General features: G+C 70.5%; 94 protein-coding genes and 3 pseudogenes (1 of these 97 only partly in view). 61 read left to right on the top strand and 36 right to left on the bottom strand.

Annotated elements, in window-relative coordinates; genetic code table 11:
* Positions 1 to 534: 534 nt before the first annotated feature.
* The 7 genes from G3I60_RS14510 to G3I60_RS46390 all read left to right on the top strand — a co-directional run bounded on the left by G3I60_RS14510 (position 535) and on the right by G3I60_RS46390 (position 7,935).
* The gene (locus G3I60_RS14510; RefSeq protein WP_164295317.1) at positions 535 to 729 is read left to right on the top strand and encodes a DUF2304 domain-containing protein; all 195 of its coding nucleotides are present in this window, start codon (positions 535 to 537) and stop codon (positions 727 to 729) included.
* 245 nt (positions 730 to 974) lie between these two features.
* Positions 975 to 2,021, top strand: a complete 1,047-nt coding sequence (locus G3I60_RS14505) for a hypothetical protein (RefSeq protein ID WP_239069820.1) — start codon at positions 975 to 977, stop codon at positions 2,019 to 2,021.
* A gap of 65 nt (positions 2,022 to 2,086) precedes the next feature.
* Positions 2,087 to 3,607 (top strand): amino acid permease, encoded by a 1,521-nt coding sequence (locus G3I60_RS14500; RefSeq protein WP_164295316.1) that lies wholly within the window; start codon positions 2,087 to 2,089, stop codon positions 3,605 to 3,607.
* 135 nt (positions 3,608 to 3,742) lie between these two features.
* Entirely contained in the window at positions 3,743 to 4,798 is a 1,056-nt protein-coding gene (locus G3I60_RS14495; RefSeq protein ID WP_164295315.1) for an aminoglycoside phosphotransferase family protein, read from the top strand.
* 1,118 nt (positions 4,799 to 5,916) lie between these two features.
* The gene (locus G3I60_RS14490; RefSeq protein WP_164295314.1) at positions 5,917 to 6,099 is read left to right on the top strand and encodes a helix-turn-helix domain-containing protein; all 183 of its coding nucleotides are present in this window, start codon (positions 5,917 to 5,919) and stop codon (positions 6,097 to 6,099) included.
* A 126-nt stretch (positions 6,100 to 6,225) separates the two neighbouring features.
* A complete protein-coding gene (locus tag G3I60_RS14485) occupies positions 6,226 to 7,353 on the top strand; it encodes a site-specific integrase (protein ID WP_343241297.1) in 1,128 nt (375 codons plus the stop codon).
* A gap of 447 nt (positions 7,354 to 7,800) precedes the next feature.
* Positions 7,801 to 7,935, top strand: a complete 135-nt coding sequence (locus tag G3I60_RS46390) for a hypothetical protein (protein WP_275405952.1) — start codon at positions 7,801 to 7,803, stop codon at positions 7,933 to 7,935.
* A 569-nt stretch (positions 7,936 to 8,504) separates the two neighbouring features.
* On the opposite strand, the gene G3I60_RS14480 is transcribed toward G3I60_RS46390, so the two are convergent.
* Complete coding sequence (locus G3I60_RS14480; protein WP_164295312.1) at positions 8,505 to 8,825, bottom strand: hypothetical protein; 321 nt, start codon at positions 8,823 to 8,825, stop codon at positions 8,505 to 8,507.
* Positions 8,826 to 9,025: 200 nt separating this feature from the next.
* Here G3I60_RS14480 and G3I60_RS45410 point away from each other — a divergent pair.
* A pseudogene (locus G3I60_RS45410) lies at positions 9,026 to 9,171 on the top strand (IS5/IS1182 family transposase); the annotation flags it as partial.
* A 407-nt stretch (positions 9,172 to 9,578) separates the two neighbouring features.
* Here G3I60_RS45410 and G3I60_RS14470 read toward each other — a convergent pair.
* Complete coding sequence (locus tag G3I60_RS14470; protein WP_164295311.1) at positions 9,579 to 14,999, bottom strand: sacsin N-terminal ATP-binding-like domain-containing protein; 5,421 nt, start codon at positions 14,997 to 14,999, stop codon at positions 9,579 to 9,581.
* Between the two features lie 749 nt (positions 15,000 to 15,748).
* Entirely contained in the window at positions 15,749 to 16,933 is a 1,185-nt protein-coding gene (locus tag G3I60_RS14465; protein WP_164607186.1) for a DUF6777 domain-containing protein, read from the bottom strand.
* 137 nt (positions 16,934 to 17,070) lie between these two features.
* On the opposite strand from G3I60_RS14465, the gene G3I60_RS14460 reads away from it, so the two are divergent.
* On the top strand, positions 17,071 to 18,351 hold the full coding sequence (locus G3I60_RS14460) for a streptophobe family protein (RefSeq protein ID WP_164295309.1): 1,281 nt from the start codon (positions 17,071 to 17,073) through the stop codon (positions 18,349 to 18,351).
* A 46-nt stretch (positions 18,352 to 18,397) separates the two neighbouring features.
* On the opposite strand, the gene G3I60_RS14455 is transcribed toward G3I60_RS14460, so the two are convergent.
* From G3I60_RS14455 to G3I60_RS14445, 3 genes are all read right to left on the bottom strand, one after another.
* The gene (locus tag G3I60_RS14455) at positions 18,398 to 19,423 is read right to left on the bottom strand and encodes a serine/threonine-protein kinase (protein WP_164295308.1); all 1,026 of its coding nucleotides are present in this window, start codon (positions 19,421 to 19,423) and stop codon (positions 18,398 to 18,400) included.
* Positions 19,420 to 20,043, bottom strand: coding sequence for a hypothetical protein (locus G3I60_RS14450; protein WP_239069834.1), 624 nt, complete (start codon positions 20,041 to 20,043; stop codon positions 19,420 to 19,422). The genes G3I60_RS14455 and G3I60_RS14450 overlap by 4 nt, the downstream gene beginning before the upstream one ends.
* A 123-nt stretch (positions 20,044 to 20,166) precedes the next feature.
* On the bottom strand, positions 20,167 to 22,518 hold the full coding sequence (locus G3I60_RS14445) for an FHA domain-containing protein (protein ID WP_138351059.1): 2,352 nt from the start codon (positions 22,516 to 22,518) through the stop codon (positions 20,167 to 20,169).
* A gap of 214 nt (positions 22,519 to 22,732) precedes the next feature.
* On the opposite strand from G3I60_RS14445, the gene G3I60_RS14440 reads away from it, so the two are divergent.
* From G3I60_RS14440 to G3I60_RS14430, 3 genes are all read left to right on the top strand, one after another.
* Positions 22,733 to 25,378, top strand: a complete 2,646-nt coding sequence (locus tag G3I60_RS14440; RefSeq protein ID WP_164295307.1) for a BTAD domain-containing putative transcriptional regulator — start codon at positions 22,733 to 22,735, stop codon at positions 25,376 to 25,378.
* A gap of 90 nt (positions 25,379 to 25,468) precedes the next feature.
* A complete protein-coding gene (locus G3I60_RS14435; RefSeq protein WP_164295306.1) occupies positions 25,469 to 26,173 on the top strand; it encodes a DUF4232 domain-containing protein in 705 nt (234 codons plus the stop codon).
* A gap of 76 nt (positions 26,174 to 26,249) precedes the next feature.
* Positions 26,250 to 27,029 (top strand): SDR family oxidoreductase, encoded by a 780-nt coding sequence (locus tag G3I60_RS14430; RefSeq protein WP_343241292.1) that lies wholly within the window; start codon positions 26,250 to 26,252, stop codon positions 27,027 to 27,029.
* An 18-nt stretch (positions 27,030 to 27,047) separates the two neighbouring features.
* Here the strand turns inward: G3I60_RS14430 and G3I60_RS14425 are convergent, their stop codons facing one another.
* The 3 genes from G3I60_RS14425 to G3I60_RS14415 all read right to left on the bottom strand — a co-directional run bounded on the left by G3I60_RS14425 (position 27,048) and on the right by G3I60_RS14415 (position 31,195).
* Complete coding sequence (locus G3I60_RS14425) at positions 27,048 to 27,569, bottom strand: ATP-binding protein (RefSeq protein WP_164295305.1); 522 nt, start codon at positions 27,567 to 27,569, stop codon at positions 27,048 to 27,050.
* Complete coding sequence (locus tag G3I60_RS14420) at positions 27,566 to 29,578, bottom strand: SpoIIE family protein phosphatase (RefSeq protein ID WP_164295304.1); 2,013 nt, start codon at positions 29,576 to 29,578, stop codon at positions 27,566 to 27,568. The genes G3I60_RS14425 and G3I60_RS14420 overlap by 4 nt, the downstream gene beginning before the upstream one ends.
* Before the next feature lie 264 nt (positions 29,579 to 29,842).
* Positions 29,843 to 31,195: a glycoside hydrolase family 18 protein gene (locus G3I60_RS14415; protein WP_138351055.1), complete on the bottom strand. Its 1,353-nt coding sequence runs from the start codon at positions 31,193 to 31,195 to the stop codon at positions 29,843 to 29,845.
* A gap of 170 nt (positions 31,196 to 31,365) precedes the next feature.
* On the opposite strand from G3I60_RS14415, the gene G3I60_RS46795 reads away from it, so the two are divergent.
* From G3I60_RS46795 to G3I60_RS14375, 8 genes and pseudogenes are all read left to right on the top strand, one after another.
* Positions 31,366 to 32,445 carry a DUF4190 domain-containing protein gene (locus G3I60_RS46795; protein ID WP_164295303.1) on the top strand — a complete coding sequence of 360 codons (1,080 nt, stop codon included), beginning with the start codon at positions 31,366 to 31,368 and terminating at the stop codon, positions 32,443 to 32,445.
* Positions 32,446 to 32,522: 77 nt separating this feature from the next.
* A complete protein-coding gene (locus G3I60_RS14405) occupies positions 32,523 to 33,275 on the top strand; it encodes a GntR family transcriptional regulator (protein ID WP_138351053.1) in 753 nt (250 codons plus the stop codon).
* 133 nt (positions 33,276 to 33,408) lie between these two features.
* Positions 33,409 to 35,157, top strand: coding sequence for a cytosine permease (locus G3I60_RS14400; RefSeq protein WP_203672900.1), 1,749 nt, complete (start codon positions 33,409 to 33,411; stop codon positions 35,155 to 35,157).
* Between the two features lie 83 nt (positions 35,158 to 35,240).
* Positions 35,241 to 35,672: pseudogene (locus G3I60_RS14395) on the top strand (RpiB/LacA/LacB family sugar-phosphate isomerase); the annotation flags it as partial.
* Between the two features lie 122 nt (positions 35,673 to 35,794).
* Complete coding sequence (locus G3I60_RS14390; protein WP_138351051.1) at positions 35,795 to 35,962, top strand: SPOR domain-containing protein; 168 nt, start codon at positions 35,795 to 35,797, stop codon at positions 35,960 to 35,962.
* Between the two features lie 10 nt (positions 35,963 to 35,972).
* The gene (locus G3I60_RS14385; protein ID WP_164295301.1) at positions 35,973 to 36,371 is read left to right on the top strand and encodes a (deoxy)nucleoside triphosphate pyrophosphohydrolase; all 399 of its coding nucleotides are present in this window, start codon (positions 35,973 to 35,975) and stop codon (positions 36,369 to 36,371) included.
* A gap of 879 nt (positions 36,372 to 37,250) precedes the next feature.
* Entirely contained in the window at positions 37,251 to 39,797 is a 2,547-nt protein-coding gene (locus G3I60_RS14380; protein WP_239069818.1) for a SpoIIE family protein phosphatase, read from the top strand.
* Positions 39,798 to 39,989: 192 nt separating this feature from the next.
* Positions 39,990 to 42,530 (top strand): SpoIIE family protein phosphatase, encoded by a 2,541-nt coding sequence (locus G3I60_RS14375; protein ID WP_244809387.1) that lies wholly within the window; start codon positions 39,990 to 39,992, stop codon positions 42,528 to 42,530.
* Between the two features lie 196 nt (positions 42,531 to 42,726).
* Here the strand turns inward: G3I60_RS14375 and G3I60_RS14370 are convergent, their stop codons facing one another.
* The 6 genes from G3I60_RS14370 to G3I60_RS14345 all read right to left on the bottom strand — a co-directional run bounded on the left by G3I60_RS14370 (position 42,727) and on the right by G3I60_RS14345 (position 49,604).
* Complete coding sequence (locus G3I60_RS14370; protein WP_164295299.1) at positions 42,727 to 43,440, bottom strand: PspA/IM30 family protein; 714 nt, start codon at positions 43,438 to 43,440, stop codon at positions 42,727 to 42,729.
* Positions 43,441 to 43,484: 44 nt separating this feature from the next.
* Entirely contained in the window at positions 43,485 to 45,545 is a 2,061-nt protein-coding gene (locus G3I60_RS14365; RefSeq protein ID WP_164295326.1) for a TPM domain-containing protein, read from the bottom strand.
* 118 nt (positions 45,546 to 45,663) lie between these two features.
* The gene (locus tag G3I60_RS14360) at positions 45,664 to 46,428 is read right to left on the bottom strand and encodes a succinate dehydrogenase/fumarate reductase iron-sulfur subunit (RefSeq protein ID WP_138351045.1); all 765 of its coding nucleotides are present in this window, start codon (positions 46,426 to 46,428) and stop codon (positions 45,664 to 45,666) included.
* Entirely contained in the window at positions 46,425 to 48,368 is a 1,944-nt protein-coding gene (locus G3I60_RS14355) for a fumarate reductase/succinate dehydrogenase flavoprotein subunit (RefSeq protein WP_138351044.1), read from the bottom strand. The genes G3I60_RS14360 and G3I60_RS14355 overlap by 4 nt, the downstream gene beginning before the upstream one ends.
* Positions 48,369 to 48,389: 21 nt before the next feature.
* A complete protein-coding gene (locus G3I60_RS14350) occupies positions 48,390 to 49,232 on the bottom strand; it encodes a hypothetical protein (protein WP_138351043.1) in 843 nt (280 codons plus the stop codon).
* An 84-nt stretch (positions 49,233 to 49,316) separates the two neighbouring features.
* Complete coding sequence (locus G3I60_RS14345) at positions 49,317 to 49,604, bottom strand: hypothetical protein (protein WP_138351042.1); 288 nt, start codon at positions 49,602 to 49,604, stop codon at positions 49,317 to 49,319.
* 342 nt (positions 49,605 to 49,946) lie between these two features.
* Between G3I60_RS14345 and G3I60_RS14340 the strand changes: the two genes are divergently transcribed.
* A complete protein-coding gene (locus G3I60_RS14340; protein WP_164295298.1) occupies positions 49,947 to 51,806 on the top strand; it encodes an ABC transporter family substrate-binding protein in 1,860 nt (619 codons plus the stop codon).
* 287 nt (positions 51,807 to 52,093) lie between these two features.
* On the top strand, positions 52,094 to 53,959 hold the full coding sequence (gene typA / locus G3I60_RS14335; protein ID WP_138351040.1) for a translational GTPase TypA: 1,866 nt from the start codon (positions 52,094 to 52,096) through the stop codon (positions 53,957 to 53,959).
* 138 nt (positions 53,960 to 54,097) lie between these two features.
* Here the strand turns inward: typA and G3I60_RS14330 are convergent, their stop codons facing one another.
* Positions 54,098 to 54,550 carry a nuclear transport factor 2 family protein gene (locus G3I60_RS14330; RefSeq protein ID WP_164295296.1) on the bottom strand — a complete coding sequence of 151 codons (453 nt, stop codon included), beginning with the start codon at positions 54,548 to 54,550 and terminating at the stop codon, positions 54,098 to 54,100.
* 61 nt (positions 54,551 to 54,611) lie between these two features.
* Positions 54,612 to 55,022 carry a VOC family protein gene (locus G3I60_RS14325; protein WP_203672899.1) on the bottom strand — a complete coding sequence of 137 codons (411 nt, stop codon included), beginning with the start codon at positions 55,020 to 55,022 and terminating at the stop codon, positions 54,612 to 54,614.
* 435 nt (positions 55,023 to 55,457) lie between these two features.
* Between G3I60_RS14325 and G3I60_RS14320 the strand changes: the two genes are divergently transcribed.
* From G3I60_RS14320 to G3I60_RS14300, 5 genes are all read left to right on the top strand, one after another.
* Positions 55,458 to 57,110 carry an ABC transporter substrate-binding protein gene (locus G3I60_RS14320; RefSeq protein WP_138351038.1) on the top strand — a complete coding sequence of 551 codons (1,653 nt, stop codon included), beginning with the start codon at positions 55,458 to 55,460 and terminating at the stop codon, positions 57,108 to 57,110.
* A 177-nt stretch (positions 57,111 to 57,287) separates the two neighbouring features.
* Complete coding sequence (locus tag G3I60_RS14315; protein WP_164295295.1) at positions 57,288 to 58,211, top strand: ABC transporter permease; 924 nt, start codon at positions 57,288 to 57,290, stop codon at positions 58,209 to 58,211.
* Between the two features lie 33 nt (positions 58,212 to 58,244).
* Entirely contained in the window at positions 58,245 to 59,174 is a 930-nt protein-coding gene (locus G3I60_RS14310; protein WP_164295294.1) for an ABC transporter permease, read from the top strand.
* 58 nt (positions 59,175 to 59,232) lie between these two features.
* Positions 59,233 to 60,282: an ABC transporter ATP-binding protein gene (locus G3I60_RS14305; RefSeq protein WP_138351035.1), complete on the top strand. Its 1,050-nt coding sequence runs from the start codon at positions 59,233 to 59,235 to the stop codon at positions 60,280 to 60,282.
* A complete protein-coding gene (locus G3I60_RS14300) occupies positions 60,275 to 61,375 on the top strand; it encodes an ABC transporter ATP-binding protein (protein WP_138351034.1) in 1,101 nt (366 codons plus the stop codon). The genes G3I60_RS14305 and G3I60_RS14300 overlap by 8 nt, the downstream gene beginning before the upstream one ends.
* 57 nt (positions 61,376 to 61,432) lie before the next feature.
* Here G3I60_RS14300 and G3I60_RS14295 read toward each other — a convergent pair whose 3' ends face one another.
* A complete protein-coding gene (locus tag G3I60_RS14295; protein WP_164295293.1) occupies positions 61,433 to 62,332 on the bottom strand; it encodes a class I SAM-dependent methyltransferase in 900 nt (299 codons plus the stop codon).
* A 169-nt stretch (positions 62,333 to 62,501) separates the two neighbouring features.
* Between G3I60_RS14295 and G3I60_RS14290 the strand changes: the two genes are divergently transcribed.
* The 5 genes from G3I60_RS14290 to G3I60_RS14270 all read left to right on the top strand — a co-directional run bounded on the left by G3I60_RS14290 (position 62,502) and on the right by G3I60_RS14270 (position 68,216).
* On the top strand, positions 62,502 to 64,142 hold the full coding sequence (locus G3I60_RS14290; protein ID WP_164295292.1) for an ABC transporter substrate-binding protein: 1,641 nt from the start codon (positions 62,502 to 62,504) through the stop codon (positions 64,140 to 64,142).
* Positions 64,143 to 64,206: 64 nt separating this feature from the next.
* On the top strand, positions 64,207 to 65,130 hold the full coding sequence (locus G3I60_RS14285; protein ID WP_138351031.1) for an ABC transporter permease: 924 nt from the start codon (positions 64,207 to 64,209) through the stop codon (positions 65,128 to 65,130).
* Complete coding sequence (locus tag G3I60_RS14280) at positions 65,123 to 66,106, top strand: ABC transporter permease (RefSeq protein ID WP_164295291.1); 984 nt, start codon at positions 65,123 to 65,125, stop codon at positions 66,104 to 66,106. Before G3I60_RS14285 ends, G3I60_RS14280 begins: the two co-directional genes overlap by 8 nt.
* 12 nt (positions 66,107 to 66,118) lie before the next feature.
* Entirely contained in the window at positions 66,119 to 67,144 is a 1,026-nt protein-coding gene (locus tag G3I60_RS14275; protein WP_138351029.1) for an ABC transporter ATP-binding protein, read from the top strand.
* Positions 67,137 to 68,216, top strand: coding sequence for a dipeptide ABC transporter ATP-binding protein (locus G3I60_RS14270; protein ID WP_343241285.1), 1,080 nt, complete (start codon positions 67,137 to 67,139; stop codon positions 68,214 to 68,216). The genes G3I60_RS14275 and G3I60_RS14270 overlap by 8 nt, the downstream gene beginning before the upstream one ends.
* Before the next feature lie 117 nt (positions 68,217 to 68,333).
* On the opposite strand, the gene G3I60_RS14265 is transcribed toward G3I60_RS14270, so the two are convergent.
* From G3I60_RS14265 to G3I60_RS14245, 5 genes are all read right to left on the bottom strand, one after another.
* Entirely contained in the window at positions 68,334 to 69,461 is a 1,128-nt protein-coding gene (locus tag G3I60_RS14265; protein ID WP_138351027.1) for an ABC transporter ATP-binding protein, read from the bottom strand.
* Positions 69,462 to 69,483: 22 nt separating this feature from the next.
* Positions 69,484 to 70,545 (bottom strand): ABC transporter ATP-binding protein, encoded by a 1,062-nt coding sequence (locus G3I60_RS14260; protein ID WP_164295289.1) that lies wholly within the window; start codon positions 70,543 to 70,545, stop codon positions 69,484 to 69,486.
* Positions 70,546 to 70,556: 11 nt separating this feature from the next.
* A complete protein-coding gene (locus G3I60_RS14255; RefSeq protein ID WP_138351025.1) occupies positions 70,557 to 71,534 on the bottom strand; it encodes an ABC transporter permease in 978 nt (325 codons plus the stop codon).
* 92 nt (positions 71,535 to 71,626) lie between these two features.
* The gene (locus tag G3I60_RS14250; RefSeq protein WP_138351024.1) at positions 71,627 to 73,417 is read right to left on the bottom strand and encodes an ABC transporter substrate-binding protein; all 1,791 of its coding nucleotides are present in this window, start codon (positions 73,415 to 73,417) and stop codon (positions 71,627 to 71,629) included.
* 103 nt (positions 73,418 to 73,520) lie between these two features.
* Positions 73,521 to 74,570, bottom strand: coding sequence for an ABC transporter permease (locus G3I60_RS14245; protein WP_343241942.1), 1,050 nt, complete (start codon positions 74,568 to 74,570; stop codon positions 73,521 to 73,523).
* Positions 74,571 to 75,086: 516 nt separating this feature from the next.
* Here G3I60_RS14245 and G3I60_RS14240 point away from each other — a divergent pair.
* Positions 75,087 to 76,073, top strand: coding sequence for a hypothetical protein (locus G3I60_RS14240; protein ID WP_164295288.1), 987 nt, complete (start codon positions 75,087 to 75,089; stop codon positions 76,071 to 76,073).
* 46 nt (positions 76,074 to 76,119) lie between these two features.
* Here the strand turns inward: G3I60_RS14240 and G3I60_RS14235 are convergent, their stop codons facing one another.
* Positions 76,120 to 78,288 carry a S9 family peptidase gene (locus G3I60_RS14235; protein ID WP_164295287.1) on the bottom strand — a complete coding sequence of 723 codons (2,169 nt, stop codon included), beginning with the start codon at positions 78,286 to 78,288 and terminating at the stop codon, positions 76,120 to 76,122.
* 189 nt (positions 78,289 to 78,477) lie between these two features.
* Here G3I60_RS14235 and G3I60_RS14230 point away from each other — a divergent pair, with 189 nt between their 5' ends.
* The 9 genes from G3I60_RS14230 to G3I60_RS14190 all read left to right on the top strand — a co-directional run bounded on the left by G3I60_RS14230 (position 78,478) and on the right by G3I60_RS14190 (position 88,314).
* Complete coding sequence (locus G3I60_RS14230) at positions 78,478 to 78,672, top strand: hypothetical protein (RefSeq protein ID WP_138351021.1); 195 nt, start codon at positions 78,478 to 78,480, stop codon at positions 78,670 to 78,672.
* 31 nt (positions 78,673 to 78,703) lie between these two features.
* Entirely contained in the window at positions 78,704 to 79,564 is an 861-nt protein-coding gene (mshB, locus tag G3I60_RS14225; protein ID WP_164295286.1) for an N-acetyl-1-D-myo-inositol-2-amino-2-deoxy-alpha-D-glucopyranoside deacetylase, read from the top strand.
* Positions 79,561 to 79,986 (top strand): DUF6113 family protein, encoded by a 426-nt coding sequence (locus G3I60_RS14220; protein ID WP_343241281.1) that lies wholly within the window; start codon positions 79,561 to 79,563, stop codon positions 79,984 to 79,986. The genes mshB and G3I60_RS14220 overlap by 4 nt, the downstream gene beginning before the upstream one ends.
* Before the next feature lie 140 nt (positions 79,987 to 80,126).
* Positions 80,127 to 82,172 carry a hypothetical protein gene (locus G3I60_RS44580; RefSeq protein WP_203672897.1) on the top strand — a complete coding sequence of 682 codons (2,046 nt, stop codon included), beginning with the start codon at positions 80,127 to 80,129 and terminating at the stop codon, positions 82,170 to 82,172.
* 116 nt (positions 82,173 to 82,288) lie between these two features.
* Positions 82,289 to 83,245 carry an ABC transporter ATP-binding protein gene (locus G3I60_RS14210; protein ID WP_164295285.1) on the top strand — a complete coding sequence of 319 codons (957 nt, stop codon included), beginning with the start codon at positions 82,289 to 82,291 and terminating at the stop codon, positions 83,243 to 83,245.
* Positions 83,242 to 83,982 (top strand): ABC transporter permease, encoded by a 741-nt coding sequence (locus G3I60_RS14205; RefSeq protein ID WP_138351018.1) that lies wholly within the window; start codon positions 83,242 to 83,244, stop codon positions 83,980 to 83,982. Before G3I60_RS14210 ends, G3I60_RS14205 begins: the two co-directional genes overlap by 4 nt.
* 106 nt (positions 83,983 to 84,088) lie before the next feature.
* Entirely contained in the window at positions 84,089 to 85,270 is a 1,182-nt protein-coding gene (locus tag G3I60_RS14200) for a sensor histidine kinase (RefSeq protein ID WP_164295323.1), read from the top strand.
* A gap of 150 nt (positions 85,271 to 85,420) precedes the next feature.
* A complete protein-coding gene (locus G3I60_RS14195; protein ID WP_164295284.1) occupies positions 85,421 to 87,649 on the top strand; it encodes an MMPL family transporter in 2,229 nt (742 codons plus the stop codon).
* 26 nt (positions 87,650 to 87,675) lie between these two features.
* Positions 87,676 to 88,314: a response regulator transcription factor gene (locus G3I60_RS14190; protein WP_138351016.1), complete on the top strand. Its 639-nt coding sequence runs from the start codon at positions 87,676 to 87,678 to the stop codon at positions 88,312 to 88,314.
* Between the two features lie 15 nt (positions 88,315 to 88,329).
* Here the strand turns inward: G3I60_RS14190 and G3I60_RS14185 are convergent, their stop codons facing one another.
* Positions 88,330 to 89,154 (bottom strand): transglutaminase-like domain-containing protein, encoded by an 825-nt coding sequence (locus G3I60_RS14185; protein ID WP_138351015.1) that lies wholly within the window; start codon positions 89,152 to 89,154, stop codon positions 88,330 to 88,332.
* A complete protein-coding gene (locus G3I60_RS14180; RefSeq protein WP_164607198.1) occupies positions 89,151 to 90,158 on the bottom strand; it encodes a GNAT family N-acetyltransferase in 1,008 nt (335 codons plus the stop codon). Before G3I60_RS14180 ends, G3I60_RS14185 begins: the two co-directional genes overlap by 4 nt.
* Positions 90,159 to 90,272: 114 nt before the next feature.
* Between G3I60_RS14180 and fdxA the strand changes: the two genes are divergently transcribed.
* Positions 90,273 to 90,599 (top strand): ferredoxin, encoded by a 327-nt coding sequence (fdxA, locus tag G3I60_RS14175; protein ID WP_138351014.1) that lies wholly within the window; start codon positions 90,273 to 90,275, stop codon positions 90,597 to 90,599.
* A gap of 88 nt (positions 90,600 to 90,687) precedes the next feature.
* A complete protein-coding gene (gene dapC / locus G3I60_RS14170; RefSeq protein ID WP_164295283.1) occupies positions 90,688 to 91,785 on the top strand; it encodes a succinyldiaminopimelate transaminase in 1,098 nt (365 codons plus the stop codon).
* Between the two features lie 81 nt (positions 91,786 to 91,866).
* Here the strand turns inward: dapC and G3I60_RS14165 are convergent, their stop codons facing one another.
* Both G3I60_RS14165 and G3I60_RS14160 read right to left on the bottom strand, forming a co-directional pair.
* A complete protein-coding gene (locus G3I60_RS14165) occupies positions 91,867 to 92,364 on the bottom strand; it encodes an ATP-binding protein (protein ID WP_138351012.1) in 498 nt (165 codons plus the stop codon).
* A 275-nt stretch (positions 92,365 to 92,639) separates the two neighbouring features.
* Positions 92,640 to 93,581, bottom strand: a complete 942-nt coding sequence (locus tag G3I60_RS14160; protein ID WP_164295282.1) for a heavy metal transporter — start codon at positions 93,579 to 93,581, stop codon at positions 92,640 to 92,642.
* A 102-nt stretch (positions 93,582 to 93,683) separates the two neighbouring features.
* Here G3I60_RS14160 and dapE point away from each other — a divergent pair, with 102 nt between their 5' ends.
* The 3 genes from dapE to G3I60_RS14145 all read left to right on the top strand — a co-directional run bounded on the left by dapE (position 93,684) and on the right by G3I60_RS14145 (position 96,785).
* A complete protein-coding gene (gene dapE, locus G3I60_RS14155; protein ID WP_138351010.1) occupies positions 93,684 to 94,754 on the top strand; it encodes a succinyl-diaminopimelate desuccinylase in 1,071 nt (356 codons plus the stop codon).
* A gap of 116 nt (positions 94,755 to 94,870) precedes the next feature.
* Complete coding sequence (locus tag G3I60_RS14150; protein WP_164295281.1) at positions 94,871 to 95,950, top strand: esterase family protein; 1,080 nt, start codon at positions 94,871 to 94,873, stop codon at positions 95,948 to 95,950.
* Positions 95,951 to 95,969: 19 nt separating this feature from the next.
* Complete coding sequence (locus G3I60_RS14145) at positions 95,970 to 96,785, top strand: TIGR00730 family Rossman fold protein (protein ID WP_138351008.1); 816 nt, start codon at positions 95,970 to 95,972, stop codon at positions 96,783 to 96,785.
* A 10-nt stretch (positions 96,786 to 96,795) separates the two neighbouring features.
* On the opposite strand, the gene folP is transcribed toward G3I60_RS14145, so the two are convergent.
* On the bottom strand, positions 96,796 to 97,656 hold the full coding sequence (gene folP / locus G3I60_RS14140; protein ID WP_138351007.1) for a dihydropteroate synthase: 861 nt from the start codon (positions 97,654 to 97,656) through the stop codon (positions 96,796 to 96,798).
* 134 nt (positions 97,657 to 97,790) lie between these two features.
* On the opposite strand from folP, the gene G3I60_RS14135 reads away from it, so the two are divergent.
* On the top strand, positions 97,791 to 98,219 hold the full coding sequence (locus tag G3I60_RS14135) for a cell division protein DivIVA (protein ID WP_239069817.1): 429 nt from the start codon (positions 97,791 to 97,793) through the stop codon (positions 98,217 to 98,219).
* Complete coding sequence (locus G3I60_RS14130; protein WP_164295280.1) at positions 98,212 to 98,802, top strand: DNA-3-methyladenine glycosylase I; 591 nt, start codon at positions 98,212 to 98,214, stop codon at positions 98,800 to 98,802. The genes G3I60_RS14135 and G3I60_RS14130 overlap by 8 nt, the downstream gene beginning before the upstream one ends.
* Before the next feature lie 13 nt (positions 98,803 to 98,815).
* Here G3I60_RS14130 and G3I60_RS14125 read toward each other — a convergent pair whose 3' ends face one another.
* Positions 98,816 to 99,616, bottom strand: coding sequence for an enoyl-CoA hydratase/isomerase family protein (locus G3I60_RS14125; protein WP_164295279.1), 801 nt, complete (start codon positions 99,614 to 99,616; stop codon positions 98,816 to 98,818).
* A gap of 279 nt (positions 99,617 to 99,895) precedes the next feature.
* On the opposite strand from G3I60_RS14125, the gene G3I60_RS14120 reads away from it, so the two are divergent.
* Entirely contained in the window at positions 99,896 to 100,063 is a 168-nt protein-coding gene (locus G3I60_RS14120) for a DUF3117 domain-containing protein (RefSeq protein WP_069464762.1), read from the top strand.
* A gap of 88 nt (positions 100,064 to 100,151) precedes the next feature.
* On the opposite strand, the gene G3I60_RS14115 is transcribed toward G3I60_RS14120, so the two are convergent.
* Entirely contained in the window at positions 100,152 to 100,790 is a 639-nt protein-coding gene (locus G3I60_RS14115; RefSeq protein WP_244809857.1) for an O-methyltransferase, read from the bottom strand.
* A gap of 224 nt (positions 100,791 to 101,014) precedes the next feature.
* On the opposite strand from G3I60_RS14115, the gene sigE reads away from it, so the two are divergent.
* From sigE to G3I60_RS14090, 5 genes and pseudogenes are all read left to right on the top strand, one after another.
* The gene (sigE, locus tag G3I60_RS14110) at positions 101,015 to 101,776 is read left to right on the top strand and encodes an RNA polymerase sigma factor SigE (protein WP_187145001.1); all 762 of its coding nucleotides are present in this window, start codon (positions 101,015 to 101,017) and stop codon (positions 101,774 to 101,776) included.
* Positions 101,773 to 102,564: a zf-HC2 domain-containing protein gene (locus tag G3I60_RS14105; protein WP_164295278.1), complete on the top strand. Its 792-nt coding sequence runs from the start codon at positions 101,773 to 101,775 to the stop codon at positions 102,562 to 102,564. The genes sigE and G3I60_RS14105 overlap by 4 nt, the downstream gene beginning before the upstream one ends.
* Positions 102,565 to 102,823: 259 nt before the next feature.
* Positions 102,824 to 103,930, top strand: a pseudogene (locus G3I60_RS14100) (S1C family serine protease); the annotation flags it as partial.
* Between the two features lie 122 nt (positions 103,931 to 104,052).
* Positions 104,053 to 104,499, top strand: coding sequence for a sec-independent translocase (locus tag G3I60_RS14095; RefSeq protein WP_138351000.1), 447 nt, complete (start codon positions 104,053 to 104,055; stop codon positions 104,497 to 104,499).
* A gap of 144 nt (positions 104,500 to 104,643) precedes the next feature.
* Positions 104,644 to 105,258, top strand: a complete 615-nt coding sequence (locus G3I60_RS14090) for a hypothetical protein (RefSeq protein ID WP_138350999.1) — start codon at positions 104,644 to 104,646, stop codon at positions 105,256 to 105,258.
* A gap of 55 nt (positions 105,259 to 105,313) precedes the next feature.
* Here the strand turns inward: G3I60_RS14090 and G3I60_RS14085 are convergent, their stop codons facing one another.
* Genes G3I60_RS14085 through G3I60_RS14075 form a run of 3 tightly spaced genes read right to left on the bottom strand, consistent with a single transcriptional unit; the run spans position 105,314 to position 108,348 of the window.
* Positions 105,314 to 106,471, bottom strand: a complete 1,158-nt coding sequence (locus G3I60_RS14085; RefSeq protein ID WP_138350998.1) for an Mrp/NBP35 family ATP-binding protein — start codon at positions 106,469 to 106,471, stop codon at positions 105,314 to 105,316.
* A 19-nt stretch (positions 106,472 to 106,490) separates the two neighbouring features.
* Entirely contained in the window at positions 106,491 to 107,045 is a 555-nt protein-coding gene (locus G3I60_RS14080) for a DUF1003 domain-containing protein (protein ID WP_138350997.1), read from the bottom strand.
* The gene (locus G3I60_RS14075; protein ID WP_138350996.1) at positions 107,035 to 108,348 is read right to left on the bottom strand and encodes a CBS domain-containing protein; all 1,314 of its coding nucleotides are present in this window, start codon (positions 108,346 to 108,348) and stop codon (positions 107,035 to 107,037) included. The genes G3I60_RS14080 and G3I60_RS14075 overlap by 11 nt, the downstream gene beginning before the upstream one ends.
* Positions 108,349 to 108,625: 277 nt before the next feature.
* Between G3I60_RS14075 and G3I60_RS14070 the strand changes: the two genes are divergently transcribed.
* Positions 108,626 to 109,351 (top strand): hypothetical protein, encoded by a 726-nt coding sequence (locus G3I60_RS14070; protein ID WP_164295276.1) that lies wholly within the window; start codon positions 108,626 to 108,628, stop codon positions 109,349 to 109,351.
* Between the two features lie 30 nt (positions 109,352 to 109,381).
* On the opposite strand, the gene G3I60_RS14065 is transcribed toward G3I60_RS14070, so the two are convergent.
* Entirely contained in the window at positions 109,382 to 109,909 is a 528-nt protein-coding gene (locus G3I60_RS14065; RefSeq protein WP_164295275.1) for a hypothetical protein, read from the bottom strand.
* Between the two features lie 192 nt (positions 109,910 to 110,101).
* On the opposite strand from G3I60_RS14065, the gene G3I60_RS14060 reads away from it, so the two are divergent.
* Positions 110,102 to 111,031: a DMT family transporter gene (locus G3I60_RS14060; protein WP_244809859.1), complete on the top strand. Its 930-nt coding sequence runs from the start codon at positions 110,102 to 110,104 to the stop codon at positions 111,029 to 111,031.
* A gap of 26 nt (positions 111,032 to 111,057) precedes the next feature.
* Here G3I60_RS14060 and G3I60_RS14055 read toward each other — a convergent pair whose 3' ends face one another.
* Positions 111,058 to 112,173: a magnesium and cobalt transport protein CorA gene (locus tag G3I60_RS14055; RefSeq protein ID WP_138350992.1), complete on the bottom strand. Its 1,116-nt coding sequence runs from the start codon at positions 112,171 to 112,173 to the stop codon at positions 111,058 to 111,060.
* A gap of 425 nt (positions 112,174 to 112,598) precedes the next feature.
* Between G3I60_RS14055 and G3I60_RS14050 the strand changes: the two genes are divergently transcribed.
* The 4 genes from G3I60_RS14050 to G3I60_RS14035 all read left to right on the top strand — a co-directional run.
* A complete protein-coding gene (locus G3I60_RS14050) occupies positions 112,599 to 113,186 on the top strand; it encodes a suppressor of fused domain protein (protein WP_138350991.1) in 588 nt (195 codons plus the stop codon).
* 193 nt (positions 113,187 to 113,379) lie between these two features.
* Positions 113,380 to 114,018, top strand: a complete 639-nt coding sequence (locus G3I60_RS14045; protein ID WP_164295274.1) for a DUF6758 family protein — start codon at positions 113,380 to 113,382, stop codon at positions 114,016 to 114,018.
* A gap of 82 nt (positions 114,019 to 114,100) precedes the next feature.
* Positions 114,101 to 114,958, top strand: a complete 858-nt coding sequence (locus G3I60_RS14040; protein WP_164295273.1) for a PHP domain-containing protein — start codon at positions 114,101 to 114,103, stop codon at positions 114,956 to 114,958.
* Between the two features lie 145 nt (positions 114,959 to 115,103).
* Positions 115,104 to 115,343: the 5' end (the start) of a MarC family protein gene (locus tag G3I60_RS14035; RefSeq protein WP_138350988.1), read on the top strand. It continues 369 nt past the right edge of the window; the window shows 240 of its 609 coding nt (coding positions 1-240); the start codon lies at positions 115,104 to 115,106; its stop codon lies off the right edge, out of view.

Genomic DNA, 115,343 nt, shown 5'->3' with positions numbered 1-115,343 from the left:
GATACGCACTCAGTGATATCACCGTTCGGATGTGCGCGGTCCAGAGTCCCCTCGCATCCTTTGTTGAGTCCGCACAAGTCGCCATCCAATAAACCGTTTTGCGCCATCGGGGGCGTCGACATCGAGGTCCCCGCAACGGTCACCCAAGCATCAGCCAGTCCGCCGCGGAGCGACGTGAACGTCGCCTCCCAGAGCCTGGGGAGAGAGCTGGGAAGGGCTGATTCTTGGTGCTCGGCCAGTAGCAATCCGCCCATCGGTCGCCCCGCAGCATCCACGCACGCAGCTGCGGGGACGGCCACCCCAGAGAAGCGGTGGAGCCGGAGCGGCTCATCACACAGACCCACCGCTTCCGTCAGGTCCCCGACCTCTTAACGCCGGTCACGGGCTCGCTTTGGGAGGCCCCAACCAATGGAGAAACAGAGATTGGAACCGAACGGCCCGAGTCAATTCCTGGGGATACCTATGACGCCCGGCAACTCCAGGGCGGGTCAGTTGAGGCGGCTGCATTTCCACACGGCGGTTTGAAGGGTTGTCGTGGCTCTTAACATCTCCCTGCTTCTTGTGCTGTTGACCGTCGTGGTGGTGCTGATCCGCCAGAAGGTCATCAAGGTGGTTCCTGCCCTGATCTGCGCTGTTATGGGCTTTGAGGCAGCCACGTCCCGGGCGGGGCCCTCGATCGCTCAGGGCATCACGAGCGTCGTCGGCATGATCGGGCGCATTCATATCTAGACCGGCCGTCCCGGGGCTGCCTGCTCCTGGTCGCATCCCCCGTTGCGCTATGCGTGTACGGCGCCCCGGGGCGGTCGCCCATCCCCGCTGATGTCTCCATCGAGGAATCAAATGACGAACGAAACGCAATGGGTGACGGAATTGCTGCGGGCGCCAGCCCCTATTGCCGTTCCGGCGCGACCGATGACGTGGCTGGCCCTTCTACATCGTTCGCAGGTCGAGGTATCGCCTGCAGGGATGCGCTGATGCGTGCGCAGGAGAGAGCGGACCGCGGAGAGATCCGGCCGCAGATGCACCCGGCGGGGTTGGACGACGACCTGCGGGTGGCGCTGGAAGAGGTGAGGGCGGGCCGGTGGAGGCCGATGCGGGATCTGCTGGCAGCTTCAGGGACGGATTGGGAGTTGCGAACGTCGCGTTCGCAGGTGTTGGGGACGGCGGCGGCGCGCTCGCATGTGGTGCGGGTCTGGCTGGTGGAGGAGCCGTACAGCGCAGACGCGGTGATGATGCGGGCGCGGGTGGCGGTCGAGCGGGCGTTGCATGCTCACCGTTCCGGTCATGACAGTGCGCAGGATTTCGCCCGCGAGGCTCGTAAGGCGGCCTTGGCTGCTGCGGAGCGGCTGGAGCGGGATCCGGTGCCGTGGGTGTGCCTGCTGGCGCTGGCGCTGCTGGATGGGGACCAGCTGCTGGATGAGCACCGGTGGAGGGCGCCGGAGCCGATGCTGCCGGCCGGGCCGTGGCGGTTGATGCATCGCGTCTATCAGCGAGACCGGTTCAACAGGGAGGCTCATCATCGGATGCTGCAGGTTCTTCTTCACGCGCGAACCGGTGGGTCGGCGGCGGCGTTGCAGTTCGTGCACTGGGTCGGCTCATGGGTGCCCCGAGATTCGGGTTCGTCGCTGTTGGTGCTGCCGTTGTACGCGTATGCGGAGCACTACCGGGCCCGCCGTGAGCAGGGTGCTTACGACGCCGTGGCGCACTGGCAGTGGCGAGGTGAACCGGTGGTCCTCGATGTGCGCCGGGCCTACCAGGGCTGGTTCCAGCAGTCGCATCCGGTACGGCGCTCGGTTCTCGACCTGAACTATCTAGCCCACGCGCTGTGGGCCGGGCGCCAGTACGAGCAGGCTGCGCGGGTCTTCGCTGAGCTCGGCCCGCACGCGGCCCGGCAGCCATGGGGCTACGTCTCCGACGACCCTCATGATCCCGCAGCAGTGGCAGCCGGGTTCACGCACGCCCGCGCTCAAAGCCTCGCGGTCGCCGGCAGCCCGCCGCCACGTGCTGACCCCCGCCGCTGAACAGCTACAGGACCTCGCTCGCTCCGTTCGTCGTTCTCTTTGTGGAGGTAGCTTCCGTGCCCGCTATGCAAAAGTCCGCCAGTGCTCAACTGGCGGACGATGATGACCTGTTGCGTGATCTTGGCTATGAGCCGGAGCTCAGTCGCAAGATGGGTCTGTTCGGCAACTTCGCGATCTCCTTCAGCGTGATTAGTGTGTTGTCAGGATGTATGACGCTTTATGGATTCGGGATGTCGACGGGCGGCCCGGCGGTGATGCTGTGGGGCTGGCTTGCGGTCGGGCTGATGGTCATGTTCGTCGGCGCGGCGCTGGCGGAGGTCACGTCGGCTTATCCCACCTCGGGCGCGCTGTACTACATGGCCGAGCGGCTCGGCGGCCGTAAGTGGGGCTGGTACACCGGCTGGCTGAACCTCCTCGGTCTACTGGGAGCAATTGCCGGGATCGACTATGGGGCGGCGCTGTTCGCAGGCGCGTTCGCGAATCTGCAGTGGGGCTTTGCCCCGACGCCGGCCAAGACCATGGTGATCTACCTGGTGATCCTGGCGGTGCACGCGACGCTGAACCTATTCGGGGTGCGGCTGGTGACCGTACTGAACTCGATCTCGGTGTGGTGGCACCTGGGCGGGGTCGGGGTCATTGCTGGAGCTCTTACCCTGGTCCCGGCCCATCACCAGTCGCCGCATTTCGTGTTCACCAGCTTCGTCAACACCACGGGCTGGACGAGTCACTGGTACGTCCTCGGCCTCGGCTTGCTCATGGCCCAGTACACGTTCTGCGGGTACGACGCCTCCGCACACTTGTCAGAGGAGACCACTCAGGCGCAGGTCAGCGCACCGCGCGGGATCATGCGGGCGATCGGCTGGTCATGGCTGACCGGGTTCGTCCTCCTGACTGCTCTGACTTTCGCGATCCAGAACTACGCCAGCACTCAGGCATCGGCGACGGGGGTGCCACCGGCCCAGATCTTCCTCGATGCGCTCGGTGCCTCGGGGGCGAAGGCCCTGCTGCTGGTGGTGATCGCGGCGATGCTGTTCTGCGGGAACGCCGAGGTCGCCGCGACGTCCCGGATGGTGTTCGCGTTCAGCAGGGACGGGGCGCTGCCGGGCTCCGCGTGGTGGAGGCGGGTCAGTGGTCGCACCGCGACACCAGTTCGGGCGGTGTGGCTGTCAGTCGGGGTGGCCGCGCTGCTGGCGGTGCCGTCGCTCTACAGCCCGGTCGCCTATGGGGCGGTGACCGCGATCAACGTCATCGGGATCACCCCCGCGTACGCTATACCGATCTTCCTGCGGCTGCGGGCCGGACGCCGCTTCACGCCCGGGCCATGGAATCTGGGCCGGTGGGGGATGCTGGTGGGCTGGATCGCGGTGGTGTGGGTGGCGTTCGTGACGGTGCTGTTCTGCCTGCCACAGACCCGCCCTGGGCGCGGTCTGGTGACGGTGCAGTCCTTCAACTACGCCCCCATCGCCCTGCTGGCGGTCTTGCTGCTGGCGACCGTGTGGTGGTGGACGGCCGGCCGCCGCACCTACGAGGTACCGACCCTGGCTGGCGCCCGGGAAATGGCCCAGTACGCCGACGAGGTCGTGTAATGCGCGACGAGACCGGGGCTGGGAGCGGCGGGCTGCTGTCGCCGGAGGAACTGAGCGCCCGCACCGAGGCGGGTGAGATCACTGTGGTCCAGCTCGGGCTGCCGGATCTGCAGGGCCGGCTCAAGGGCAAGCTGTATGACGCCCAGCACTTCCTGGCCGAGATCGCGGACCGCGGTGCGGAGGTATGCGCGTACCTGGTGGCCACCGACGTCGACATGCAGCCGGTCGACGGCTACGCCCTGGCGTCCTGGGCGAACGGTTACCCGGACCTGCGCCTGGTCCCGGACCTGGCAACGGCCCGGATGCTGCCCTGGCAGCACAGCACCGCCCTGGTGCTGGCCGACGCCGTCCACGCCGGCGGCCGCCCGGTCGCGGTGGCAGCGCGGGAGGTGCTGCGCCTACGTCTCCGACACCTCGGGGTCATGGGAGAACTCCAACGTCTGGCACCTCACGACCCGCAGCGGCGCCACGTGGTACCTCAAGCAGCACCCGTCGCGGAAATTCCACACCAGGGAGGTCACCGCCTACGCTCAGTGGACACCCGCGCTGGGGCCCGGCCGGACACCCGAACTGGTGGCCGCGGACCCGGCGCTGTCCGCGGTCACTCTCACCGCACTGCCCGGCATCAGTCCCACTGACCGACCACTTCCGCCAGACCGGGAGCGGGAGGTCCACCGACAGCTCGGGCAGCTGCTGAGCCCCTTCCACACCAGCGACCCGCCCCACCCTCCGGTGGGCGCGGGTGCCGCGACGAGCACGGTTGAACGGAACCTGGCCGTCGCCCGGCTACATCTGGTGCCGGGCGACGAGACCATCATCAGGCAGCTCGCCACCCGCCTCACCGCGCTGGCACCCCTGCCGGAGGTTCCCACCCACGGCGACGCCCAGCTCCGCAAAATCGTATGGAAGGCCGAGACCAGGATTGTGGGCATCTTTGACTTCGAGAGGGCGGAGTACGGACCCGCCGTCCGCGATCTCATCCGTCTGGAGTACGGCCCGTGGGAAGGCCGCGCCGCCTTCTTCGTCGGCTACGGACAGGGCCTGACGAGGCTGGAGACAAGCGTGCTGCACGCGACGGCTGCGCTGGACGCGTTGAGCGGCATCGCCTTCGGCATCACCGCTGGCGACCCCGAGGTCATCGAACGCGCCCACCGCACCCTGCGGCGACTGCGGACGGACAGCGGCCTCTGATTCGCCTGGCCCATCTCTGCTACGACTGGCTACGGGCCTCAGGACCGGGGGCGGGCGCCGATATGGGTGGTATCGCCCGCCGTCAACCAGACTCGGGTCTGACATCGTCCTCGCCCAGGAACTGAAACGTTGGAATGCGTCCACCCCGTCAGGAATGAGTAGGTCCCTTTCGGCGAGGCGGCTTCGTGACGCAGGTGCCGGCGGATTCCTCGCGCCTCAATAGGGCCACGACGGGGGCTCCACGCAGGGCGTCCGCAGGCATTCGCCCACGGCAGACAAGAAGGAACTCCAAAGGACTGGAAACCTCCGCCGGAAGCATGCCAACGTACAACGTCCGGAAAATACCGGCCAGTTGCTGCAGCTGCTCGCGGCGGGATCCGAATGATTCGGAATCCCGCCACACCAAGCTGCCTCACTGGCCTGGTCCCTACCCAGAAGGCGCACCCGCCTGAATCCGCAATACGATCCGCTGGCTCCATTTCCCTCGTTCTCGTTGTGCTCGGCGCTCTGGATGCCTGCTCCGGCCAAGGGTCGGGGGACTACGCCGTCGCGTTCGGCGTTCTGTGCGTTTGTTCATGCGCGGCCAGCCTGTGCGGCGACGACATGCTGCAACGCGGCGATCGTCGCGACCGTGCCGCCCACGCACATATCGCGGTGCATTCAGGAGCTGCAACCCGGCAGGTTGCATGGGGTGTTGCTGTGCCCGAGCGTGTCCTGGTGTGAAACCTTGACCGCCTCATCGAGGACAGTCTGCTGGTGCTCGTTGCAGATAACGAGACACCGGCCCTCCGCTCATACAACTTGGCTTCCTGACCGAGCCCAGCGAGAGGCCGTCGGATCCGGCGTGGCGCGCAACATAGACGACGATCGCCGGTTAGCCAAACCGGCGATCGCCGCGACCATTGAGGAGTTCGCGTCGGCTGCGCTTGGAGGTGGAGCCGTAGCGGACGCAGGGGATCGCGCCGGAGCTCAGAAGTCTGTGAGAACGGCACTGTCCTCTGCTGTCCAGATGACCGCGGTGCCCGTCGCTGAACCGCAACGGCACCTCTGCCGATGGAGAGCGACGTTATGCGAGTTCGGCCGAATGGCTTCGTCGAGATAGACGGTCAGGTGGCGCGTTGACCGCCGGGGGCAGCAATCGCCTACTGACTCCGGAAGAGGTGGCCGCATGGTTCCAGGTCAGCGAGATCACCGTGAAGAACAAGTACCGGGTATGGGGGCTCAAGGCGCAGAAGGTCGGCCGCCTCCTGCGATTCCGTGAGCGAGACATCCTCGCCTACCTCGAAGACCACTACGGGTAAGGGCTGCTTTGCCATGCCCTAGAAAGCGAAGGGCACTAGATGGCTACAGTCTTCCAGCGATGCAAGTCCGACCCCAAGGTCGCCACGTATCCGTGCACGAAGCCGCGGTGTGGACATTCGTGGACGGTGCGCTACCGGGAGCCGGGCGGCAGGACCGCGCGTCAGCGGGAGAAAACCTTCGATAAGAAGACGGGACCGAACGGAGCCGACGTCTTCGCCGCGAGGGTCGAGTCCGACAAGGACGAGGGCCTCTACATTGACCCTAACGCGGGAAAGATCACGGTCCGCGCCTATGCCGAGGACTGGCTCGCTCGCCGAATCATCGGGGAGTCCACGTACTCAAATTACAAGGGGTTTATTGACAACCATCTCATACCGAGGCTCGGACGTAAGACGCTCGCCGGGGTGTCGAAGAGCGACATCGAGCACTTCAAGGCGGGCATCGCCAGGGAGCTAGCGGCCAGCACGGTCTACGACCGTATGAAGATGGTGAAGCACATCTTCTGGTCCGCGAAGGAGGAGAAGCGGATCCGGGAGGATCCGACCAAAGACGTGAAGAACGCCCCCGGAAACCACGCGGTCGACGAGGACGAGATTCCCACGCTCCCCGAGGTCCGCCTCCTGCATGAGCACATGTCTCCTCAGTACAAGCTGACGGTCTGGCTCCAGGCCGGGGTGGGCCTTCGGGTCAGCGAGGCGCTGGCATTCCACGTCGGGTGTCTCCGGAACGACGTGATCCGCGTCCGCTGGCAGATCAGTTCGAAGGCGCACCGCGAGGACTGCAAGACACGCCTCGTCCCCCTCAAACACCGCGAGGAGGGGGAGTACCGCGACGTGCCCGCCGCACGCTTCCTCTGCGACGAGATCGACGCCCACGAGGGGCTGTGGAAGCCGATCCCGCTCATCTTCCAGAGCGCAGCGGGGAAGACCCGGCAGGTAGAGGTGTTCTTCGCGCCCCGGGAAAGGGGTAAGGGGATCATGCCTACTGCCAACACATACTCGTACCACTTCAGGAAGGCGTGCGTGGCGGCCGGGCTGGTGGACGCCGAGGGCAAGCCGAAGTACCACCCGCACTCGCTGAGGCACTTCTTTGCTTCGACAGCGCTGGCGGCCGGCATCCCGATCCACGAGGTCTCGCGCTGGCTCGGCCACAAGTCGATCAAGACCACGGTCGACATCTACGGGCACTTGGTTCCGGAGTCGTGGGACCGTTGCCGGGGCATCATGCAACTGGCCTTGGCCGAGGCGACCTGAGTGACGCCTGTGCTGGGATGCCTCCCGCGCTGGGATGGTGCGGGGATGCCGGTGAGGGGCCCCGTGCTGGTTGGTGGGGCGCAGCTTCGCGATGGGGGAGCGGGTGCCGTCGGGGGACCTGCGCTCACTCTTCTTCGCGGCCTCGAAGGCTCTCGCGAGAATGATTCAATAGGGTGGCGGGCTGCGAGCGCAGCCCGATCGCGGATTGGACCCGTTGGGGGCGAATAGGTCCGACGAGGGTTGAACTGGACGTTCCGCAGGGCGGGAGTCATTCGAGCAATGTGTGCCCGGGCGCGTCGGCGGTGACGATCACGCCCGGTGCGCTGTTCACGTCGCCTGTCCCTTTTCGGGACAGACGCCTTGTCCCTTCTCGGGACGCGGCGGTTGTCCCTTCTCGGGACAGAGCTCGTGCGGTCCGCCGGGGTAGCGCTTGATCTGCTTGCGGATGTGCTCGCGGGAGAAGTCCAGGTGCGCGCGGTGGCGACCGCGACGAGCGCGGCCAGCGGCAGGCTGAACGAGGTGAGCAGCACGCTGGACTTCGCGTCGGTGCGGGAGGAAGCGCGCGGGTTCCTGGAATCCTGAGCTTTGGCGAGCCGGAAACTGCATGTCAGCTGATGGCTGTGGTGGTCCCACGCGCGGGTTCGCCGTGGGTGACGGGATCCGGCTTCCCGAGCATTCGTCGTACCGCATCCAACTGGTTAGCCCGCAGGCCAGTGTGGGTTCGGCATGCCGTCATTGCTCATGTGCGCCCGCCGCCAGATCTCCTGCCAGCCGTACGGGATCTCCGGCACGAGCCGGTGCCGCTGCCCGCACGGGCATGGCACCGGCGCCCACGCACACCCACGGCACAGCTCGACCCAGCCGTGCCCGGTCGAGTCCGGCTCCAGCGGACGTGACCCGTGGTCAACTGCCCCCTGTTCGAGGCCGAAACGGTGAGCGTCGCTGTCGACCTGACCGTCCGCGCCCTCCGCAAGGTGCGCGGGAGCGACGACGAGGCGTAGATCGGCACAGGCTGCAGGCCGCGTCCCCTGGCGGGGCGCGGCCACCGCGATCCGAAGACCTTCCGGCTGCGCCCCGACGCGTTGCTGTAGACCGCGGCTTCCGGTCAGGCGGGCTCTGCGGGAAGTACAGAGCTCCACACCGGCCCCCACCTACGCTGCAACGCCGCCGTGGTGAGAGCACGCCCCTTGCTTGCCGATCGAATCCGACGACGTACCGTCAGCGCAGCGTCCAGAGGTGAACTTCTCCTCGCGCGCCGCAGGCTCGTCGAGCTCCGTGGGCTCGCTGGACTCGATGTCCTCCGTGATGTGTCGCTTGGTGGCGTGCTTGAGGAGCACGAAGCCCACGAAGGCAGCCGCGGCGCCAACGCCGATGATGGCCTCCTTGTTCCTCTTGATAAGGCCCTTCACACGCTTGGGGACGGACGTGGTCTCGCTGGCCTCGTCGATGGGCTCGGCGATCTGCTTGGTCATAGCGGAAACTTATCGGATACGTCGGGCCAGTGAGCCGTTTCAACCTGACGGATGGTTGGGCGGATGGCCCCGGCGGCGGGCATGAAGAGAGCTCCTGGTAGACGGGTTCACGACCAAGATAACCAGTCCGGTAGGGGCTTACGCGTGCGGTCCGTGTCCCGTTCCGGGGCAGGAATCTGCGCGGCTGGAGCCGGCGTCCCAACCGGGTCACGCCAAGATCCGCAGCCTCGGCGAACGCAGCATGGCCACCCTCAAATGCTGGCGTCTCCGAAGGAAGCTCGGCTGCAGCTCCACCCGGATCACCGCCGTCATCCGTGCCGTCGTCACCCTCGAACTCGCCACGTGATCAAGATGAAAAAGGCTCAATCTCAGAACAGATGGCACTGGCGGCGGTGCTGGAGCGCCCCCGGGCCGGAACACGCCGATCGAGGTGGTGGGAGTCCGAAGCCAGGTTGCCAAGCCGACCGTGTCCGGCGAGAGAGCCTCCCAGGTGGCCGCGTCGCCCGCGCGCCTGGTCCGAATTCGCCGGCCTGGGCCTGTTGCCGCCACCGGCCAGGTCTCGCCATTGTGGCCGGGGGGCGATCCCCGTCCCGTCCGCGGTGACGCTGCCGACGGTGACGAGCCCACTCAGGGGGTGACTGTGCAGCGACAGGGGAAGTGAGCGGGCGAGCATGCCGCGGCGGACGGTGACCTGCTTTTGGACTGCCTTGACGGTTACCCCGACTCATCTCACGCCGGGGTCGAACGTCAAGGTCACAGCAGGTACGAGAAGCGCAGTGCCCCGCCCTCCTCGCGGTAGCGGCCCTGGCCGCGCTTTCCGTAGGGGTTGGGGAGCATCTGGATGGCCATCTTGTGAGGAGTGAGGGCGTGTGTAACCACCAGGAGGCGCCAACGGTCGTTGCCCGCGTGCTGGCGGGCCGCGCGGACCTCGCTCTCTCCCAGCTCGAAGCGGCCGCCTTCGCCCCCGGTCGCCTTCACTTCGTACAGGTAGGGCCGGCTGCCGGAGCCGACCCGGAAGTCGAAGCCGAGGCCGTCGTCGCCGGACGGACCGGGGAAGGCTTTGCGGCGGTTGCCCGACACCCAGCCGGTCTCGTCCATGCGGTCCGGGTAGCGCGCACACAGCAACTGGTACACATACCATTCGCCCACGTACCCGATGGCCTCCCGCTGGGCCGTGGTCAGCCCGCTGTCCGTGCCACCCCCGTACCGCCATCCGCGCGTGCGACCGGTGGCCTGGGCGCGCCCGGTCTGGGGACGGGGATCTGTGAAGCGGAGCGGCCCGAGGGCGGTGATGCCCGGCGCCGAGCCGCTCTGCAGGACCCGGTCGAGTTCGCGGGTGAGGGCGGTGAAGTCGCCTGAGTGCACGTCGAAGGCGCGGCCTCCGAAGGAGATTGACCGTCGTTTGCGTTCCCGTTCGCGGCGCTCGTGTTCCGCCGCGTTGCGCACCCGGTCCAGGTCAGCCTCGGACAGCCCGTGCAGTTTGGGTTCCGTCGCCACTGCCATCCCGTGGGGCCACTGGCCGAGGGCCGCCAGCCAGGAGACGACGTCGGTGGGGGACAGAGGGCGGAAGTCCAGCGCGCCCGCGGCCTCCAGCCGCGTGGTGACCTCCTCGGCGGGCTCGGATCCGGTCAGGGCCGTGGGCAATGGGTGTCCGGCGGCCCTGACCAGGACCGCGAGGTCTGCGGCCAGGCCGGTGATCGTACGGTGGTTCGCGCCGCGTACCTGGTCGAGGGTGGGCAGGCGTTCACCCGACCGTGGCAGCGGGCGCCCGAGGCGCAGCGCCAGCTGCTCCTCCACGAGCGCCAGCAGGATCCCCGTGTCGGCCGTGTCCAGGGTGTATTCCCATTCCTCCGGCGCGGTGATCCAGTCCAGGGTCCGGATCGAGGGCCAGTCGGGCATCGGGCTGCGCGCGTCGAAGTCCTCCAGTACCGCCCAGCGCAGCCGGTCGACGAGGTCCTTCTTGTGCAGATCAAGGTAGGTGCGGAGCGCCTCTTCGTGCTCGTCGGCGTGGCTGACCGGTTCCTGGGGTGGGTTCATCGCGCGCAGGGTGTCGTTCAGTTCGGCGAATCCAATGCCCAGGTCACGCCTCAGTTCGTCCGTACGGCGGGCCGCGCGGGCCCTGGCGATGAACTCGGATACGGGGACCGGGAGCTCGGCGGCGTGCTCATCGAGGTGAGTCTGGAACTCCCGGGTATCGCTCGGAGGCGGCAGGAGGAGTGAGTTCGCCGTCTCCGTGCCGAGCAGGTGGACGAGGAAGGGCCGGCAGCGCTCCAGGACCACGCCGATGGCCCCATCGATCCGGCGGCTTGTCTCCTCGACCTGGTGGGCCGTCACTTCCAGGGCGTCGGCGAGCTCTTCCTGGCCCGGGTCGCGCAGGTCGGCGTGGCGGGAGGCGAGCTGGTGAGCGGCGAGGCGCAGCCGGTCGCCGAATTCCCGCCGTCCCAGCAGCTCGGCGACCGCCACCACGATGCGGGTGGTCTCAGGCCAGCCCGGCTCTCCTGCCGGGGCGAGGACGAGCGGATGCTTCGGATCGGGGAGCGGCAGCACTCCGCCGAGGCGGCCTGGCAACGTCACAGGCTGGCCGTCGAGTTCGATATGCCAGGAGCGGTAGCGGTGCAGACGTACGCTCCGGACCAGGGACGTCAGCTCGCTCAGTTCGGCCTCACTCGCCCGCGGGCCGCGCGCCAGGTGGTCGGAGAGGACGCCCACGGCCAGCGTGAGCCAGGGCAGCCGCTGGACCAGCGGCTCCCCCATGGACGCGGGGTCGACCCGTGCGCCGTCCACGGTCACCGTGAACATCAGGTCGTCGGTGTGCCGGACGGTGGCGGGGTGTTCGGCCGCCAGTAGCTCGGCGGCCTCCGCCGAGACACCCGGAAGGGTGAGCAGGGGGCGTTCCATCTCCCGTATCAGCAGGGGCGTCAGGCTGTCGCGTTCACCGCTGACGTAGAGCACGGTCTCGGCATCACCGTCGCCATCGTTCTCCCCGCCGTCCAGGGCGGACAGCGGTACGCTGATCAGCCGGTTCCCGGACTCGGCGAGCAGACTGGCGCCCTCGGGCAGTGCGGGATCGGGCCCCCGTACGAAGTGCCTCCAGGCGCGTTCGTTGGCGCGCTGCGCTGCGGGCCGGTCCTCGGCCCCCAGCGCGCCCTCCGCCGAGAGCTGTCCCAGCGCGGCGATGAGGCGGGCGCTGTCGCGGGCGTCGTCCCAGGTCGGCAGGCGCATCTCCCGCAGGCGGTCGCCCGCCTTCCCGCGCTCCAGGAGGTGGCGCAGCCGATGGTCGATGGTCGGCGCGTAGGAGGGCTCTTCTTCCAGCCCGGGCGGGCAGTGCCAGGCGTCGGCCGGCCGGAAGAACCGGAAGGCCCGGTCGCGGCCACGCACCGGGAGCCACGGCTGCTCCCGGACGAAGGCGCCGAGCGGGGTCGGGACCCGTTCTGTGTCCGGGGAACTCTGGCTGCCGGCACTGGTCCAGACACTGGTGAACCTTTCGTCCTCCCAGCTGGACAGGCCGTGCAGGACGAGCCGTGCGTACGCCAGTTGGGCCTCCCGCCCGAGACGTCCGACGACGTCCTGGCCGGGAAGCCGCCAGGCGGGCGTTCCCCGGTACGGCGTCCGGGGGTAGTAGGCACCGGACCAGTTGCGGACGTACGGCTCCCACTGCTCCTGCACCTCGGAAGACACCTTCGCCATGCGGACCAGCTGCCGAGCGGTGAGGTCCCGGCCTTGGTCCACCCGGCTCGAGGCGTCGAGGGACGTGACCGGGACCAGCCCGTCGGCCACCCCGGCCTCCAGCAGGAACACCCGCCACTCCTCAGAGGTGATCTCGCCCCGCTTGGCGAACTCCTCGGGCGCGGCGAGGATGCGTCTGGCGATCGCCTTGAGGCTCTTCGACACGTCCTGGCCGGCGGCGACCACCGCCGCCAGGTCCTCACCGACGGACGCGCGGCCCCAGCCCCGGCCGAAGACGGCGCCGCTCGCCCTGATCAGCTGGCCGTCCGCCGACGGCACGTACAGCCCGAGCGAGGAGATCTCCGTCCCGCCCAGCGAGCGCCGCGGCTGCCACAGCCGGAAGACGAACCGCAGCGTCTGGAGCCGCAGTCGGAGATCGGTGCTCGCGCTGAGCGCCTGCCGGACGTGGTCCAGCAGGCCCCTCGTGTCGTACGGCCGGACGAGCCCCTCCTGCTCGAAGAAGTTGCGGGCGGCACGCCCGTGCGTACGCTCGCCGCGGTCCTTCCAGACCAGCCCCGGGTGCAGGGAGAACAACCGCTTGCCGAGCAGGGCGGGGACGGACGGGGCCTCGGTCTGGTTCGCCTCCGTACGCACCGGCTGGAAGAACGCCTCGCGGGTGCCCTGACGACTCGGCTTGCCCTGCGCGCGTGTACTTGTGCCCCTCCCCGCTCTGTCGAGGGGACGGTTGGTGTGCTGCAGTGTGCAGTCCTCCGAGAGAAGCAACCGCCTGCCCTGCAGGACGTGCCCATTGTCCTCGAAGAGGTCGGCCAGATCCTCGTACAGCGCGCTCCACTGCTCGTCGGGGGACTCACCGGGCCGGGGGAGGGGAAGGCCCCCGACGATCCGTTCCACATATTCGGCGAGGATCTCGGGGCCTGGCTCCCACGGGCACGCGAGGGCCTTACACAGGGTGGCCAGCCGTTTCAGCCGGTCGCCGCCGATCTCGGGGTCCGCCACCACGATGCCGGCCTCGTGCGCGTGGTGTGTCGTGAGGACTGTCAGGTCGAGGTCTGGCCACAGGACCGCCCCCTGGGGCGGGGCCCATCCCGCCGCCGGCGAGGCATCGTCCGCGGCGAGGACGGGCACGAGCGGTACGTCGGCGAGTTCGCTCCCGTGCACGCGCCGGGCCGCCGCGCGAAGCCGCCCCGCCGAGCCTTTCTCGCTCTCCCAGCTCACCATGTCCACGGCCAGCTGCCGCATGGAGGGCTCGGGCAAGGTACGCAGTATCGCGGCGGCCGCCAGACAGGTCTCGGCGACCGCATCGAGCAGCAGCACGTTGAGGGGGTTGTCGGAGGGAAGCCCGGTGCGGTCGAATTTGGTGAAGAACGGGGCGTTCATGTGCCCCGGGAACGGCGCGGCCTGGTCCTCGCCCATCGGCAGGAAGGTGTAGGTCTGCCCGCGTCGCGGTCGGCGCGGGGCGGGCAGCGGGAGCGCGACTTCGACGACGGCGGACCGCTTCCACTCCTGCCACGTGTCGTCGAGGAGACCAGAACTCACAGCATCGGCGAGCGTGCTGTTCAGCCGTTCCCTCTCCACTGTGCCCCGGGCTACGAGAAAGCTGCCGGACGGCCCCAGGTCCACGGTCGCAAAAGAGACGGGGGGTCCGTGCCTGGCACCGTCCTGCGCCACCGCGAAGCGCTCCTCGGAGCGGGTCAGCTCATGCCGCTTATATGCCTCGTGGCGGTCGCCAAGCTCGCCTTCACCGTCGGCCCGCCGTTCCAGCGTCAGGCCAGCGAGCCGATCGAGGAACAGCATCACGGGTACCTTCGCCTCCGCGAGTTCGTGCATACGCAGCCGGACCTCGGCCCGGGCGGCCTCGTTCAGCAGGGGCAGCCGGACGACGGTTACGTACCCAAGGGCGGCGAGCTGCCGACAGGTCGCCGGCACGTCGTTCAGCGGCAGAGGTGCCTGGAGCGGCGGATACTTCTCGGCCACCTCGTGGGCGTTTTCCTCGCTGGCGAGGAACTCCTCCACGTCGGCCTTCGCTGCGAAGCGGAAGCAGTACCCATCCAGTTCCGGACCGAGTGGGCTGTCGGGGTCTGCGCTGTAGATCTCTGGCGTGTCGCTGATCAGCAGGATGCTGCGGAAGCCGACGCCCTTGTTCCCGATGCCCTCGCCGACCTCCTTCGAGCTCTGCGCGAGTTCGCAGATCTGCTTGACGTTCTGCCAAGTGAAGGGGGTTCCGCCGTTGGCGACGTACAGCGTTCCCCACTCGCCTTCCGCCTCGTCCAGCAGGACGTGGACCCGTCCGTCGCGGCGGTTCCTCGGATGCGCGTCGTAGCCGTTCTGGAGCAGCTCGAAGAGCGAGCGGCCGGCGTACTCTCGCGCACTCGTGTACGACACGGCGTTCACCTGCCGTGCCATGCGCAGGACTTGCTCCGACCGAGCCCCCTCCAGCACGGACCGGCCGTACTCCCGCAGCTGCTCGGCCCGGGCGTTCCTCGCCATGGTTCTCCCCTTACCTCAGCGTGATGAGGACGCTATCCCGCCGCACCGACACCGGGGGGCGCGAGGGGCCACAGTGTGGAGCGTGGCTCGAAACTGAGCTCGACGTCTGGGGGTGCCAGGCTGGGCCGGCACGGGCTGCCGAGCGCCTGGGGCCGTTGCCGTACGGCAGAACGTAACGCGGCCGACGCCCCTCATCGCGGCGGACCAGGCTGAGGGGCCGACCGAATCGGGTGTTAGCACCCAGCGATGGGTTGAGGGGCGGGCCGGTGGGGCGTCTGAGCTGCACATTGCTGGGATGGAACGCCCGTGCTGGGATGGTGCTGGGATGACCCGCCTGACAGCACCGTTTTCGCAGGTGAGAGCCTTGTGTTCGACGTTCCGCTTCAACGTCTGATCGGTTCGTTACCGCAAGCTGGGTTGCTCGTCAGGTTCGCAGGTGGCAAGGGGTCGACTCTTTCGGGAGTCGACCCCTTGCCGGTTCCCGTGCTGGCATCGCCCTCTTCTCCACAAGGCCCTCGGGGCCCAGCGGTCGGATGGCGGCGCGCGAGCGTGGCCAGCGTTGCCAGGTCGCCGGCGGTGGTGGGGGCGAAGCCGTGCACGACGACCGGTGGTCCGCCGTAATCGGACAAACTCCGTGCCCAGCTCGCCCAACTCGACCGGCGTGCGGACGAGTTGGGCAACGCCCGGCCCTGCGGCGGGCGATCACGACCACAGAACAGGCCGGATGACCACACGCCGTCCGGACGACGTCAGGACGTGAGGGGCTCGGGTGCCGGGGCTGAGGTGGTGGGTGCGGTGGTGGTCGGGGCGGGTGTGGGGGTCGTCGAGGTCGACGGCGAGTGGGTCGGGGTCGGCGAGGGGGAGTGGGTCGTTGTCGAGGAGTGCGGCGACGGGGTGGCCGAATGCGTGGTCGTCGGCGGGGTGGAGGTGACGCTGCCCGGACGGTTCGTCAGGGTGTCCGTGGCGCCCGTGTCGCCCCTCGGGCGCTTGAACCACTGGTCCGTCTGCGCGTCGTAGAGGACGAACGCGTCCACGTCCTTCTTCGCGTCCGCCACGGTCACCACCTTGGCCGGGTCGTAGGACGGCCATGCCTGTCCGGTCGTCTTCGCGTTCTGCGCGGGTGCCGGCGACTGGAGCGGGTTGCCGCAGGCGCAGCGTACGCGCGGCTCCCCGCGGTCACCGACCAGGACGGCGGTGCCGGTCTGCAGCACGGACTGGAAGGCGGTGGCCTTGCCGTCCTTGAAGCCGTGATTGGTGACGCTGGTGTCCATGCGCAGCTGTACGGGCGTCAGGGAGCGCAGATAGGCGGGGATTTCGGACGGCTCGATGCCTTCGACGCCGGCGAAGGCCTTGGCTTTCGCCGCGTCGCCCGTCAGGAAGTCGATCTGCCGTTCGACGTCACAGCTCGACACCTTGAGCGTGCCGCCGTACAGGCCGGGCGCCGAGCCGTCCGCGGTGCTGGTGCCGTCCGTCCCGCTGGACAGCAGGCTGGGCATCGGGCTGGCGGAGGCGGGCTCCGAGGAGTCCTTCGCCGTTGACTGGGTGAAGGGGGCGGTGCCCGCGGCGGCTGCCGGCTGGAGCAACAGCTCGGGGCCCGTGCTGTCGGAACCGCTCGTGTCGGCGGACTTCTTGTCCGGACGGGTGAGGAAGACGACCAGGGCCACGGCCGCGACCAGGACGACCGCGATCAGGGCGACCCGGGGCGCGGACCGCCACCAGGGCCGGTGGTCTCCCGGGCCCCCGCTCCCGTCCCCGCCGCCTCCGCCGCCCCGGCCGCCGCTCCCGTCCTCGGGGCCGCCCGGCGAGCCGCCCTGCCCCGACGGGGCGGGCTGCTGCCGGGGCATGGCCTGCGTCGGGTCCGACGGGCGCGGCGCGGCGAGCGGGCCCGACGGTGGGCCGGTCGGGTGGCTTTCGGGGGGCGGTGCAGATGTCACGAGTCCCTCTTCCGGCGCGCGGATCGTCCGGCGCAGTGAGAAATTTGCCCAGTAATCATCAGTTTTGGTCCATTGTGTGATCCGGTGCACTGTCGCCCGCAAGTTCTGCATCGCCTCCGTTCCCGGCAGGAGACAGCGTGAGTCAGCCGCGAAGCCCCGTTCCCAGCGCCCTCCGGGTCTGGGGAGAGGCCCTCGCCACAGCCGTGGCGGGGACCGCCGTCATGCTCGTCGTGGCCGCCCTCGGCCTGTGGGCGGCGGGCGCGGGCGACCTTCCCGGCGGCGCGTTCCCCCCGGTGGTCGCGGCCGTGGTCGTCATGGCGGTCGGCGGCTCGGTCGAACTGTCAGGTGACGCCGGGTTCCTCGCCCGGACGGACGCCGCCATCGACGTCATTCCGCTGTCGGTGACGCTGGCCGGCTCCCTCGTGACCGCCGTCGTCTTCCTGCTGCCGCTGCGCGCGAGGGCGGTGACCGACGTCGGAGAGCTGCTCGGCCGGGTCGCCCGAACGGCCGTGCTCTGGCTGCTGCTGCTCCTGCTGCTCGCCCTCGCGGCCCGCCACACCTTCAGCATCCCGGTGGGCAACGGCATCGAGCAGGACCTCGGCGAGGCGCTCGGCGCGACGCCACAGGTCGGATTCCGCGCGGACGTCCCCCCGACCCTCGGATTCGGCCTCCTCTGGGTGCTGGCCGTGCTCGCGCTCGCCTTCCTCGTCTCCCGGAAGGCACCGCTGCCCTCCCGGCTGCTGCACTTCCAGAACTCCGTCCGGCCGCCGGCCTTCGCGATGCTGCTGGTGCTGCTCGGCTATGTGGTGATCGGCCTGATCGCCGGGCTGGTCACCCTGATCACACGGGGCCATCCGGCTGAGACCGTCGCCGTCCTGCTCCTCGGCCTGCCGAACCTGGTCTGGATCGCACTCGGCCTCGGCATGGGCGGAACGTGGGAGGGGCACGTGGACCAGGCCATCGGGCTGCCCATGCCGCACGTGCTCGACCAGGTGCTCCGCAGCAAGGGCGTGGACCGGACGCTCGACATGAGCTCGCTCGCCCAGTACGACGGCCGGGCCTGGCTGCTGGTGGCCGTGGCCGCCGTGGCGCTGCTCGGCGCCGGGTTCGTCGCGGCGGTACGTTCCCCGGTCCGGACGCCGGCGTGGCGGCACGCCGTCGACATGGCCGTGGCCTCGGCCGTCGCCCTGCTCCTCGTCGGACTGACCACCCGGATCTCCGCGCGCTACGGGCTGTCCCTGATCGGCATCGGAGACCTCGGCGGCGGTCTGGGCGGAGAGGTCTCCCTGGAACCGCACCTCTTCCTGCTGGTCGTCCTGGCGGCGCTCTGGGGGCTGGTCACCGGGTTCCTCGGCAGCCTGCTGGCCCGGCACGTACGCCATCGTCCGGGTGATGTGAAGGACGCGACGGCGGACTGAGACGGGCAGGGGGCTGTCGTGGCCGCGACGTGACGGGCGGTGAACGTCAGCCGGAGCGGGCCGGGAACACCGGCGCGGCCCAGCCCGGTGGTGGCGGCGGAGCCGCGGTCCGCTGCCGCCGGCCGTCCGCCTCCGCGCCGCCACCCGAGTTCACCCGGGTGGCGGCATGCTCGGCCGGCGGAGTCCCCGCCGTCCCCGGCCGGCCGCTCCGGCCGGCGGTCCGCAGCGCCGTGACGAACCCCCGGCAGGTCTCGTAACGGTTCTCGGGGGCCTTGGCCAGGGCCTTGCCCAGCACCGCGTCCACGGCCTGCGGCAGGCCCGGCCGCAGCTCGGACAGGCCCGGCGGCGAGTCGTACTGGTGCGCCCAGAGCAGGGCCATGTCGTCGTCGCGGCGGAACGGCGGCGCCCCGGTCAGCATCTCGAAGACCACACAGCCCAGGCTGTAGACGTCGCACCGGCCGTCCACCGGCCGGCCCGAGATCTGCTCGGGCGCCACGTAGTCCAGCGTGCCCACGAACTGCCCGACGCTGGTGAAGCCGGTCAGCGACAGCGACTTCTTCGTCAGGCCGAAGTCCGTCAGATAGGCGTGCTCGGGACGGTCGCTGTCGGTGCCTTCGGCCAACAGGATGTTGCCGGGCTTGACGTCCCGGTGCACGAGGTCGTGCGCGTGCGCGGCGTCCAGCGCCGAGGCCACTTGCAGGGCCACCCGGCAGGTGGCCTCGAGGGACAGCGTCCCTTCGCGGTCGAGCAGCGCCCGCAGGTCCCTGCCCTCGACGTACCGCATGGCGATGTAGAGCACGCCGTCCGTCTCACCGGCCTCGAAGATCGGCACGATGTGCGGATGGTCGATGGCCGCCGCCACCCGCGACTCATGGGCGAAGCGCTTGCGGAAGTTGTCGTTGCGGGCGAGTTCCGGCGCCAGCACCTTCACGGCCACGGTCCGGCCGAGCCGCAGGTCCCGCGCCCGGTAGACGACCGCCATACCGCCCCGGCCGATCTCGTCCTCCAGCTGGTACTCCGCGATCCGGTGTCCGCGCAGTCCGGAGTCGGGTGAGGGGTCCCGGCTGGTCACCGGGGCTCACCGAACCGCGTCGGCGGATGGTCGGCCGACGGGACGACACGGGTCTTCCCGGCGGCCGGGGGCCCATCGGCGAACCTCGTCTTCTCGGCGACCCGGGTCTCGTCGGCGCCGGCGGCCGCCTCTTCAGGAGGTGCGGCCCCGCCGCCTCTGTCCGCGTTCCCGTCGCCACCCCCGGCCGACGGCCGTTGCGAGGCGGCGAACGTCCGCAGCGACACCCCGTCGCAGTAGCACCACCGCTCGTGGCGCTGGTCGTAGAGCCAGACCGCCTCGCCGTCCACGACCACACCGACCCGCATGCCGCGCGTGCGCTCCCGGAACTCCTCGCCGTCCAGCTGCCCGGCGCCCAGTTCCTCGACCAGCCGCCGGTAGCGGCCCACCTCGGCCTCGACGGTGGCCAGCAGCGGCCGGGGGTCGGCGGTCCGGGCGGACGGCTGCCCGGCGGCGGGCGGTCCGTGCGGGACCGACAGCAGCAGCCGGCCGTCCACCCACGCCGACCACCCGTTGGAGCACAGCGCCAGCGCCCAGTCCCCCCGGCGGTCGACGACCTGGACGGGCAGCAGCGGGTCCAGCGGGCCGCTCGGCTGCGTCGCGTCCGGTGCCGACCAGGTCATCAGGCCTTCCGGCGGGACGACATGGGTGGGAAGGAAGTCGGGAGCGACAGTCACGGGCAGCTCCTCCGGGCACGGGTACGGGTACGGGTGGGGATGGCAGGCGAAAGCGCGGGGCGTTCGGCGCTACTTCCGCATGATCGCGGGTTCGTGCCGCCGCAGCAGCCTGGCGACCAGGAACCCCAGCACCGCCGAGAGGACGACCAGCATGCCCATGTTCAGCAGCCAGACCCCGGGCGAGTGCCGGAACAGCGGGTCCGAGGTGAGTTCCTGCGGCACGATCCGGTGCAGGCCCACCGTGCCCGCCATGGCGCCCAGCGCCCAGCGGGACGGCACCAGCCAGGACAGCTGCTCCAGCCCCGGCACGCCGTTCAGCTTCAGCAGCGCACCGCAGAACACGACCTGCACGATCGCGAGGAGGACCAGCAGCGGCATGGTGACCTCCTCCTTCCGCACGAGCGCGGACACGAACAGGCCCAGCATCATCGCGGTGAAGGCCAGCAACGCCACGGCGAGGGTGATTTCGAGGAGCGGTGGCAGGAACACCCCTTTCCCTCCAGGGGCGTTCAGATCCACGCCGAACAGCCCCACCATGGTCAGCACCACGGCCTGCACCACCGTGATCGTCCCGAGCACCACCACCTTCGACATCAGATACGCGGACCGGGACAGCCCGACGGCCCGTTCCCGCTGGTAGATCACCCGCTCCTTGACGAGCTCGCGTACGGCGTTCGCGGCGCCGGTCAGCACGGCTCCGACGCACAGGATCAGCAGCCCGTTCAACGCCGTCTCCTGGGTGAGCTTGCTGCCGGCCAGGGCGTGCGCCATCGCGCCCATCACGAACGGCAGGGCCACCATGATGATCAGGAACGTCCGGTCGGCCGTCAGCGCGGCCGCGTACCGCCGGACCAGCGTGCGCAGTTGCGCGCCCCAGCTCTGCGGCTTCGGCGGGGCGACCGGGACCCGCGCGGGCCCGGGGACGTGCTGCGGCTGCCGGGACTCCGTCGAGATGTACTGCCGGTGCAGCGGCGAGGCGCGGTACAGGCCCGACCAGTCGCGCTCCCCGTCGTTCTCGAACGCCTCGAAGGCCTCCGGCCACTGTTCGAACCCGAAGTACGCCAACGCGTCCTCCGGCGGCCCGTAGTACGCGATCTTCCCGCCCGGCGCGAGCACCAGCAGCCGGTCGCAGACGTCCAGGCTCAGCACGCTGTGCGTGACGACGATGACCGTGCGGCCGTCGTCCGCCAGGCCGCGCAGCATGTGCATCACCGAGCGGTCCATGCCCGGGTCGAGACCGGACGTCGGCTCGTCGAGGAAGAGCAGGGACGGCTTCGTCAGCAGCTCCAGCGCCACGCTCACCCGCTTGCGCTGGCCGCCGGAGAGGCTGTGGATGGGCTGGCCGACCCGCTGGCCGAGTCCCAGCTCCTGGATCACCTCGTCGACCCGTGCCTGCCGCTCCGCCTTGACGGTGTCCTCGGGGAAGCGCAGTTCCGCCGCGTAGCCGAGGGCCCGCCGCACGGTCAGCTGCGAGTGCAGGATGTCGTCCTGCGGTACGAGGCCGATGCGCTGGCGCAGCTCGGCGTAGTCCCGGTACAGGTCCCGGCCGTCGTAGAGGACGGTGCCCTCGTCCGCGGGGCGCTGCCCGGTCAGCGCGTTGAGCAGCGTCGACTTGCCCGCGCCGCTCGGGCCGACCACCGCCAGCAGGCACTTCTCGCCGACCGGGAAGGAGATCCCGTCCAGCAGCGTCCGGTGGCCCTTGTCGATCCGTACCGCCAGGTCCTGCACGTCCAGCGACACCTCGCCGGTGTCGACGAACTCCTGGAGTTCGTCGCCGACGAGGCAGAAGGCGGAGTGACCGATGCCGACGATGTCGCCGGGGATCACCGGGGCGCGGGCCACCGGCTGGCCGTTGAGATAGGTGCCGTTGTGGCTGCCCAGGTCGACGATCTCGTAGCCGTCAGGACCCGCCCGCAGCTCGGCGTGCCGGCGCGAGACCACCAGCTCGTCGATCACCAGGTCGCTGTCGGGAGCGCGGCCGATCCGCACCGTGCGGGCCGTCGAGGGCAGCGGCCGCACGGAACTCGGCCGGCGGAACGTACGGGTGGCGGCGGGATGCGAGACGGACGACGGCCGCCGGACCTCCGCCGGGTGCACCACCGCCGGTCTGCTGAGGACCGCCAGCGGTCCGTCGTCCGCGTCACCGAACCGGATCACGCTGCCGGGGCCGACCGAGGACAGCCGCACCCGCTGTCCGTCGGCGTACGTGCCGTTGGTGCTGTGGTCGTCCTCCAGCATCCAGTGGCCGACGGCGGGCCGGAGGACCGCGTGGTGCCAGGAGACCCGGTCGTCGCTCAGCACGACGTCGCTCTGCGGATCGCGCCCGATACGGTAGGACCTGCTCGGTTCCATCACCTGAGAGTCGCCGTCAGCTTCGACGACGAGCTCGGGTGCGATGGGAGTGACCGGTCGGTCTTCCATGGTCAAATTTTACGGCGGGGAGCCGGGCCCCGCCCGTCGGCAGGCGCCCGTCGGCAGGCGCCCGTCGACAGACGCCCGTCACCGGCCGCGCCGGTGATCACCGAGGGATCACCGGCCGATCACCTTCGGATCACCGGCCATGGGGTGGCATCGGAGGCCGGCTACCGCTGCGTATCCTCGGTTGCCGGGGCGAAGCGGATCGTGGAGGTATGAGGTGGAATTCCGGCTGCTCGGATCCGTCGCCGTGGTCACGGAGAACGGGGACGTGGCGCTGGGGCCCGCCAAACGCTCCAGCCTGCTGGCCATGATGCTGTTGCGGCCCAATACCCCGGTGAACGTCAGCCAGCTGATCGGCGCCCTCTGGGAGGACGAGCCGCCCGCCCACGCCAAGACCGTCCTGCAGGGCCATGTCTCACGGCTGCGGGCGGTGCTCGCCGAGCACGGAGCGTCGGCGTACGGGGTCGAGCTCGCCACGCAGGGGACGGCGTACACCCTGCACCTGCCGGAATCCCTGGTGGACGCCCATCGCTTCGAAGAGCTCGTCGCGCTCGCCGGGGTGCAGCGGCGGCCCGCCGACGCCGTGCGGATGCTGCGGGAGGCGCTCTCCTTCTGGCAGGGACCCGCGCTCACCGGGACCGTGCAGAGCCGGCCGCTGGAGGCGGCGGCCGGCGGGCTGGAGGAGCGGCGGCTGGCCTCGGTGGAGGCGCTCGCCGACGCGTACGGGCAGCTCGGCGAGCACGGCCGGGCCGCCGCCGTGCTCCGCACCGAAGCCGTCGCGCACCCGCTGCGGGAGACCCTGGCGGCCGCGCTGATGCTGGCGCTGGGCCGCTCGGGGCGCCAGTCGGACGCGATCGGCTGGTACCACCGCACCCGGCGGCTGCTCGCCGAGGAGCTCGGCGTGGACCCCGGCGAGGCGCTCGGCGAGGCGTACGCGACGCTCCTGCGTTCCGCGGAACCCATGCCGGCCCAGCGCCCCGCCCTCCACACCGCGGTCGCGGTCCCCGAGCAGCTGCCACGGCCGCCGCGCGGATTCACCGGACGGGGCGTCGAACTGGCGTCGCTCGCCCGGGCCGTCGATGCCGGGGACGCGCCCGTCTGCCTGGTCACCGGGCCCGCCGGCGTCGGCAAGACCGCCTTCGCCGTGCACTGGGCGTACGACCGGCGCGCCGACTTCCCGGACGGACGGCTCTTCGCCGACCTGCGCGGCTTCAGCGACACCCCGGCGCCCGAAGCCGGCGCCGTACTGCGGGAGTTCCTCCTGGCACTCGGTACCCCGGCGCAGCGGATACCGGAGACCGCCGACGCGATGGGCGCAATGTTCCGCTCCCTCACCGCGGACAGCCGGCTCCTCGTCGTCCTCGACAACGCGCGCTCCTCCGAACAGGTCCGGCCGCTGCTCCCCGGCGGTGACCGCTGCACGACGCTGGTCACCAGCCGCGACCGGCTCGGCGGCCTCATCGCCTCCGACGCGGCCCGGCCGGTACCTCTCGGACACCTTCCGCCGGCCGACTCGGTGGCGCTGCTCCGCAGCGTGCTGGGCGCGGATCGGGTCGCCGCCGAGCCCGGCGCCGCCGTGCGGCTGGCCGGACTCTGCGACGGGCTGCCGCTCGCCCTGCGGGTGACGGCGGCACGGCTGGCCGAGCGGCCGCAGTGGACGCTCGACGCGATGGTCGGCGAACTGGCCGACGAACAGGGCTGTCTGGCCCTGCTGAACATCGAGGACACCGGGGTCTCGGCCGCACTGCGGCTGACGCTGCAGCAACTGCCCGAGCCGGCCGCCCGGATGTTCCGCGCGCTCGGCCTGCACACGGGATCCGACCTGGACCGTTTCGCGGCGGGCGCGCTCGCCGGGACGTCCCCCGCACAGGCCTCCGCCGACCTGGACCGGCTCGCCGCGGCCCATCTGCTCACCGAGACCGTCCCCGGCCGCTGGACGCCGCACGACCTGGTCCGCCTCTACGCCCGCCATCTCGCCCCGCAGGCGGACCCCCAGGGCCTGCACCGCCTCATCGACCACTACCTCTACACAGGGCTCGCGGCGGACGCCGCCGCCGAACCCGGTTCCCAGCCCTGCTACTCGCTGCCCCCGGACTTCCGACGGCCCCCGGCGACCAGGGAGTTCGAGGACCGTGCGGCGGCGCTGGCCTGGTACGAGGCGGAGCGTCCGGCATTGGAGGGCGCGGTCGCCGCGGCCGTCGCGATGGGCCTGCACGACCGGGCCTGGCGGCTCGCCGTCGTGCAGTGGCCGCTGATGCTGTGGCGGATCAGGGACGGCTGGGTGCCGCTCCTCCGGACCGGGCTCGAATCGGCGGAGCACGTGGGCGACCTGGACGCGCAGTCGCGGGTGCGGGCGCTGCTCGGCTGGGTGCTGCACGAGGAGGGCCGGGACGCCGAGGCGCTCGTCCAGCTGGAGCAGGCGCCCGAACTGGCCGCACGGGCGGGCGACGCGATCAGCGAGGCGGTGGCCTACGTCAACCTCGGGGCCGTCCTGGACTCCACCGGTGACCACGTCCGGGCGGGGGAGCTGATGACCCACGCGGTCACGCTCGCCGCACGGACCGGCCATCCCCCCACCCAGGTGCTGACCCTCCAGCATCTGGCGAGGCACTGCATCGCCACGGAGGCGTACGAGGAGGCGCTCGCGCACACGCTGTCCGCGGCGGAACTCGTCTCCCCCGACGCGGTGGTCGGCCGGGCGATGCTGCAGATCGTCCGGGGCGAGGCGCTGGCCGCCCTCGGCCGTCCCGACGAGGCTGCTGACCAGCTGAAAGGGGCTGCGGCAGCAGCCGAAGCGGCCGGGTTCACGGAGGGCTCGGCACGGGCCGCGGAACTGCTCTCACGGCTGTCAGCCGATCGTTAGCGGTACGTAAGCGGGACGGCAGCGCGCCACCGGAAGGTTGTATTCAGCACCGAATGCGTGCGCCGACCATCCATTACGGGGAGATCCACCGTGCGTATCCACCGCAAGAACACCATCGCCGCCGCCGCCGTTGTCGTCGCCGCACTCTCGCTGGGCCTGACCGCCTGCGGCGGCAACGACACCGACGCGAAGGCCGCGGGGACCCCGAGCGCTTCGCAGACCCCCTCGGACACCGCGTCGAAGCCGGCGGCCGGCACGGCGGGCACCGGGGCGACGGCGGACCCGGCCGCGTCCAAGAGCAAGACGGGCTCCACCACCGGCACCGGCGGTAAGAACTCGACCGGCTCGACGGACACGTCCAAGGTCCCCGCCTGCGGCTACAAGGACGTGAAGATCACGATGGCGAAGGCGGACGAGACGCCCACCGAGCACATCGTCCTGACCGCCCTCAACACCTCCGGCCGCTCCTGCCGCCTCCTCCAGTACCCGCTGATCGCCTTCGGCGACATCCAGACCGCCAAGGACATCCCGGCCGTCGCGAAGAGCAAGCCCGCGACCCCGATCGTCCTGAAGTCCGGCGAGCCGGCCTACGCGAACGTCCGCGTCGGCCTGGGCGGCGTGCACGAGAACAACAAGGTCGTCACCACCTTCAACGTCAACCTCTTCGCCGCCAACGGCCCCGCCGAAGGCAGCCGCGTCGTCACCGCCCCCTCGGGCGGCCTCTCCGTCGACGAGTCCGTCGCGAAGACCGGCTACTGGACGTACGAGCTCCGCAACGGCGCCGACGAGTTCTGAGCGCCGCGTGCGAGCGCTACGGACCATCAGGTCGACCGGATTCGACGTCTGATTCCCGCCGGACCCCGCGGCGGCAATGGCGCAGGCTCAAGGCATGTCATCTCGCTTTGATTCCAAGGTAATTGTCGTCACCGGGGGAAACTCCGGAATGGGAAGGGCCGTCGCGGAACGCGTCGCGTCCGAAGGGGCCGCTGTGGTGATTGCCGCGCGGCGGAAGGATGTCGGGGAGGAAGTCGCCGCGGGGATTCGCGCCGCCGGTGGGCGGGCGGTGTTCGTGGGGGCCGATGTCACCGTTGAGGAGGAGGCCGCCCGCGTGGTGGAGGTCGCGGTGGCGGAATTCGGGCGGCTGGACGGGGCTTTCAACAATGTCGGCGGGGTGAATGCGTTCGGGCCGGTGCAGTCGATCGACGCCGACGGCTGGCAGGCGGATATCGCGCACAATCTGTCGACCGTGTTCTACGGGCTCAAGTACCAGATTCCGGCGATTGTCGCGGCCGGTGGTGGCGCGATCGTCAACAACGCGTCCAATCTCGGCGTCGTGGGAATGGCCGGGGTCTCGCCGTACGTGGCGGCGAAGCACGGGGTCGTCGGGCTGACGCGGGCGGCGGCGCTGGAGACCGCCGAGCAGGGGGTGCGGGTCAACGCGCTGGTGACCGGGGGAGTGGACACTCCGCTGTTCCGGGCCACGATGGGCGCGACACCGGAGGCGGTGGCGGCGATCGCCGCGATGCACCCGATGGGGCGGATCGCGCTCCCTGAGGAGATCGCCGCGTTCACCGCGTTCCTGCTGAGCGACGAGGCGGCGTTCATCACCGGCGCCGCACTGGCGGTCGACGGCGGCTTCACGGCCCGCTGAGGGCCGCCCCCGGGGGCATCACGGCCGCAGGGTCAGTTCGAACCAGACGGTGCGACCGGCCGGACCGCCCGTGATGCCCCAGTCGGCGGCGAGGACCTCGACGAGGCCGAGGCCGCGGCCGCCCTCCCCGTTGCCGTGCAGCACCCGCGGGATCTCGCGGCTGCCCTGGTCGTGGACGGCGATGCGCACGGTGCCCGCGGGGAAGCCCAGTTCGACGGTGAAGCCGCCGAGCGGATCCCCCGACCTGGTGTGCAGGATCGCGTTGCTCGCCAGTTCGCTCACCAGGAGCACGGCGTCGTCGATGACGTGGCGGTAGCTCGGGTCCGCGAGGACCTGGGTGACGTAGCGGCGGGCGGTGGAGACATGGGCCGGGGTTCCGGGGAAGGTCCGGAAGGCCGTCCCCGGCGGGCCCGGAGCCGGGGCAGGGACCTGCGCGGGGATCGCGGCCGGGACCGGGCCGGAAGGGGCCGTAGGGGCCGCTAAGACGGGGACGGCGGCAGGGAGCACGTTCCGCCCGAATGCGCCTGGCTGCTGCTTCATGAGCGGTCCTCTTCCTGTGGGACCACCCGCAGTGCGAGCAGCGTCAGATCGTCCTGCGGGGAGCCGCCGGCGAATTCCATGACCTGTTGCTCCACCGTGCTCACCACCGCCTCCGCGGACAGGCCGCGGGTCCCGGCCAGGGCCGTGAGCAGCCGGTCGTCGTCGAAGAACGACCGGTTACGGTCGCGGGCCTCGGTGACGCCGTCCGAATACATCAGCAGGACGTCCCCGCCCCTCAGGACGAGTTCCTCGACCTCGGCCTCCGGGGATGGGCACAGCCCGAGCGGCCGGCCGCCGCCCCGGGCGAACCCGACCGTGCCGTCGGCCCGCAGTACCGCGGCGGGCAGATGCCCGGCGCTGGCCAGCCGCACCCGGGCCAGACCCCGCTCCGCCCGGACCTGGGCGACGACGGCGGTCACGAACCGGTCGGTCGGATGCTGCACGGCCATCGCGTGGTTGACCTTCTCCAGCACCACGTCCGGGCGCTCCTCCCAGACGCTCAGGGTGCGGATGCCGTGCCGCACCGCGGCCGTGACGGACGCGGCCTCGACGCCCTTGCCGCAGACGTCGCCGACGACCAGGCCCCAGCCGCCGAGGGTGGCGAACGCGTCGTAGAAATCGCCGCCCACCTGCGGGCCGTCACCCGGCGGCCGGTACAGGCCGGCCACCTCGGTGAACGGGATCTCCGGCAGCTCGGACGGGAGCAGGCTGAACTGGAGCACCTGCGCGGCGTTCTCCTGGCGGCGGTGGTCCCGTTCGGCGAGCAGCGCCATCGCGAGGTGCTGGCCCAGCTCCTCCAGCAGACCGAGATCGGGGAGGGTGAAGCCGTGGGACCCGCCGCGGCGCAGCAGGACCAGCGCGCCCAGCGTCTCGGGACCGCTGCCCAGCGGTACGCCCAGGACCGGGCCCAGGGGGCGCGGAGTGACGCTGTCGACGGGGGGCGCCGGTTCGAGCAGGGCGGCGCCGGAGGCGATGACGGCACGGGCCACGCGCTGCGCCGTGGCCGTCGACGCCTCGCGGCCGGCCCGGGTCCCGGGCCGGGGACCGGGTGCCGGGCGGGCGTACGGCGGCGCGTCCGCGGGCATCGCCGCGACCTGGTGCGGGGTCCCGGCCCGGACGAGGAAGAAGATGACCCGGGCGGAGAACTCGTTCGCCAGCAGGGTCGCGGCCCGTTCCAGCAGCCCGGGCCCCGGCCGCAGCGGTTCGCCGACCAGCAGCCGCGTCATCCTGCAGACGACGTCCAGCCGCCGTACGCCCATGGCGACTTCGTCCCGCTGGGTCGCGGTGTCCGGGCTCCGGTCGCGGATGCTCGTGCGGTTCGAGCTGGCGATCGCACGGTGGACGGTGCCGGCGGCGACGTGGTCCGTGCGCGCGGCATCGTCGCGGGGAAGGCGGGGGTCGTGGGCGTCCGGGGATTCGGCGGAGTCCGGGGACAGGACGACGGCGGAGATCAGCTGCCGGGCGCCCGGCGGGGTCCGCAACTGGGCCAGTTGGATCCGCACCGCGCTCGTTCCGTCGGTGCTGGTGAGCAGCAGGGGCAGCGGTCCGGGCCGGGCGCCGCGCCGCGCGGCACCGAGCGCCGACCGGAAGACCCGGCGGTACCCCGCCTGGACCCGCGCCGCCAGCGGCTGCCCGGTCAGCTGCTCGCCGGTGCTGCCGAGCAGCCGGGCCGCCTCGTCGTTGGCGCGGTGGATGGCGCCTTCGGGGCTGAGCAGGAACACCGGGACGGGGAGTTCGCGGAAGGTGGTGTTGAGCATCTGCCACTCGCGGTCGGCGCCCTCGACGCGCTGGGCGATCCGTTCGCCGTGCGCGTGCAGCTCCTCCATGCAGGTCCGCAACTCGTCCTCGGCGACTTCCAGTTCGACGAGTGCCAGGTCGAGTGCGCCGAGGATGTCCGCGGGGCGGCCGTCGCGGCGCCCGCGCAGATCGGAGATCCGCTCGCTGAGCGCGCTCAGTTCCTGATGGAACTCGGCCAGGTCCCAGGATCCTGGACCGTGGGCAGCCGGCATCACTCCGCTGTTCCGGGGCTGGACAGAAGCGCCCCCGGGCCCGGTGCGCGCTGGGTGAGCTGTCATTAACTCAACGTAACGCAACCCGTATCGGACTCGGGCAGAATCGCTGAGCGGCTTGACGTGTTGAGGTGGAACCGGTATTGCGGAACGCCGCCCGGTCCGCCGCCGGTGAGGGCGGTGGACCGGGCGGCGCTACCGGTCGGATCAGCGGTTCAGTTGCTCAGCGGTTCAGCGGTTCAGCGGTTCAGCAGTCCCCGCGGTTCAGCGGTGGCCGAGGCCGCGGTCGATGGCGGCGATCAGTTCACCGTCGGCGGTGTCGCCGTCCAGGGACCAGACCATGGCGCCGCCCAGTCCGTGGTCGCGGATCCAGGACGTCTTCGCCTTGAGGACCTGGGGGTCGTCGTAGGTCCAGAAGTTGGTGCCGTCGTAGAGCCACGCGAAGCCGTTACGGGTATCGCGGTACACGTGGTAAGTGCCCGAGGCCGCAAGGGCCTTGAGGGCGTGGTAGTCCTCGTTGCCGGGCTGCCAGGTGGCGGGGGCCGGGCCGGTGGACGGTTGGTAGAGGCCGTGCGTGCCGCCGTCGGGGACGCCGGTCCAGCCCTGGCCGTAGAAGGGCACGCCGAGGACGAGCTGCCGGGCGGGCGCGCCGCGCTTCAGCCAGTCGCCGACGGCCTGCGCGTCACTGAACTCGTTCGGAACAGGGGAGTTCCGGGGAGTGGTGAGCGCCGACTGCTGGTTGGTGGTGGCCTCGTAGGGCCCGTGGAAGTCGTAGCCCTGGACGGTGCCGAAGTCCAGGTAGTTGAAGATCTTGCGGGCCTCGAAGCCGGCGTCGATCTTGGCCGGGGCGGCCGGGAGGAACGCCGACAGGTCGTAGTGCCGGTGCGTCCGGCGGCCGTACGCGTCGAGCTGGCGGCGGAACTCGGCGGTGAGCGCCGTGAAGTTCTTCTTGTCCTCCGGGCGGTAGACGGTGCCGGTGTTGCCGGCCGAACCCGGCCACTCCCAGTCGATGTCGATGCCGTCGAACAGGCCCGCGGCGGACCCGGGGCCGCCCTTGCCGTCGAGCAGCGGCAGGTTGCCCTTGATGAAGACGTCGATGCAGGACGCGACGAAGGCGCTCCGCGAGGCGGGCGTGAGCGCCGCGTCGGAGAAGTTCGTGGACCAGCCCCAGCCGCCGATCGAGATCATCGTCCTGAGGCGCGGGTTGGCCTTCTTGAGCTCGCGCAGTTGGTTGAAGTTGCCTGCCAGCGGCTGCTCCGCGGTGTCGGCGGTGCCGTCCACGGAACTCGCGGCGTCGAGCGGGCGCTGGTAGTCGGCCCAGGCGTCGCCCTGGCCGGGCACGTTCGCCTCGAAGCACTTGCCGTCGGTGCCGATGTTGGCGAAGGCGTAGTTGAGGTGGGTCAGCTTGGCGGCGGTACCGCTGGTCTGCAGATTCTTGACCTGGTAGTTGCGGCCGTAGATGCCCCACTGGGTGAAGTAGCCGACCCGCTTGTACTCCGGGCCTTGGTGATGCCCGGGCTGGTGCGCGCTGGCGGCGGTGGTGAGCGCGGGCAGCCCCACCACCAGGGACAAGGAGCAGGCGGCGACGGCCAGCCTGCCGAGAAATCTTCGACGCATGGGGCTCTTTCCTGTGCGTGAGCCGGGAATGTAGCCGTGCTGTGCGGGGAGCGCTGTGCGGGAGTGCTGTGCCGGGACATGCGGAGATGTGCAGAACAGGAAAGTATTGGCCTAGACCAATACGGTCAAGGGGGTACGGCAAGGTTCCGGGGAGTCCGTAGGATCCCCGGGTGGACATACCGCCGCCCCATCCGCCGTCAGAAGACCAGCCCCAGCCGCAGCCCGAGGACCAGCCCCGGCCGCCGCAGCCCGAGGACCAGCCCCGGCCGCCGCAGCCCGAGGACCAGCCCCGGCCGCCGCAGGACGATGAGCCGCAGCCGGAAGACGCACCGCCGTCGGCGAACGACGGGCCGAGCCTGGTGAAGTCGGCCGAGCCGACCGCGTCCGAGCCGACCACGCCTGAGTGGGCCGCGCCCACCGGGCCCGCGCCGGATCCGACCGTCTCGGGCCTGCCGTCGTACCCGCAGCCCCCGGCCGGGCCGCAGCCGCCGTACGGTCAGGCGCCGCACGGCCAGCCGCCGTTCCCGCCGCCGGGTCCGTACGGGCAGCCTCCGTACGGTCAGCCGCCCTACGCCCAGGGCCCGTACCCGCCGCCCCCGTACCAGCAGTACTGGTACCCGCCGCCGCCCCCGCAGTCGATGAACGGCATGGCCATCGCGTCCTTCGTGCTGGCCGTGAGCTGCATCCCCGTGTTCGGGGTGGTGTTCGGGATCGTCGCGCTCGCCCAGATCCGCAAGCGGGGGCAGCAGGGCAAGGCGCTGGCCGTCTCGGGCATCGCGGTCTCCGGCGTGGCGACGCTCTTCCTCGCGGTGGTGATCACCCTCGGGGTGGTCGGCGCCCTGAACAGCGGCACGCGCACGGACGACCTGCGGACGGGCCAGTGCTTCAACCTGCACGGTGATTCGCTCAGCGAATCCAGCGGCGAGTCCAAGGGTGTCGACGTGGTGCCGTGCGCCGAGGAGCACGACGCGGAGACCTTCGGCGTCACCTCCCTCTCGGACGCGTCCTCGGACTACCCCGGCGACGACGCGGTGCAGACGATGGCCGACACCAAGTGCAATGTGCTCGCGGAGGACTACCTCGACGGCTCCGGCCGGTCGGTCGACTCGCTCAGCATCTACTACTCGCTGCCGCGCGAGAGCGGTTGGTCCAACGGCGACCGCAGGGTGACCTGCTTCTTCGGCGACGGCGGCCGGAAGATGACCGGCTCGGTCAAGGCGTCCTCGGGGGACTCGGGAACCAACGCGTAAACCTTTGGGCATGGCTTGCGGTCAACCACCCAGGGTTGTCAAGCTGTCGCAGATAGTCAACCTGAGGGAGGGGCACCGTGCCTTTCGGTGAGCAGCCCGCATATCTTCGTGTGGCCGACGACCTGCGCCAGAAGATCCTCGACGGGACGCTCGCGCCGCACACCCGGCTGCCCTCCCAGGCGCGCATCCGTACCGAGTACGGGGTGTCCGACACCGTCGCGCTGGAGGCCCGCAAGGTGCTGATGGCCGAGGGGTTCGTCGAGGGACGCTCCGGCTCGGGGACGTATGTGCGCGAGCGTGCGGAACCGCGCCGCATCATCCGCTCGGGCTACCGCCCGGCGAGCCCGCCCAGCCCGTTCCGCCAGGAGCAGGGCGACGAGGGCGTGAAGGGCACCTGGGAGTCGAGCAGCAACCAGGACCTGGCGACGCAGCCGGTGGCCGAGCGGCTGCGGATCGAGCCGGGGGACCGCGTCATGCGTACGCGTTACCTCTACCGGACCGACGGCGAGCCGATGATGCTCGCGACCTCATGGGAGCCGCTGGCCGTCACCGGCCGCACCCCGGTGATGCTGCCGGAGGAGGGGCCGCTCGGTGGGCAGGGCGTCGTCGAGCGGATGGCGGGCATCGAGTTCGTGGTCGACAACATGGTCGAGGAGGTCGGCGCGCGGCCCGGTCTCGCGGACGAGACGGCGGCGCTCGGCGGAGTGCCCGGCCACATCGTGATGGAGGTCAGGCGGACGTACTACGCGTCCGGCCGTCCGGTGGAGACCGCGGACATCATCGTGCCGGCCGAGCGGTACCGCGTTGCATACCACCTGCCGGTGAAGTGACCGGTGAAGTGATCGATAGCCGGACATCGGGGTCCGGGCCTGTCATGCGGACGTAACGCGAGGCCGACGGCCTTAACCGGCGGGCAATCGAGCTCCGCCACCACTTGTCATGTCCGGAACCTACTTTGCGGCGATGACGGACACCGCGACACCCACGGACAAGGCGGTACCCGAGGCGCCGGCAGTGCCCGGCACCCCCGAGCCGCCCGGCGCACCTGGCGCACTCGGTGCGCCCAAGAGGAACTACGCCAAGCTCGCGGCCGACGAGAGCCGTGAGGACTACTCGCTGCGCTACGCGCCGCACTCCTTCCGCCGCTGGTCGCCGACGATGGTGGCGTCCACCGCCCTCGGCGGGATCGCCTATCTCGCGGACTTCGCGATCGGCGCGTCGATCGTCTTCACCTACGGCTTCACCAGCGGACTCGCCTCGATCCTGTGCGCCGCGGCGATCATCTTCCTCACCGGTATCCCCATCGCCCGCGCCTGCGCCACCTACGGCCTGGACATGGACCTCGTCACGCGCGGTGCGGGCTTCGGCTACTTCGGCTCCACCCTCACCTCGCTGATCTACGCGAGCTTCACGTTCATCTTCTTCGCGCTCGAAGGCTCGATCATGGCGCAGGCGCTGCACTCGGCCCTGCACATCCCGGTGGCGGTCGGCTATCTGATCACCACGCTCATCGTCATCCCGTTCGTCTTCCGGGGGATGGGCGCGCTCGCCAGGCTCCAGGCGTGGACACAGCCGGTCTGGCTGATCGGCCTGGTGCTGCCGTTCCTCGTCCTGGCCTTCGAGTCGCCCGACTCCTGGGGCGCGTTCGGGTCCTTCGGCGGCACCGAGGGGGCGGGCTCCGGCTTCCACTGGCTCGGCTTCGGACTCGGTACGGGCGTGGCGCTCTCGCTCATCGCGCAGATCGGCGAACAGGCCGACTACCTGCGGTTCATGCCCGCCAAGACCGAGCAGAACAAGCGCCGTTGGAACCTCGCGGTGCTGGCCGCCGGGCCCGGCTGGGTGATCATCGGCGCGGCCAAGCAGCTGGGCGGCGCGTTCCTCGCCTTCTGCGCGCTCGCGGCCGTCGGCAAGACGCACGCGCTGGAGCCGATCGCGCCGCAGATCGAGGCGCTCAAGCCCTGGCTGGGGTCCGTGGCGCTGCCCGCGGCCGCGGTCTTCGTCGTGGTCTCACAGATCAAGATCAACACGACCAACGCCTACAGCGGGTCGCTGTCCTGGTCGAACTTCTTCTCCCGGATCACTCACAAGCACCCGGGCCGCGTCTGGTACATCTTCCTGAACCTCGGCATCGCGCTGACGCTGATGGAGATGAACATGTTCTCCATGCTCGGCAAGTTGCTGGGCTTCTACTCCAACGTCGGCATCGCGTGGATCGCGGCGGTCACCGCCGACCTCGTCATCAACAAGCCGCTCGGGCTGAGCCCGAAGTACATCGAGTTCAAGCGCGCCTATCTGCACGCGGTGAACCCGGCCGGCTTCGGCGCGATGGCCATCGCCTCCACGGTCTCGATCCTCGCTTTCTTCGGTCTCTTCGGCGAGTACGCGGAGGCGTTCAGCACCTTCATCGCCCTCGGGCTCGCCATGACCCTCAGCCCCCTGCTGGCCTGGGCGACCAAGGGCCGCTACTACCTGGCCCGGCCGAATCCGGTCAATGGTCCGGGGGTTGAAGTAGCGGATGTGACGGCCACCCACACCTGCACGGTGTGCGCGACCGCGTACGAACTGCCGGACGTGGCCGACTGTCCCGTCCAGTCGGGGCCGATCTGCTCGCTGTGCTGCAGTCTCGACGCCGGGTGCGGTGATGTCTGTAAGGACGCCGACGGCGGCGGCGGACCGGTGCTGATGCCGCTGCCCACCGTTCGAACCAGCTGATCCAGTCGTACAGTTGGCCGAATCGGTACCTCTTCCTGGCAACTCGTCCCCGAGCCGTGAAGCTCGGGCGTAGTGTCGGGCATATGCGGATTGCCGTTTCCTCGGACATGGATGAACCGGTGGCGCGGCTGGTCGTCGACGAGCTGCGCCACCGCGGCCACACCGTGCTCGCCTTCGGGGCGCTGCGGGCCGGAGATCGTAAGGACTGGGCGTGGTGCGCCGAGGCGGCCGCGCGGGAAGTGGCGGCCGGGCGTACCGAGCAGGCCGTGGTCTGCTGCTGGACGGGTACGGGTGCGTCCATCGCCGCCAACAAGGTGGCGGGCGTGCGCGCCGCCCTGTGCGGTGACGCCTACACGGCGCGTGGCGCGCGCAAATGGAACGACGCGAACGTGCTGGCCCTCAGCCTGCGGCTGACCAGCGGGGCGCTGCTCTCCGAGATCCTGGACGGGTGGTTCGACGCGGTCCCGAGCGGCCACGCGGACGTCCAGGCCAACATCGAGCACGTCGATTCCATCGGGGTTCCCGACGGGGTCTCGGACGGGGGCTCCGGCGGGGTTTCCGACGCTGCGTCCGACGCTGCGTCCGACGCTGCGCCCGATGAGGCTGACGACGGGGCTCCGGTCGGGGAGACGGTCCGATGACCGAGCTCCCGTGGGTCGTCGTACGCCAGGACGACAACGGCAACCGCTACCGCGTCGGCCGCTACGCGACGCGTGAGGAGGCCGAACGCGTCTCCGACATGCTGGACGCGCGCGGCCACAAGCAGCTCTATCTCGTCGAGCGGATCGACCGCCAGGCGTCGTAGGGTTCCGCGCATGACATTGCGCGTGGTCGTGGGCGGAGCCGTACTGGACCAGGGCCGGCTCCTCGCCGCCCGCCGCAGCGCCCCGCCCGCGCTCGCCGGCCGCTGGGAGCTGCCGGGCGGCAAGGTCGAGCCGGGTGAGACCCACGAGCAGGCCCTCGTGCGCGAGCTGCGCGAGGAGCTCGGCGTGGAGGTCGAGCCGATCGCCCGGATCCCGGGGGAGTGGCCGCTGAGCGCGGGGCTGGTCCTGCACGCGTGGACGGCGCGGCTGGTGTCAGGAACGCCGGTGCCGCTGGAGGACCACGACGAGCTGCGGTGGCTGTCGCCGGACCGTGTCCATGAGGTCGACTGGCTCGACCAGGACCGACCGGCGGTCGCCTGGACCGCCGCCCACCTCCTCGCCTCCGGCTGAGGTTCCCCCGCTACCTGTGCTGCCATGTGCGCCTTGACGCCGGGCGAGGCGGGGGTGGCCTCAAACGCCGGCCGGGCTGAGCGGACTCCGTTGTGCATCAGGTGGCCTCGAGCGCCGGCCGGGCTGAGCGGACTCCGTTGTGCATCAGGTGGCCTCGAGCGCCGGCCGGGCTGAGCGGACTCCCTTGCGCATCAGGTGGCCTCGAGCGCCGGCCGGGCGGATGGGCTCGCTCACCCGCCGAGTGGCCAAACGTGGGCCGTTCGGTGGTAGCCGCAGGCGTCCGTTCGGCCGCGAGCACCCAACCGTCCGACGTTCGCCCCGCCGGGCGCGTAAGCCGCGGTCGGGCCGGTCGATGGCCCGCGCCTGTGCCCCGCCCCCGCGCCTGTGCCCCGCCCCGGGGCCTGGGCCAGGGCCAGGGCGGTCAGGTCCGGCTGAGCGGCAGCGGCCAGGCGGACCGCGCACCGCGGCTCCTGGCCGAGGCCGTACTTACTGGCACCGCGGGCCCCACGCCCGCCACCGGAGGCAGGCCGCGCGCCGCAGCGCATCCCCGGCTGAAGCCGTGATCCCCCACCGCGCTGCAGGCGGACCGCGCACCGCGGCTCCCGGCCGCGGCCGTACCTACCGGTGCCGCGGGCCCCACGCCCGCCACCGCAGGCGGACCGCGCGCCGCAGCGCCCCTCCCGGCTGGGGCCGTACTCGCCTACCGCGCCGCAGGCGCGCTTCGCGTCGGGGCGGCATCCGCACCCACCTCCCGCCGTACTCCCCCCACCGCGCCGGAGGCGTCGCGGTACGGAGGGGGAGATATCGGGTATGTGGGGGTTGATCCCTCTTCATAGCCGGGCGATCCGGCCCGATTCGGTCAGGGACGATGTGGACGGCTTGAGCAGCAGCGATGAGGCGGCGGGGGCGCGGAGGCGCGGCGGGCTGCAGCCGGGGCCGGCGGCCGAGGTCGCGGACAGCCCGACGGGCACGTTGCTGGACACGCTGCGGGTGGCCGTCGTCATGCTGGACACGTCGGGCCGGGTGTTGCTGTGGAGCCCCCTCGCAGAGGAAATGCTGGGGTGGGCGGGCGAGCACATCGTCGGGCGCCGCGTCGGCGGCCTCTTCGACATGGGCGAGGCGTCCGGCGGTGCCCGCCGGATGGCGGCGGTGCCCGAGCCGGGAAGGGCCGAGCGGATCCTGGCCGACCTGCTGCGCAACGGCCGCTGGGACGGAATCCTGTCGCTGCGGCACCGCGACGGCCACAGCGTGCAGGTCGAGGCGCGCGCCTCGCTGCTGGTGGACGGGGACGGCCGGCCGTTCGTCCTCGCCTCGGTCGCCGAGACGGCCCGGCTGCGCACCCTGGAGCACGACCTCGCCGCGCTGGACGCGCTCTACGACTCGTCACCGCTGGGCGTCGCGGTCTTCGACACGGAGCTGCGCTACGTACGGGTCAACGAGGCGCTGGCCCGGATGAACGGGCTGTCCTCCGCGGAACACATCGGCCGGACCGTCAGCGAGATCGTCGACGACCCGGGGGCGGCCGCCGAGCTGACCACGTTGCAGCGTGCGGTGCTGGCCACCGGCCGCCCCGTCATCGACCTGATGATGCTGGCCCCGCGCGGCCTCGGCCACCGCTCCATCTCCTACCACCGCCTGGAGGACCGGGCGGGCCGGGTGCTGGGCATCAGCGCGACGGTGATGGACGTGACCGAGCGGAAGGAGGCGGCCGACAAGGTCGAGCGGGCCCGCAGCCGGCTGGCGCTGCTCAACGACGTCGGTGCGCGGATCGGTGGCCTGCTGGACGTACGCCGGGGCGCGGAGGAGCTGGCGCGGGCGCTGGTGCCGAGGTTCAGCGACTACTCGGGGGTGATCCTGCACGCGGCGGTCGCCGACGGCGGGGAGCTGCCGACGGTGCAGTACAGCGAGAGCACGCCGATGCGGCAGCTGGGCGTGGGCGCGATCCGGCAGGGTCCCGAGGTGGACCGGATGATCAAGCTGGGCTCGGTCATCTCGTTCACCCGCAAGTCCATCTTCGGCACGGTGCTGGCCACCGGGCGGCCGCAGTTGGTGGAGAACAACGAGCAGTTGCTCGCGACGACGTTCCCCGGTGACCCCAAGGTGCGGGCCACCATGGAGCTGGGCATCCACTCGCTGCTGGTGCTGCCGCTGCGGGCGCGCGGCGTCGTGCTGGGGCTGCTGGTGGTCAGCCGGGCGGACAGCAGGGAGGCGTTCGACCGCGACGACCTGGCCCTGGCGATGGAGCTTGCCGACCGGGCGGGCTCCGGGCTCGACAACGCGCGGCTGTACGTCCGGGAGCGCGAGGGCGCCCTGATGCTGCAGCGCAGCCTGCTGCCGCAGAGCGTTCCGCAGCCGCAGGGCGTCGAGGTCGCCTTCCGGTACGTGCCCGGCAGCAGCGGCACCGAGGTGGGCGGCGACTGGTTCGACGTGATCCCGCTGGCCGGCGGCCGGGTCGCGTTCGTCATCGGCGATGTGATGGGGCACGGGCTCGGCGCCGCCGCGACCATGGGCCGGCTGCGTACCGCCGTCCGGACCCTCGCCGGACTCGACATGCCGCCGCACGAGCTGCTGCGCCGCGTCAACGACCTCGGCGACGACCTCGCCCAGGACCAGGACGAGGGCTGGATGGCCACCGTCGTGTACGCCGTCTACGACCCGGCGACCCGGCGCTGCACCCTGGCGAAGGCCGGGCATCTGCCGCCGGTGCTGGTCTATCCGGGGGAGGAGTGCGGTTTCGCGGGGTGCGGCGCGACCCTGCTGGAGATGCCGTCGGGGGCGCCGCTCGGTGTCGAGGGTGTGGAGTTCGAGTCCGTGGAGCTGGACGTACCGGACGGCACGGTGCTGGTGCTCTACACCGATGGGCTGGTCGAGGCGCGCGGCGAGGACATCACCGACGGTCTGGACCGGCTCTCCACGGTGCTGTCCCGCCCCCTCTCCTCGCTGGAGGACGCCTGTGACGATCTGCTCGCGACGATGGTGCCGGGCCGGGAACCGGACGACGTGGCCCTGCTGATGGCCCGGCTCGGAGGTCTCCCCGAGGGCAGCACCGCCTCGTGGACCTTCCCGGCCGAGCCCAGTGCCGTGCGGCGGGCCCGCCGCCATGTCCGCGAGACCCTCGCCGACTGGCACCTCGAATCGCTGACCGATGTGACGGTGCTGCTCGTCAGCGAACTGGTCACCAACTCCCTGCGGTACGCGCACGGTCCGATCGGCGTACGGATGGTGCGCGGCGGCTCGCTGCTCGTCGAGGTCTCCGACCCGCTCCCCGATCCGCCGCTGGAACGCGAGGCCACCACCGAGGACGAGGGCGGCCGCGGTCTGCAACTCGTGGCGCGTGCCTCACGGCGCTGGGGCACGCGGCACGGGCGGCTCGGCAAGACGGTGTGGTTCGAGCTCGCGATGCCGCCCGCCGTGTCCGGCACCTGACAGAGTGGTTCAGCGACTCCCCACCGGGTAGCGAGTAGAGGCGAACGGGAACCAGTGGGAGCCGAGATGATGCTGTGATCGTCAAGACCGTGTGCGGGACGGTCGTGATGCTGAATACTCGGCTCCAAACCGGTCCATGTGTGCTGAGCTGGAGGGGTCGGGCTAGTGAACGACGTGCCAGCGGGGGCCGATGTGTCTGATGAGCGGGGCGGGACCACTTCTCCCCGGGCCACGGTCTGGCAGTCCAGCCCGCCGGGTTCGATCTACGACTACATCCGCGTGGCCTCCTTCTCGATCGGCCCCGACGGGCGGATCGACCAGTGGAGCGACCGGGCCGCCGAGTTCTTCGGGGTGCCGGCCGCGCAGGCGCTCGGCAAGGACCCCATCACCGCGTTCGCGCCGCCGGACACCTGGGACCGCGGCCATGAGCGGGTGGCGGAGATCCTGGACGGCCGGGAGTGGATAGGTCTCGCGCCCTACCGTGACGCCGCCGGTACCGAGGGCATCGCCGAGATCTATGTGATGCCCGCCGACCGGGGGGCGCTGTGCATCGCCGTCGACGTCTCGTCGCTCCGGCAGATAGAGACCGACCTGGCGGCATCCCAGGCCGTTTTCGGGCAGTCCCCGATGGGCTTCGTCCTCTTCGACACCCATCTGCGGCTGCTGCGCGTCAACGAACGTTTCGCGACCGTCTTCGGCCGCACCGCCGAGGAGCACCGCGGCCGCGGCCCGCACGACTTCCTGTCCCGGGTCGAGGCCGACCGGCTCACCGCCGCGCTGCGCCAGGTGCTGGAGAGCGGGGATCCGGTCCTGGACATGCCGCTGGTCGGCACCGTGCCGGGGGAGAGCGGGCGCCGCCGCTGGGCGATCTCGCTGTACCGGCTGCACAGCGGCAGCGGGCGGCCGATAGGGGTCGCCGGGCTCGCCATGGATGTCACCGGGCGGCAGCGGGCCGAGCGCGAGGCCGCGCACGCCCGCCGCAATCTCGCCCTGCTCAACGAGGCCGGGGTGCGGATCGGCAACTCGCTGGACCTGGAGACCACCGCCCGCGAACTGCTCGACGTCGCCGTGCCGCACTTCTGCGATCTGGCGTCCGTCGACCTGTACCAGGCGCTGCTCGTCGGCGAGGAGGACCTCGGGGGCACGTCGGACGGCAGCGGCGAGGTGCGCCGGGTGGCGTTCGCCAGTGCCGTCTCGAACGCGCCCTCCGCGATCCTGGGCGGTGACGGCGAGGACGGCTCGGTGCCCGTCGGATCCGTCCACCGCCACCCGTTCAACTCGCCCTGCGCCAGCGCGCTCAGGACCGCCCAGACGCAGATGGTCGGCGTGGACCCCGAGCCGGACCTGGGCGGCGCGCTCGTCCAGTCCACGCTGATCGTCCCGATGGTCGCCCGTGACACCGTCCTCGGCCTGGTGCAGTTCTCCCGGGCCAAGGGCAGTGAGCCGTTCTCGGAGCGGGACCGGATGCTCGCGGAGGAGCTGGCCGCGCGCGCCGCGGTCTGTATCGACAACGCGCGGCTGTACCGGCGCGAGCACGAGCGAGCGCTGATACTGCAGCGCAGCCTGCTGCCACCGGGCAATCCGGAGGCGGCCGGGCTGGACATCGCCTGTCGCTATCTGCCGGGCAACATGGAGACCGAGGTCGGCGGCGACTGGTTCGACGTCATCGAGCTGCCGGGGCACCGCACGGCGCTCGTCGTCGGCGACGTGATGGGCCGGGGGCTGCGCGCCGCCGTGGCGATGGGTGAACTCCGCACCGCCGTACGGACGCTGGCCCTGCTCGACCTGGAACCGGCCGAGGTGCTCACCGCACTCGACGAGGTGGCCCGCGGCCTCGGCGCCCCGCCGGAGACCCGCAGCCGGCGCGGCAAGGACCGCGGCGGCACGGACCTCACCGAGGTCTACCTCGCCACCTGCGTCTACGCCGTGTACGACGCGGTCACCCGGCGGTGCACGATCGCCAACGCCGGGCATCTGCCGCCGGTGGTCGTCGAGCCGGGTGAGCCCGCGCTCATGCTGGAGGTCCCCACCGGGATGCCGCTCGGGGTGGGCGGCGAGCCCTTCGAGGAGGTCGACGTCGAGCTCCCGGACGGCGCGCTCCTCGGGCTCTACACCGACGGCCTCGTCGAGTCCCGCAACCACCCGCTGGACGAGGGCCTCGAAGCCCTCCGCGCCGCGTTCGACGATCCGCAGCGTCCCCTGGAGGACGTCTGCGACCACATCCTCGCGACCCTGGACACCGCCCACGGCGAGGACGACATCGCCCTCCTGATGGCCCGCGTCCACGGTCTGCCGGCCGACTCCGTCGGGGACTGGACGCTGGAGCCGCACCCCGCCTCGGTCGCCCGCGCCCGCGAGTACGCCCGCGAACGGCTGCTCTCCTGGGGTCTGGAAGAGCTCGTCGACACCACGGAACTACTGGTCAGCGAGCTCGTCACCAATGCCCTGCGGCATGGCGACGGCGACATCCGGCTCCGGCTGCTGCGCGACCGCACCCTCGTCTGCGAGGTCTGGGACGGCGCGCTGGTGCAGCCCAGGCGGCGGCGCGCCCGCGACACCGACGAGGGGGGCCGCGGCCTCCAGCTCGTCAGCCTGCTCAGCGAGAGCTGGGGCAGCCGCCGCACCCACCGCGGGAAGACCGTCTGGTTCGAGCTCGCCCTGCCGGGCGACGGCGGCCCCGGCGGAGGACCGGGGCGGGAACCGACCGTGGACGAGCTGCTGAGCATGTACTAGGGCGTGTTGCGAAAGGAGCGCCGTTCGCCCGGAGGGCGTGGCCCACTGCGTCTGGTGCGTGCGCTGGCAAGGCGGAGGGTCGTCCTCGTACTGGACGTACGTGGACGAGCCCGACAACGCGGCGAGGGCGTGCCAGGCGTCGTGGGCCAGGCGGGACTTTCGCAACACGCCCTGGACACGGGGGCCGCCGGGCGGGCTACTTGACGGCCTTGAGGGCGGCGAGGCGAGCCTCGACCTCCGCGCTGTCGGAGAGGGTGTCGAGGCTCTCGAACTGGGCGTCCAGCGAGGACGCGGCCAGCTCCTCCTTGCCCTTGGCCTTGGCCTCCTCGCGCCGGACCTTGTCCTCGAAGCGGCCCAGCTCGCTGGTCGGGTCGAGCACGTTGATGTTCTTGGCCGCGTCCATCATCTGGTTCTGCGCCTGCGCGGACTTGGCCCGCGCCACCAGCGAGTCCCGCCTGCTCTGCAGTTCACCCAGCTTGGTGCGCATCTGGTCGAGACCGGACTTGAGCTTGTCGACGATCTCGGTCTGGCTCGCGATGACCGGCTCCGCGGTCCTCGCCTCCTTCTCCGACGTGACCTGGCGGCCCAGCGCGACCTTCGCGAGGTTGTCGAAGCGGTCGGCGTCCGCGGTGCTTCCGGCGGCCCGCAGCTCATCGGCCTTCTTGCTGGCGGCGAGGGCCTTGCCGCCCCATTCCGCGGCGGCCGCCACGTCCTCGTCGTGGTCCTGCTCCATCAGCCGGAGATTGCCGATGGTGGCGGCGACCGCCTCCTCGGCCTCGGAGATGTTGTTGCTGTAGTCGCGGATGAGCTGGTCGAGCATCTTCTGCGGGTCCTCGGCCTGGTCGAGGAGCGCGTTGACGTTGGCCTTCGCGAGCTGGGTCACCCGGCCGAGGATCGTCTGCTTCGTCATGGCTGGAGTTCCTTTGCGGGTAGGTAGGAGAAGCGAGGAGCTGGTCAGAAGCGGCCGCCGCCGCCCATCCGGCCACGGGTGCCGCCTCCGCCGAAGCTCCCGGGACCCCCGCCCCCGCCGAAACCGCCACCACCGCCGAATCCGCCCCCGCCGCCGTTCAGGATTCCGCCGAGGATGATCCCGCCCAGTACGGCGCCGCTCATCCCTCCGCCGCCGCGCCCGCCGCCGCCGAAACCGCCTCCGAAGCCGCCGCCGCTCACATCCTGCTGGGCGAACTGCTGTGCCTGACGCGCCAGTTGGTCCGCCTGCTGCGCCTCGGAGAGCGCGCCCGCCGCATCGGTGGCGGCCAGCGACTCGGCCTGCTCCAGCCGCCGCTCGGCCTCGGCGAGCCGGGTACGGGCCTGGCTGCCGATCGCGCCACGATGTGTGGTGATGACGTCCCGGGCCGCGGCCACCTCGCTGCGGGCCGCCAGCAGGGCCTGGCCCAGCAGACCGCGGGCCCGCTGCTCGTTCACCGCTCCCTCGCGGGCGCCGGTCAGTGCCGCGTCGAGAGCGGCGTCCGCCTCCTCGATCCGGCGCAGCCCCGAGATCGGGTCGTGGCGGCCGGCCGTCAGCTCCTGCCGTACGTCGCCGAGCACGGACTCGGCGCGGGCTATCCGGCCCCGCAGATCCGCCGTCGGCGCCCCGTCGGCGGTCCCGCTGAGCAATCCCTTGGCATCGGCCAGGTCGGTGTCGGTCTCGGTCAGCGCGTCCTGGAGCCTGGCATCGGCCTGCTCCAGTTCCTCCGCCCGGCGTACGACCGACTCGGCGAGCGTCCCGGCCTGGTCGAGGGCGCCTTCGGCGGCCCGTACGAACACCGCCGCCCGGGACATGTCGCCCGCGTCGATCGCCTTCCTGGCCCCGTCGATCGCGGTCCCGGCGAACACCAGCCGGTCCCGCGCCTCGGCCGGATGGCCGGTGACCGGTTCGACGGCCGCGTCCGCGTACGTCCGGGTGAGGGTGCCGATCGCGGTCTCGGCGGCGGTCACATGCGCGTCGAGCGCCGCCGCGGTCGCCTCGGCCTGCGCGAGCGCCTGCGCGGCGTTGGACTCCAGCGCCCGCAGCCGGTCGAACGCGTCGGACTCGGCGTCCAGCCGGCGGTTCGCCTGGGTGCAGCGGCTCAGGATCTCGTCGAGCATCAGCCGGCGGGTCGCCTCGTCCTCGGGAAAGGCGTCGTCGAGCTTCTGCCGCAGCTGGAAGGCGGCGGTCAGCTCACCGCGCGCGTACGAGACCGCCTCGGTGAACGGCTGGGCCGCCTCGTCACCGAACTGCGCCGCCGCGAACCCGAGCTCCTCCTGGCTGGTGCGCACGGCGTCGTCCGTCTCCACCAGCAGCTGCTTCGCCTGGGCGTCGAGCTCCGGGAGCGGCGTGACCCGCGGCCGCTCGGCGGCGCCACCCCGGCCCCAGCCGCCGCCCTGCGGCGGCGCGCCCCGGCTGCCCCGTTTGCGCCGCGAGTACACGAGCGCGCCCAGCACGCCGGCGCTGCCGACCGCCGCGACCGGGATCCACAGGCTGCTCGACCCGTTCCCGCCCGAGCCGCCGCCCGGATCCTCGGTCCCCGGCGTGATCGCGGGCGCCACGACCGGCTGTCCGCCGAGCACCGCCCCGAACCCGTTCGCGGCGCCGATGGCGGCGCCCGCCCAGTCGTTCTGCTTCAGCGCGGGCTCGATCGCCGAGCGGTTCACCTCGTCCAGCTGGCTCTGGGTGAACCCCGAGCTCTGGTCGGCGGAGACGGCGTACTGCCGGTCGTGCGTCGCGACGGCCAGCAGCACGTCGTTCTGCCCGAGGCCGTTGCGCTGCGCGGTGGCGTTGGCCCACTCCTGGGCGTCCCGCCCGGAGAAGCCGTTCACATAGGCGACGAAGAGCTGGATCCGATGGCCGGCGTAGAGCTTCTCCAGCGCGTCCGCCACCTGCTGCTTACGGTCACCCAGCGCGCCGACCTTGTCGGTGATCTGGCCGGTGCGCGACAGGGTGATCGGGTCGTCGGCGTGCGCGGTACCGGCGGCGCCGGCGAGCGGCAGCAGCAGGGCGCCGAGGAGCGCCACGATTCCGCCGAGTCGCCGCATCAGCCGCATCCGATCCGCCACGCGCCTGCGGCATGGCTCTGTTCGGGAGCGTATGCGCGGTTTGTACGGCTCGCGACCGTACGGCCTCCGGCCGAGTGCCGGAGGCCGTACGGTGCGGTTACGGCCGCCGCAGGATCTTGTTGCCCAGCCAGACCAGTGGGTCGTACTTGCGGTCGACCGCCCGCTCCTTGAGCGGGATGAGTGCGTTGTCGGTGATCTTGATGTGTTCCGGGCAGACCTCGGTGCAGCACTTGGTGATGTTGCAGTAGCCGAGTCCGTGGTCGTCCTGGGCCGACACCTTGCGGTCCAGGCCCTCCTCGGCGGCCGCGTCCAGCGGGTGCATGTCGAGCTCGGCGATCCGCATCAGGAAGCGCGGCCCGGAGAAGGCGATCTTGTTCTCCTCGTGGTCGCGGACCACGTGGCAGGTGTCCTGGCACAGGAAGCACTCGATGCACTTGCGGAACTCCTGGGAGCGTTCCACGTCCTGCTGCTGCATCCGGTACTCGCCCGGCTTGAGGCCGGCCGGCGGCACGAACGCCGGCACCTCGCGCGCCTTCGCGTAGTTGAAGGACACGTCCGTCACCAGGTCACGGATGACGGGGAACGCGCGCATCGGGGTGACGGTGACGGTCTCGTCGGCCGTGAAGACCGACATCCGCGTCATGCACAGCAGGCTCGGCCTGCCGTTGATCTCGGCGCTGCACGATCCGCACTTGCCGGCCTTGCAGTTCCAGCGGACCGCGAGGTCGGACGCCTGGGTGGCCTGCAGCCGGTGGATGATGTCGAGGACGACCTCGCCCTCGTTCACTTCCACCTGGTAGTCGTTCAGGTCCCCGCCGTCGGCGTCGCCCCGCCACACCTTGAAGTGTGCTGTGTACGTCACGGGGCCAACTCCTCGTCCGTCAGATACTTCAGCAGTTCTTCCTTCTCGAACAGGGCGAGGAGGTCGTCCCGCATCGGGTCCATGTCGCGGCGCCGGAGCGTGACCTGGCCGCGCTCCGGGTCGGTGTCGGCGAGCCCGCCGCTGGGGTCGGACAGCTCGCAGACGAGATTGACCTTCCGCCAGGTCCGGTCCATGCCGGGATGGTCCTCGCGGGTGTGGCCGCCGCGGCTCTCGGTGCGCTCCAGCGCGGCACGCGCCACGCACTCGCTGACCAGCAGCATGTTGCGCAGGTCGATCGCCAGGTGCCAGCCGGGGTTGAACTGCCGGTGGCCCTCGACGCCGGCCCGCCGCGAGCGCATCCGCAGATCGGTGAGGCGGCTGAGCGCCTCCTCCATCTCCGGGGCCCGGCGGATGATGCCGACCAGGTCGTTCATGGCCTGCTGCAGTTCCTGGTGGAGGGTGTACGGGTTCTCCGCGACCTGCCCCTGCGGCAGGTCCGGGTCGGAGGCCTCAGCGCTGAACGGGCGCAGCGCCTCGGCGGCCGCGCTGTCGATCTGGTCCTCCGGGACGGCGGGCCGCCCGGTGCCGAGCGCGGCCACGTACTCCGAGGCGTGCAGTCCGGCCCGGCGGCCGAAGACCAGCAGGTCGGAGAGGGAATTGCCGCCCAGCCGGTTCGAGCCGTGCATTCCTCCGGCCACCTCGCCCGCCGCGTACAGTCCCGGCACGCCGCGGGCCGCCGCGGTGTCGGGCTCCACGTCGACGCCGCCCATCATGTAGTGGCAGGTCGGGCCGACCTCCATGGGTTCGGCGGTGATGTCGACGTCGGCGAGTTCCTTGAACTGGTGGTGCATCGACGGCAGCCGCCGTTTGATCTCCTCGGCCGGGAGCCGGGTCGAGACGTCGAGGAAGACCCCGCCGTGCGGAGTGCCACGGCCCGCCTTGACCTCGGAGTTGATGGCGCGGGCCACCTCGTCGCGGGGGAGCAGCTCCGGCGGCCGGCGGAATGTGGCCGGGTCGGCGTACCAGCCGTCGGCCTCCTGCTCGGACTGCGCGTACTTCTCCTTGAACACGTCCGGGATGTAGTCGAACATGAACCGTTTGCCGTCGCTGTTGCGCAGTACCCCGCCGTCGCCGCGGACCGACTCGGTGACGAGGATGCCCTTGACGGACGGCGGCCAGACCATCCCGGTGGGGTGGAACTGGATGAACTCCATGTTGATGAGCGGCGCGCCCGCGAGCAGTGCCAGCGCGTGCCCGTCGCCGGTGTACTCCCACGAGTTGGAGGTCACCTTGAAGGACTTGCCGATGCCGCCGGTCGCGAGGACCACGGCCGGGCTCTCGATGACGAAGAGCCGGCCCGACTCGCGGATGTAGCCGAAGACCCCGCTGACCGCCGGGCCGTCCTTGAGCACCCGGGTGACCGTGCACTCCTGGAAGACCTTGAGCCGCGCCTCGTAGTCGCCGAACTCGGCGAAGTCCTCCTGCTGCAGGGAGACGATCTTCTGCTGGAGGGTGCGGATCAGCTCCAGGCCGGTCCGGTCGCCGACGTGCGCGAGCCGCGGGTACTCGTGGCCGCCGAAGTTGCGCTGCGAGATCCGGCCGTCCTTGGTGCGGTCGAAGAGCGCGCCCCAGGTCTCCAGCTCCCACACCCGGTCGGGCGCCTCGCGGGCGTGCAGTTCGGCCATCCGCCACTGGTTGAGGAACTTCCCGCCGCGCATGGTGTCGCGGAAGTGCACTTCCCAGTTGTCGTTGGAGTTGGCGTTGCCCATGCTGGCCGCGATACCGCCCTCGGCCATCACCGTGTGCGCCTTGCCGAACAGCGATTTGCAGATGACCGCCGTGCGCATGCCCTGCTCGCGGGCCTCGATGGCGGCGCGCAGACCTGCCCCGCCCGCGCCGACGACGACCACGTCGTAAGTGTGCCTTTCGACTTGCGTCATGCTTGTTGGCATCCCCTTCGTTTAGAAGAACCGCGGGTCGTCGAAGGCGCCGCTGGCGACGAGATATACGTAGAAGTCCGCGAGGGCCACGCTGATCAGCGAGACCCAGGCGAGCAGCATGTGGTGCCGGTTGAGCCGGCCGACCCAGCCCCAGAGGCGGAACCTCACCGGGTGCTTGGAGAAGTGCTTGAGCCGGCCGCCGATGATGTGCCGGCAGGAGTGGCAGGAGAAGGTGTACGCCCAGATCAGGGTGATGTTCACCAGCATCACGAGGGTGCCGAGACCCGCGTGGCCCCAGTTGCCGTCCGCGTCCCGGAAGCTCAGCACCACGTCGTACGTCAGGATCCCGGCGACCGGGATCGCGAAGTAGAAGAAGTACCGGTGGATGTTCTGCAGGATCAGCGGGAACCGCGTCTCACCGGTGTACGTGGCGTGCGGCTCGGCGACGGCGCAGGCGGGGGGCGAGGCCCAGAACCCGCGGTAGTACGCCTTGCGGTAGTAGTAGCAGGTGAGCCGGAAGCCGAGCGGGAAGATCAGCACGATCAGGGCCGGGGAGATGCCCCACCAGCTCCCGAAGAGGTGCCAGTCGGCGCCGCCGTTCATGTCGGTGCAGTTCGACGCCAGGCACGGGGAGTAGAACGGCGAGACGTACGGCGCCGCGTAGTAGTCCCCGTTCGCGAACGCGCGCCACGTCGAGTAGACGACGAACGCCCCCAGGCCGAGCGCGGTCACCAGGGGCGGAACCCACCACCGGTCGGTCCGCAGATGTCGGTTCGGGATGGCCGCGCGCCCCTGCGTGTGGACACCGCGGCGGGCGGGACTGCTGTCGGCGGACTCGGTGCTGGAGGTGGTTCCGGTGGCCAATGCGTACTCCGGAGGGGAGCGGAAGGGGCGGGAGCCGGTGACGGCTGCGGTGCCGGGCTGGCTGCGGCTGCGGGGAGGGCGCGGTTACGGCGCGTGGCCGTGGGGCGATCCCAGGCCTTCGTCCTCGCAGTCGGACCACAGCGCGGGGTCGTACGGGGTGTCGGGCACGATCACCATCTCCACCGGGCCCGGTGGGGCGGCGGACGGTGCGGCCTCGCGCAGCAGGGTCAGGCTCTCGCGGAGGTGGTCCGCGTCGGCACGTACACGACGCATGTCGAGGCTGTTCCCGACGTGCTGCTCCAGCCGGCCCACGCAGCGGACCAGGTCGTCCAGCCGGCGCTGAACCGATGTCAGATCGTCTTGCAGGGACATGGATTTGCCCTCAGCTCTGCCGCAGTGCGGTTGGTGACGCTCATGCGGAAGCGAGTGTCGCGCGTCACATGCGCCATTGGGAAGAGCGCGTGCAGGGGAAATGGCGCCCGTTCCGGGATCGCGCCCCGGCCGCACGCCCGCGCGGGCCGCAGGCGGGCGCCCCACCGCCGTTCGGGTGGCCTGTGGCCCGCTTCGCGCCGTGTCGCGGCGCCGCGCGGGTACCTGTCGCTTTCAGTAGGTGCGATAAGCGACAAATACCGCCAACTGAGTATTACTGGTGCACGTCCCGAAGGCGTATGCCGGACCGAAGGCGGCCGGAGAGCCCGCGGAGGTACCTGACCCATGTCCCGCAGCGTCATTCCCGCATCCGTAGGCGGGGCAGAGCCCCGGCCCAGGTACCGCCCCCGGCCCGCAGGTCCGGGGCTGCGCGGTGCGGCCCTCGTGGGCGTCGCCGCGCTCGCCCTCGCCGGCTGCTCCGCCGAGACCACCGCGGCCCCGGCCGTCTCCGGCACCGACATCGCCGCCGCGCCCCGCGCCGGCGTCAAGGACGGCGGAACGCTGCGCTGGGCCGTCGACAGCGTGCCGGCCACCCTCAACGCGTATCAGGCGGACGCCGACGAGGACACGGCCCGGATCGCCGGCGCCGTGCTGCCCGTGATGTTCCGCCTCGACAACCGCGGCGCCCCGCAGCGCGACGCGGACTTCCTGGCCGACGCCTCCGTCGTCGAGACCGAGCCGAAGCAGGTCGTGTCGTACAAGCTCAACCCGAAGGCGAAGTGGAGCGACGGCCGGGCCGTCGGCGCCGACGACTTCAGCGCGCAGTGGAAGGCGCTGAGCGGCCGGAACGCCGCGTACTGGACCGCGCGCAACGCCGGCTACGACCGGATCGCCGACGTCAGCCAGGGCGCGGACAGCCACGAGGTCAAGGTCACCTTCGCCACCCCGTACGCCGACTGGCGGTCGCTGTTCACACCCCTCTATCCCAAGGCCGTGACCGGCAGCCCGGACGCCTTCAACGAAGGCGCCCGCTCCGCGCTCACCGCCGTCGCGGGGCCGTTCAGGATCAAGGACGTGAACCGCACCGGGGGCGCCGTCACCCTGGTCAGGAACCCGGCCTGGTGGGGCCAGCGCGCCAAGCTCGACCAGCTGGTGCTGACCGTCGTGCCGGCCGCCGGCCGCGCCGCCGCGCTGACCGGCGGAAAGCTCGACGTCGCGGAGCTGGACCCGACCGCCCTCGCCTCGGTCCGCAAGGCCGCCGCCGCCAAGAAGCTCGCCGTCCGCAAGGCCCCCGGGGCCGCGTACTCGCAGCTCGCCCTCAACGGCAGCACGGGCCCGCTGGCCGACGAACGGGTCCGCCGCGCGGTGGCCCGCGCCGTCGACCGGCAGGCCATCGCCGACGCCGTGCTGAAGCCGCTCGGCCTGCCCGCCAAGCCGCTCGGCAACCACCTGGTCCTCGCCTCGCAGAACGGCTACGCGGACCACAGCTCGGCCCTCGGCTCCGCGGACGCGGGCCAGGTCCAGGCGCTGCTCGCCGACGCGGGCTGGGAGCACACCGCACCGCAGTCCCGGTCCGGGGCCAAGGCCGCCAACCCGGCCAAGCCCGCCGCTCCGGTACCCACCAAGCCCGACGCGGCCGCCCCGGCCCTCGGTGTGACGGTGGTCGAGCCCAGCGGAACGCTGCGCAAGGCCGGCAAGCAGCTCAGCCTGCGGTTCGTCGTCCCCTCCACCTCGCCGGTGCTGGCCGACGTGGGGAACCGGATCGCGACGATGCTGTCGAAGATCGGGGTCCGCACCGAGATCACCAAGGTCGCCGACACGAGCTTCTTCCACGACCACGTCGCCTCCGGAAACTTCGACCTGGCCCTGTACTCCTGGCCCGGCACGGCCTACCCGGCCACCGACGACCGGCCGATCTTCGCCAAGCCGCTGCCCGCCCCCGACGGATCGCTGACCGTCGAGCAGAACTACTCACGGGTCGGCACCGACCAGATCGACCAGCTGCTCGACCAGGCCGGCTCGGAACTGGACCAGAAGGCGGCCCGCGACCTCACCGCACGGGCCGACTCCCGGATCTGGGCCGCGGCCGGCTCCGTCCCGCTCTTCCAGCGCCCCGAGGTCGTCGCGCTGCGGCCCACGGTCGCCAACGCCGGCGCCTTCGGCTTCGAGTCCCCCCGATACCAGGACATCGGGTTCCGTAAGTAGGGGTCCGGGCGCAGCGCTTTTGCCGGATCGGGCCGCCCCGCCGCCCGGATGGCGGAATACGCCCGGATACCGCCGCTGCCACGGGTCCTTCCGGTTGTCACACCGGTCCTGCCGGCTCCGGAAGGAGCCTGTGGGGCCGGTGATACCGGCGTTCAAACCTCGCTCGGGCGGCCGAGTCGCCGCGGGCCCCGTACCATGGGGTAAGGCCGCGGCTTGTCCTGCCCGGCGGGCGAGTGCGTCAACACGGAACGCGCAGCCATCCACGATCCCGGGAGAAGCGCCGCAGCATGTCCACGCGCCACGATATTCGTAACGTCGCCATTGTCGCCCACGTCGACCACGGCAAGACGACCCTTGTCGACGCCATGCTCAAGCAGGCCGGCGCATTCGCTGCCCACCAGCACCTCGATGACCGCATGATGGACTCGAACGACCTGGAACGTGAGAAGGGCATCACGATCCTGGCCAAGAACACGGCCGTGAAGTACCACCCCAAGGGTGGCGGCGACGTCATCACGATCAACATCATCGACACCCCCGGCCACGCCGACTTCGGTGGTGAGGTCGAGCGCGGCCTGTCGATGGTCGACGCGGTCGTGCTCCTCGTGGACGCCTCCGAGGGCCCGCTGCCGCAGACCCGCTTCGTGCTGCGCAAGGCGCTGACGGCGAACCTGCCGGTCATCCTGTGCATCAACAAGACGGACCGCCCGGACTCCCGGATCGACGAGGTCATCAACGAGACCTACGACCTCTTCCTGGACCTGGACGCGACCGAGGAGCAGATCGAGTTCCCGATCGTCTACGCCTGTGCCCGTGACGGCGTCGCCTCGCTGACCAAGCCGGAGAACGGCACGGTCCCCTCGGACAGCGACTCGCTGGAGCCGTTCTTCTCCACCATCCTGTCGACGGTCCCCGCCCCCGAGTACACCGAGGGCGCGCCGCTCCAGGCGCACGTCACCAACCTGGACGCCGACAACTTCCTCGGCCGTATCGCGCTCCTCCGCGTCGAGGAGGGCGAGCTCCGCAAGGGCCAGCAGGTCGCGTGGATGAAGCGTGACGGTTCGGTCACCCAGGTCAAGATCACCGAGCTGCTGATGACCGAGGCGCTCACCCGCAAGCCGGCCGAGATGGCGGGCCCCGGCGACATCTGCGCCGTGGCCGGTATCCCGGACATCACCATCGGCGAGACGCTGGCCGACCTGGAGAACCCGGTCGCGCTGCCGCTCATCACGGTCGACGAGCCGGCCATCTCCATGACCATCGGTACCAACACCTCGCCGCTGGTCGGCAAGGGCGGCAAGGGCCACAAGGTCACTGCCCGCCAGGTGAAGGACCGGCTGGACAAGGAGCTCATCGGTAACGTCTCGCTCCGCGTGCTGCCGACCGAGCGTCCCGACGCGTGGGAGGTCCAGGGCCGTGGCGAGCTGGCGCTGGCGATCCTCGTCGAGCAGATGCGCCGCGAGGGCTTCGAGCTGACCGTCGGCAAGCCGCAGGTCGTCACCAAGACGATCAACGGCAAGGTCCACGAGCCGGTCGAGCGCATGACGATCGACACCCCCGAGGAGTACCTCGGCGCGATCACCCAGCTGATGGCGACCCGCAAGGGCCGCATGGAGACCATGACGAACCACGGCTCCGGCTGGGTCCGCATGGAGTTCATCGTCCCGGCCCGTGGCCTGATCGGTTTCCGTACCGAGTTCCTCACGGACACCCGCGGCACCGGTATCGCGCACAGCATCTTCGAGGGTCACGAGCCGTGGTTCGGCGACCTGCGCACCCGTAACAACGGTTCCCTGGTGGCGGACCGCGCCGGCGTCGTGACGCCGTTCGCGATGATCAACCTCCAGGAGCGCGGCGTGATCTTCGTCGAGGCGACCACCGAGGTGTACGAGGGCATGATCATCGGTGAGAACTCGCGTTCCGACGACATGGACGTGAACATCACCAAGGAGAAGAAGCTCACCAACATGCGCGCCGCCTCCGCGGACAACACCGAGAACGTGGTGCCGCCGCGCAGGCTCTCCCTGGAGCAGTCCCTCGAGTTCTGCCGCGAGGACGAGTGCATCGAGGTCACCCCGGAGACCGTGCGTATCCGCAAGGTCGTCCTGGACCAGAAGGAGCGCGGCCGCGCGTACTCCCGCGCCAAGCGCTGACGACGGCCGGGCGCCTCGCGGTGCCGGTGCGTCCCGCCCGGGCCGCTGAACGGACACCGGGCGGTCGCTGAGACGTCACAGGGGCGCCACTGAGGCGTCACCGGGAGGGGGTTCGGGGATTTTCCCCGGGCCCCCTCCTCAGCTCTTCTCAGCGCGCGCGGACGCGCTTCCCGGGACGATCCAGGCCGGAGGCTGCAGTACCGGGGTCTTCCAGTAGATGTCGAGCCGGGTGATCAGCCCGTCCTCGCCGAGTTCCATGACGTTGGCGAACGACATCACGTTCCGCTCGTCCGCCGCCGTCGGCTGGATCGTCTCGACAGCCTCGTTGAGCACCCGCCGGCCGTCGGCGCTGAGGAACGTCCGGCGGGACTCCAGCCGGTGGAAGGCCATCCGCTCCGTCACCCGTGAGACGAACGCCACATAGGCGTCCCGGCCCCGGACGGTGTCGTCCTCGTCGCCGCGCATCCCGACGCGTACGAAGCCCTCCGCCAGGGTGGAGGCGACCAGCCCCCAGTCGTGCGTGTCGACCCCCCGCCAGAACGACTCCACCGTCTCCTGGCGCCGAGCGTGTTCCAACTCACTGTGGGGCACTGGGGATCCCTTCCCGCGGCCGGCTATAACCTGACGGTCAGTCAGATTAGCCGCCCCTCCGTCAGGAGGCGATGGGTGCGACCAGCTCGACCTCGAACCCCTCGGCGTTCTCCAGATAGGCGGCGTAGTGCGCCTCGCCGCCCGCGAAGGGGTGCCGGTCGGGGAACATCAGGGTCCAGCCGTGCCCGGGCGCCCGGGCCGCGAGATTGTCGGCCATGGCGCGGTCGGCCACGTGGAAGGCCAGGTGGTTCAGGCCCGGCCGGAGCCGCTCGTGCCGGTCGCCGGCGAGGGCGGGGGAGCGCTCGACCACGATGTACGTGGGGCCGAGTTTCCAGCTGCGCCCCGCGGGCCAGTCCTGGAACGGGGTGTAGCCGAGCTCGCCCAGCAGCCAGCCCCAGCTCGCGGTGGCGGCGGGCAGGTCGGCGACCCACAGTTCGACGTGATGCAACAGTCCGGAGATCTCCTGGCTCATGGGCCGATTCAACAGGCTCCGGCGGCCGGGCGGGCCCGGTCGTATCGGGGACGCGGGGAGGTGACCCGCGTAGACTTGCCGTGGATTTTTCGGACTCCCCGCAACCGATTTCGCCGGGCCTGCGTCCGCATAGCGGACGCGATTCGCCGGATGTTGCGTTAACAGTCCGTTTCGCGGGTGTCTGTCTACGTTCCAAATGTCCGAATTGTGGGCCAAGTTCATACCCGATGTGATCAAAGCGAGACCATTTGGGTGTGGTTACGCGCCTAAACGTGCCCGATAGTGGGACGCAGTTCAGCTCGGGTCAATGGGTCCAAGCGCTTATGGGGAGCGCCGACTCACGAGCAACAGAGGGCCGGTTTCGCTGTCAGGGGTGTCAGCGGATGGTCGGCCTTCTTTTCACGTAAAAACAGTGAACTCCTGAGGAGGCAATCCATGCGCGGTGCCAAGAGCGCCAAGTGGGTCGTTGGCGCGGTCATCGTTGCTCTTGCAGCGACCGCTTGCGGCGGCGACAACAAGGACGACAAGTCGTCCGCAGGTGCGGGTAAGGGCGGGGGCACCTTCAGCCTCGGCCTCGTGGAACCGGTCTCTATCGACCCGGTCAACGCGCAGGAGTCCGAGGGCATCCTCGTCACGGACAACCTGTTCACCGGCCTGTACGAGCCGACCGCAGACGGCAAGGTCATACCCGCCCTCGCGACCTCCAAGACGGTCAGCGACGACGGCAAGACCTGGACGTTCAAGATCAAGCCCGGCACCAAGTTCACCAACGGTGAGGTTGTCAACGCCGAGGCGTTCATCCGCGGTTGGACCCGTCTGGCGGCGAAGGCTTCCGCTTCGGACGTGGCCACGCCCAACGTCGGCGGGATCGACGGCTTCGAGGCGCTGCAGAAGGGCACGGGGACCACGTTCTCCGGCCTGAGCGCCCCGGACGAGAACACCCTCCAGGTGAAGCTCGCCACCCCGGACTTCGAGTTCGACGTCAAGACCACGCACACGTCGATGTCCCCGGTCCCGAAGGTCGCGGGCGCCGGCAAGAACCAGGCCTACAACGATGCCCCCATCGGCAACGGCCCGTTCAAGATGTCGGGCAAGTGGGAGCACAACAAGTCCATCACGCTGGTCCGCAACGACGACTACGGTCTGGCCAAGGCGCACCTGGACAAGGTCAACATCTCCATCCTGAACTCGGCGAACGCCTCTCAGCTGGAGTACCAGGGCTTCCAGTCGGGTCAGTTCGACTGGGCCCGGATGCCCACGGCGCAGCTGACCGCGGCCAAGGCCAAGTACACCGCGCAGGGCGAGTGGATTCAGGCCGAGACCAGTGGCATGAACTACCTGCTCCCGATCACGGACAACGGCCCGCTGAAGACCGCCAAGGCACGTCAGGCGATCTCCTACGCGATCGACCGTGACGCGATCATCGCGGGTGTCTTCCAGGGTATGCAGACCAAGTCGACGACGATCCTTCCGCCGTCGTTCGCGGATGTGTACACCAAGGACCTCTGCGTCTCCTGCATCAAGCAGGACAAGGAGAAGGCGAAGTCTCTCGCGGCCGAAGCCGGTCTCAAGCCCGGTGACGAGCTCCACTTCGGCTTCAACACCGGTGGTGGCCACGAAGAGTGGGTCCAGGCCGTCGCCCAGCAGGTCAAGGACGTCCTCGGTCTGAACGTCAAGATTGACGCGAAGCCGTTCAAGGAGCTGCTCGCGGCCCAGCAGGCGCCGGGTGCCACCGGTGCCTACCGCTTCGCGTGGGGTGCGGACTACCCGACCCCGGACAACTTCCTGTTCCCGCTGCTGGACTCCAAGTCCATCAACCCGGACGCGTCCGGCAAGGTCCAGGGCGACAACCGTGCCCGCTACAACAGCCCGGCGTTCGACGCACTGGTCGAGAAGGCCCGTAGCACGAAGGACACCACCGCCCGCAACGAGGTCTACAAGCAGGCCGAGAAGCTCGCGATGGACGACCAGGCCCTGATCCCGCTGTGGAACCGCACCCAGTTCCGTCTGGTGAACACCAAGAAGTTCGCCAACGGCGCCATGGACTTCCACGAGGACCCGAACCTCGCGCAGATCACCCTGAAGTAGTCACATTCCGCCGCACGTCGTGCGGCGCGAACCGGGGGCCGGGGAGACCGAGTCGAGACTCGGTCGCCCCGGCCCCCGGCCCCCGTCGGGAGCGGTGTGATCCACCGCCCCGTCCAGGCGCGCCCGATCCGGGCGTTGTGGCTGCTTCGGTGCGGCAGCGAGGTAGAGAGGTAAGTCATGGGAAGGTATGTGGTCCGCAGGCTGGGCCAGCTGGTTGTCGTCGTGCTCGGTGCGACGATGATCCTGTTCGCCTGCCTGTTCGTGCTCCCGGGTGACCCGGTGGGCTCGATCGGTGGCGACAAGGCGCGTGATCCCGCGGTGGTCAAGGAACTGCGCGCGCACTACGGGCTCGACGACCCGCTGGTCGTCCAGTACGTGCACTACGTGGAGAAGCTCGGCAAGGGTGACCTGGGCGAGGATTACACCCAGGGCCGCTCGGTCAACGAGATCCTCCAGCCCAAGTTGGTGAACACGGCGAAGCTCGCGGTGACCGCGATCATCTTCGACGTCATCCTGGGCCTGAGCGTCGGTGTACTGGCGGCGATGCGCAGATACTCGGTCTGGGATGTTTCGGTGACCTTCCTCACCACGCTCGCCGTCGGCGTACCTTCCATCGTTATCGGCATGATCCTGCAGCGCTTCTTCGTTGTGGAGCTGGGCTGGTTCCCGCTCATTTCGGACGGGTCGTTCAATTCGATGGTGCTTCCGGCGGTAACGCTGGCCATCATCGACGCCGCTCTCGTCGCGCAGATCGCCCGGAGCACCATGCTCGAGGTGCTGCGCGCGGACTACGTCAAGACCGCGGTGGCCAAGGGTCTGCCGCGCCGGACGATCCTGGTCCGGCACATCATGCGCAACTCGGTCATCCCGGTGATCACCTATCTCGGTATCTCCTTCGGCGGTCTGCTCGGTGGCGCCCTCATCACCGAGACGATCTTCAACTGGGACGGCATCGGACTCGCGCTGATCACGGCGATTCAGTCGCAGAACAACCCGATCATCGTCGGCGTGGTGACGTACAGCGTCGCTGTCTTCATCCTGCTGAACCTGATCGTCGATCTGCTCTACGCCGCACTCGATCCGCGAATCCGCCTCTCCTGACCCTCAGGGTCGTCCCGAATTAGGAGTCACACCATGACTGAGGTCGTCACGGGCATGGATGGGTCGGGTACCGCGGCCGGTCCGGCCCCGGCCGCGCAGAGCGCAGCCGAACCGAGCGTCGCGAGGGTCAGCAACTGGAGCGAGATCCGCGCCCGCTTCCTCGCCAACAAGCTGGCCGTCTTCGGCCTGCTGATCGTCGTCATCCTTCTGCTGGTAGCAGTGTTCGCCCCGCTGATCGCACCCGCGGACCCGCTCCACCAGGACCTGATGAACACCCTGAAGGAGCCGAGCAGCAAACACTGGCTGGGGACCGATGCCCTCGGCCGCGACCAGCTGTCGCGCATCATCTACGGCAGCCGGATCGCGATGATCGTCGGCCTGGCCTCGATCCTGCTCGCCTGCTTCATCGGCATCACCCTGGGTGCGATAGCCGGCTACTTCGGCCGCATCTGGGACACACTGATCATGCGCGTGGCGGATGTCTTCTTCGCCTTCCCGCTGCTCGTCGGCGCCATCGTCATCATCCTGCTGATGGGTCGTGGCGTACTGCCCGTCGTGATCTCGCTGGGCATCTTCTCCTGGGCCACCTTCGCCCGTCTGCTGCGCAGCCAGATCCTGTCGGTGCGCGAGATGGACTACGTGCACGCCGCCAAGGCGCTGGGTGCGAGCCGCCGCAGGATCGTGCTGAAGCACATCCTGCCCAACTCCGTCACCTCGGTGGTGGTCTACGCGGCCAGCAGCGTCGGTATCGCGATCGTCGCGGAGGCGTCACTGTCCTTCCTGGGTGTCGGGGTGAGCCCCGAGGTCGCCGAGTGGGGAAACATGATCTTCGCCGGCAAGGACTTCATGGGTGTCAAGGACTACCTGTGGGTGTACCCCAGCCTGTCGATCGTCACCACCGCGCTCGGCTTCGTCTTCCTCGGCAACGGCCTGCGCGACGCGCTCGACCCGAAGCTCCGGTGAGGCGCCCCCATGAGTCGGACCCCCACGAGCTACGAGCAAGCAGGACGAAGGTGACGGCATGACCACGGTTGAAACGGCCGCCGAGAGCATTGGAACGACCGCCGCCGGCGGGCCCCTGCTCGAAGTGCGCGACCTGCACGTGGAATTCAAGACCCGGGACGGTGTGGCCAAGGCCGTCAACGGCGTCAACTACAGCGTGAGCGCCGGTGAGACGCTGGCGGTGCTCGGCGAGTCGGGCTCCGGCAAGTCGGTGACCGCCCAGGCGATCATGGGCATCCTGGACAGCCCTCCCGGGCGCGTGGCCCAGGGCGAGATCCTCTTCCACGGGCAGAACATCCTGGCCCTGCCGGAGAGCGAGCGGCGCAAGCTGCGCGGCAACAAGATGGCGATGATCTTCCAGGACGCGCTGTCATCGCTCAACCCGGTGCTCTCCGTCGGCTTCCAGCTCGGCGAGATGTTCCGCGCCCACCAGGGGCTGTCGAAGAAGGACGCGAAGAAGAAGGCCATCGAGCTGATGGACCGCGTCCGGATCCCGGCGGCCAAGGAGCGGGTGGGCGACTACGCGCACCAGTTCTCCGGCGGTATGCGCCAGCGCATCATGATCGCGATGGCCATCGCCCTCGAGCCCGACCTGATCATCGCGGACGAGCCGACCACCGCGCTCGACGTGACGGTCCAGGCCCAGGTCATGGACCTGCTCGCGGAGCTGCAGCGCGAGTCCAACATGGGTCTGATCCTGATCACCCACGACCTCGGCGTGGTCGCCGACGTCGCGGACAAGATCGCGGTCATGTACGCGGGCCGGATCGTCGAGACCGCGCCGGTGCACGAGATCTACAAGCGGCCGGCCCACCCGTACACCAAGGGCCTGCTCCGCTCGATCCCGCGCCTGGACCAGAAGGGCCAGGAGCTCTACGCGATCAAGGGGCTCCCGCCGAACCTGCTGGCCGTTCCCTCCGGTTGCGCGTTCAACCCGCGCTGCGAGATGGCGCAGGACATCTGCCGGACCGATGTGCCGCCGCTGCACACGGTGACCGAGGCCGACGGCGGCGAGCTGCCGGGCCGTGGCAGCGCTTGCCACTTCTGGAAGGAGACGATCCATGGCTGATCTCAGCAAGGACGATGAGACGACAGTCGAGGCCGTCGAGGCGGCGATCAACGCCCCGGTCGACCGCGGCGAGCCGATCCTCCAGGTCCGGAACCTGGTCAAGCACTTCCCGCTGACCCAGGGCATCGTGTTCAAGCGGACGGTCGGCGCGGTCAAGGCCGTCGACGGCATCTCCTTCGACCTGTACCAGGGCGAGACCCTGGGCATCGTCGGCGAGTCCGGCTGTGGCAAGTCCACCGTCGCCAAGCTGCTGATGAGCCTGGAGACGGCCACCGCGGGCGAGGTGCTCTACAAGGGCCAGGACATCACCAAGCTGTCGGGGAAGGCCCTCAAGGTCGTCCGCCGCAACATCCAGATGGTGTTCCAGGACCCGTACACGTCGCTGAACCCGCGTATGACGGTCGGCGACATCATCGGCGAGCCCTTCGACATTCACCCCGAGGTGGCGCCCAAGGGCACCCGCCGCAAGAAGGTCCAGGACCTGCTGGACGTCGTCGGGCTCAACCCGGAGTACATCAACCGGTACCCGCACCAGTTCTCCGGCGGCCAGCGGCAGCGCATCGGCATCGCCCGCGGTCTGGCGCTCAACCCGGAAGTCATCATCTGCGACGAGCCGGTCTCCGCGCTCGACGTGTCGGTGCAGGCCCAGGTCATCAACCTGATGGAGAACCTGCAGGACGAGTTCAACCTCTCCTACATCTTCATCGCCCACGACCTGTCGATCGTCCGGCACATCTCGGACCGGGTCGGCGTGATGTACCTCGGCAAGATGGCCGAGATCGGCTCCGACGCCGAGATCTACGAGTACCCGACCCACCCGTACACCCAGGCGCTGCTCTCGGCCGTCCCCGTTCCGGACCCCGAGGCCCGTGCCCACCGCGAGCGCATCATCCTGACCGGAGACGTCCCGTCCCCGGCCAACCCGCCGTCCGGCTGCCGGTTCCGTACCCGCTGCTGGAAGGCGCAGGACAAGTGCGCCACGGACGTTCCGCTGCTGGCGATCCCGGAGCGCTTCAAGGGCGTCGACTCGCCCGCCGCCCATGACTCGGCGTGCCACTTCGCCGAGGTCAAGGACGTGGTGGGCGTCGCGTAACCGCGCCGCACACCGTGTGAGGGCCCCTGCTGATCCGTCCTGGATCAGCAGGGGCCCTCACGCGTTCCCGCTCGCTCGGTCCGCCACCAGGTGCGTGGTGGCGATGCGCATGTTCATGGCGCAGGGGATCGTGCCGTCCGGGAGGGCGAGGGAGGCCGCGCCCGCGGTGAAGGTCTCGCGCAGCGCGTTCGTGGCCTCCCGGGAGAGGGGGCCGAGGTCGTAGAGGGCGGAGAGGGTGACCCATACGTCCTCGAGGGAGCCGCTCAGGTCGATCCGTACGGTGTCCCAGCCGACCGGCGCGAAGCCGGCCGGGGTGAGGATCGCGTCGAGCCCCGCGCGGTCGCGGGTCCGCCGGTCGCCCAGGCGGGGGATCCGGTGGGTGTCGGGCACCGCCTCGACGACGGGTCCGGTCAGGGCGATGAAGAGCTCGTACGCCTCGCCGCCCGCGGCTCCGCCGCCCAGGGCGAGCGCCAGCAGACCGCCGGGGGTGAGGACCCGGGCGAGCTCTGCGGCGACCCGGTCGACGTCGTTCATGAGCATCAGCGCCATGTGGGAGACACAGGCGTCGAAGTGGTCGCCGGGGAAGGGCAGGTCCTGGGCCCGTGCCTCCAGGAGCGTCGCGCCGGCCAGCGCCGGCCGCCGGCGCGCGAGGGCCAGGTCGTCGGGGGAGAGGTCGACGCCCGCGAGCTCCCGGCCACCGGCCGGCGCCTCAGCTGCTCCCGCGTCAGCTGCCCCCTCGTCACCGGACTGCGCGCCGGCCGTTTCCGCCATCTGCTCCAGCAGGAACCCGTCACCGCAGCCGAGGTCCAGCACCCGCCGGTGTCCGCCCACCAGGTCGCTCAGGATCCGGTAGCTGGAGCGGCCGGCGGCGTCCCGGCCGCGGGCCAGGGAGCGCGATGTCACGGCCGGGTGCTCGGCGTGAAAGGCGCGCAGGAACGATTCTTCGGCTGATGGCATCACCCTTCTGACCCTATGTCGGACAACGCCGCTGAGTGAGGCGTTGGCCCACACGGGGTGTCGGCCGGGAGTTCGTGGGGCGACACGGGTGCGCTAGAGGTGCGTCGGTGACGGGTTTGGGGTGTCATGAGGAACTAAGTGTCATTTGTGACCCATGAGGAGGCACGCGATGCGCGGATCCACGCGCTTGAAGTGGGCCGTCTGTGCGACGGCCGTCGCCCTGGCGGCCACCGCCTGTGGCGGAGGGGGCAGCGACAGCGGTGGTGGAGGCGGCGCATCGGGAATCGTCAGTGCCTCGTGGGGAGACCCGCAGAGCCCGCTGGAGCCGGCCAACACCAATGAGGTGCAGGGCGGCAAGGTGCTGGACATGCTCTTCCGCGGTCTCAAGAAGTACAACCCGAAGACCGGCAAGGCCGAGAACATGGTCGCGGCGTCGATCACCACCACCGACTCGCAGAACTTCGCGATCAAGCTGAACCCCGGCTGGACCTTCAGCGACGGCGACCCGGTCACGTCCGACTCCTTCATCAACGCCTGGAACTACGGCGCGCTGCTGAAGAACGCCCAGAAGAACGCGAGCTTCTTCCGCTTCATCGACGGCTACGACGCGGTGCACCCGGAGAAGGAGGGCGCCGCGTCCACCGCCCAGACGCTCGGCGGGCTGAAGAAGGTCGACGACCTGAACTTCACCGTCAAGCTCGGCGCCAAGTTCTCCACCTGGCCCGACACGCTGGGCTACTCGGCGTACGACCCGCTGCCGAAGTCGTTCTTCTCCGACCACGCCGCCTGGCTGAGCAAGCCGATCGGCAACGGCCCCTACACGGTGGACTCGTACACCAAGGGCCAGACCATGAAGATGCGCAAGTGGGCCGGGTACAAGGGTCCTGACCCGGCCCAGAACGGCGGCATCGACCTGCGGGTCTACACCGACAACAACACCGCGTACACCGACCTGCAGGCCGGCAACATCGACCTGGTCGACGACATCCCCGCGTCGCAGCTCAAGAACGCCAAGTCGGACCTGGGCGACCGGTTCATCAACCAGCCGGCCGGCATCATCCAGACCGTCTCGTTCCCGCTGTACGACGCGAAGTGGTCGGGGCCGAACGCGGCGAAGATCCGCCAGGGTCTGTCGATGGCGATCAACCGCGCGCAGATCACCGAGCAGATCTTCCAGAAGACCCGTGAGCCCGCCAGCGACTGGACCTCGCCGGTGCTCGGCGAGGCGGGCGGCTTCAAGGCCGGGCTGTGCGGTGACGCCTGCACGTTCAACCCGACCGAGGCCAAGAAGCTCATCACGGAGGCCGGCGGCCTGCCCGGCGGGCAGGTCACCCTGACGTCCAACGTGGACACCGGTTCGCACAAGGACTGGTCCGACGCGGTCTGCAACAGCATCAACAACGCGCTCGGCAACGACAAGGCCTGCGTCTTCAACCCGATCGGCACCTTCGCGGACTTCCGCTCGAAGGTGACGAACAAGCAGATGACCGGCATGTTCAGGACCGGCTGGCAGATGGACTACCCGCTGATCCAGAACTTCCTGCAGCCGATCTACTACACCAACGCGTCGTCGAACGACTCGCACTACACGAACGCGAACTTCGACAAGCTCATCAACGAGGCGAACGCCGAGCCGGACACCGCGAAGGCCGTCGCGCTGTTCCAGGACTCGGAGAAGCAGCTCGCCATCGACATGCCGGCCATCCCGCTCTGGTACCAGAACGGCACCGGGGGCTACTCCACCAAGATCTCCAACGTGACGCTGAACCAGTTCAGCGTCCCGGTCTACAACGAGATCAAGGTCAGCTGACCCGCGCGGTGGCCCGGCGCGGTGACACCGCGCCGGGCCACCGCCCGACTTTGGGGAAGGCCCCATGGGACGCTATGTGATCCGGCGCCTGCTGCAGATGATCCCGGTGTTCATCGGCGCCACGTTCCTGATCTTCGTGATGGTGTACGCGCTCGGCGACCCGGTGGCCGCGTTCTTCGGCGACCGCGCCCCCGACCCCGCCACGGCCGCGCAGATCCGGCACCAGTACGGCCTCGACAAGCCGTTGTGGCATCAGTACCTCGACTACATGGGGAACATCTTCACCGGTGACTTCGGGACCGCGTTCAACGGGCAGCCCGTCACCGAACTGATGAAGAGCGCCTTCCCGGTGACGCTGCGCCTGACGCTTGTCGCGATCTTCTTCGAGATCGTCATCGGCATCACCTTCGGTGTGATCACCGGTATGCGCCGCGGCCGCCCCATCGACACCTCGGTGCTGCTGATGACGCTGGTCGTGATCTCCATCCCGGTCTTCGTGCTCGGCTATGTGCTGCAGTACGTGATCGCGGTGCAATGGGGCATCGGCGAGCCATCGGTATCGCCGGAAGCACCGCTCAACGAACTGATCCTGCCCGGCATCGTGCTGGCGCTGGTCTCCCTGGCGTACGTCACCCGGCTGACCCGGACGTCCATCGCCGAGAACACCCGCGCCGACTACGTCCGCACCGCCGTCGCCAAGGGGCTGCCCCGGCGCCGCGTCATCCTGCGGCACCTGCTGCGCAACTCGCTCATCCCGGTCATCACCTTCATCGGGACGGACATCGGCGGCCTCATGGGCGGCGCGATCGTCACCGAGCGGATCTTCAACATCCAGGGTGTCGGATACCAGCTCTACCAGGGCATCCTCCGGCACAACTCAGCGACAGTGGTCGGCTTCGTCACCATCCTGGTGATCGTCTTCCTGCTGGCGAACCTGCTCGTCGACCTGCTCTACGCGGTCCTGGACCCGAGGATTCGGTATGCCTGAGGAGTACGACCGATCGAACGAGTCCGTCGCCCCCACCGGCATGGGCGGAGGGATGGACCTGGCCGCCTCCGAGGCCCAGACGCTCGATCACGGGCCGGGCCACGGACTGCAACCGGGCGGCCCGACGGGCAAGCCCCGCAGTCTGTGGTCCGACGCCTGGCACGACCTGCGGCGCAACCCGATCTTCATCATCTCCGCGCTGCTGATCCTCTTCCTGATCGTCATCTCGCTGTGGCCCTCGCTGATCGCCAGCGGCAACCCCCTCCAGTGCGATCTGTCCAAGTCCCAGCAGGGCTCCCAGCCCGGCCATCCCTTCGGCTACGACAACCAGGGGTGCGACGTCTACACCCGCACGGTCTACGGAGCCCGCGCGTCGGTCACCGTCGGCGTCTGCGCCACGGCGGGCGTCGCGCTGCTGGGCGGCATCCTGGGCGGGCTGGCCGGCTACTTCGGCGGCGCCTGGGACGCGGTGCTCTCCCGGATCAGTGACATCTTCTTCGCCATCCCGATCATCCTCGGCGGCCTGGTCTTCCTGTCGGTCGTCACCAACTCCACGGTGTGGCCGGTCATCGGCTTCATGGTGCTGCTCGGCTGGCCGCAGATCGCCCGTATCGCGCGCGGCTCGGTGATCACCGCCAAACAGAACGACTACGTCCAGGCGGCCAAGGCGCTGGGGGCCAACCACACCCGCATCCTGCTGCGGCACATCGCCCCGAACGCGGTCGCCCCGGTGATCGTGGTCGCGACCATCGCGCTCGGCACGTACATCGCGCTGGAGGCGACGCTGTCCTGGCTCGGGGTGGGCCTCAAGCCGCCGACCGTCTCCTGGGGCATCGACATCTCGGCGGCGTCCACCCAGATCCGCAACGCACCGCACATGCTGCTGTGGCCCGCGGGCGCGCTGAGCATCACCGTGCTCGCGTTCATCATGCTCGGCGACGCGGTGCGCGACGCCCTCGACCCCAAGCTGCGCTGACGGAGGCGTTCCATGACCAGCCTGATCACGCAGGTCGAGCAGGATCCGCCGGACCCGCAGGGGGTCCTGCTGGACGTGCGGAACCTGCACGTCGAATTCCGCACCCGCGACGGGGTCGCCAAGGCCGTCAACGGCGTCGACTACACGGTGAGCGCGGGCGAGACGCTCGCGGTGCTCGGCGAGTCGGGCTCGGGGAAGTCGGTGACCGCGCAGGCGATCATGGGCATCCTGGACTCGCCGCCCGGCTTCGTCACCCAGGGCGAGATCGTCTTCCAGGGCCAGGACCTGCTGACGATGGGCAAGGAGGACCGCCGCAGGGTGCGCGGCGAGCGGATGGCGATGATCTTCCAGGACGCGCTGTCCTCGCTGAACCCGGTCCTGAGCGTCGGCGAGCAGCTCGGCGAGATGTTCACCGTCCACCGCGGGATGTCGCGCAAGGACGCCAAGGTCAAGGCGATCGAGCTGATGGAGCGGGTGCGCATCCCCGCGGCCAAGCAGCGGGTGGGCGACTTCCCGCACCAGTTCTCCGGCGGTATGCGCCAGCGCATCATGATCGCGATGGCGATGGCCCTGGAGCCCGACCTGATCATCGCCGACGAGCCGACGACGGCGCTGGACGTGACGGTCCAGGCGCAGGTGATGGAGCTCCTCGCGGAGCTCCAGCGCGAGCTGCACATGGGTCTCATCCTGATCACCCACGACCTCGGCGTGGTCGCGGACGTCGCCGACAAGATCGCGGTGATGTACGCGGGCCGGATCGTCGAGACCTCGCCCGTGCACGAGATCTACCGCAAGCCGGCCCACCCGTACACCAAGGGCCTGCTCCGGTCGATCCCGCGCCTGGACCAGAAGGGCCAGGAGCTCTACGCGATCAAGGGCCTGCCACCGAACCTGCTGCACATCCCGGCCGGCTGCGCGTTCAACCCGCGCTGCCCGATGGCCCAGGACATCTGCCGCACCGATGTGCCGCCGCTGTACGAGGTCAGCGAGACACGGGCCAGTGCCTGTCACTTCTGGACGGAGACCATCGGTGAGTGAGACCACGACCCACTTGACGAAGGAGCCCGCCGTCGCGCCGGACAGGGAGCCGATCCTGAGTGTCCGCGGTCTGGTCAAGCACTTCCCGCTGACCCAGGGCATCCTCTTCCGCAAGCAGATCGGCGCGGTGAAGGCGGTCGACGGGGTCAACTTCGACCTCTACCAGGGCGAGACGCTCGGCATCGTCGGGGAGTCCGGCTGCGGCAAGTCCACCGTGGCCCGGCTCCTGATGAACCTGGAGACGGTGACGGCCGGTCAGGTGCTCTACAAGGGCGAGGACATCACCAAGCTGTCGGGGAAGGCCCTCAAGGTCGTCCGCCGCAACATCCAGATGGTGTTCCAGGACCCGTACACGTCGCTGAACCCGCGTATGACGGTCGGCGACATCATCGGCGAGCCGTACGAGATCCACCCGGAGGTCGCCCCGAAGGGCGACCGCCGCAAGGCGGTCGAGGACCTGCTGGACGTGGTCGGCCTCAACCCCGAGTACATCAACCGCTATCCGCACCAGTTCTCCGGCGGCCAGCGGCAGCGCATCGGCATCGCCCGCGGCCTGGCGCTGCGCCCCGAGATCATCGTCGCGGACGAGCCGGTCTCCGCGCTGGACGTGTCGGTGCAGGCGCAGGTGGTGAACCTGATGGGGCGGCTGCAGGACGAGTTCAACCTCTCGTACATGTTCATCGCCCACGACCTGTCGATCGTCCGGCACATCTCGGACCGGGTCGGTGTGATGTACCTCGGCAAGATCGTCGAGATCGGCAACGACGACGAGATCTACGAGCACCCGACCCACCCGTACACCCAGGCGCTGCTGTCGGCCGTCCCCGTTCCCGACCCGGACGCCCGCGACCGGCGCGAGCGGATCATCCTCGTTGGCGACGTGCCGTCCCCGGCCAACCCGCCGTCCGGCTGCCGGTTCCGCACCCGCTGCTGGAAGGCGCAGGAGCGCTGCACGCTGGAGGAGCCGCTGCTGGCCGTCCCGGCGGTCTTCCGCGGGCTCGACTCACCCGCCGCGCACGACAGCGCCTGCCACTTCGCGGAGGAGAAGCAGGTGGTCCCGACGGAGGAGTGACCGGGCGGGCGCGGGCCCCCGCGGCCGTCAGGACGCGCGCACGCCACGGCCCGTACCCGGGTGCTGCTGGGGTGTCCGGGTACGGGCCGCGGGCCGAACGGAGGACGGAAGCCCGGGTCAAAGGGTCTTTTCGGCCGCCCCCTCGATCGCGGCCAGCGCCGGGTCGAGGATGATGTCCTCTTCCCTTGCCGCGATCGTCGGTTCTTCGGGGAAGTGGCACGCCGTGAGGTGGCCGTCCCGGTTGCCGCCGAGCTGGATCAGCGGTGGTTCCTCCGACGCGCACACATCGCGCGCCTTCCAGCAGCGCGTACGGAACCGGCAGCCCGACGGCGGGTTGATCGGGGACGGGACGTCGCCGGCCAGCCGGATGCGCTCCCGGTCCTCCCCGTCGATGTCGACCTCGGGGACCGCCGAGAGCAGCGCGTGGGTGTACGGGTGGCGCGGCCGGTTGTAGATCGAGTCCCGGTCGCCGACCTCGACGATCTTGCCGAGGTACATCACCGCGACCCGCTGGGTGAAGTGCCGCACGATGGCCAGGTCATGGGCGATGAAGAGGAAGGCGATCCCCATTTCCGCCTGGACCTTCTGCAGCAGATTGACGACCTGCGCCTGGATCGAGACATCGAGGGCCGAGACGGGTTCGTCGGCCACGATGAGTTTCGGTTCCAGGGCGAGGGCCCGGGCGACGCCGATGCGCTGCCGCTGGCCGCCGGAGAATTCATGCGGAAAGCGGTTGTAGTGCTCGGGGTTGAGTCCGACGGTCTCCAGCAGTTCCCGGACCCGCTGTTCGCGGCCACCGGGCGGATTGATGTTGTTGATCTCCATCGGGCCGCCGATGATCGTTCCCACCGTCTGCCGCGGATTGAGCGACGAGTACGGGTCCTGGAAGATCATCTGAATTTCCGAGCGGACCGGCATCATCTCCTTGCGGGTGGCACGGGTGATGTCCCGGCCCCGATAGGAGATCTTTCCGCCGGTCGGTTCCAGCAGCCGGGTGATCAGCCGGCCGGTGGTGGATTTGCCGCAGCCGGACTCACCGACCAGACCGAAACTCTCACCGGTGTGGATGGTCAGATCGATACCGTCGACCGCCTGGACCGCGCCGACCTTGTGTTTGATCGGAAATCCGGCGTGGATCGGGAAATGCTTGGTGAGGCCGGTGACTTCGAGCAGCGTCTCTCCCGAGGCGCCGTCGCGCGGTGAAGGGACCGCGTCGGCCTTGGTGATGGTGGTGTCCTTGCTCATGATGCTCGCCCCAGATGACCGGTCAGCCCAGCCGGGGCTGAATCTTCTCGATGAATACGGACTGCTTCTGCTCTGCGGTCAGATGACAGGCGGAACCCCGGCCCGCCGGCAGGTCCGGCCGGTCGGTGCTGCAGCGCGTACCGCCGACCAGGTCGAGGAACTCGCACCGGGGGTGGAACGCGCAGCCGGTCGGCGGATTGAGCAGGCTCGGCGGAGTGCCGGGGATCGGGCTCAGCGGTTCGTTGACGTCCGAGGACAGCCGCGGCATCGAGCTGAGCAGACCCCAGGTGTACGGGTGCTGGGGGGACTTGATGACCTCCCGCACCGAGCCGCGCTCCACGGCCCGGCCCGCGTACATCACCAGCAGATCGTCCGCGATCTTGGAGACGACGCCCAGGTCGTGGGTGATCAGGATGATCGCCGAGCCGAACTCCTGCTGGAGGTCCTTGAGCAGGTCCAGGATCTGCGCCTGGACGGTGACGTCGAGTGCGGTGGTCGGCTCGTCCGCGATGAGCAGGTCCGGGTTGCAGATCAGCGACATCGCGATCATCGCGCGCTGCCGCATACCGCCGGAGAACTGGTGCGGATAGTCGTCCACCCGGGTCTTGGGCTGCGGGATGCCGACCTTCTCCAGCATCTCGATGGCCTTCGCCCGGCCCTCGCGCCTGCTCGCGCCGGTGTGCTTCATGAACGGCTCGGCGATCTGCCGGCCCACCGTGTAGTACGGCGAGAGCGCCGTCAGCGGGTCCTGGAAGATCATCGCCATCTTGTTGCCGCGCAGCTTCTCCAGGGTGCGGTTGCTCGCCCCGGTCAGCTCCTGTCCGTCCAGCAGGATCTCGCCGGTGACGGTGGTGCTCATCGGGTTGTGCAGCCCGAGCACCGTCAGGTTCGTCACGGACTTCCCGGAGCCCGACTCCCCGACGATGCCCAGCGTCTTGCCGCGTTCGAGGTCGAAGGAGAGCCCGTCGACGGCCTTCACGATGCCGTCCTCGGTGGAGAACCGCACATGCAGATCACGCACGGAGAGGAACGGATCGGACCCGGGCAGGGCCGGTTCTCCCTCGGTCTTGGTCATGGTGGTCACTGACGGGGCTCCTAGGAGAGGCGCACGCGCGGGTCGATGAACGCGTAGGCGGCGTCCACGATGATGTTGAACAGGACGATCAGGGCGGCGCTGAACAGCATCACGCCCATGAGCATCGGCAGGTCCGTCCTGAGCACCGAGTCCACGGCCAGTCGTCCGATGCCCGCCAGCGAGAAGGTGAACTCGGTAATCATGGCGCCGCCCAGCAGGGTGCCGATGTCCAGGCCCAGCATGGTGACGATCGGGATCAGCGAGCCGCGCCACGCGTACCGGAAGAACACATAACGGCTCGACATGCCCTTGGCGCGGGCGGTGCGGACGTGTTCCTCCTGCAGCTGGTCGATCATCGTGGACCGGGACATACGCGTGTAGCCCGCGGTGAAGATGATCGACAGGACACACCAGGGGATGAGCAGTCCGCTGAACCAGCCGACGGGATCCTCGCTGATCGGGACGTACTTGGGCTGGTCCATGATCTGGTTGTTGTAGACCAGCAGGGCCAGCACGATCGGGCCGACGAAGTAGATCTGCATCGAGCTGAGCACCAGCGACACCGAGCTGAAGAACTTGTCGATGAAGGTGCCGCGCCGCCAGGCGGCCAGCATGCCGGCGCCGAGACCGACGAGCAGGAAGACCACGATGCCGCCGGCAGCGAGCGAGAGCGTGAGCGGGAAGCGGTTGAGGATGGTCGGCCAGACCGGGTCCGAGTTGGCGAACGAGTAGCCGAAGCAGGGGGCGCTGCAGTCGCCGACGCTGAAGTGGCGGCCCGCGAAGATGCCGACCATGTAGTGGAAGTACTGGACCGGGATCGGCTCGTCGAGACCGAGGTTCCGGTGGATCAGCGCGATGTTGTCGGGGGTGCAGTTCTTGCCGCAGGACAGCAGTGCCGGGTCGTGCGGGATCGCGAAGAACAGGAAGTAGGTGAAGGCGCTGATGAAGAGCAGGATGACTAGCGCGCCGAGCGTCCGGCGTACGAGGAATCGAAGCATGACAGTCGCAGCTCTCAGAGGACGGCGGCGGTGGGCTGTGCCGCCCGCCGGCGGGACCGGGACCCGGTCCCGCCGGAAGGCGTCTGCGGTGCTTACTGGTTGACGAAGAGCTTCGTCAGGTCGATTCCGGAGGTGACGTTGTTGTAGACGACGCCGCCGACCTTGGAGCCGAAGAGCTGGAGCTGCTTGTAGAACACCGTCGGGACACCGGGGATCACGTCGGTGGTGATGTAGGCGTTGAGCTTGAACCACTCGTCAGCGGCCTTGACCGGGTCGGTGATCGCCTTGATGCGGTCGATCTCCGAGTTGATCTTCGGGTCGTTGACGTGCGAGTAGTTCGGCGCCTGGTCGGCGATCGTGCGGCCGTCGAAGACCGGCGGGATGACGGTCAGGGTGCTCGGCCAGTCCGCGCCCCACGCGCTCGCGTAGATGTCGTAGGGGTTGTCGACCTTGCCGATCAGGTCGTAGTACGTGTCGGACGGCAGGTCCTTGCGCTGGACGTCGAAGCCGGCCTTCTTGAGCGCGTCCGCGATGGCGACCGAGTACTCCTGGCCCGCGGCGGTGTTGATGTACGCGTAGGTGATCTTGGTGTTGAGCTTGCCCGCGTCCGTGAGGATCTTCTTCGCGGCGACCTGGTCACCGTCGGGCTTGGCGACCTTGCCCAGCGGGTCGCTCTTCTGGTAGCCGGCGAGGGTCGGGCTGATGTAGCCGCCCGCGTACTCGGCTCCGTACGAGGCACCGAGGGCCTGCCAGACCGGCTTGGTCGGGATGGCCAGCGCCAGCGCCTTGCGGATCTGGAGGTCGGTGATCTTCTTCATGTTGAAGTTGATCTGGCCCACGAACGGCTGGTAGCCGGAGACCGTGCGCTTGAAGATCGAGGCGGTCCCGACGACGGTCGGGGTGCTCTTGGTGTCCACGGCGTTCGCGAAGCTCAGCGACGTCTGGTTCTCACCGGCGTCCGACATCAGGCGCTTGGTGGAGTCCGGTGCCTGGTGGTTGAACGTGATGTCGAAGGTGTCGACGTACTGGTGGCGCGCCGGGTCGGTCTTCGGGTCCCAGTTGGTGTTCTTCACGAGCGTCATGGACTTGCCGCTCTCGAAGGACTTGATCTTGTACGGGCCCGACGCGACCGGCGCCTTGTCGTACTTCTCCTTGGTGTCCTTCGCGGAGTCGACCACCGCGTAGCCCGCCATGGCCATCAGGTACGGCGTGTCCGGCTGCGCCGTCGGGAAGTGGAAGACGATGGTCTTGGCGTCCGGGGTCTGCAGCAGCGAGTCCGGCAGGTGCGCGCCCTTGTACGGGCCGTCCGGGAGCAGCTTGCGGTAGTCGGAGCCTGCGGTGTTGGCGAGCCACTGCTGGAGGTAGGCCGGGCCGTTGGTGATGAATGGCGCGAACAGCCGCTCCACCGACCAGCGGATGTCCTTCGAGGTGATCGGCGTGCCGTCCTCGAACTTGACGCCGTCCTTGAGCGTGTACGTCCAGGTCTTGCCGGCGTCGGTCTCCTTGCCGCTGTCGGTGGCGAGGTCGCCGACGACGGTGTACTTGCCCTTGCTGTCGAGCTTGTACGTCGTCAGACCGCGGTGCAGGAGGGTGGCGAGCTGGCCCTCGTTGCTGACGTAGATCTGGCCCGGGTCGAGGTGGGTGTAGCTGTCGCGCTCCAGGGCGTGCAGCGTGCCGCCGGGCTTGGCGCCCGGTACCTCTTCGGCGGGACCCGTGGAGGCGGCGGCGTCACCGAAGGTGATCTGCGACTGCTGCTGCTTCGCGTTCTGGTCCTGCTTGTCCTTGGTGTCGTTCTTGCTCGTACCGCCGCCGCCGCTGCTGCACGCGGTGAGCATCAGCGCGCCCGCCGCCACGGCCACCAGGGTGGCCTTCGTTCTACGCATGTAGACCGTCATAGCTGTCTCTACACCTACCTGTTCGTCGATGGCTGTTGTGCTGACTGACTCATCCGGTGCTGGGGCGGCGGTGCGCCCCCGCGGTACGGCTTCAGCGTCCCGATTTCGGGTCGAACGCATCCCGGACCGAGTCCCCGAGCAGGTTGAACGCGACGATGAAGATCACCATGGCGATGCCGGGGAAGAACATGTAGGTGATGTCGTTCTGGGCGATGTCACCACCCTTGGCGAACATCCGGCCCCAGTCCGGCGTGGGCTCGATGATGCCGACGCCCAGGAAGGAGAGGCCGGCCTCCGCGGTCACGAAACCGGGAAGCATGAAGGTGGCCTGCACCAGGATCGGAGTGACCAGGTTCGGCAGCAGCTCGCGGCGGACGATGCGCCACGACGACGCACCGGTGACCTTGGCCGCCTCGATGAACTCCCGTTCGCGCAGGCTGAGTACCTGGCCGCGCAGGATGCGGGAGAGGCCCATCCAGCCGAGGAACCACTGGACGGCGATCAGCGCGGTGACGCGCAGGTAGGTGGGCGTCTCGTCCTGCGGATCGACGAAGATCGCCACCACGATCGGCATGAAGGCCACGAAGAACAGCTGCGAAGGGAACGCCAGCAGCAGGTCGGAGACGCGGCCGATGAAGTAGTCGGCCCGGCCGCCGAGGTAGCCGGAGGTGATGCCGAGCAGGATGGCGGTCGTCACCGTGGCCAGGGTGACCGCGACGCTGATGAACAGCGAGGTGCGGATCCCGTACAGCAGCTGGGTGAAGACGTCGCGGCCGAGCCCCGGCTCGATGCCGAACCAGAAGCTGCTGCTCACCCCGCCGTTGGGCGCCACCGGGTATCCGAACTCGTTGAGCAGGTCGGAGTTGTTCTGCCCGTAGAGGGTGTAGGGGTCCTTGCCGTACAGCTTGGAGATCACCGGCGCCAGGATCGCGATGGCGAAGAAGAAAATGACTACGAACGCGGAGAGGACTCCGGTACGGTCGCGTTTGAAGCGCCGCCACATGAGTTGGCCGGGGGAGAAGCCGACGATGTCGCCGGCCTGTTTGCCCAGGCCCTGGGTCTGAGCCGCCGGGTCGATGGAGCCGTCATCGGCGTCCGTGACCACGGCCTGGGTTTGACTCGTCATAACGAATGCCCCCACACCAGGAGTCTGTCGTCGCGACTGAAAACTTCGTCGCGGGTTGAGCGGACTTTGGCAATGGATTCATCCTCCAGTCAAGGGGGTGGCGGGGGAAGAAACTGCGCATGGGCTCTTCTTGAGCGAAGATTGTGCAGATTGCCGCGCCAGCGTGCTTGACAATGATCCTTTTCGGACGGCATTTGGGGATCTTTGCGGATCAAACGCGTTTACACGTAAGCAACTTGACTGTCGCAACACCGATATACGGACGTAGCACTCTGAACAGCGTACGGCCGTGCGGGTGCCGTGAGCCGGCCGGGACACCTGAGGGTGCCCCGGCCGACTGCCGTTCGGGGAAAGCCTGTTCCCCTCCCTGATGTACGGGTATATCTATGGGAACGGTGTGCCTGGGGGGAGATGGCCTTGAATCAGGGCAATGTGCTCGCGCGGGGAGCGCGGGTCGCGGGCGGGATCATTTGTGTCGTTCTCATTGCTGCAGAGATCATTTGGATCGGCCGGGACATCGGCAATGTGGGCGTGAAAGACACATTTCTGACCTGGATCGGACGTATTTTCTCTGGTCAGCAGCATGCGCCGCTCGGCACGTCCATCACGGACGTGATTCTGGTGGTGATCTATCTGGGCGCCCTGCTGGCGGCCGCGCAGCCGATCGCCTCCGGCGCCTTCGTGACGGCCGGAGTGCTCACGCTGCTCTACCGGCTCCCGCTGCTGTGGATCCTGACCGAGGACGAAACCCGGGGCCTCCACCTGCGGGACCGTGCGCTGTACACCGCGATCGGTGCGGTCCTCGCCGCCGTGGCGCTCATCGTCGTCGCGGCCGCCGGACGGCGCCCGGCGGTCTCACCGGCCGACGGTGAGCCGCCCGCTCCGCCGCGCACCGGACCCGCGATCTTCGGCGGGCTGCTGCTGATGTTCCTCGCGCTGGCGTCCGTCGCCTGGGAGGCGTACTACATCCAGCACTTCACCTCGGACCGCATGGGACCGTTCTCGTACTGGCGCCAGTTCACCGGGAAGCAGCCCTCCGGCGTCCTGCTCGCCCCGCCGGGTTTCTGGGTGGACTGGGTGGTGATCGTGCTGTGTGTGGTCGCCGCGGTGCAGGCGTTCGCCAGGAAGCCGGTCGCGCGCCCGCTGGGCATGGCACTGGGGTGGCTGCTGGCCGCCTACGCGGTGTTCACGCTGGACATCTACGCCAAGCAGAAGATGCTCTTCGAGTTCGGCGACCTGGACACCACCGACATCCTGCAGCAGCTCACCTCCGTCGTGGAGGTCGTCGCGGGAATCCTGATCATCCTGCTGCTTGCGCTGCGCGGCACACACCGTCCGCCGGTAGTGCCCGCCTGGGGGGCGCCAGGAGGTCAGTACGGCGCGTGGGGCGCACCGCCCGCCCCAGCCCCGTACAACGACGCCCCGTACGGCCAGTCGCCGTTCGGCGGCCCGCCGCCCCTCCCGCCGGAGTACCCGCCGAACACGCCACCGCGCCCCCAGACACCGCCCGGCTGGTAGCGGGCGGGACTGCGGGCGCGGAGCGCGCGGCTTCTGCCGCCGGTGGTTACGCGACGCCCAGCGTCCGCTTGAGGAACGCCACCTGGAGCAGCAGCAGGTTCTCCGCGACCTCCTCCTGCGGGGTCATGTGCGTGACCCCGGAGAGCGGGAGCACCTCGTGCGGCCGGCCCGCCGCCAGCAGCGCGGAGGACAGCCGCAGCGAGTGCGCCACCAGGACGTTGTCGTCCGCGAGACCGTGGATGATCATCATCGGCCGGACCTGGTCCGCCGCACCCGACAACCCCTCGTCGGTGACGAGGGAGTTGGCGGCGTACACCTCGGGGTGCTCGTCCGGGTGGCCGAGGTAGCGCTCCTGGTAGTGCGTGTCGTACAGCCGCAGATCGGTGACGGGCGCGCCGACGACGCCCGCGTGGAAGACGTCGGGGCGGCGCAGCACGGCGAGCGCGGAGAGATAGCCGCCGTACGACCAGCCGCGGATGCCGACCCGGTCCAGGTCCAGCGGGTACGACCCGGCCAGCGCGTGCAGCGCGTCGACCTGGTCGTCCAGCGTGATCCCGGCGAGATTGCCGACGACGGACTTCTCCCAGGCGGGGGAGCGGCCGGGGGTGCCGCGACCGTCCGCGACGATCACCGCGAAGCCCTGGTCGGCGAACCACTGCGAGACCAGGTGGGCGTTGTGCGCCGACACCACGCGCTGGCCGTGCGGCCCGCCGTACGGGTCCATGAGGACCGGCAGCGGCCCGTCGCCCTCCCGGTATCCGGTCGGCAGCAGGACCGCCGCCGGGATCCGGCGTTCGCCCGCCTCGGTCAGCCGGACGACCGCCCGTAGCGCCGGCTGCTGCGCGTACGAGGTGATGACGGCGGCCGGCTTGTCGTCCCGCAGGACCCGCACCCGGGCGCCGGCGGTCTCCAGCGTCGCGGAGGTGAGCACCGTCAGGGGCCCGGAGCGGACCGCGGAGTGCACGCCGGGCTCGTCCGAGACCCGGGTGACGCCGTGTTCGCCCACCCGGTAGACGTGGATCTCGCCGATCTCGGGGGTGTCCGCCGCGGCCCCGGCCGACGCCGAGACGAGGACGTCGTCCGCGGTGATGTCGAGCACGGCCCTGATGTGCAGCTGCGCGCCGGTCAGCGGCCGGTCGCCGACGACCAGGACGCGCGCCCCGGCCCGCCCGTCGCCCGCCACCACCCCTCCAGGGAGCTTCGCGCCCCCCTTGATGTCGGCGATCCGGACCAGCTTCCCATCCGGCGTCCAGGCCGGCACCCCGGGGAAAAGATCAAGCCAATCCTGATCTTCCTCGGCGTGCACCGGGTGGGTGCGGCCGGAGTCGGTGTCGACGCTGAGGAAGAGCTGACCGCGCTGGTCACGCGCCTGGACGAGCAGAACGGGCGGGCCGGCCGCCGACCAGTGCACCTGCGCGAGATACGGGTAGCGCTCCCGGTCCCACTCCACGTCCACCCGGGAACCGTCGAGGTCGACCAGCGCCAGCGTCACCACCGCGTTGGCCGTACCGGCCGCCGGGTAGGCGATCTCCGCCGGGCGGCGGCCCGGATGGGCCGGGTCGGCGATCCACCAGCGCTGTACGGGGGTCTCGTCGACCCGGGCGGCCAGCAGCCGCTCTCCGTCCGGCGACCACCAGAAGCCGCGGCTGCGGCTCATCTCCTCCTGCGCGATGAACTCCGCCAGCCCCCACGTCACCTCGTCGCCGTCCGGCTCCGCGAGCGCCCGGTCGTTGCCGCCGTCCGCGTCGACGACCCGGAGCGCGCCGCCCGCGACGTACGCCACCCGGCGCCCGTCGGGCGACGGCCGGGGGTCGACGACGGGGCCCGCGGTGGACAGCTCGCGCGCCGTCCCGGCCCGCAGCTCGGCCACGAACAGCCGCCCGGAGAGCGCGAACGCCGCCAGCTCCACGGCCTGGTCCACCGCATAGCCGACCACCCCGGACGACCCCTCACGGCTGCGCTCCCGCCGCGCCCGCTCCTGCGCGGAGAGCTCCTCGCCGGCCCCCGCCAGCAGCGCCGCCGGATCCGCCGCGATGCGCTCCTGACCGGATTCCGGATCGAGGATCCACAGCAGATTCGACGCGTCGGTCCCCGACCGGGACCGCAGGAACGCCACGCGCTCCCCGTCCGGCGAGACGGTGAACGCCCGGGGTGAGCCCAGCGAGAAGCGCTGCGTCCGGGCGTGCTGACGTGGAAACGAGAGCTCTTCAGTCATGCCACCGACCCTAGAGGGCCGTACCGGCGTCGACCGGGTCTGGCGGAAAACCGGCTATGCGCCCCCGCGTGCTTCCGTGCACCGAGATATGCGGTGGCACGGAAAGTTATGATCAGTTGCCGTGTGTGGGTAAGGGTTAGTAGCAACTGGCAAGTGTCGTGCCCCTGCGTACCTGGGAGGTGAGCCGTTGTGGCGCTATCGATTTCGGCGGTGCTGCTGCTGCTGATCGTCGTGGCCCTGCTGGTCAAGAAGTCTGGGCTCAAAGGCGGCCACGCGGTGGTCTGCACGCTGCTCGGCTTCTACTTGGCGAGCTCCTCCGTGGCCCCGACGATCCAGCAGCTGACGACGAGCGTCGCGGGCATGATCGGGGGCTTCAAGTTCTGAGGGGCACGCACCGGGTCGTTACGCTCTCCCCATGAGCGATCTCCCTCCCAGGCGGCTGCTGCTCGTCCATGCGCACCCGGACGACGAGTCGATCAACAATGGCGCGACGATGGCCAAGTACGCGGCCGAAGGCGCCCATGTCACCCTCGTGACCTGCACTCTCGGCGAAGAGGGCGAGGTCATCCCGACCGATCTCGCGCATCTGGCCGCGGACCGTGACGACACCCTCGGCCGGCATCGCATCGGAGAGCTCGCAGCGGCCATGAAGGAGCTCGGGGTCACCGATCACCGCTTCCTGGGCGGGCCCGGCCGCTACCGCGACTCGGGGATGATGGGCGTCGTCCAGAACGAGAACCCGGACTGCTTCTGGCAGGCCGACGTGGACGAGGCCGCCGGCCATCTCGTGGAAGTCATCCGCGAGGTCCGGCCGCAGGTGCTGGTCGCCTACGACCCGAACGGCGGCTACGGGCACCCCGACCACATCCAGGCGCACCGTGTCGCGATGCGCGCGGCCGAGCTGGCCGCGGCGGAGGGCCACGCCATCGAGAAGATCTACTGGAACTGCGTACCGCGCTCCGTGATCGAGGAGGGCTTCGCGGCCCTCAAGGCGGCCGGCAAGGAGATCCCCTTCGAGGGGATCGCCTCGGCCGACGACGTACCGGGTGTGGTCGACGACGCGAAGGTGACGGCGGCGATCGACGGGACCGCGTACGGGGAGCGCAAGGCCGCGGCGATGCGCGCCCACTTCACCCAGATCGCGGTGGACGGCCCGTTCTTCGCCCTCTCCAACGACCTCGGGCAGCCGCTGTTCGCCTCCGAGTACTACGTGCTGGTGCAGGGGACCGCGGGCGCGGAGCGCGAGGACGACCTGTTCGCCGGGGTGCGGGTATGAGGCCGGCCACGACGGCGGGTGCGGGCAAGGAAGCACAGCGATCGGCGGGGATGGGCGGCACGGGCCGGACCGTGTCGTATCTCGTGCTCGGGGTGCTCGCCGCGCTGGTCGGCGGGGCCGGCGCGCTGGTCCAGGACGGCTGGTTCCCCGGCGGGCTGCTGCTCGCGCTGGCGGGCGTCGCCGGGCTGTTCTACGGCGGGGTGAAGCTCACCGGCACCCGGTTGGGAGCGGCGGTACCGGGCGCCGTGTGGCTGATCACCGTGATGCTGCTGAGCTCCGCGCGACCCGAGGGCGACTTCCTCTTCGCGGCCGGTATCGGCCCGTACATCTATCTGTTGGGGGGAGCACTCGTGGGAGTGGTCTGCGCCACTTTGCCGCAATTGCCCTCATCCGGGGCTAATGACTCCCGACTTGGCGGCTGACCCGCTGTCCGTGGTGTGCTGAGGAGCGAGCGTTCCACCGGTCACGGGGATCGCTCCGGCGCCGCCCAGTATGGTGGTGCGCGCTGGCGAGCCGCCTGAGGATGGCCGTGAGGTGGCGAAGCTAACCGGGAGAGCCTGCTTTGAGTCGTGAAACTGACAGTTCGTCCTCCGGGAACCAGGGGGGTCGCGGCGGGGCCGCGTACCCGTCGGGGACCCCGCCGTACGGAACCCGCCCGTTTCCGTCGCTGCACCCGCAGGAGGGGTCGCAGGACGGCGACGCCACGCCCGAGGCACCGGTGCCGCCGGCCGCCGAGGAGCCCAGGACCGAGACCACGATGACCACCAGGATCCGGATCAACATCCCCGGATCCCGGCCGATTCCGCCGCTGGTCATGCGGACCCCCGTCGAGGACCGCACGCCCGCGGAACCGTCCGGCGACCCCGACCCGGGCCGCCCCGCGTCCAGTTGGAACGCCGTGCCGGCGCCCGCGCCCGCTGCCGAGCCGGCCGGGGAACCGGAGCCGGACGAGGCCCCCGGGCCGGAGCGGACCAGCGACTGGTTCGCCCCCCGGAAGACCTCCGCGGCGGCTCCCGCGCCGTCCCCCGCACCCGGTCCCACGCCGCCTCCGGCATCGGACAGCACCCAGCCGATCAGCGTCGCCGGCCTGCAGTTCCCCGACGACGTCCGCGACCCCCGGCCGGCCGGCGGACAGCCGACGGCGGGCCCGTACCTGGCGCCGCCGATGGGCACCCCGCTCGGTGGCCCGGGAGCCTTCCCCGGGAACCGGGACGACACCCCGTGGCCCGGCTCGAACCCGCTGGCCCCGCAGGACCCCGCGTTCAGCGATCCGTCCTACCGCGATCCCGGCTTCGCCGACCCGGCGTTCAACGGCCCCCCGTTCGGGCCGGGCGGAGCGCCCGGTGAGGGCGACCGCAGTACGCCTTTCCCCGCCTACCAGCCGCCCGCGGGCCAGGGTCCGCAAGGACCGGCGGGACCGACCACCGGCCCGGTGACCGGCGCGGCGCGGCTGCCCCTGGCGGGCCAGCCCGCCCCCGGCACCACCGGGCCCGGTGCTCCCGCCACCCCCGGTGCTCCCGGTGGGCGCGTGTCGGGCGACACGCTGGTCAGCGGCATCCCGACGGTGCCCGCCGGCCCCAGGACGCCCAAGCCGCCGGCCGCCGGCGAGGACTCCTACCGCTTCGAGGCGGACAGCACTCCGGCGAAGCCCAAGGGCCGCTCCAAGGTGATATTGGCGGGCGGCCTCCTGGTCTTCCTCGCGGGTATCGCCTACGGCGCCGGCCTGCTGATGAACCACGCCGAAGTGCCCAAGGGCACCACCGTCCTCGGTGTCGACATCGGCGGGAAGTCGCGCGACGAGGCCGTCAAGGCGCTCGACGCGAAGCTCGGCAACCGCATCACCGCCCCGATCAAGGTGAAGATCGGCGCCCGGACGCTGGAGCTCAAGCCCTCGGTGGCCGGCCTCTCCATCGACAACCTGGCCACCGTCCGCTCCGTCGCGCACACCGACTACAACCCGGTCTCGGTGATCGGCTCGCTCCTCGGCGGAGCGCGGCCGGCCGAACCCGTGCTCGTCGAGGACGACGAGAAGCTGAAGTCCGCGCTGCAGAACCTGTCGCAGCAGGCGGCCGGCGGATCCGGTTCCGAGGGCATGGTGAAGTTCGTCAGCGGCAAGGCCGTCGGCGTACCCGGCACCCCGCGGCAGGCCGTCGACGTCGACGGCTCGATGAAGAAGGTCACCGACGCGTACCGGACCCGCGCCGAGACCGGCCGGGACCAGTTGGTGGAGCTGACCGCCACGACCGTGCAGCCGAAGGTCACCCAGGCCCAGATCGACGAGGCGATCGCCGGCTTCGGCAAGTCCGCGATGGCCGGGATCGTCACCGTGAAGGCCGACGGCTCGCACAAGGTCCCGTTCGGCCCGAACAAGTCGCTGCCCAAGTTCCTGACGATGGTCGCGGACGCCAACGGCAAGCTCCAGCCGTCCTTCGACCTGGCCGTCCTCAAGGACCTGTACGGCAAGGCGTTCACCGGCGTGCTCATCGTGCGGGACAACGGCACGAAGTCCGCCGTCACCCCGAAGGACGTCGCCGACGCGATGCTGCCGGCGCTGAACTCGTCGGACCAGTCCAAGAAGACCGTGGTGATCCCGCACGTGGCGAAGTAGCGCCAGGTCGTATCGTCCTGGGCCCCCGGCAGCGGTCCGGACCATGACATCTGTCATGCGGAAGACACGATGTCCGGCACTGCCGGGAGGGCCCGCCGCTCGGCGAAGCTGATGCCATGACCGCACCAGCCGTACAGACCGCGACCGACGGGCCCGCCACGGGCGAACCCGTGGTCGGCTTCAGCGGCGTGAACAAGAGCTTCGGCCCTGTGCACGCTGTCGCCGACCTCACCCTGACCCTGCACCCAGGCGAGACCGTGGCGCTGCTCGGTCCCAACGGGGCCGGCAAGTCCTCGGCCCTCGATCTGCTGCTCGGGCTGCGCAACCCCGACTCCGGCGGCATCAAGGTCTTCGGCACCACCCCTGCGCAGGCCATCGCGCAGGGCCGGGTCGGCGCGATGCTGCAGAGCGGCGGCCTCATGGAGGACGTGACGGTGCGGGAGATCATCTCCCTGGCCTGTGCGCTGCACCCGCGTGCCTACCCGGTGGACGAGGTGCTGGCCACCGCCGACATCACCGACATCGGCGACCGCAAGGTCAACAAGCTCTCCGGCGGCCAGGAGCAGCGGGTCCGCTTCGCGCTCGCCACCGCCGGCGACAACGATCTGATCGTGCTCGACGAGCCGACCGTCGGGATGGACGTCACCGCCCGTCAGGCGTTCTGGGCGACGATGCGCCGCCGGGTCGACGAGGGCCGCACGGTGCTGTTCGCCACCCACTACCTGGAGGAGGCGGACGCGATCGCGGACCGCGTCCTGGTCCTGCACCGCGGCCGGCTCATCGCCGACGGCACCGCCGCCGAGATCAAGGCGCGGGCCGGTGCCCGCCGGATCACCTTCGACCTCCAGGGCGCGATCGACGAGCCCGCGCTCAGGGCGCTGCCGCACCTGGTGGGCGTCGAGGTGTCCGGGGCCACCGTCCGGATCCGTTCCGACGACGCCGACGCGACGATGCACGCGGTCTACGGCCTGGGGCTCTACCCCCGCAATCTCGAAGTCGCGGGCCTCGGCCTGGAGCAGGCGTTCCTCGCCATCACCGACGCGGCATCCGCCGAGGAGGCGGAAGAGCGATGAAGACTCTGATCAAGCTGGAGATCCTGCGCGTCCTGCGCAACAAGAAGTTCATGTTCTTCTCGGTGATCTATCCGCCGCTGCTCTTCCTGATCATCACGGCGGGCACCGACCCCAAGGCGAAGCTGCCCGGCACCGATCTGTCGACGGTCGCGTACTTCATGGTCGCGATGTCCGCGTTCGGCGCCATGACGGCCGTCCTGATGGGCAACGCCGAGCGGATCGCCCGGGAGCGCGAGAAGGGCTGGGTGCGCCAGCTGCGGCTCACCGCGCTGCCCGGCCGCGGCTACGTCACCGCGAAGATCGCCTCGGCGGCCACCATCAGCCTGCCGTCGATCCTGCTCGTCATGATCGTCGGTGCGGCCGTGAAGCAGGTGCGGCTGGACGCCTGGCAGTGGGTCGCGATCCTGCTGTGCAGCTGGGCCGGCAGCTTCGTCTTCGCGGCGCTCGGGGTGGCCATCGGCTACGTCGCGTCCGCCGATGTCGCCCGGCCGATCTCGATGATCGCCTACTTCGCGCTGGCGCTGCTGGGCGGTCTGTGGGTGCCCTTCACATCCTTCCCGCAGTGGATGCAGAACATCGCCCAGTACCTGCCGGCCCGGCCCTACGCGGCGCTCGGCCAGGCCGTCGAGCTCGGGGACGCCCCGCATGTGAAGGACATCGCGATCCTGCTGGTCTATCTGCTGGTCTTCGCGGGCGGCGCGGCGTACCTGTACCGCAAGGACACCCAGAAGGCGTGACACCGTGAAGCCCGTGAAGTCCGTGAACCCCGCCGACGGCGCCCGCGCCGGACGAGAGAACTGGGCGCCGTGGCGCGCGGAGCTGGAGGCCGCCGACTCCACCTCCATGGGCCGCGTGCCGGAGACCCGCAGGCAGGCCGTGGTCAAGCTGCTGTGGATCGCCATCTGGATGCTCTACCTGGGCGCCCCGGTGGACGACCTGGTGCACGGCGGCCACGGGACCGCGGTGGTCGTCCTGGCCTCGCTGGGCCTCACGGGATTCGTCATCGCCTATCTGTCGCTGGTCTTCCTGCGGACCAACACCGAGGAGGAGAAGCGCTGGGTGTACTGGGTGCTGTGCGCCCTCGCCGGGCTGGCGGCGGTCACCTCGGCGACCCTGGGCAAGCCCTGGCTGGTGCTCTTCGTCTACGTCTCGGTGGCGTGCGGGGCGGTTCTGCCGCCGACCCGGTCCCGCTGGCTGATCCCGGCCGCCACCGGGGCGCTCGCCCTCATCGGCTCCTTCGTCGACACCCAGCGGGACCTCTTTCCGGCGCTGCTGATCCCTTGCCTCCTCGGAGGGTTCGCGATGGTGGGCATCAGACAACTCGTCCAGACGATGCGGGAGCTGCGCGAGGCGCGGGAGACCGTGGCGCAGCTCGCCGCGACCGAGGAACGGCTGCGGCTCGCCCGTGATCTGCACGATCTGCTCGGCCACTCGCTGTCCCTGATCACGCTCAAGAGCGAGCTGGCCGGCCGGATGCTCCCGGACCGGCCGGTGGACGCCGCGCAGCAGGTCGCCGACATCGAGAAGGTCAGCCGCCAGGCGCTCGTCGACGTCCGTGAGGCGGTGAGCGGCTACCGCCGCCCCACGCTGGCCACCGAACTGGCCGGGGCCCGCACCGCACTGGCCGCCGCCGGCATCGCCGCCGACCTCCCGGTGGAGCTGCCGCCCACCGCGGCCGCACAGGACGACGGAACGTCCCCGGCGCTCGCCCCGGACACCGAGGGCGCGCTGGCCTGGGCCCTTCGTGAGGCGATCACCAACGTCATCCGGCACAGCGGCGCCACCCGCTGCGTGATCACCCTCACCGAGCGGTCCGACGACGGGGCCGGCACCGTCGTCCTCACCGTGACGGACGACGGCCGCGGCCCCGCCGGCGGCCCCGGCAACGGCCTCTCCGGCCTGGAGGAGCGCCTGCTGCTCGCCGGCGGCAGCCTCACCACCGGCCCGGCGGCGCCGACCGGCTTCACGCTCAGCGCGAGCGTGCCACGGCGTACCCCTGTGGTCGCGGTTCCGCCCCTCGCCTGACCTGGTACGCGGCGGCGTCGCGTCCCCCCGTTCGGCCGTGTGCCGGTTTCCCGCGGAGCTCCGTCGGCTACCTATCACCAGCCGAAGACCGCCTCGGCCGGCGCCGGTCCGCCGATCGCCGTTCGCATCCCAGGGCTCCAGGGAGAACGCATGGCTGCACGACGTGCCACGAGCGCCGGACCGGGGCCCGGCTCCGAACGCGCGGGAGCACTGCGCAGGCTCGGTGAGTGGTGCGCCCGGCGCTGCGTCGTGGTCATCATCGTCTGGCTGGTCGCCCTGGCCGGGCTGCACGTCCTGCAGAGCACCTTCGGCGGCACGTACTCGGACGACTTCTCGTTGCCGGGCACCCAGTCGAACACCGGCCAGCAGGTGCTCCAGAAGAACGCTCCGGCCTCCAGCGGCACCAGCGCCCAGGTGATCATGCACGACTCCAAGGGCCAGCTGACCGGCGTCACGGACCAGATCAACCAGACCGTCGCCGCGCTCCAGAAGGTCCCGCACGTGACCTCGGTGACGAGCCCGCTGCCGGCCTCGGCGTCCGCCCCGCCGACGGGTGCGATCTCCAAGGACGGGACGATCGGCTACATCACCGTCCGCTTCGACAAGAATCCCACGTCGATCGGCGAATCCCTGGTCGGCAACGTCGACGGCGCCGTCGCCTCGCTGCGGTCCGCGGGCATCGACGTCGAGTACGGCGGACCTCTCGGCGAGGCCGCCCGGCCCGACACCAAGGACTTCACCAGCGAGGCCATCGGGTTCGCCGTCGCGGTGGTCGTCCTGCTGGTGGGATTCGGCAGCGTCATCGCCGCCGGCCTGCCGCTCGTCAGCGCGCTGATCGCGGTGATCGTCGGGCTGAGCTGTCTGAGCCTGCTGGCGGCGGCCTCCACCTTCGCGAGTGTCTCGCCGACCCTGGCCACGATGATCGGGCTCGGCGTGGGCATCGACTACGCGCTGTTCCTGATCACCCGCTACCGCCAGCTGCTGATGGACGGCGACGATCCGCCCGTCGCGGCGGGCCGGGCGGTGGCCACCAGCGGCCGGGCGGTCCTGGTCTCCGGCTGCACGGTGATCGTCGCGCTGCTCGGCCTGTACGTGTCGCGGGTCAGCTTCATCGGCAAGCTGGGCGTGGCGGCGGGCGTCACCGTGGTCACAGCGGTGCTGGGCGCGCTCACCCTGGTCCCCGCGCTGCTCGGACTGATCGGTCGCCGGATCGACCGCTTCACCTTCCGCAAGCCCGTCGCGGAGGGCACCCAGGGCCTGGAGGGCGAGGCGCAGGGCGGCTGGCACCGGTACGCCCAGCGGGTGGAGCGCCGCCCCTGGTGGTTCCTGCTCGGCGGGGTGGTGGTGATCGCGGTCCTGGCGATCCCGCTGCTGTCGATCCGGCTCGGCCATATCGATGACGGCGCCGATCCGACCAGCTTCACCGACCGGCGGGCGTTCGACCTGATCAGCGAAGGCTTCGGGCCCGGTGCCAACGGTCCGCTGACCATCGTGGTCGACCAGACCGACGTACCGGCCGCCGACCGGGCGGCGCTGGCCACCTCGGTGCAGAAGGCGCTCACCGGCGTACCCGGCGCGGCGAGCATCAGCCCGCCGCAGCCCACCAGCAACGGCCAGGTGCTGATCTCCACCGCGATCTCCGAGGTCGTTCCGCAGGCCGCGGGCACCACGGATCTGACCAACCATCTCGAGGACGACGTCCTGCCGAAGGCGGTGTCGGGCACCGCCGCCCGCACCTATCTGACCGGGACGACCGCCGCCCAGGTGGACTTCCTGGACCTGATCTCCGCACGGCTGCCGCTGATCATCGCGGTGGTGGTGGGGCTGGCCTTCATCATCATCCTGACCGTCTTCCGCGGTCTGCTGGTGGCGCTCAAGGCCGCCGTGCTCAACCTGCTGTCGATCGCCGCCTCGTACGGGGTGGTGGTCGCGGTGTTCCAGTGGGGCTGGGGCGGCCCGGCACTCGGCGTCAACGGCACGGTCCCGATCGAGAGCTATGTGCCGATGATGATGTTCGCCATCGTCTTCGGGCTCAGCATGGACTACGAGGTGTTCCTGCTCTCGCGGGTGCACGAGGCCTGGGAGCGCACCGGGGACAGCAAGGGCAGCGTGGCGCACGGTCTGGAGATCACCGCACGGGTGATCACCTGCGCCGCGCTGATCATGGTGAGCGTCTTCGCCGCGTTCATCCTCAGCGACAACATCGTCATCAAGATGCTGGGTCTCGGCCTGTCGGTGAGCGTCCTGATCGACGCCACCATCGTCCGGCTCCTGCTGGTGCCCGCGGTCATGACGCTGCTCGGCCGGCACGCGTGGTGGATGCCGCGCTGGCTCGACCGGGTGCTGCCGCACGTGGACGCCGAGGGTACGACGGCCTGACGGCGCGGCGGCCCTACTCTGGCCGTATGACTGAGGCCAGCGGCGGGCCACCCGCACGGAACGTACGAGTCCTCCTCGCCGACGACCAGTCGATGGTGCGGGAAGCGCTGGCCACGCTGCTGGGCCTGGAGGACGACATCGAGGTGGTCGCCCAGGTCGCCCGGGGCGACGAGGTGCTGGCGGCGGCCCGCGCCTACGCACCGGACGTGGCGCTGCTCGACATCGAGATGCCCGGCCTGACCGGGATCGAGGCGGCGGCGCAGCTGCGCAAGGCGCTGCCGGACATCAGGATCGTGATCGTCACGACGTTCGGCCGCCCCGGGTACCTGCGGCGCGCGATGGAGTCCGGCGCCGAGGCGTTCCTCGTCAAGGACGCCCCGGCGTCCCAGCTCGCCGACGCGGTACGGCGGGTGCTGCGCGGGGAGCGGGTCATCGACCCGACGCTCGCGGCGGCGGCGCTGGCCGACGGGGCGGACCCGCTGACCGCCCGCGAGCGGGACGTGCTGCGGGCGGCGGCCGACGGGTCGGTGAACGCGGAGATCGCACGGAGCCTGCTGCTGTCCGAGGGCACGGTCCGCAACTACCTCTCGACGGCGATCCAGAAGACGGGCGCCCGCAACCGGGCGGAAGCGGTGCGGATCGCCCGCGAGAAGGGCTGGCTCTAGGGTCTGTCCGGCGGCTCAGTTCAGCAGCGCGCGCGCCGATCTGGCCTGTCCCTGGATGGACTTCGCGGCCTCCGGATCGATGATCTTCAGCATCTCCGCGTAGGCCTCCATCTCGGCCGCGCCCTGCAGGTAGTCACCGCGCCGTACGAGGAGCTGGGCGCGTTCGTAGCGCAGCCGGGCCGGGTGCCGGGGGAGCAGCAGGGCGAGCTCGACGGCCCACAGCTGCACGCCGATCTCCTCGGGCCGGGCGGCCGCCCAGGCGCGGATGTTGTTCAGCACCCGCAGCACGATGTCGAGCGGGTCGGCGGGCACCAGCATGTCCGGCGCCAGCGGGGCGCCGGTCGCGCCCGCGACGAGCAGCCCGGCGTCGTCGGAGTCGAGCACCCGGCCGCCGTGGAACGGGTCGGCGAGCACGAAGTGCCCGGCGGGATCGCCCAGGCCGACGACGAAATGGCCGGGCAGGGCCACCCCGTAGACCGGGGCGCCGGCCCGCCGGCCGACCTCGATCCAGACCACCGACAGCAGGATCGGCAGACCGCGCCGGCGGCGCAGAACCTCGTGCAGCAGCGAGGACTCCAGCCGCCCGTAGTCGGCGGGCAGCCCGGCGAAGCCGCAGGTGCCGCCGAGGAGCGCGGACAGCGCGCGGGCCCAGTCGTCGGGCGTCGTGAGGCCGTAGGGCAGCATTCCGGCCAGCCGGTCGAGCTCGATCTGCGCCGTGTCCGGACCGGTCCGGCCGAACTCGGGGTCGGCCTCCGCGCCGATCAGCAGGCACAGCTCGGCGAGGTCGGGCCGTTCCTCGCGGGCCGCCTCCGCGAAGCGCTCACGCCACGGGCCCGTCACGGCGACGGCCGGCGGTAGTGGTAGCCGTGATGGGTGGTGAAGCCCATCCGGTCGTACAGCGCCCGCGCGGCGTCGTTGTCCGCCTCGACCTGGAGATACGCGAACGACGCGCCCTCCTCGACGGCCCGGCGGGCGAGCGCGGCCATCACCGCGGTGGCGAGCCCCCGCCGCCGGAACGCCGGTTCGACCTCGACGGCACCGAACAGCGCCCACCGGCCGTCCACCACGCCGCGCCCGATCGCCCCGGGCGCGGTGGCGAACCAGACGGACGGCCCGCCGAGCACCACCTTCAGTGCCTGTTCCGCCAGGTCACCCGTGCGGTGGTACGACGCGAGCCAGGAATCCCCGGGCTCGCGGGTCAGGGTGACGGCGTCCGCGCCGGGCAGTTCCGCGAGCGGCGCGAGGGGTGCGGTACGGACCAGGGTGTCGGCCTCCCGGAGCCAGCCGCGCCGGTCGAGCTCGGCGGCGAGCGGCGCGTCGTCGGGGACCTGGAGGTACGGGGTCGTGCCGCGGTCGCCGTACCAGCGCACGACGAACTCCAGCGCCTCGTCCAGCGGCATCTCCGGATCACCGTGCGCGAGAACGGAGTTGGCCCGCCGTGTGAAGCCCTCCCGTCGCCCACCACCACCCTTCCGAGGGAGCGCTCCGCGCACCCCTTCTGTGGCCCGCAGCGTCCACTCGCCCAGCCGCTCGCTCTCCGTGGCCGGCCAGGCGCGCGAGGCCGCTTCCTGGAGCTCCGCCGCGCTCACCCGAGCGCTGCGGCGGACCGGAGCGGGGGGCACGACCTTTCCCGCGACCAGCGCGGATTCGGCGATCCGGACGGTTTCACCGTCCCGGCGGGTGACGCACACCACGCCGTGATCCCACGATGCGAGAACACCGAGGGTGTCGCTGAACGTAGGCTGCCCGTCAGCGATCTCCAGTACCCGCCGTACCGAAACGCGTTTCCCCACGTCAGCAGGGCTGATGCGGACCACTAGCCGTCCTGTGGCGGCAAAATCCATAGTCATCAGTGCCCCTCTTGTTCGTCTCGTGCCCAGGAACGGAGATACTAGAGGCGGGCATCGACGACGCCGCGCTCCCGCGCGAGATGAGCCCTACCGAGGAGGAACGACAGCGTGACCTACGTCATCGCGCAGCCTTGTGTCGACGTCAAGGACAAGGCGTGTATCGAAGAGTGCCCGGTCGACTGCATCTACGAGGGCTCCAGGTCCTTGTACATCCACCCGGACGAATGCGTCGACTGCGGCGCCTGTGAGCCGGTCTGCCCGGTCGAGGCCATCTTCTACGAGGACGACACCCCGGAGGAGTGGAAGGACTACTACAAGGCGAATGTGGAGTTCTTCGACGAGCTCGGATCGCCCGGTGGCGCCTCGAAGCTCGGACTGATCGAGCGGGACCACCCCTTCATCGCCGCGCTGGAACCGCAGAACCAGCCCGGCTGATCAAGACCGCACGACGCGTCGGTCCCGTACGGGGAGGCTTCCGTACGGGACCGGTGTCGTTCTCCCGTCCAGGAAAGTGAGCACCAGCGTGGCGCCAGTCTCCGACCGTCTCCCCGTCTTCCCCTGGGACCGGCTAGAGCCGTACAAGGCCGCGGCGGCCGCACACGCCGACGGCATCGTCGACCTGTCGGTGGGCACCCCCGTGGACCCGGTCCCGGCCGTGATCCGCAAGGCACTGTCCGCCGCGGCGGACAGCCCCGGCTATCCGCTGACGTACGGCACCGGCTCGCTGCGGGACGCCGTCGCGGACTATCTGCGGGACCGGCTCGGCATCGCGGGCGCCCAGCCGGCGAACGTGCTGCCGCTGATCGGCTCCAAGGAGCTGGTCGGCTGGCTGCCGACGCTGCTGGGGCTGCGCGAGGGCGATCAGGTCGCCTACCCGGAGCTGGCCTACCCGACGTACGAGATCGGGGCGCTCGTCGCCCGCGCCGAGCCGGTGACGTACGCCGACCCGGTCGCCGACCTCGACCCGGCGCGGGTCCGGCTGCTCTGGCTCAACACCCCGTCGAACCCGACCGGCCGGGTGCTGGACGCCGCCGAGCTGCGCCGCATCGTGGACTGGGCGCGCGAGCACGGCATCCTCGTCGTCTCCGACGAGTGCTACATCGAGCTGGGCTGGGACGCGGCACCGGTCTCCGTGCTGCACCCCGACGTGTGCGGTGACAGCCACGACGGGCTGATCGCCGTCCACTCGCTCTCCAAGCGCTCCAACTTCGCCGGGTACCGGGGCGCGTTCCTGGCCGGCGACGCGGCCGTCGTCAAGGAGCTGCTGGGGGTGCGCAAGCACACCGGCATGATCGTCCCGGCGCCCGTGCAGTCCGCGATGATCGCCGCGCTCGGCGACCGCGAGCACGCCGTCGTGCAGAAGGAGCGCTACGCCCGGCGGCGGGCCGTGCTGCGGACCGCCTTCGAGGCCGCCGGATTCCGGATCGAGCACAGCGAGGCCAGCCTCTACCTGTGGGCGACGCGTGGGGAGTCCTGCTGGGACACCGTCGGTGACCTGGCCAAGCAGGGCATCCTGGTCGCGCCGGGCGAGTTCTACGGTCCGACGGGCGCGCACTTCGTACGGGTCGCGTTCACCGCGCTCGACGAGCGGGTGGACGCCGCGGTGCGCCGGCTGGCCTGACGTCCGCTGTTGTCCCCGCAACGCCGGAAGGGGCCCGGAGAGCGCGCGCTCTCCGGGCCCCTTCGCGTGGGTCCGCCGTGCCTAGCCGCCGATCGGCAGGCTGCTGAGCGGCAGTGCGTCGGTCGGGAGGGTGCTGATCGGGAGGGTGCCGGCCGACGGGAGCGAGGAACCGCCGGGCATGCCGGCGACCGGGAGGGTGTCGGCGCCGGACAGGCCGGCCGCGCCCACGGACTTGGTGGTCGAGCCGAGGAGATCGCCGGTGGAGCCGGCGGCGTCGCCTGCGGCCTTCTGGGCGGCCGGGGCGGCGGTCTTGCCGGTGGTGCCGACCGTCCGGCCCGCGGCCGGGACGGCCGTCTGCACGGTCTTGCTGCCGGCCTCGGTGGCCAGGCCGCTGGCCTGCTGGGAGGCGCCGTCGAGGGTGTTGCCGAGGCTCGCGCCGTCAAGGTTGGTCAGTCCACCCAGGTCAGCCGTCTGCGGCAACTCGGCGGCCGACGCGGCGCCGGCGCCCAGCAGGGGAGCCGCGGCCGCACCGATCAGCAGGGCAGCACGGGCGATCCGACGCGAAAGGGGGAGGGACATGGTGCTCCTTTTACGGAGGGGGGACGGGACATGTCCGCTGGGCGGACGTGCTGACTACCGCTCCAGGAGCCCGAAGGTTGCGGCCGTTCGAGGTAAAGAGTTGGTAATGCGTCGCATAATAGTGCTCCGGCAAAATGGGCCATTCCGGTCACGGCGCAAAGAAGTGAGGAAACGTCACATCGCTTGCGTCACAAGGGAATTGGCGGCCGGTCGGGGGAATTGGCCGCTTCCGGAGTTTGACGTAGCCGCTATGCGCCTGCGGGTGATGCGCCGCACTATTGCGCGACCGTGATCCGTACGTCTCCGTCGGCGGTCTCGGCCGCACTGGTGTCGGACTTCTGCCAGCCCTTGCCGGAATCGGCCGCCCGCCACTGCTTGTCCCGGAACGAGACCTTCTCGACCTTCAGCTCCGCGGAATGGGCCACCGCCCACTGCGCCAGCTCCCAGCCGCGGCGCTTCCCGTCCCCCTCCGCCGCGCCTCCGGCGGGGGTCGACGGCACCTGGACGGTCCGCTCGCGCGCCGTGCCGCCACCGGCCCTGCCCTCGGCCGGGCGCGGGGTGACCTGCGGTCCGAACTCACGGGCCAGCTGCTTGCGGACCCGCGCGGGATCGCCCGTCGTGACGGTCTCGCCCGAGCTCAGGGTGCAGCTGAGCGCGCCGGGCTGCCGGCCGGTCAGCGCCGAGGTCAGCAGGGTCGCGTCCGCCTCGTGCTTCGCGTACGCCTGGGGGAAGCCGCTCTTCTGCACCCGCTGGGCGGCCACGGTCAGCGGCAGCCGCGCATAGCCCTCGATCTGCACCAGGCCGTCGAAGAACTCGTTCGTGGCGTGCACCGGGTCCATGATCTGTGCCGGGGTGCCCCAGCCCTGCGAGGGCCGCTGCTGGAACAGGCCGAGCGAGTCCCGGTCGCCGTGGTCGAGATTGCGGAGCATCGACTCCTGCATCGAGGTGGCCAGCGCTATCGTCAGCGCCCGCTCCGGCAGCCCCCTGGACGTCGCGACCGCGGCGATCGTCGAGGCGTTCGCCGCCTGCTGCGATTCGAGCTCCATGGTGTTGCCGTCCGCCGCGACCGTGCACCCGGCGCGCTGGGAGCGGCTCTCGACGACGTAGTAGGCGCCGTATCCGGCGATCCCGAGCAGGACGAGGCCCGCCACGGTCAGCCGGAGTCGGCGGCCGTTCCGGCGAGGACGCCGCTCCGGCGTCGGCGAAGGCTGGGACATGAGGCCCACCGTACCCACACACCGCTCCCGGAGCCCGAACGCCGACGCCGGACGTGCGCACGTCGCGGGAGGCCTCCGGGCACCGCCGGTAGGGTCGGGGGCATGACCGCAAGCCCGCTCGACCTCAGCCAGGATGCCGCCGCCGTCACGGCGCAGCTCGTGGACATCCCTTCTGTCAGCCTCGCCGAGAAGGCGCTGGCCGACATCGTGGAGGAGGCGCTGCGCGCCCTTCCGCACCTGACCGTGGACCGGGACGGGGACGCGGTCGTGGCACGGACGAACCTGGGCCGCGCCGAGCGGGTGGTGCTCGCCGGACACCTGGACACGGTGCCGATCGCGGACAACCTGCCGTCCCGGCTCGACGCCGACGGACTGCTGTGGGGCTGCGGCACCACCGACATGAAGTCCGGCCTCGCCGTACAGCTGCGCCTCGCCGCAACCGTGCCCGAGCCCAACCGCGACCTCACCTTCGTCTTCTACGACGCCGAGGAGATCGCCGCCCAGTTCAACGGCCTCAAGCGGCTCGTCGAGAACCACCCGGAGTGGCTGGCGGGCGACTTCGCGGTGCTCCTGGAGCCCACCGACGCCCAGGTGCACGGCGGTTGCCAGGGCACCCTGCGGGTCAGGGTGCAGACCACCGGCCGCCGCGCCCACTCCGCGCGCAGCTGGCTCGGTGAGAACGCCATCCACAAGGCCGCGCCGATCCTCGCCCGGCTCGCCGCCTACGAGCCCCGCCGGGTCGTCATCGACGGGCTGGTCTACCCCGAGGGCCTGAACGCGGTGATGATCGAGGGCGGGCACGCGGGGAATGTGATTCCCGACACGTGCGCCGTGATCGTCAACTACCGGTTCTCGCCCGATCAGACCGAGGCCGAGGCGCTCGCGCACGTCACCGAGGTCTTCGAGGGATTCGAGGTCGTGCCCACCGACAGCGCGCCCGGCGCGCTGCCCGGACTGTCCCAGCCGGCCGCCGCCGCGTTCGTCGCGGCCATCGGAACTGAGCCTTTCGGCAAGGAATCCTGGACCGACGTGGCCCGTTTCTCCGCCCTCGGCATCCCGGCCGTCAACTACGGTCCCGGCAATCCCAAGCTGGCCCACACCCGCGAGGAGAACGTGTCGGTGGCCGCCGTCCTGGAGGCCGAGGAGCGGCTGCGGGCCTGGCTCACCGCCTGACGCCCAGGACCCGGCGGGGGGCTGGGTGGGAACCGCACGGGCCGTTATCCGCGTGATGTTCCCACCATGGTGTGATCGGATGCAACCGATCGTGTGGGGGGAAAGAAGGCCGTTCCATGGGACTGACCAGTCCGCTGTTCTTCGTGGTGCTCATCGTCGCGGCCGTCGTGGCCGTGGCGGGGGCGGTGCTGCTGTGGGGGCGTGTGCCGGGCCCCCGGCTGGTCCGGCTGCCCGCCCGCGTCGGGATGATCGTGGTGTGCCAGCTGACGGCGGTCTTCGTGGTGATGGCCGGGGTGAACAACCAGTACGGCTTCTACGCCTCCTGGGACGACCTGCTCGGCGGCGGCAGCGGGGGCGGCAGCATGAACACCTCCGCGAAGCACAAGGCGCCCCCGCCGGGACCGGCGCAGCTGACGGTGAAGTTCGCCCCGTACGCGCAGGGGTTCCGCAAGGCGGACGTGCTCGGCGCCAAATCCGGCGCGTCGGGTGACGTCATGGTCTGGACGCCGCCGCAGTACGACAAGAAGGAGTACGCGAACACCCGCTTCCCGGTGATCGTGGTGCTGCACGGCCTGCCCGGGAGCCCGCGCAGCTTCCTGCGCGCCATGCGGCTCGGCCAGATCATGGAGCGGCAGATCACCGAGGGCAAGGCCGAGCCGGCCATCCTCGTCCTGCCGACGATCACGCCCAAGGGCGCCAAGGCCGGCTGCGCCGACGCGCCGGGCCGGGGCAAGGGCGGCACCTGGCTCGCCCAGGACGTGCCGGACGTGGTCGCGCACAACTTCCGTACGCTGCCCGCCCCGAGCGGCTGGGCGGTGATGGGCATATCGACCGGCGGCTACTGCGCCGCCCGGCTCGCCCTCGACTACCCCTCCCGGTACGTGGCGGGCGCCGCGCTGGCCCCCGACAACCCCGCCGAGGGCCCCCGTTCACCGCTGTGGCTGGCCCACAACACCAAGCCGAACGTGGACCTCCTGGTGGGGTCGAGCGTCCAGGACCCCGAGAGCCCGCCGCGGTTCGCCGAGTGGCTCGGGCACGCGGTGCAGGCGCCGACGACCGTCACCCCGATGCTGCTGGACACCGGCGGCCACAACTGGAAGACCTGGGGACGGATGTTCCCCGACGCGCTCACCTGGGTGAGCAGCCACCTGGAGGCTCCGCGCGTTGTGCCGCTGGCCAGCCCGGACGCGCCGTGATGCGTCGTACGCTGCTCGCATGAGTACCGCACGCAGGGACACGAGCAACGCGCAGGAGGCGGCAGCGGCGGCCAACGAGGCGGCCGAGCACTCTTCTCCGCAGGGACAGGGCTGGCCGGAACGGCACACCGGGCCGGTGGTCCGGCGGCGCGGCCAGGTACAGGCCGGCACCACCGACCAGCGGTTGCTGGACAGCCGCGGCCCCTCGGAATGGGTGCACGGCGATCCCTGGCGGGTCATGCGCATCCAGTCCGAGTTCGTCGAGGGATTCGGCGCCCTGGCCGAACTCGGCCCCGCGGTCAGCGTGTTCGGCTCCGCGCGCACCCCGGTCGACTCCGTGGAGTACGCGGCGGGCATCTCGATCGGCCGCGCGCTGGCCGAGGCCGGCTTCGCGGTGATCACCGGCGGCGGCCCCGGTGCGATGGAGGCCGCCAACAAGGGCGCGGGCGAGGCCGGCGGGGTGTCCGTCGGGCTCGGCATCGAGCTGCCCTTCGAGCAGGGCCTCAACCCCTACGTCGACATCGGGGTGAACTTCCGCTACTTCTTCGTCCGCAAGACGATGTTCGTGAAGTACGCGCGCGGCTTCGTCGTGCTCCCCGGCGGTTTCGGCACCCTGGACGAGCTGTTCGAGGCCATCACCCTCGTCCAGACGAAGAAGGTCACCCGGTTCCCGATCGTCCTGTTCGGCACCGCGTACTGGAGCGGCCTCGTCGACTGGGTCCGGGGCACCCTGATCGAGGGCGGCAAGGCCTCCGCGGCCGATCTGGAGCTGTTCCATCTGACCGACGACGTGGACGAGGCCGTGGCCCTGGTGACCAAGGAGACCGAGGGCTGAGCCGCGCCCCTTACGCCAGCCCGCGGCGGGCGACCGCGGGCGGCCGGTGGCCCGCGATGGAGGCCACCATGTCCAGTACCTGGCGGGTCTCGGCGACCTCGTGGACGCGGTACACCCGGGCCCCGAGCCAGGCCGAGACCGCGGTGGTCGCCAGCGTCCCGATCAGCCGTTCCTTGACCGGGCGGTCGAGCGTCTCGCCCACGAAGTCCTTGTTGGACAGCGACACCAGCACCGGCCACCCGGTCTCCGTCATCTCCGGGAGCCGCCGGGTCGCCTCCAGCGAGTGCCGGGTGTTCTTGCCGAAGTCGTGCCCGGGGTCGATGAGGACGGCGTCGCGCCGCACACCGAGCCCGACGGCCCGCTCCGCGAGGCCCACGGTGACCCGCAGGATGTCCGCCATGACGTCCTCGTACCCGGTCCGGTGCGGGCGGGTGCGCGGCTCGACGCCGCCGGCGTGCGTGCAGACCAGCCCGGCGTCGTAGCGGGCGGCGACCTCGGCCAGCTTCGGGTCGACGCCGCCCCAGGCGTCGTTCAGCAGATCGGCGCCCGCCTCGCAGGCCGCCTCGCCCACCTCGTGCCGCCAGGTGTCGACGCTGATCACGACGTCCGGGTGCCGCCGGCGGACCTCTGCGACGAAGGCGACCGTGCGGCGGATCTCCTCCTCGGCCGAGACGTCCTCTCCGGGACCGGCCTTGACCCCGCCGATGTCGATGATCGCGGCGCCCTCGGACACCGCCCGTTCCACGCGCAGCAGGGCCGGTTCATCGCTGAACGTGGCGCCCTGGTCGTAGAACGAATCGGGTGTCCGGTTCACGATCGCCATGATGACCAGCTCGTCGTCGCCGAACTCCCGCGTGCCCAGCCGCAGCATTTGCGTGTGCCTCCTGTAGATCGCCCACCGGCGACGATAGCCGCAGGAGGGTGCCGGCTCCCCACAGGAGGGTCCGGCGGGGGCCGGACATGGCACCATCGTGCAAACACATCGCGCGGCCCCGGGAGACGGTCTTGTTCTGGTTCATGCTCATCGCGCTGGTCGCGGTGGTCGCCGCAGTGGCACTGGCCGTACTCGGCGACGGCGGCCCGCTCCGCGACGCGGACCCGGACCGGATCGACGACCGGCTGCCCGCCGACCGCCCGCTGGTCCGCGCCGACATCGACGGGCTGCGGCTGCCGGTGGCCGTACGCGGCTACCGGATGCTCGACGCGGACGAGGTGCTGGACCGCCTCGCGGCGGAGCTGGCCGAGCGGGACGCGCGCATCGCGGACCTGGAGTCGGCCCTGGCCGGCGCCCAGGCGACCGCCCTGGGCACGCCGGCACTGCTGGACCCGCCGCTCTCGCTGTCGGTCCTCGACCAGCCGCCCATGCGGCCGGACGCACCGTCGGACACCCCGCCCTCGCTGCGCAAGGACCCGGAGGACCGCCCCCATGAGTGAGCGCGGCACGGTCACCGGCGAGGACGGCCTGGCCCGCTGCCCCTGGGGGCTGTCGGCGCCGGAGTACGTGGCGTACCACGACGGCGAGTGGGGCCGTCCGGTGCACGGCGACGACGCGCTCTACGAGCGGCTGTGCCTGGAGGCGTTCCAGTCCGGGCTCTCCTGGATCACGATCCTGCGCCGCCGCGAGGGCTTCCGCGCCGCCTTCGCGGACTTCTCCATCAAGGCGGTCGCGGCGTTCACCGACGAGGACCGGGAAAGGCTGCTCGCCGACCCCGGCATCATCCGCAACCGCGCCAAGATCGACGCGTCCCTCGCCAACGCCCACGTGGCCGCCGGGCTGGGCGCCGGCGGCCTCGACGAGCTCATCTGGTCGCACGCGCCGGACCCGGCGGGCCGGCCGGTGCCGCGCACGCTCGACGACGTACCGGCGACCACGCCCGAGTCGGTGGCGCTGGCCAAGGACCTCAAGAAGCAGGGCTTCCGCTTCGTCGGGCCGACCACGGCCTACGCGATGATGCAGGCCTGCGGCCTGGTCGACGACCACCTGGCCGGCTGCCACGTGCGGACCACCAGGTCGTAGACCTGTTGCGCCGCTACCGGCCCAGGTAGCGCGGCGGCTCCTTCTTGAGGAACGCCTCCACGGCGATCCGGTGGTCCTCCGACGCGCCCGCGATGGTCTGGAGCTCGTCCTCCTTCTCCAGCGTCTCCAGGAGCGAGTGGTCCGTCCCGTACGCCAGCGACGCCTTGATCGCCGCGTAGGCCACCGTCGGCCCCGCCGCGAGGCTCCGTGCCACCGCCAGGGCCTCAGCGGCCAGGTCCGCGGCCGGGACGACCTTGTTGGCGATACCGAGCTCCAGGGCCTCCTGGGCGGTCACCTTGCGGGGGAAGAGCAGCAGATCGGCGGCGCGGCCGTGGCCGATCAGCCGGGGGAGGGTCCACGACGCGCCCGAGTCTGCGGTCAGTGCCACCCCCGCGAAGGACGTGTTGAAACTCGCCGTGTCGGCGACCACCCGGTAGTCCGAGGCGAACGCCAGACCCGCTCCGGCGCCCGCGGCGACCCCGTTGATTCCCGCGACCACCGGCTTCGGCATCGTCGCGAGGGCGGTGACGATGGGGTTGTAGTGCTCCCGGACCGTCGACATCGTGGCGCCCGTGCCGGACTCGCGGTCCTCCATCAGCAGGCCGACATGCTCCTTGAGGTCCTGGCCGACGCAGAAGGCGCGCCCGGTTCCGGTCAGCAGAACGGCCCTGACCTGGGAATCCGCCGCCGCGCCCCGGACGGCCTCGCGGAGCGCGACCTTGGTCTCGACGTTCAGGGCGTTCATGGCATCGGGACGGTTCAAGGTGATGGTCGCGAGCCCGTCGCTCACCTCGTACAGCACGCTGTCGGACATGGATGATCCCCTTCGTCGCGGCTCCGGTCCTGGCCAGCATGCCGGACATCGCCACAGGCGAACATGTGACGTACGTCAAACATTCAACGGGGCGAATGCGGCACGGAACGGGAGTGCGGCGGCGAAGTATCGCAGTCTCATCACCGAATTGGCCGGTTTTGTGGGAGGGGTTTCTCGAACGGATGGGAACCGATGTTGGTCATCGGGTCGGCACATGCGGGATAATGGTCGAGAACCAATGTGTTCGAGTCCGAGCTGGTTTCAGGAAGGGGAACGAGCATGGCGGCCATGAAGCCGCGGACGGGTGATGGCCCGCTCGAGGTCACCAAGGAGGGGCGGAGCATCATCATGCGCGTTCCGCTCGAGGGCGGCGGACGGCTTGTTGTCGAGCTGACTCCTGACGAGGCGGATGCCCTCGGCGACGCGCTGAAGAAGGCCATCGCCTGACACGAGCGCGTTCCCAATAAACGTCACGGCCCCGATTCCTGACCGTTCCAGGTCCGGAACCGGGGCCGCTGCCGTGTCCGGGACCCGGCTACGGGCCCCGGCGGACCGCGCAGAGCAGCCCGTCGTCGGTGGGCAGCAGGACGGGCGCGAACGCCTTGCTCTCGCGGACCGCGCGCATCAGCTCGCGCAGCCGCACGGCCTCGGTGTCCTGATGGGCCGCGTCGAGCGTGCGGCCCTGGGCGAAGGTCCCCTCGAAGCAGACCAGCCCGCCCGGACGCAGCAGGCGCAACGATTCGCCGAGGTAGTCCAGGTACTCGAGACGGTCCCCGTCGCAGAAGACGAGGTCGTACCCGCCGTCCGCCAGCCGCGGCAGGACCTCCAGAGCGCGGCCGGGGATGAACCGGGCGCGGTTGGCGGCGAAGCCGGCGTCCCGGTAGGCCTCGCGGGCCAGTTGCTGGCGGTCGGGTTCCGAATCGACGGTGGTCAGCACGCCGTCCGGCCGCATCCCGAGCAGCAGATGGATGCCGGACACACCGGTGCCGGTGCCGATCTCGACGACGGCCTTGGCGTCGGAGGCGGCGGCGAGCAGCCGCAGCGTCGCGCCGGTTCCGGGGGACACAGGGCGCAGACCGGACTCGTGGGCGCGCCGCCGGGCTCGTATCAGCGCGTCGTCTTCGGCGACGAAGGCGTCGGCGAACGCCCAGCTCGCCTGCCGGTTGCCGGTAATGGCCCTCTCCCTGTCCCCGTCGGTGTTGCGGCCCGCCCGGCGACTGTATCCTCCCCCAGCTACCGCTGGGTGGGACCCCCGAGCCGGGAACCTGCTGATGGGACTGCGCGTTAGTAGGGCGGGACCGAGAACGTGCGGTACGCGGGAAGTGCCTCCGCGCAGCCGCCCCGACCAGGTCCCCGGCGAGACAGCGCACTTATCCGGAGCTAACGGGCGAGGTGGATATGGTAGTGGCTCTACTGGAGACCACCAGAGCCGACAGGGGAGGTGCGGCTGCGGCCGGTGATCGGGGAGTGCTCCGGCATATTCTCAGGTCTTCCGGACAGCCGAAATCCGTGACCAACACTGCTGACCGTTCACGCAACGACGTACCCGCCAACGCGACTTTCGCCACCGACGGGGAGAACCAGGCGTGGACGCCTCCTTCCTGGGAGGAGATCGTCAGCACGCACAGTGCCCGCGTCTACCGCCTGGCGTACCGCCTGACGGGCAACCAGCACGATGCCGAGGACCTCACACAAGAAGTCTTCGTCCGTGTCTTCCGTTCCCTGTCCACGTACACGCCCGGCACCTTCGAGGGCTGGCTGCACCGCATCACCACCAATCTCTTCCTGGACATGGTGCGGAGACGTCAGCGGATCAGGTTCGACGCGCTCGGCGACGACGCGGCGGAGCGGCTCCCGAGCCGTGAGCCGTCCCCCGCACAGCACTTCAACGACACGCACTTCGACGCGGACGTCCAGCAGGCGCTGGACACCCTCGCGCCGGAGTTCCGCGCCGCCGTCGTGCTCTGTGACATCGAGGGGCTGTCGTACGAGGAGATCGCCGCCACCCTCGGCGTGAAGCTCGGCACGGTCCGGAGCCGGATCCACCGCGGCCGTTCCCACCTGCGCAAGGCTCTTGAGCACCGTTCCCCCGCGGCCCGACCGGGCCGTGCGCTGGCCGCCGCCGTACCGAAACCGGGCCTGGAGGGCGGGAGAGCGTGAGCAGTAGCGGTACCGGCCGGCAACACGTCGCATCTGCCGAGCAGCATCTCGGCGATCGGCTCGCCGCGTTCGTCGACGGCGAGTTGCCCGATGACACCCGGGACCGGGTGCTCGCGCATCTGGTGACGTGTCCCCAGTGCAAGACAGCCGCCGATGAGCAGCGCCGGCTGAAGAACGTCGTGGCGACCACGGCGCCGCCGACCCTGTCCGCGGGCCTGCTGGCCCGGCTCCAGGGACTGCCGGGCGGTGGCGACGACGAGGGAAGAGGCCCGTTCGACGGCGGCCTCTTCAGTGCTGATGTGTTCGGGCAGAGCGCGGCGGAGGAGTTCTCCTTCCTGTCCCCTGGCCCCGATCTCGCCGCACCGACCGATGTGCGGTCCCGCGGTTTCCGGATCCATGAGGTCGAGCGTTCGGCGTCCTCGCCCGGTTCGGCCTCGCGTGGCCGGCGGTTCGCCTTCGCGGCGGCCGGCGCGTTCTCGATGGCGGCCATCGCGCTCGGCGGTGCGCTCCCGATGGACGCGGCGATCGACAGCGGCGCCCCGCGCCCCGAGGAACAGGGCCCCGCGGTCGCCCCGCTCAGCGGCGTCAACTCGGTCTCCGACCTCAAACCGCTCCGCAACGACCTGGTGGACTCGGCGGAGGACCGCTATCTGCGGCATCCCCCGCTGGCGGGCGCCACGCCGGCCTCGGTGACCCGTCCGCTGATGGCGTCCGTGCCGGTCACCAAGCCCGCACCGACCGCCTCGCTGACCCCGGCGGCCACTCCAGGACCTGCCGTACACCGCTGACCCGCACGGCTGAGGCCATCCGGCCGTGTGGCACTTGCGGACTTCCGCATACCGCCCGCAGGCTCGAAGAATGAGCGATGAGGCGGACCGGCCGCAGTGGTGGAGTCGCCCGTCGGGCCCGGTGCCCGGCGCGGGCGGCGCGGAGGCGGCAGGACCCGCCCCGGACGAGGCGTTCCCCGACCCGTACCTGCTCAACCGCATGTCCGGCGGTGCCGCTGAGCCCGCTCCCTGGCACGGTCCCGGCACCCCGGCCCGCCCCCGTCGCGGACGGGCGGCCCCGCTGATCGCGGGCGCCGCGTTGGTGGCGCTGCTCGCCGGCGGGATCGGCGGAGCGGCCGGCGTCTACGCCGAACGGCACAGTGCCCAGGACGGCGATCAGGTGACACTGCCCCAGGTCTCCGAGGGCAGCGCCGACCGGGCGAGCGACAGCGTCGCGGGGATCGCGGCCAGGACCCTGCCGGGCGTCGTCTACATCCATGTGAAGGGCGCCGCGGGCGAGGACACCGGCACCGGGTTCGTGCTGGACGCCAAGGGCCACATCCTCACCAACAACCATGTGGTCGGCGCCGCCGGCAAGGGTGCCGACATCCAGGTCACCTTCAACGGCGGCCAGCTGAGCAAGGCGAAGGTGGTCGGGGTGGACAGCGGCTACGACCTCGCCGTCATCGAGGTCAGCGGGGTGTCCGGGCTGCGGCCGCTCACCCTCGGCAACTCCGATTCGGTGCGGGTCGGCGATCCGGTGGTCGCCATCGGCGCCCCGTACGGCCTCGAAGGCACCGTCACCGCGGGCATCATCAGCGCCACCCGCAGGCCGATCACCGCCGGCGGCGCCACCGACGGCACCGACGTCAGCTATGTGGACGCGCTGCAGACCGACGCACCGATCAACCCCGGCAACTCCGGCGGCCCGCTCGTCGACGGGCAGGGGAGGGTGATCGGGATCAACAGCGCGATCCGGGCGGCCGACGACGGCGGCCCGGCCGGCGGCCAGGGCGGCAGCATCGGCCTCGGCTTCGCCATCCCGGCCAACCAGGCGAAACGGGTCGCAGAGGAGCTGATCAACACCGGCAAGGCCACCCACCCGGTGATCGGGGTGACCGTCGACATGACCTACGAGGGGGACGGCGCCCGGGTCGGCGGCAAGGCGGGCACCACCGCGGTGACCCCCGGCGGTCCCGGCGACCAGGCCGGCATCGAGGCCGGTGATGTCATCACGGCGGTCGACGGCGAGCGGGTGCACCGCGGCGAGGAGCTGATCGTCAAGATCCGCAGCCACCGACCGGGTGACCACCTCACACTCACCCTGGTGCGCGCCGGAACGGAGCGTACGGTCGAGCTGATCTTGGGTTCGGCCACCGGGGGCTGACCCTTTACCCGGTGTCGACGTAGTGTTGGCCCAAGCCACTCCCGCGCTGCCCGCGCGGCCAGGTACGGTAAGTCGACCCGGACCCTGCCCACCCGGCTGTGGACGTCCCAAGGAGCTGCAAGGTGTTCTTCGACATAGGCCCGATGGAGATGATCGCGCTTGTCATCCTTGCGGTGCTCGTCTTCGGCCCGGACAAGCTGCCGAAGGTCATCCAGGACACGATGTCGTTCATCCGAAAGGTGCGGGCCTTCTCGGACAGCGCCAAGGAGGACATCCGCAAGGAGCTGGGGCCCGAGTTCAAGGACTTCGAGTTCGAGGACCTGAACCCCAAGACGTACATCCGCAAGAACATCCTGGAGAACGAAGAGCTCGGTCTGCAGGATCTGCGCAACGGTTTCGACTTCCGCAAGGAGATGGCCGAGGTCACGGATGCCGTGAACGGCACCGACACCACGGCCGCGGCCGCCGCCGGCGCCGCGGGTGCCGCCACGAGCACCCCGGACCGGCTCCGCAAGCGCGAGACGCTGGACAAGGACGAGCCCCCGCCGTTCGATTCCGACGCGACCTGAGTCAACCCGTTTGTCCCGTTCCACCCCTTGGGGTGGCTATTCTCCATGTGTCCGCCATCACCGTGCGCCGTTTTGGCCTCCGGGCCCGGCTCCGGTCCGGCAAGATGGCGGAGCCCAAAAGGGCATGGAGGAGGCGCCACCCCGATGGAGACGAAGACCGGCACAGCGGATCGAGCGGTCGACGGCTACTTGATGGCCGACTTCCCGTGGTACGGGCTGGACGAGGCGTTCACCGGACGCCGCTGGCTGACCGCGGTCGGCACCAGCGCGGACGGAACCGTGGAGCACGGCTCGATAGGGCATGGCGACGAACCGTCCATCAAGGCGGAGACCACCGACCCCCAGGCCCAGCGGTTCGCCGTGGTCGTGACGGTCGCCCGGCGTCCCGGCCGGCGCAGCTCGGACGGCACCGGCGTACTGGAGGCCACCTCGGTGTCCTCGGCGGCCTGGCTGGCGGGCTCCGGCCTGCTGTCCTGCACCTGGCCCAGCCATATGGAACGCGCACTGCGCCAGGACTGGCTCGACCAGCAGATCGCGACCGCCTGGGACCTCGCCGACGATCTGGCCGGCCCCCACTGGTCGACCCTGACGCTCCCGGTGGACGGCGAGCCCACCACGTTCCACTACCGGGAGTCCGCGTACGGCTGGGTCCTGGCGGGCTCCGCGCGCGGCGCCCATCTGGGCGCGTACGGGCGCGGCATGAGCGCGTACGGGCTGGGACTGGCCGTGGTGAAGGACATCACCTCGTACGACGGCTGACGGCCGGCATGACGGTGCCCCCGACCGCACTGCGGCCGGGGGCACCGTCATGAACTCAGAACTTGTTCCGCGGGGTGATCCCCAGCGACATACCCGCCAGGCCGCGGGCCCGACCGCCGAGCTTGCCGGCGATCGCCTTGAGGGCGAGCGCCGCGGCGGAGTCCGGGTGGCTCAGGACGACCGGGCGGCCGTCGTCGCCGCCCTCGCGCAGCCGTACGTCGATCGGGATCTGGCCCAGCACCGGCACCGTCGCGCCCGTGGTCCTGGTCAGGCCCTCGGCGACCCGCTCGCCGCCGCCGCTGCCGAAGACGTCGACGATCTCGTCGCAGTGCGGGCACGGCATCCCGGACATGTTCTCCACGACGCCGACGATCTTCTGGTGGGTCTGCACCGCGATGGACCCGGCGCGCTCCGCGACCTCGGCGGCCGCCTGCTGAGGCGTCGTCACCACGAGGATCTCAGCGTTCGGGACGAGCTGCGCGACGGAGATCGCGATGTCGCCGGTGCCCGGCGGCAGGTCCAGCAGCAGGACGTCCAGGTCGCCCCAGTACACATCGGCGAGGAACTGCTGCAGCGCGCGGTGCAGCATCGGGCCGCGCCACACCACGGGCGCGTTGCCCGGGGTGAACATGCCGATCGAGATGACCTTCACCCCGTGCGACGACGGCGGCATGATCATGTTCTCGACCTGCGTCGGCCGGCCCTCGACACCGAGCATGCGCGGTACCGAGTGGCCGTAGATGTCCGCGTCCACGACGCCGACCTTGAGGCCGTCGGCGGCCATCGCCGCCGCCAGGTTCACCGTCACCGAGGACTTGCCGACGCCGCCCTTGCCGGAGGCGACCGCGTAGACCCGGGTCAGCGAGCCGGGCTGGGCGAAGGGCACCTCGCGCTCGGCGGTGCCGCCGCGCAGATTGCCGGCGAGCTCCTTGCGCTGCTCGTCGCTCATGACGTCCAGCTCGACGGTGACACCGGTGACGCCCGGTACCCCTTCGACGGCCGTGGTGACATTCGTGGTGATCGTCTCGCGCATCGGGCAGCCCGACACCGTCAGATAGACGGCGACCTTCACGGTGCCGTCGTCCGCGATGTCCACGGATTTGACCATGCCGAGATCAGTGATCGGCTTGTGGATCTCCGGGTCGTTCACCGTCGCGAGCGCCGCGCGCACGGCGTCGGCGGTCGGAGCGGATCCGTGAATGTCGGTAGCCATACGGTCGATGGTACGGCGCTCACCGGTCGGTTCCGGCGTCGCCTTCGTCACGCCGCTCTTCCAGTTCCTTCAGCAGATCCTGGAGCTCGGAACGGATCCAGTCGCGGGTGGCGACCTCCCCGAGGTTCATCCGCAGCGACGCCACCTCCCGCGTCAGGTATTCGGTGTCGGCGATGCTGCGCTCGTTCTGTTTGCGGTCCTGCTCGTGGGTGACGCGGTCCCGGTCGTCCTGCCGGTTCTGCGCGAGCAGGATCAGCGGGGCCGCGTACGACGCCTGGAGCGAGAGCATCAGGGTCAGGAAGATGAAGGGGTACTGGTCCCAGCGCATCGAGTCCGGAGCGAAGACGTTCCACAGCACCCACAGGATGATGAGGACCGTCATCCAGACGATGAAGCGCCCGGTGCCCAGGAAGCGCGCGATCCGCTCCGAGAACCGGCCGAACTCCTCCGGGTCGTAGGCCGGCAGCAGCCGCCGCCGGGTCGGGCGGGGCTGGTCCAGGCGGACCCGGTGCCGCGGCGCGGCGGTGGAGCCGCCCGGTGTCTTCGCGCGCTCGCGCTCCACGTCAGCGGGCATCGGCGGGCCTGTTCTCGTCCGGGCGGGCCTCACCGACGTGGTACGCGCCGGCCGCGCCGTGCAGCTCGGTCTCGCGCCAGTCGTCGGGCAGCAGGTGGTCCAGCACGTCGTCGACCGTCACCGCGCCGAGCAGCGATCCGCTCTCGTCCACGACGGGCGCCGAGATCAGGTTGTACGTGGCGAGGTAGCTGGTCACCGCGGACAGCGGGGTGCCGGGCGGCAGCGGCAGCAGGTCGGTGTCGACGATGGAGCCGACCAGGGTGAAGGGCGGGTCGCGCAGCAGCCGCTGGAAGTGCACCAGGCCCAGGTACTTGCCGGTCGGGGTCTCGTCGGGCGGCCGGCAGACATAGACCTGGGCGGCGAGCGCGGGGGACAGGTCGGGGTTGCGGACCCGGGCGAGCGCGTCCGCGATCGTCGCGTCGGGCCGCAGCACGATGGGCTCGGTGGTCATCAGGCCGCCGGCCGTGCGCTCCTCGTAGGAGAGCAGCCGGCGCACATCGGCCGCGTCCTGCGGCTGCATCAGCGTGAGCAGGCGCTCCTGGTCGACCTCGGGCAGCTCGGAGAGCAGGTCGGCCGCGTCGTCCGGGTCCATCGCCTCCAGGACGTCGGCCGCGCGCTCCTCCTTGAGCTTGCCGAGGATCTCCACCTGGTCGTCGTCCGGCAGCTCCTCCAGGACGTCGGCGAGCCGGTCGTCGTCCAGGGCGGCGGCGACCTCGCCGCGGCGCTTGGGCGACAGGTGGTGCAGCACGTTCGCGAGGTCGGCGGGGCGCAGCCGCTCGAACGTGGCGAGCAGGTTCTCGGCGCCCTGTCCGTGCTCCTCCAGGGAGAAGCCGGTCACGGCGGACCAGTCCAGGGTCAGCGTCTCGCCGCGCCTGCGCAGCGCACCGCCCTTGCCCCGGCGGACGAAGACCTTGTCGATCTCCCAGTCGCGGCGGGCCGGCAGCTGCACCATCGAGATGTCCAGCACCGTCACCTCCTCGCCGGTCGCGACGATCCTGACCCGCCGGTCGAGCAGTTCGCCGAGGACCAGGGTCTCGGTCGGCCGCTGCTCGAAGCGCCGCATGTTGACGACGCCGGTGGTGATCACCTGGCCGGACTCGACGCCGGTCACCCGGGTCATCGGCAGGAAGATCCGCCGCCGGCTGACCACCTCGACGACCAGCCCGAGCACCCGCGGCGGCTTCCCGCCGACCCGCAGCATGACGACAAGGTCCCGGACCCGGCCGACCTGGTCGCCGCCCGGGTCGAAGACCGCGACACCGGAGATGTGGGAGATGAACACGCGCGGGGCACCTGCGGCCATGCGGTGCCTCCTGGCGTCGTGCGGGTCACGGTTCGTCGCTGTCAGGCTAACCCGCTCGGATCTTGGCTGCCGCACGGTGCTGCTCCGCGGGGCGGCGGCGGGAGGCGGCGGGCGACCCCGGGCAGGCACCGGGCAGGCACCGGGCAGGCCCTGGGCAGGCCACAGGCTCCAGGTCGCCCGTGGAATGGTGCGGTCCGGGTCTCGGCAGGGAGCTGTACGCTGCGGTAGCTTCGGGTCTCCCCACCACCGTTCCCCTGCCGCTGGAGGAAGAGAACACGTGTTTCCCGGCCGCCGATCCGTTGTTCTCGTCGGGGCGCTGTGCGCCGGACTGACCCTCGCCGGCTGCGGCGACCCGGACGCCGGGACCAACGGGGTCGCCAAACTGCCCCCCAAGACGATCGAGCAGCGGGCCCGCGACGCCGCCGCCGCGGCACAGACCGTCCGGCTGTCCGGCACCGTGGTCAGCAAGGGGAAGACGTACAAGCTCGACATGCGGCTGCGCGGCAACGGCGGCGTCGGCGACGTCTCGACGCAGAGCAGCACGTTCCAGCTGCTGCGGGTCGACGACGACCTGTATCTGAAGGCGGGCGCCGACTTCTACGGTGACGCCGGCTCCGACAAGAACAGCCAGGCCGCCGCGGCGAAGCTGAAGGACAAGTACGTCAAGGTGCCGGCGGGTGACCCCGCCTACCAGCAGTTCAGTGGCTTCACGGACAAGAAGGTGCTGCTCGACGCGCTCTTCGCGCTCAACGGCGAGCTGTCCACCGGCGACCACCGCAAGGTCAACGGCACCCGCACCATCGCCCTCGCCGCGGACGGCGGCGGAGGCGGCACCCTCGACGTCTCCCTGGAGGGCAGCCCCTACCCGCTGCGGTACGAGCGCGCGGGCGGCTCCGGCACCCTCACGCTCGCCGACTGGGGCAAGGACTTCGCCCTCGCGGCGCCGGACGCCGCCCATGTCGTCGACTACGGCAAGTCCGTGACAGGCACCTCGGGCGGCTGACGCCGCCCCGGCCGTACGGTCTGGCTACCGTCAGCCGCGCTTCCTGCGGCGGGCCAGCAGCCGCGGCAGCGCCTCCGGCATCGGCTGCCGGGTCGTGGCGGGCGACGGAACGGGGCCGGCCGCACCCGAGCCGTCCGGCATGGCGCCGGGCTGCTCGCTCGGCGGTCCTGACGGTACGAGCCGCAGCACCTGGCACTCACGCGCCCAGCGCACGGTCATCGTCTCGGCGTCCGGTGCGTTCAGCCGCTTGCCCTTGAGCTCCTCGACGGCGGCGGTCCACCCGTCGCTGTCGGGGACGAGCGCGGAGACGGTGGCGGGCCACGCGACCAGCCGGCCGCCCTTGTCCTTGCTGCGCACCGTCACGACCGCGGTGCCGCCGTCGGTCAGCCCGCCGAGCGGCTGCTCCCCGGGGCCGCCGCCGACCACGCACATCGCGCCGTCCACCCAGGCGTGCCACACCGCCTGCGGCGGGCGGCCGGTCGGGGCCTGGACCCAGACCAGGCCGGACTTCTTGGTGGCCTCCTCGACGAGGGCGGTCTGTTCGGCGGTTTCCGTCATGGGGCTCACCTTATTCGGTGCGCCCTTCCCCGCGGCGTGCTCCGCGGCGTTCCCTGCGGCCCTCCAGGCGGGTCCAAGCGCTGGACGACAGGAGCATGCTCTTGTCACGGCCCTTACGCTGGTCGGAGACCCAGTTCCGACCGAGGAGAACCCGTGTCCGCCGAGCCGCGCACCGTCGCCCCGCCAGTCGCCGTGCCCCCCGCGGCAGCGGTCGCGCACCGGCCGCTGGACCTGACGTTGCTGGCCGTCGCCATCGCCGGCGTCTCGTTCTCCGCGCCGCTGATCGCGGCGACCGCCGCCCCGGCGCTGGCCATCGCGTTCTGGCGGAACGCCATGGCGATCGGGGTGCTCACCCCGTTCGTGCTGCGCAGCAACCTCGGCGAGCTGCGCCGGATGGGCCGCCGCTCGCTGCTGCTGTCGGTGGCGGCGGGCGCGACGCTCGCACTGCACTTCGGCCTGTGGCTGCCGAGTCTGTCGATGACGTCGGTCGCGACCTCGACCGCGCTGTGCACCACGACCCCGATCTGGACCACGATCATCCTGCGGATACGCGGCCACCGGCCGCCCCGCATGGTGTGGGCGGGCACCCTGCTGGCCGTGGTCGGCGTCATCATCCTGACCGGTATCGACATGTCGACCGATACCCGCGCGCTGGCAGGTGACGCGCTCGCGCTGGGCGCGGGCATGGCGGCGGCCGCGTACGTCCTGCTGGGCGCCGAGGTCCGCAGGACCGCCAGCACCACCGCGTACACCTACATCTGCTACTCGACGACCGCGGTCGCGCTGCTCGTCGCGTGCCTGGTCTCCGGCGCCTCGCTGGGCGGGTACAGCGGTGAGACCTGGCTGAAGCTCGTCGCGCTCACCGTCGCCGCGCAGCTGCTGGGCCACTCGCTGCTGAACCGGGTGGTGCACGGGCTCGGCCCGTCCACCACCTCGACCGCGATCCTGCTGGAGACACCGGGCGCGGCCCTCATCGCGGCACTCTGGCTCGGCCAGACCCCGCCGGCGATGGCCTACCCGGCGCTCGGAGTGATCCTCGCCGGCCTGGCACTGGTGATCCTGGCGGACCGGAAGGCCGGCCCGGTGCCGGCAGACCTGCCGGCGACGCCCGGGGGAGCCTGACCACCACCACTGCCGGCAGCGGCCACCTACAGCCAGCCGTTCCGCCGGAATCCGCGGTGGATGCTGAAGCAGATGGCGACTGTCGCGCACAGGACCATCGGGTAGCCGTAGCGCCAGTGCAGCTCCGGCATGTGGTCGAAGTTCATGCCGTACACCCCGGTGATCATCGTCGGGACGGCGAGGATGGCCGCCCATGCGGTGATCTTGCGCATGTCCTCGTTCTGCGCGACGGTCGCCTGCGCCAGGTTCGCCTGCAGGATCGAGTTGAGCAGATCGTCGAAGCCGACCACCTGCTCATGGACCCGCGCCACGTGGTCGGCGACATCGCGGAAGTACTTCTGGATCTCGGGGTCGATCAGCCGCATCGGCCGCTCGCTGAGCAGCTGCATCGGCCGCAGCAGCGGTGAGACGGCGCGCTTGAACTCCAGTACCTCGCGCTTGAGCTGGTAGATCCGGCCGGCGTCGCCACCGCGCGCGGACTTGCCCTGCGCGGCGGAGAAGACGTCGATCTCCACGTCGTCGATGTCGTCCTGCACGGCCTCGGTGACGGCGAGATAGTCGTCGACCACCTGGTCGGCGATGGCGTGCAGCACGGCCGAGGGGCCCTTGGCGAGCAGCTCGGGGTCCTCCTCCAGCCGGTGCCGCAGCGCGCGCAGCGAGCCGTGGCCGCCGTGCCGGACGGTGATGACGAAGTGCCGGCCGGTGAAGACCATGACCTCGCCGCTCTCCACGACCTCGCTGGTCGCGGTGAGTTCGGTGTGCTCGACGTACCTGATGGTCTTGAAGACGGTGAACAGGATGTCGTCGTAGCGCTCCAGCTTGGGGCGCTGGTGGGCGTGCACGGCGTCCTCGACGGCCAGCGGGTGCAGCCCGAACACCTCGGCGATGCCGGCGAACTCCTGCTCCGTGGGCTCGTGCAGACCGATCCAGACGAAGCCCTCGCTGCGGCTGCCGGTGCGCACCTTCTCCAGCGCGACGGCCGGGTCGATGTGGTCGCTGCAGCGCGCGCCGTCGCGGTAGACGGCGCAGTCCACGACCGCGCTCGTCGCGCTCGGCGTACGGGTCGCGCCGTAGTCGTATGAAACGGCGCTCTTGCGCAGGGAGGGACGGACCACTGCACGCAGGTCACGGATCATCGACATGGCAAGCTCCTTCACGGACTGGCCGACGGCACGGAAGCCGCACTGAAATGCTGATCAAGGCAGGGTGATCACAAGGCAGTTCAGGGCGCTCTTCCGGCGCGATGCCCGCGGCGGGCGCGGATCCATGGGGAAGTGAGAACTTCCGTGTTTCCCGGCGACGGTGCCGGGTATGGAACGCGAAGACTCAGCCGGCGAGGCGGCGGAAGGAAGAGCGGGCAGGACTGCAAGGTCGACTATGATCCATGTCAACCCCACCTCCTCCGGCCGATCCCCGCTGAGGGATGACGTATACCCATGGCAGCGCCGGACTTCACGGCGGGCCAACGCCCCACCTTAGCAAGCGCCTGGAGCGCTCCTGCCCGGCTTTGCCTGTTCCATACGGTTCCCCTACCTGTCGCGGGCACGGCGGACCTATGCTCCGCGGTATGGGCGATCTTCTTCAGCTGGTCGAGGCGCGACTGCACTCGGCGTTCGGTGAGCGGCACAGCAGGGCGGCGGTGACCTTCCTCGGCACCGACCGTATCGAGGTGCTGCGCTTCGTCGACGGCGATGTGCTGCGCTACGCGACGCTCGGCATGTCGCGGCAGCCGATGAGCGATCCCCTCGCCACCGTCGCCGACCCGCTGCGCGGCCCGCGCGCCGAACTGGTGCTGTCCGTACGCGCCGGGCTCGCCCCCGTGGACCAGGTGCTGCGGCCGCTCGCCGTGCTCGCCGCCTCGCCCCAGGTCGAGGGCGTCGTGGTGGCTCCCGGCGCCTCGCTGGACGTCGGCGGACCGCTGTGGACCGGCGCGCCGTTCTCCGCCGTGCTGGTCGCGGAGCCCGGCGGCCTGGTCGAGGACCTCGGCCTGGACGAACCGCTGGACCCGGTCCGGTTCTTCCCCGTGCTGCCGATGACACCGAACGAGGCGGCCTGGAAGCGCGTCCACGGCGGCGCCGCGCTGCAGGAACGCTGGCTGAAGTACGGCACGGATCTGCGCGACCCGCTGCGGGCGTCGGTACCGCTCACCGACTGACCCGACTGACCCGACTGACCCGACTGACCCGTCCGGACCCGCCCGGACCCGCCCGTCGTACGTCCCGCCGCACGTTCCGTCCCCACAAGTCCCGCCCCTGGAGCCCGTCCCGCCGTGCGTACGGCTGATCTCTCGACGCCGGACGGGTGATCGTCCTTGACGCGGGCACGTCGCGGGAGGACCGTTGGGCTCTATGAGGGGCGAACCCAGTTGCCCGAAGTGTGGTGGCCGGGTGCGAGCGCCCGGCCTCTTCGCCGATGCCTGGCAGTGCGGCGTGCACGGGACCGTGTATCCGCTCCAGCCGGTCGTCCCGCCGAGCGTCGAGGCGCTCGGGGTGGTGGTGCACCGCGCGAAGGTACCGGTGTGGATGCCCTGGCCGCTGCCGGTCGGCTGGCTGTTCTCCGGGGTGGCCTCCGCGGGCGACGACCGCAGCGGCGGGCGGGCGACCGCCGTGGCCTGCTCCGGTCCCGGGCCGCTCGGCGGCCCCGGTGAGTTGCTGCTGATCGCCGAGGAACTGGGGGTGGGCCTCGGAGCGCGCTACGCGGGCATCCAGGGACCCGATCCCGGCCCCTCGATGTGTGTGGACCGGTCCCCGCACACCAAGGTGCTGGCCGCGGGCCGGCCCACCCCGCTGTGGCATGTGAAGGACGCGCCCGGTGACCGGGCGGTCTTCGCGGGCGAGGCGCTCGGGCTGTGGCTCTGGGCGATCGTGTGGCCCGAGCAGTCCGGGCTGATGATGTACGACGAGCTGGTGCTCACCGATCTGCGGGACGCGGGGGCGGAAGTCGACCTGCTGTCGTGCGGTGCGCTGTCTCCCCGGCTGCTCTCCTGAGATTCGCAGGTTCCCCGGCCCGCTATCCTTATTTTCCGAAAGCCTGTGCCGTATACCGCCTAGCGCCGTTGGGAGCCGTGCCGTGCGCATCGACCTGCACACCCACTCCACGGCCTCGGACGGTACGGACACCCCCGCCGAGCTGGTACGCAACGCCGCCGCCGAGGGTCTCGACGTCGTGGCGATCACCGACCACGACACGGTCGGCGGCCATGACGAGGCCGCCAAGGCGCTGTACGACCTCGGGTCGCCGCTGACGCTGGTGACCGGCGCGGAGCTGTCCTGCAAGGTCGACGGCATCAGCATGCACATGCTGGCGTACCTCTTCGACCCCGTGGAGCCCGAGCTGTTCCGGGAGCGCGAGCTCGTACGGGACGACCGGGTGCCGCGTGCGCGGGCCATGGTCGGCAAGCTCCAGGAGCTCGGCGTCCCGGTCACTTGGGAGCAGGTCGCCGCGATCGCCGGTGACGGCTCCGTGGGCCGGCCGCACATCGCGACCGCGCTCGTCGACCTCGGCGTCGTGGACAGCGTCTCGGACGCGTTCACGGACCGGTGGCTGGCCAACGACGGCCGCGCGTACGTCGGGAAGCACGAGTTCGACCCCTTCGACGCCGTACGCCTGGTGAAGGCGGCCGGCGGGGTCACCGTCTTCGCGCACCCGGGCGCCCACAAGCGCGGCGAGACCGTTCCGGAGAGCGTCATAGCCGCTCTGGCGGCGGCCGGACTCGACGGCATCGAGGTGGACCACATGGACCACGACGAGGCCACCCGGGCCCGGCTGCGCGGCTTCGCCGCCGAGACGGGGCTGCTCGCCACCGGCTCCAGCGACTACCACGGAAGCCGCAAGGCCTGTCGGCTCGGGGAGTTCGTCACCGACCCCGAGGTGTACCGGGAGATCGCGCGCAGGGCGACCGGCGCGGTCCCGATCAGCGCCGTCTAGCGCTCCTCCCGCCCCCCGGCGGCCCCGGCGCCCCGCGTCCCGCCGCCTCCTCGCCGCTCGTTCCCGCCGTGCGTCCTGATGCCCCGGCCTCAGACGCCGGCGCCCCGCCCGTTTTGCCGGCCCACCGCGGAAAGCCCCCACTGAAATGCTCGACGTCACCCTCTTCGGGTCGGTCTTTGTCACGCTCTTCGTGATCATGGACCCGCCCGGGATCACCCCGATCTTCCTCGCGCTGACCTCCGGGCGCGCCACCAAGGTGCAGCGCCGGATGGCCTGGCAGGCGGCCTCCGTCGCCTTCGGCGTCATCACCGTCTTCGGCCTCTTCGGCCATCAGATCCTCGACTACCTGCATGTCTCGGTCCCCGCGCTGCGGATCGCCGGCGGT

The organism is Streptomyces sp. SID13666, from assembly GCF_010548325.1.
In the GTDB taxonomy this organism is placed as follows: Bacteria; Actinomycetota; Actinomycetes; order Streptomycetales; family Streptomycetaceae; genus Actinacidiphila; species Actinacidiphila fildesensis.
This window is presented reverse-complemented; position numbering and strand designations above follow the sequence as displayed.

Bases quoted from the DNA above. Each gene is read 5' to 3' on its own strand.
- G3I60_RS14505 (WP_239069820.1), top strand. From the start codon at position 975: ATGCGTGCGCAGGAGAGAGCGGACCGCGGAGAGATCCGGCCGCAGATG.
- G3I60_RS14500 (WP_164295316.1), top strand. From the start codon at position 2,087: ATGCAAAAGTCCGCCAGTGCTCAACTGGCGGACGATGATGACCTGTTG.
- G3I60_RS14495 (WP_164295315.1), top strand. From the start codon at position 3,743: ATGACGCCCAGCACTTCCTGGCCGAGATCGCGGACCGCGGTGCGGAGG.
- G3I60_RS14480 (WP_164295312.1), bottom strand. From the start codon at position 8,825: ATGACCAAGCAGATCGCCGAGCCCATCGACGAGGCCAGCGAGACCACG.
- G3I60_RS14470 (WP_164295311.1), bottom strand. From the start codon at position 14,999: ATGGCGAGGAACGCCCGGGCCGAGCAGCTGCGGGAGTACGGCCGGTCC.
- G3I60_RS14450 (WP_239069834.1), bottom strand. From the start codon at position 20,043: ATGACCTGGTCGGCACCGGACGCGACGCAGCCGAGCGGCCCGCTGGAC.
- G3I60_RS14445 (WP_138351059.1), bottom strand. From the start codon at position 22,518: ATGGAAGACCGACCGGTCACTCCCATCGCACCCGAGCTCGTCGTCGAA.
- G3I60_RS14430 (WP_343241292.1), top strand. From the start codon at position 26,250: ATGGCGCAGGCTCAAGGCATGTCATCTCGCTTTGATTCCAAGGTAATT.
- G3I60_RS14425 (WP_164295305.1), bottom strand. From the start codon at position 27,569: ATGAAGCAGCAGCCAGGCGCATTCGGGCGGAACGTGCTCCCTGCCGCC.
- G3I60_RS14420 (WP_164295304.1), bottom strand. From the start codon at position 29,578: ATGCCGGCTGCCCACGGTCCAGGATCCTGGGACCTGGCCGAGTTCCAT.
- G3I60_RS14415 (WP_138351055.1), bottom strand. From the start codon at position 31,195: ATGCGTCGAAGATTTCTCGGCAGGCTGGCCGTCGCCGCCTGCTCCTTG.
- G3I60_RS14400 (WP_203672900.1), top strand. From the start codon at position 33,409: ATGACGGACACCGCGACACCCACGGACAAGGCGGTACCCGAGGCGCCG.
- G3I60_RS14390 (WP_138351051.1), top strand. From the start codon at position 35,795: ATGACCGAGCTCCCGTGGGTCGTCGTACGCCAGGACGACAACGGCAAC.
- G3I60_RS14385 (WP_164295301.1), top strand. From the start codon at position 35,973: ATGACATTGCGCGTGGTCGTGGGCGGAGCCGTACTGGACCAGGGCCGG.
- G3I60_RS14370 (WP_164295299.1), bottom strand. From the start codon at position 43,440: ATGACGAAGCAGACGATCCTCGGCCGGGTGACCCAGCTCGCGAAGGCC.
- G3I60_RS14365 (WP_164295326.1), bottom strand. From the start codon at position 45,545: ATGCGGCGACTCGGCGGAATCGTGGCGCTCCTCGGCGCCCTGCTGCTG.
- G3I60_RS14355 (WP_138351044.1), bottom strand. From the start codon at position 48,368: ATGACGCAAGTCGAAAGGCACACTTACGACGTGGTCGTCGTCGGCGCG.
- G3I60_RS14345 (WP_138351042.1), bottom strand. From the start codon at position 49,604: ATGTCCCTGCAAGACGATCTGACATCGGTTCAGCGCCGGCTGGACGAC.
- G3I60_RS14340 (WP_164295298.1), top strand. From the start codon at position 49,947: ATGTCCCGCAGCGTCATTCCCGCATCCGTAGGCGGGGCAGAGCCCCGG.
- typA (WP_138351040.1), top strand. From the start codon at position 52,094: ATGTCCACGCGCCACGATATTCGTAACGTCGCCATTGTCGCCCACGTC.
- G3I60_RS14325 (WP_203672899.1), bottom strand. From the start codon at position 55,022: ATGAGCCAGGAGATCTCCGGACTGTTGCATCACGTCGAACTGTGGGTC.
- G3I60_RS14320 (WP_138351038.1), top strand. From the start codon at position 55,458: ATGCGCGGTGCCAAGAGCGCCAAGTGGGTCGTTGGCGCGGTCATCGTT.
- G3I60_RS14315 (WP_164295295.1), top strand. From the start codon at position 57,288: ATGGGAAGGTATGTGGTCCGCAGGCTGGGCCAGCTGGTTGTCGTCGTG.
- G3I60_RS14310 (WP_164295294.1), top strand. From the start codon at position 58,245: ATGACTGAGGTCGTCACGGGCATGGATGGGTCGGGTACCGCGGCCGGT.
- G3I60_RS14305 (WP_138351035.1), top strand. From the start codon at position 59,233: ATGACCACGGTTGAAACGGCCGCCGAGAGCATTGGAACGACCGCCGCC.
- G3I60_RS14300 (WP_138351034.1), top strand. From the start codon at position 60,275: ATGGCTGATCTCAGCAAGGACGATGAGACGACAGTCGAGGCCGTCGAG.
- G3I60_RS14295 (WP_164295293.1), bottom strand. From the start codon at position 62,332: ATGCCATCAGCCGAAGAATCGTTCCTGCGCGCCTTTCACGCCGAGCAC.
- G3I60_RS14290 (WP_164295292.1), top strand. From the start codon at position 62,502: ATGCGCGGATCCACGCGCTTGAAGTGGGCCGTCTGTGCGACGGCCGTC.
- G3I60_RS14285 (WP_138351031.1), top strand. From the start codon at position 64,207: ATGGGACGCTATGTGATCCGGCGCCTGCTGCAGATGATCCCGGTGTTC.
- G3I60_RS14280 (WP_164295291.1), top strand. From the start codon at position 65,123: ATGCCTGAGGAGTACGACCGATCGAACGAGTCCGTCGCCCCCACCGGC.
- G3I60_RS14275 (WP_138351029.1), top strand. From the start codon at position 66,119: ATGACCAGCCTGATCACGCAGGTCGAGCAGGATCCGCCGGACCCGCAG.
- G3I60_RS14265 (WP_138351027.1), bottom strand. From the start codon at position 69,461: ATGAGCAAGGACACCACCATCACCAAGGCCGACGCGGTCCCTTCACCG.
- G3I60_RS14255 (WP_138351025.1), bottom strand. From the start codon at position 71,534: ATGCTTCGATTCCTCGTACGCCGGACGCTCGGCGCGCTAGTCATCCTG.
- G3I60_RS14250 (WP_138351024.1), bottom strand. From the start codon at position 73,417: ATGCGTAGAACGAAGGCCACCCTGGTGGCCGTGGCGGCGGGCGCGCTG.
- G3I60_RS14235 (WP_164295287.1), bottom strand. From the start codon at position 78,288: ATGACTGAAGAGCTCTCGTTTCCACGTCAGCACGCCCGGACGCAGCGC.
- mshB (WP_164295286.1), top strand. From the start codon at position 78,704: ATGAGCGATCTCCCTCCCAGGCGGCTGCTGCTCGTCCATGCGCACCCG.
- G3I60_RS14220 (WP_343241281.1), top strand. From the start codon at position 79,561: ATGAGGCCGGCCACGACGGCGGGTGCGGGCAAGGAAGCACAGCGATCG.
- G3I60_RS14210 (WP_164295285.1), top strand. From the start codon at position 82,289: ATGACCGCACCAGCCGTACAGACCGCGACCGACGGGCCCGCCACGGGC.
- G3I60_RS14205 (WP_138351018.1), top strand. From the start codon at position 83,242: ATGAAGACTCTGATCAAGCTGGAGATCCTGCGCGTCCTGCGCAACAAG.
- G3I60_RS14200 (WP_164295323.1), top strand. From the start codon at position 84,089: ATGGGCCGCGTGCCGGAGACCCGCAGGCAGGCCGTGGTCAAGCTGCTG.
- G3I60_RS14195 (WP_164295284.1), top strand. From the start codon at position 85,421: ATGGCTGCACGACGTGCCACGAGCGCCGGACCGGGGCCCGGCTCCGAA.
- G3I60_RS14190 (WP_138351016.1), top strand. From the start codon at position 87,676: ATGACTGAGGCCAGCGGCGGGCCACCCGCACGGAACGTACGAGTCCTC.
- G3I60_RS14180 (WP_164607198.1), bottom strand. From the start codon at position 90,158: ATGGATTTTGCCGCCACAGGACGGCTAGTGGTCCGCATCAGCCCTGCT.
- G3I60_RS14165 (WP_138351012.1), bottom strand. From the start codon at position 92,364: ATGTCCCTCCCCCTTTCGCGTCGGATCGCCCGTGCTGCCCTGCTGATC.
- G3I60_RS14160 (WP_164295282.1), bottom strand. From the start codon at position 93,581: ATGTCCCAGCCTTCGCCGACGCCGGAGCGGCGTCCTCGCCGGAACGGC.
- dapE (WP_138351010.1), top strand. From the start codon at position 93,684: ATGACCGCAAGCCCGCTCGACCTCAGCCAGGATGCCGCCGCCGTCACG.
- G3I60_RS14150 (WP_164295281.1), top strand. From the start codon at position 94,871: ATGGGACTGACCAGTCCGCTGTTCTTCGTGGTGCTCATCGTCGCGGCC.
- G3I60_RS14145 (WP_138351008.1), top strand. From the start codon at position 95,970: ATGAGTACCGCACGCAGGGACACGAGCAACGCGCAGGAGGCGGCAGCG.
- folP (WP_138351007.1), bottom strand. From the start codon at position 97,656: ATGCTGCGGCTGGGCACGCGGGAGTTCGGCGACGACGAGCTGGTCATC.
- G3I60_RS14130 (WP_164295280.1), top strand. From the start codon at position 98,212: ATGAGTGAGCGCGGCACGGTCACCGGCGAGGACGGCCTGGCCCGCTGC.
- G3I60_RS14125 (WP_164295279.1), bottom strand. From the start codon at position 99,616: ATGTCCGACAGCGTGCTGTACGAGGTGAGCGACGGGCTCGCGACCATC.
- G3I60_RS14120 (WP_069464762.1), top strand. From the start codon at position 99,896: ATGGCGGCCATGAAGCCGCGGACGGGTGATGGCCCGCTCGAGGTCACC.
- sigE (WP_187145001.1), top strand. From the start codon at position 101,015: ATGGTAGTGGCTCTACTGGAGACCACCAGAGCCGACAGGGGAGGTGCG.
- G3I60_RS14090 (WP_138350999.1), top strand. From the start codon at position 104,644: ATGGAGACGAAGACCGGCACAGCGGATCGAGCGGTCGACGGCTACTTG.
- G3I60_RS14085 (WP_138350998.1), bottom strand. From the start codon at position 106,471: ATGGCTACCGACATTCACGGATCCGCTCCGACCGCCGACGCCGTGCGC.
- G3I60_RS14080 (WP_138350997.1), bottom strand. From the start codon at position 107,045: ATGCCCGCTGACGTGGAGCGCGAGCGCGCGAAGACACCGGGCGGCTCC.
- G3I60_RS14075 (WP_138350996.1), bottom strand. From the start codon at position 108,348: ATGGCCGCAGGTGCCCCGCGCGTGTTCATCTCCCACATCTCCGGTGTC.
- G3I60_RS14065 (WP_164295275.1), bottom strand. From the start codon at position 109,909: ATGACGGAAACCGCCGAACAGACCGCCCTCGTCGAGGAGGCCACCAAG.
- G3I60_RS14055 (WP_138350992.1), bottom strand. From the start codon at position 112,173: ATGTCGATGATCCGTGACCTGCGTGCAGTGGTCCGTCCCTCCCTGCGC.
- G3I60_RS14050 (WP_138350991.1), top strand. From the start codon at position 112,599: ATGGGCGATCTTCTTCAGCTGGTCGAGGCGCGACTGCACTCGGCGTTC.
- G3I60_RS14045 (WP_164295274.1), top strand. From the start codon at position 113,380: ATGAGGGGCGAACCCAGTTGCCCGAAGTGTGGTGGCCGGGTGCGAGCG.